This window comes from Chitinilyticum litopenaei DSM 21440 (assembly GCF_000428145.1).
In the GTDB taxonomy this organism is placed as follows: Bacteria; Pseudomonadota; Gammaproteobacteria; order Burkholderiales; family Chitinibacteraceae; genus Chitinilyticum; species Chitinilyticum litopenaei.
In genome coordinates, this window is record NZ_ATZJ01000005.1 from 57,672 (window position 1) to 165,811 (window position 108,140).

General features: G+C 62.9%; 95 protein-coding genes, 1 rRNA gene and 1 pseudogene (1 of these 97 only partly in view). 37 read left to right on the forward strand and 60 right to left on the reverse strand.

Annotation, left to right across the window (positions count from 1 at the left end):
* The 3 genes from nusA to C515_RS23430 all read right to left on the reverse strand — a co-directional run.
* Positions 1-616: the beginning of a transcription termination factor NusA gene (gene nusA, locus C515_RS0103305; protein ID WP_028454367.1), read on the reverse strand. The gene continues 881 nt to the left of window position 1, outside the view; 616 of the gene's 1,497 nt are visible here — the first part of the coding sequence; its start codon is at positions 614-616; its stop codon lies beyond the left edge, outside the window.
* A 44-nt stretch (positions 617-660) separates the two neighbouring features.
* Positions 661-1,098, reverse strand: coding sequence for a ribosome maturation factor RimP (gene rimP / locus C515_RS0103310; protein WP_043647923.1), 438 nt, complete (start codon positions 1,096-1,098; stop codon positions 661-663).
* Positions 1,099-1,291: 193 nt separating this feature from the next.
* On the reverse strand, positions 1,292-1,747 hold the full coding sequence (locus C515_RS23430) for a hypothetical protein (RefSeq protein WP_144290321.1): 456 nt from the start codon (positions 1,745-1,747) through the stop codon (positions 1,292-1,294).
* Here C515_RS23430 and C515_RS0103315 point away from each other — a divergent pair.
* From C515_RS0103315 to C515_RS19345, 4 genes are all read left to right on the forward strand, one after another.
* The gene (locus C515_RS0103315; RefSeq protein ID WP_028454369.1) at positions 1,746-2,906 is read left to right on the forward strand and encodes a PilT/PilU family type 4a pilus ATPase; all 1,161 of its coding nucleotides are present in this window, start codon (positions 1,746-1,748) and stop codon (positions 2,904-2,906) included. The genes C515_RS23430 and C515_RS0103315 overlap by 2 nt on opposite strands.
* A gap of 7 nt (positions 2,907-2,913) precedes the next feature.
* The gene (locus tag C515_RS19340) at positions 2,914-3,309 is read left to right on the forward strand and encodes an ArsC family reductase (protein ID WP_051304583.1); all 396 of its coding nucleotides are present in this window, start codon (positions 2,914-2,916) and stop codon (positions 3,307-3,309) included.
* 404 nt (positions 3,310-3,713) lie between these two features.
* Positions 3,714-3,992: a flagellar biosynthesis anti-sigma factor FlgM gene (gene flgM / locus C515_RS0103325; RefSeq protein ID WP_028454370.1), complete on the forward strand. Its 279-nt coding sequence runs from the start codon at positions 3,714-3,716 to the stop codon at positions 3,990-3,992.
* Positions 3,993-4,014: 22 nt separating this feature from the next.
* Positions 4,015-4,479, forward strand: a complete 465-nt coding sequence (locus tag C515_RS19345) for a flagella synthesis protein FlgN (protein ID WP_051304584.1) — start codon at positions 4,015-4,017, stop codon at positions 4,477-4,479.
* Positions 4,480-4,567: 88 nt separating this feature from the next.
* Here C515_RS19345 and C515_RS0103335 read toward each other — a convergent pair whose 3' ends face one another.
* Positions 4,568-5,164, reverse strand: a complete 597-nt coding sequence (locus tag C515_RS0103335) for a C40 family peptidase (RefSeq protein ID WP_245574978.1) — start codon at positions 5,162-5,164, stop codon at positions 4,568-4,570.
* Positions 5,165-5,439: 275 nt separating this feature from the next.
* Between C515_RS0103335 and pflB the strand changes: the two genes are divergently transcribed.
* Both pflB and pflA read left to right on the forward strand, forming a co-directional pair.
* Positions 5,440-7,692, forward strand: coding sequence for a formate C-acetyltransferase (gene pflB, locus C515_RS0103340; RefSeq protein ID WP_028454372.1), 2,253 nt, complete (start codon positions 5,440-5,442; stop codon positions 7,690-7,692).
* Positions 7,693-7,792: 100 nt separating this feature from the next.
* Positions 7,793-8,608, forward strand: a complete 816-nt coding sequence (gene pflA, locus C515_RS0103345; RefSeq protein WP_028454373.1) for a pyruvate formate-lyase-activating protein — start codon at positions 7,793-7,795, stop codon at positions 8,606-8,608.
* A 105-nt stretch (positions 8,609-8,713) separates the two neighbouring features.
* Here pflA and C515_RS0103350 read toward each other — a convergent pair whose 3' ends face one another.
* From C515_RS0103350 to C515_RS0103415, 15 genes and pseudogenes are all read right to left on the reverse strand, one after another.
* Complete coding sequence (locus tag C515_RS0103350) at positions 8,714-9,850, reverse strand: MFS transporter (RefSeq protein ID WP_043647927.1); 1,137 nt, start codon at positions 9,848-9,850, stop codon at positions 8,714-8,716.
* Between the two features lie 8 nt (positions 9,851-9,858).
* Complete coding sequence (locus C515_RS0103355) at positions 9,859-10,218, reverse strand: EscU/YscU/HrcU family type III secretion system export apparatus switch protein (protein WP_028454375.1); 360 nt, start codon at positions 10,216-10,218, stop codon at positions 9,859-9,861.
* A 5-nt stretch (positions 10,219-10,223) separates the two neighbouring features.
* On the reverse strand, positions 10,224-11,489 hold the full coding sequence (gene fliK, locus C515_RS0103360; RefSeq protein ID WP_028454376.1) for a flagellar hook-length control protein FliK: 1,266 nt from the start codon (positions 11,487-11,489) through the stop codon (positions 10,224-10,226).
* A gap of 18 nt (positions 11,490-11,507) precedes the next feature.
* Positions 11,508-11,882: a DUF2802 domain-containing protein gene (locus C515_RS0103365; protein WP_028454377.1), complete on the reverse strand. Its 375-nt coding sequence runs from the start codon at positions 11,880-11,882 to the stop codon at positions 11,508-11,510.
* 152 nt (positions 11,883-12,034) lie between these two features.
* On the reverse strand, positions 12,035-12,355 hold the full coding sequence (locus tag C515_RS0103370; protein ID WP_028454378.1) for a flagellar protein FliT: 321 nt from the start codon (positions 12,353-12,355) through the stop codon (positions 12,035-12,037).
* Positions 12,342-12,815 carry a flagellar export chaperone FliS gene (fliS, locus tag C515_RS0103375; protein WP_028454379.1) on the reverse strand — a complete coding sequence of 158 codons (474 nt, stop codon included), beginning with the start codon at positions 12,813-12,815 and terminating at the stop codon, positions 12,342-12,344. Before fliS ends, C515_RS0103370 begins: the two co-directional genes overlap by 14 nt.
* Before the next feature lie 11 nt (positions 12,816-12,826).
* Positions 12,827-14,905, reverse strand: a complete 2,079-nt coding sequence (fliD, locus tag C515_RS0103380) for a flagellar filament capping protein FliD (protein WP_028454380.1) — start codon at positions 14,903-14,905, stop codon at positions 12,827-12,829.
* 48 nt (positions 14,906-14,953) lie between these two features.
* Positions 14,954-15,364 (reverse strand): flagellar protein FlaG, encoded by a 411-nt coding sequence (locus C515_RS0103385; RefSeq protein ID WP_028454381.1) that lies wholly within the window; start codon positions 15,362-15,364, stop codon positions 14,954-14,956.
* Positions 15,365-15,444: 80 nt separating this feature from the next.
* On the reverse strand, positions 15,445-17,055 hold the full coding sequence (locus C515_RS24740) for a flagellin N-terminal helical domain-containing protein (protein WP_028454382.1): 1,611 nt from the start codon (positions 17,053-17,055) through the stop codon (positions 15,445-15,447).
* 275 nt (positions 17,056-17,330) lie between these two features.
* The gene (locus C515_RS0103395; protein ID WP_144290322.1) at positions 17,331-22,943 is read right to left on the reverse strand and encodes a glycosyltransferase; all 5,613 of its coding nucleotides are present in this window, start codon (positions 22,941-22,943) and stop codon (positions 17,331-17,333) included.
* Between the two features lie 66 nt (positions 22,944-23,009).
* Complete coding sequence (locus C515_RS0103400) at positions 23,010-23,420, reverse strand: sugar 3,4-ketoisomerase (RefSeq protein ID WP_028454384.1); 411 nt, start codon at positions 23,418-23,420, stop codon at positions 23,010-23,012.
* Positions 23,421-24,545, reverse strand: coding sequence for a DegT/DnrJ/EryC1/StrS family aminotransferase (locus tag C515_RS0103405; RefSeq protein WP_028454385.1), 1,125 nt, complete (start codon positions 24,543-24,545; stop codon positions 23,421-23,423).
* A gap of 240 nt (positions 24,546-24,785) precedes the next feature.
* A complete protein-coding gene (locus C515_RS22940) occupies positions 24,786-25,511 on the reverse strand; it encodes an N-acetyltransferase (protein WP_081686724.1) in 726 nt (241 codons plus the stop codon).
* 366 nt (positions 25,512-25,877) lie between these two features.
* Entirely contained in the window at positions 25,878-26,771 is an 894-nt protein-coding gene (locus tag C515_RS19350; RefSeq protein WP_051304588.1) for an IS1595 family transposase, read from the reverse strand.
* Positions 26,772-27,083: 312 nt separating this feature from the next.
* Positions 27,084-27,296, reverse strand: a pseudogene (locus C515_RS0103415) (transposase); the annotation flags it as partial.
* A gap of 256 nt (positions 27,297-27,552) precedes the next feature.
* Here C515_RS0103415 and C515_RS0103420 point away from each other — a divergent pair.
* Genes C515_RS0103420 through C515_RS0103435 form a run of 4 tightly spaced genes read left to right on the forward strand, consistent with a single transcriptional unit; the run spans position 27,553 to position 30,471 of the window.
* Entirely contained in the window at positions 27,553-28,623 is a 1,071-nt protein-coding gene (locus tag C515_RS0103420) for a CDP-glycerol glycerophosphotransferase family protein (RefSeq protein WP_028454387.1), read from the forward strand.
* Positions 28,617-29,135: an adenylyl-sulfate kinase gene (locus tag C515_RS0103425; RefSeq protein WP_028454388.1), complete on the forward strand. Its 519-nt coding sequence runs from the start codon at positions 28,617-28,619 to the stop codon at positions 29,133-29,135. The genes C515_RS0103420 and C515_RS0103425 overlap by 7 nt, the downstream gene beginning before the upstream one ends.
* Positions 29,132-29,725, forward strand: a complete 594-nt coding sequence (locus C515_RS0103430; protein ID WP_028454389.1) for a hypothetical protein — start codon at positions 29,132-29,134, stop codon at positions 29,723-29,725. Before C515_RS0103425 ends, C515_RS0103430 begins: the two co-directional genes overlap by 4 nt.
* Positions 29,722-30,471, forward strand: a complete 750-nt coding sequence (locus C515_RS0103435; protein ID WP_028454390.1) for a formyltransferase family protein — start codon at positions 29,722-29,724, stop codon at positions 30,469-30,471. Before C515_RS0103430 ends, C515_RS0103435 begins: the two co-directional genes overlap by 4 nt.
* Here C515_RS0103435 and C515_RS22255 read toward each other — a convergent pair.
* From C515_RS22255 to C515_RS0103490, 11 genes are all read right to left on the reverse strand, one after another.
* Positions 30,438-31,643, reverse strand: a complete 1,206-nt coding sequence (locus C515_RS22255) for a class I SAM-dependent methyltransferase (RefSeq protein ID WP_051304589.1) — start codon at positions 31,641-31,643, stop codon at positions 30,438-30,440. The two genes, C515_RS0103435 and C515_RS22255, sit on opposite strands and share 34 nt — an antisense overlap.
* 18 nt (positions 31,644-31,661) lie before the next feature.
* The gene (locus tag C515_RS0103445; RefSeq protein ID WP_028454391.1) at positions 31,662-32,396 is read right to left on the reverse strand and encodes a phosphocholine cytidylyltransferase family protein; all 735 of its coding nucleotides are present in this window, start codon (positions 32,394-32,396) and stop codon (positions 31,662-31,664) included.
* Positions 32,393-33,172, reverse strand: a complete 780-nt coding sequence (cysQ, locus tag C515_RS0103450) for a 3'(2'),5'-bisphosphate nucleotidase CysQ (RefSeq protein ID WP_051304590.1) — start codon at positions 33,170-33,172, stop codon at positions 32,393-32,395. Before cysQ ends, C515_RS0103445 begins: the two co-directional genes overlap by 4 nt.
* Positions 33,165-33,761 carry a gamma-glutamyl-gamma-aminobutyrate hydrolase family protein gene (locus C515_RS0103455; protein ID WP_043647929.1) on the reverse strand — a complete coding sequence of 199 codons (597 nt, stop codon included), beginning with the start codon at positions 33,759-33,761 and terminating at the stop codon, positions 33,165-33,167. Before C515_RS0103455 ends, cysQ begins: the two co-directional genes overlap by 8 nt.
* The gene (locus tag C515_RS0103460; RefSeq protein ID WP_028454394.1) at positions 33,758-36,079 is read right to left on the reverse strand and encodes a PEP-utilizing enzyme; all 2,322 of its coding nucleotides are present in this window, start codon (positions 36,077-36,079) and stop codon (positions 33,758-33,760) included. Before C515_RS0103460 ends, C515_RS0103455 begins: the two co-directional genes overlap by 4 nt.
* A 244-nt stretch (positions 36,080-36,323) precedes the next feature.
* A complete protein-coding gene (gene galU, locus C515_RS0103465; protein WP_081686725.1) occupies positions 36,324-37,391 on the reverse strand; it encodes a UTP--glucose-1-phosphate uridylyltransferase GalU in 1,068 nt (355 codons plus the stop codon).
* Positions 37,392-37,536: 145 nt separating this feature from the next.
* A complete protein-coding gene (gene ligA, locus C515_RS0103470) occupies positions 37,537-39,966 on the reverse strand; it encodes an NAD-dependent DNA ligase LigA (RefSeq protein WP_028454396.1) in 2,430 nt (809 codons plus the stop codon).
* Positions 39,967-40,325: 359 nt separating this feature from the next.
* Positions 40,326-41,525, reverse strand: a complete 1,200-nt coding sequence (locus tag C515_RS0103475) for a cell division protein ZipA C-terminal FtsZ-binding domain-containing protein (RefSeq protein ID WP_028454397.1) — start codon at positions 41,523-41,525, stop codon at positions 40,326-40,328.
* 99 nt (positions 41,526-41,624) lie between these two features.
* Positions 41,625-45,116 carry a chromosome segregation protein SMC gene (gene smc / locus C515_RS0103480; protein WP_028454398.1) on the reverse strand — a complete coding sequence of 1,164 codons (3,492 nt, stop codon included), beginning with the start codon at positions 45,114-45,116 and terminating at the stop codon, positions 41,625-41,627.
* 226 nt (positions 45,117-45,342) lie between these two features.
* Positions 45,343-45,903, reverse strand: coding sequence for a lipid-binding SYLF domain-containing protein (locus tag C515_RS0103485; RefSeq protein WP_028454399.1), 561 nt, complete (start codon positions 45,901-45,903; stop codon positions 45,343-45,345).
* A 120-nt stretch (positions 45,904-46,023) separates the two neighbouring features.
* Positions 46,024-46,512, reverse strand: a complete 489-nt coding sequence (locus C515_RS0103490) for a Dps family protein (protein ID WP_028454400.1) — start codon at positions 46,510-46,512, stop codon at positions 46,024-46,026.
* 517 nt (positions 46,513-47,029) lie between these two features.
* Here C515_RS0103490 and C515_RS0103495 point away from each other — a divergent pair.
* From C515_RS0103495 to C515_RS0103505, 3 genes are all read left to right on the forward strand, one after another.
* Positions 47,030-48,373 carry a glycosyltransferase family 4 protein gene (locus tag C515_RS0103495; RefSeq protein ID WP_028454401.1) on the forward strand — a complete coding sequence of 448 codons (1,344 nt, stop codon included), beginning with the start codon at positions 47,030-47,032 and terminating at the stop codon, positions 48,371-48,373.
* Positions 48,374-48,533: 160 nt separating this feature from the next.
* The gene (locus C515_RS0103500) at positions 48,534-49,088 is read left to right on the forward strand and encodes a DJ-1 family glyoxalase III (RefSeq protein ID WP_028454402.1); all 555 of its coding nucleotides are present in this window, start codon (positions 48,534-48,536) and stop codon (positions 49,086-49,088) included.
* Between the two features lie 154 nt (positions 49,089-49,242).
* Positions 49,243-49,653, forward strand: coding sequence for a hypothetical protein (locus tag C515_RS0103505; protein ID WP_028454403.1), 411 nt, complete (start codon positions 49,243-49,245; stop codon positions 49,651-49,653).
* A 128-nt stretch (positions 49,654-49,781) separates the two neighbouring features.
* Here the strand turns inward: C515_RS0103505 and C515_RS0103510 are convergent, their stop codons facing one another.
* Positions 49,782-50,120, reverse strand: a complete 339-nt coding sequence (locus tag C515_RS0103510; protein WP_051304592.1) for a YkgJ family cysteine cluster protein — start codon at positions 50,118-50,120, stop codon at positions 49,782-49,784.
* 303 nt (positions 50,121-50,423) lie between these two features.
* On the opposite strand from C515_RS0103510, the gene C515_RS0103515 reads away from it, so the two are divergent.
* Positions 50,424-51,602 (forward strand): DUF2863 family protein, encoded by a 1,179-nt coding sequence (locus C515_RS0103515; protein ID WP_051304593.1) that lies wholly within the window; start codon positions 50,424-50,426, stop codon positions 51,600-51,602.
* 287 nt (positions 51,603-51,889) lie between these two features.
* On the opposite strand, the gene C515_RS24885 is transcribed toward C515_RS0103515, so the two are convergent.
* Positions 51,890-54,475: a methyl-accepting chemotaxis protein gene (locus tag C515_RS24885; protein ID WP_051304594.1), complete on the reverse strand. Its 2,586-nt coding sequence runs from the start codon at positions 54,473-54,475 to the stop codon at positions 51,890-51,892.
* A gap of 332 nt (positions 54,476-54,807) precedes the next feature.
* Positions 54,808-55,140, reverse strand: coding sequence for a hypothetical protein (locus tag C515_RS0103525; protein WP_028454406.1), 333 nt, complete (start codon positions 55,138-55,140; stop codon positions 54,808-54,810).
* Here C515_RS0103525 and C515_RS0103530 point away from each other — a divergent pair.
* Positions 55,123-55,449, forward strand: a complete 327-nt coding sequence (locus tag C515_RS0103530) for a hypothetical protein (protein ID WP_158380768.1) — start codon at positions 55,123-55,125, stop codon at positions 55,447-55,449. The two genes, C515_RS0103525 and C515_RS0103530, sit on opposite strands and share 18 nt — an antisense overlap.
* Here C515_RS0103530 and C515_RS0103535 read toward each other — a convergent pair.
* The 4 genes from C515_RS0103535 to C515_RS0103550 all read right to left on the reverse strand — a co-directional run bounded on the left by C515_RS0103535 (position 55,424) and on the right by C515_RS0103550 (position 59,853).
* Positions 55,424-56,281, reverse strand: a complete 858-nt coding sequence (locus C515_RS0103535; protein ID WP_028454408.1) for a CPBP family intramembrane glutamic endopeptidase — start codon at positions 56,279-56,281, stop codon at positions 55,424-55,426. The genes C515_RS0103530 and C515_RS0103535 overlap by 26 nt on opposite strands.
* A 91-nt stretch (positions 56,282-56,372) precedes the next feature.
* The gene (locus tag C515_RS0103540) at positions 56,373-56,822 is read right to left on the reverse strand and encodes a hypothetical protein (protein ID WP_028454409.1); all 450 of its coding nucleotides are present in this window, start codon (positions 56,820-56,822) and stop codon (positions 56,373-56,375) included.
* A 283-nt stretch (positions 56,823-57,105) separates the two neighbouring features.
* Complete coding sequence (locus C515_RS0103545) at positions 57,106-58,536, reverse strand: homospermidine synthase (RefSeq protein WP_043647932.1); 1,431 nt, start codon at positions 58,534-58,536, stop codon at positions 57,106-57,108.
* Positions 58,537-58,866: 330 nt separating this feature from the next.
* Entirely contained in the window at positions 58,867-59,853 is a 987-nt protein-coding gene (locus C515_RS0103550) for a YcjF family protein (protein WP_028454411.1), read from the reverse strand.
* A gap of 285 nt (positions 59,854-60,138) precedes the next feature.
* Between C515_RS0103550 and C515_RS0103555 the strand changes: the two genes are divergently transcribed.
* Both C515_RS0103555 and C515_RS0103560 read left to right on the forward strand, forming a co-directional pair.
* The gene (locus C515_RS0103555) at positions 60,139-60,729 is read left to right on the forward strand and encodes a hypothetical protein (protein ID WP_028454412.1); all 591 of its coding nucleotides are present in this window, start codon (positions 60,139-60,141) and stop codon (positions 60,727-60,729) included.
* A 52-nt stretch (positions 60,730-60,781) separates the two neighbouring features.
* Positions 60,782-61,294, forward strand: a complete 513-nt coding sequence (locus tag C515_RS0103560; protein ID WP_028454413.1) for a hypothetical protein — start codon at positions 60,782-60,784, stop codon at positions 61,292-61,294.
* A gap of 263 nt (positions 61,295-61,557) precedes the next feature.
* Here C515_RS0103560 and C515_RS0103565 read toward each other — a convergent pair whose 3' ends face one another.
* From C515_RS0103565 to C515_RS0103580, 4 genes are read right to left on the reverse strand one after another with little or no spacing between them, the layout of a single operon-like run.
* On the reverse strand, positions 61,558-63,087 hold the full coding sequence (locus C515_RS0103565; protein WP_028454414.1) for a cryptochrome/photolyase family protein: 1,530 nt from the start codon (positions 63,085-63,087) through the stop codon (positions 61,558-61,560).
* Positions 63,084-64,433 (reverse strand): DASH family cryptochrome, encoded by a 1,350-nt coding sequence (locus tag C515_RS0103570; protein ID WP_245574979.1) that lies wholly within the window; start codon positions 64,431-64,433, stop codon positions 63,084-63,086. Before C515_RS0103570 ends, C515_RS0103565 begins: the two co-directional genes overlap by 4 nt.
* The gene (locus tag C515_RS24850) at positions 64,364-64,603 is read right to left on the reverse strand and encodes a DUF2256 domain-containing protein (protein WP_308417117.1); all 240 of its coding nucleotides are present in this window, start codon (positions 64,601-64,603) and stop codon (positions 64,364-64,366) included. Before C515_RS24850 ends, C515_RS0103570 begins: the two co-directional genes overlap by 70 nt.
* Positions 64,503-66,035, reverse strand: coding sequence for a cryptochrome/deoxyribodipyrimidine photo-lyase family protein (locus C515_RS0103580; RefSeq protein ID WP_028454416.1), 1,533 nt, complete (start codon positions 66,033-66,035; stop codon positions 64,503-64,505). The genes C515_RS24850 and C515_RS0103580 overlap by 101 nt, the downstream gene beginning before the upstream one ends.
* 235 nt (positions 66,036-66,270) lie before the next feature.
* On the opposite strand from C515_RS0103580, the gene C515_RS0103585 reads away from it, so the two are divergent.
* Entirely contained in the window at positions 66,271-66,714 is a 444-nt protein-coding gene (locus C515_RS0103585; RefSeq protein ID WP_028454417.1) for a hypothetical protein, read from the forward strand.
* Positions 66,715-66,861: 147 nt separating this feature from the next.
* Here C515_RS0103585 and hslO read toward each other — a convergent pair whose 3' ends face one another.
* The gene (hslO, locus tag C515_RS0103590; RefSeq protein ID WP_028454418.1) at positions 66,862-67,743 is read right to left on the reverse strand and encodes an Hsp33 family molecular chaperone HslO; all 882 of its coding nucleotides are present in this window, start codon (positions 67,741-67,743) and stop codon (positions 66,862-66,864) included.
* A 206-nt stretch (positions 67,744-67,949) separates the two neighbouring features.
* Positions 67,950-68,525 carry an MFS transporter gene (locus C515_RS0103595; RefSeq protein ID WP_028454419.1) on the reverse strand — a complete coding sequence of 192 codons (576 nt, stop codon included), beginning with the start codon at positions 68,523-68,525 and terminating at the stop codon, positions 67,950-67,952.
* A 287-nt stretch (positions 68,526-68,812) separates the two neighbouring features.
* Between C515_RS0103595 and C515_RS0103600 the strand changes: the two genes are divergently transcribed.
* From C515_RS0103600 to C515_RS0103635, 8 genes are all read left to right on the forward strand, one after another.
* Entirely contained in the window at positions 68,813-69,514 is a 702-nt protein-coding gene (locus tag C515_RS0103600; protein ID WP_028454420.1) for an ABC transporter ATP-binding protein, read from the forward strand.
* A complete protein-coding gene (locus C515_RS0103605; RefSeq protein WP_028454421.1) occupies positions 69,511-70,929 on the forward strand; it encodes an ABC transporter permease in 1,419 nt (472 codons plus the stop codon). Before C515_RS0103600 ends, C515_RS0103605 begins: the two co-directional genes overlap by 4 nt.
* 326 nt (positions 70,930-71,255) lie before the next feature.
* Positions 71,256-71,438, forward strand: coding sequence for a LiaI-LiaF-like domain-containing protein (locus C515_RS19365; protein WP_043647935.1), 183 nt, complete (start codon positions 71,256-71,258; stop codon positions 71,436-71,438).
* A gap of 3 nt (positions 71,439-71,441) precedes the next feature.
* On the forward strand, positions 71,442-72,233 hold the full coding sequence (locus C515_RS0103615) for an outer membrane lipoprotein-sorting protein (RefSeq protein WP_028454422.1): 792 nt from the start codon (positions 71,442-71,444) through the stop codon (positions 72,231-72,233).
* A gap of 226 nt (positions 72,234-72,459) precedes the next feature.
* A complete protein-coding gene (locus tag C515_RS0103620) occupies positions 72,460-73,656 on the forward strand; it encodes an MFS transporter (protein WP_028454423.1) in 1,197 nt (398 codons plus the stop codon).
* Positions 73,657-73,694: 38 nt separating this feature from the next.
* Complete coding sequence (locus tag C515_RS0103625; RefSeq protein ID WP_144290324.1) at positions 73,695-74,990, forward strand: hypothetical protein; 1,296 nt, start codon at positions 73,695-73,697, stop codon at positions 74,988-74,990.
* A gap of 17 nt (positions 74,991-75,007) precedes the next feature.
* Positions 75,008-76,060 (forward strand): sensor histidine kinase, encoded by a 1,053-nt coding sequence (locus tag C515_RS24320; protein ID WP_051304596.1) that lies wholly within the window; start codon positions 75,008-75,010, stop codon positions 76,058-76,060.
* Between the two features lies 1 nt (position 76,061).
* A complete protein-coding gene (locus tag C515_RS0103635) occupies positions 76,062-76,817 on the forward strand; it encodes a LytR/AlgR family response regulator transcription factor (RefSeq protein WP_028454426.1) in 756 nt (251 codons plus the stop codon).
* 259 nt (positions 76,818-77,076) lie between these two features.
* Here the strand turns inward: C515_RS0103635 and C515_RS0103640 are convergent, their stop codons facing one another.
* The 5 genes from C515_RS0103640 to orn form a co-directional block, all read right to left on the reverse strand.
* Entirely contained in the window at positions 77,077-77,430 is a 354-nt protein-coding gene (locus C515_RS0103640) for a YkgJ family cysteine cluster protein (RefSeq protein WP_028454427.1), read from the reverse strand.
* 379 nt (positions 77,431-77,809) lie between these two features.
* Positions 77,810-78,298, reverse strand: coding sequence for a CinA family protein (locus tag C515_RS0103645; protein WP_028454428.1), 489 nt, complete (start codon positions 78,296-78,298; stop codon positions 77,810-77,812).
* Positions 78,299-78,608: 310 nt separating this feature from the next.
* On the reverse strand, positions 78,609-81,812 hold the full coding sequence (locus C515_RS19370) for a sensor domain-containing protein (RefSeq protein WP_051304597.1): 3,204 nt from the start codon (positions 81,810-81,812) through the stop codon (positions 78,609-78,611).
* Positions 81,809-82,741, reverse strand: coding sequence for an ABC transporter substrate-binding protein (locus tag C515_RS0103655; protein ID WP_028454429.1), 933 nt, complete (start codon positions 82,739-82,741; stop codon positions 81,809-81,811). The genes C515_RS19370 and C515_RS0103655 overlap by 4 nt, the downstream gene beginning before the upstream one ends.
* 237 nt (positions 82,742-82,978) lie before the next feature.
* Positions 82,979-83,548, reverse strand: a complete 570-nt coding sequence (gene orn, locus C515_RS0103660; protein ID WP_028454430.1) for an oligoribonuclease — start codon at positions 83,546-83,548, stop codon at positions 82,979-82,981.
* A 150-nt stretch (positions 83,549-83,698) separates the two neighbouring features.
* Between orn and C515_RS0103665 the strand changes: the two genes are divergently transcribed.
* From C515_RS0103665 to rsgA, 4 genes are all read left to right on the forward strand, one after another.
* Positions 83,699-84,271 (forward strand): hypothetical protein, encoded by a 573-nt coding sequence (locus tag C515_RS0103665; RefSeq protein WP_028454431.1) that lies wholly within the window; start codon positions 83,699-83,701, stop codon positions 84,269-84,271.
* Positions 84,272-84,480: 209 nt separating this feature from the next.
* Entirely contained in the window at positions 84,481-85,728 is a 1,248-nt protein-coding gene (locus C515_RS0103675) for a M48 family metallopeptidase (RefSeq protein WP_028454432.1), read from the forward strand.
* A 34-nt stretch (positions 85,729-85,762) separates the two neighbouring features.
* The gene (locus C515_RS0103680; RefSeq protein WP_043647944.1) at positions 85,763-86,080 is read left to right on the forward strand and encodes a 4a-hydroxytetrahydrobiopterin dehydratase; all 318 of its coding nucleotides are present in this window, start codon (positions 85,763-85,765) and stop codon (positions 86,078-86,080) included.
* Positions 86,077-86,955 (forward strand): ribosome small subunit-dependent GTPase A, encoded by an 879-nt coding sequence (gene rsgA / locus C515_RS0103685; protein WP_043647947.1) that lies wholly within the window; start codon positions 86,077-86,079, stop codon positions 86,953-86,955. Before C515_RS0103680 ends, rsgA begins: the two co-directional genes overlap by 4 nt.
* A 102-nt stretch (positions 86,956-87,057) precedes the next feature.
* On the opposite strand, the gene C515_RS0103690 is transcribed toward rsgA, so the two are convergent.
* On the reverse strand, positions 87,058-87,609 hold the full coding sequence (locus C515_RS0103690; protein ID WP_028454435.1) for a DUF2062 domain-containing protein: 552 nt from the start codon (positions 87,607-87,609) through the stop codon (positions 87,058-87,060).
* Positions 87,610-87,881: 272 nt separating this feature from the next.
* Between C515_RS0103690 and C515_RS0103695 the strand changes: the two genes are divergently transcribed.
* From C515_RS0103695 to C515_RS23970, 4 genes are all read left to right on the forward strand, one after another.
* Complete coding sequence (locus C515_RS0103695) at positions 87,882-90,080, forward strand: RelA/SpoT family protein (RefSeq protein WP_028454436.1); 2,199 nt, start codon at positions 87,882-87,884, stop codon at positions 90,078-90,080.
* 153 nt (positions 90,081-90,233) lie between these two features.
* The gene (locus tag C515_RS0103700; RefSeq protein WP_051304598.1) at positions 90,234-92,120 is read left to right on the forward strand and encodes a methyl-accepting chemotaxis protein; all 1,887 of its coding nucleotides are present in this window, start codon (positions 90,234-90,236) and stop codon (positions 92,118-92,120) included.
* A gap of 101 nt (positions 92,121-92,221) precedes the next feature.
* Complete coding sequence (gene uvrB, locus C515_RS0103705; RefSeq protein ID WP_028454438.1) at positions 92,222-94,240, forward strand: excinuclease ABC subunit UvrB; 2,019 nt, start codon at positions 92,222-92,224, stop codon at positions 94,238-94,240.
* Between the two features lie 276 nt (positions 94,241-94,516).
* Complete coding sequence (locus C515_RS23970) at positions 94,517-94,675, forward strand: hypothetical protein (RefSeq protein ID WP_158380769.1); 159 nt, start codon at positions 94,517-94,519, stop codon at positions 94,673-94,675.
* Between the two features lie 54 nt (positions 94,676-94,729).
* Here the strand turns inward: C515_RS23970 and C515_RS0103715 are convergent, their stop codons facing one another.
* From C515_RS0103715 to fur, 3 genes are read right to left on the reverse strand one after another with little or no spacing between them, the layout of a single operon-like run.
* On the reverse strand, positions 94,730-95,449 hold the full coding sequence (locus C515_RS0103715; protein ID WP_028454439.1) for an arginyltransferase: 720 nt from the start codon (positions 95,447-95,449) through the stop codon (positions 94,730-94,732).
* Complete coding sequence (gene aat / locus C515_RS0103720; protein ID WP_028454440.1) at positions 95,442-96,146, reverse strand: leucyl/phenylalanyl-tRNA--protein transferase; 705 nt, start codon at positions 96,144-96,146, stop codon at positions 95,442-95,444. The genes C515_RS0103715 and aat overlap by 8 nt, the downstream gene beginning before the upstream one ends.
* 18 nt (positions 96,147-96,164) lie before the next feature.
* Positions 96,165-96,587: a ferric iron uptake transcriptional regulator gene (fur, locus tag C515_RS0103725; RefSeq protein ID WP_028454441.1), complete on the reverse strand. Its 423-nt coding sequence runs from the start codon at positions 96,585-96,587 to the stop codon at positions 96,165-96,167.
* Positions 96,588-96,930: 343 nt separating this feature from the next.
* Here fur and C515_RS19375 point away from each other — a divergent pair, with 343 nt between their 5' ends.
* On the forward strand, positions 96,931-97,374 hold the full coding sequence (locus C515_RS19375; RefSeq protein WP_081686729.1) for an outer membrane protein assembly factor BamE: 444 nt from the start codon (positions 96,931-96,933) through the stop codon (positions 97,372-97,374).
* Positions 97,371-98,168 carry a 4-hydroxy-tetrahydrodipicolinate reductase gene (gene dapB, locus C515_RS0103740; RefSeq protein ID WP_028454442.1) on the forward strand — a complete coding sequence of 266 codons (798 nt, stop codon included), beginning with the start codon at positions 97,371-97,373 and terminating at the stop codon, positions 98,166-98,168. The genes C515_RS19375 and dapB overlap by 4 nt, the downstream gene beginning before the upstream one ends.
* 105 nt (positions 98,169-98,273) lie before the next feature.
* Here the strand turns inward: dapB and pyk are convergent, their stop codons facing one another.
* From pyk to pyrG, 7 genes are all read right to left on the reverse strand, one after another.
* Entirely contained in the window at positions 98,274-99,710 is a 1,437-nt protein-coding gene (gene pyk / locus C515_RS0103745) for a pyruvate kinase (protein WP_028454443.1), read from the reverse strand.
* 366 nt (positions 99,711-100,076) lie between these two features.
* Positions 100,077-100,502, reverse strand: coding sequence for a MaoC family dehydratase (locus tag C515_RS0103750; RefSeq protein WP_081686730.1), 426 nt, complete (start codon positions 100,500-100,502; stop codon positions 100,077-100,079).
* Between the two features lie 142 nt (positions 100,503-100,644).
* Positions 100,645-102,087 (reverse strand): aminotransferase-like domain-containing protein, encoded by a 1,443-nt coding sequence (locus tag C515_RS0103755; protein ID WP_051304599.1) that lies wholly within the window; start codon positions 102,085-102,087, stop codon positions 100,645-100,647.
* A gap of 121 nt (positions 102,088-102,208) precedes the next feature.
* Complete coding sequence (ftsB, locus tag C515_RS0103760; RefSeq protein ID WP_028454446.1) at positions 102,209-102,526, reverse strand: cell division protein FtsB; 318 nt, start codon at positions 102,524-102,526, stop codon at positions 102,209-102,211.
* A 100-nt stretch (positions 102,527-102,626) separates the two neighbouring features.
* Positions 102,627-103,922: a phosphopyruvate hydratase gene (gene eno, locus C515_RS0103765; RefSeq protein ID WP_028454447.1), complete on the reverse strand. Its 1,296-nt coding sequence runs from the start codon at positions 103,920-103,922 to the stop codon at positions 102,627-102,629.
* Between the two features lie 93 nt (positions 103,923-104,015).
* A complete protein-coding gene (kdsA, locus tag C515_RS0103770) occupies positions 104,016-104,867 on the reverse strand; it encodes a 3-deoxy-8-phosphooctulonate synthase (protein WP_028454448.1) in 852 nt (283 codons plus the stop codon).
* Positions 104,868-104,936: 69 nt separating this feature from the next.
* Complete coding sequence (pyrG, locus tag C515_RS0103775; protein ID WP_028454449.1) at positions 104,937-106,589, reverse strand: CTP synthase; 1,653 nt, start codon at positions 106,587-106,589, stop codon at positions 104,937-104,939.
* 263 nt (positions 106,590-106,852) lie between these two features.
* On the opposite strand from pyrG, the gene C515_RS0103780 reads away from it, so the two are divergent.
* A complete protein-coding gene (locus C515_RS0103780; RefSeq protein ID WP_043647949.1) occupies positions 106,853-107,587 on the forward strand; it encodes a beta-ketoacyl-ACP reductase in 735 nt (244 codons plus the stop codon).
* 420 nt (positions 107,588-108,007) lie between these two features.
* On the opposite strand, the gene rrf is transcribed toward C515_RS0103780, so the two are convergent.
* Positions 108,008-108,121: ribosomal RNA gene (gene rrf, locus C515_RS0103785) — 5S ribosomal RNA — on the reverse strand.
* Positions 108,122-108,140 lie beyond the last annotated feature (19 nt).

Sequence of the window (108,140 nt, forward strand, 5' to 3'; positions counted from 1 at the left end):
ATTCGCCAGCGGTGCGCGACAGCACCAGCATCGGGCCACGACCAAGACGGTCGATGCGCAGCAGGAAGGCTCTGACGCGATCACCCACGCGCAGATTTTCCTTGGGGATCATCTGGTCGCGCGGCAGGACGGCTTCCAGCTTGCCGATTTCGATGATGGCGTTGCCACGCTCGATGCGCTTGATGACGCCGGACACGATGTGCTCGCGACGCTGCAGGAAGTCATTCAGGTTTTGCTCGCGTTCGGCATCGCGGATTTTCTGCAGGATGACCTGCTTGGCGGTTTGCGCGCCAATGCGGCCGAAATCGATGGGCTCCAGCGGCACTTCCCAGACGTCGCCGACCTTGAGGCTGGCGTCGTAATCCGGTACATCGGTAATGGCGATCTGGCGCGAGGGTTCCTCGTGATCGTTGTCTTCCACCACGTGCCAGACACGGAACGAGCTGTACTCGCCACTGTGACGGTCAATTGCCACGCGCACTTCGGCCTCGTCGTCGCCAATCCGCTTCTTGGTAGCGGAAGCCAGTGCCAGCTCCAGCGCGCCGAACACCACATCGCGGTCTACATTTTTTTCATGCGCCAGCGCATCAACCAGCACGAGAATTTCACGATTCATTTGCAACATTCCTTCCGGTACGGCGCTTGCGTGCCGGGCCACTGTCAGAATTGCGGCTCAAGCCGCACACGATCAATCTGGGACTGCGCCAGGCGCAATTCCTCGTCATTCACCTGCACAACGACATGGTCGTCCTGCAGCCCCACCAGTCGTCCCACCAGGGTGCGACGGCGATCAGCCAGCGGCACACGCAGCTTGACCTTGACCATCTCACCGGCAAAACGCTCGAAATCCGCCGGCTTTTTCAGGGGGCGATCCAGCCCCGGCGACGACACCTCAAGGCGCTCGTAAGCCACTTCCTCGACCATGAACAAGCGCGTCAGGTGATTGCTGACCTTGACGCAGTCATCAATCGTCACCCCGTCGGGCTGCTTGTCGATAAAGAGCCGTACCATGCCGCCCGCGCCGATTTCCAGATCAACCAGTTCGTACCCCAGGCCGGGCAAGGTGGCATCGACCAAACTTTGCAGACTGACTGCCATATTCCGTTTCCAGCACCACAAACAAAAAATGGGCTGCAAACACTGCGCCCATTCATTCAAAGGACAGCCGGGCGAACATGACAGCCGCCACAGCTTTTCCACAATGCTAACAGATTAGCCCGGGCATGGGAACAGCCCCTGCCGCCCAGCAGCCACCCGGCAAGTCCGGCCCGACGCCAGCCTGGCACAGCGCCTAGGCTCCAGTCAGGCCAACGGCGCGACACACAGCCAATGACGCAACAATGCCGCGCCGCGAACCGGCAACCCCGAGGCAATCTAGGTAGAATCCCTTAGCTGATGATTGATGTTTTGTTTGCACTGCCCGTTTGTGCTGTTTTTGGCCTGCAACAAGGTGCGAAGCCCGGCGCATGGAATCAATGCCGTGCAAGGACCTTGCCATACCGCCATCAGGCTGAATCAAAGAGCCAAGACGGCTTTTCGACAGGCAGATCCGGCTGGGCGCTGCTTGCAGCGAGTCTGCGTCGTGGCTGCGCCGGGATTCGGCCTCATGCGCCGCACGCAACACCATGGATTCGGTGAAAAATCGCACCAGCGGGCACGCGAACAAACCATCAACCAAACCCAATCGTCGCTGTTTGCCAGCAAAGCCTCCACCGTCACATCTTGCAGCCAAGGCTGGATCAACCATGAATCTCTTGCCCTTTTTCAAACTGATGGCCGAACGCAGCGCGTCCGACCTCTTCCTGTCGGCCCACTCCCCCATCGTGATCAAGATCCAGGGGGTATGCCACCCGGTCAACAACCAGATCCTGGCGCCGGAGCACGTCAAGCAGCTGGCCTATCAATTGATGAACGAAGAGCAGATTGCCCGCTTCGAACGCGAACTGGAGATGAACTTTGCCCTGCCGATTTCCGGCGTGGGCAGCTTCCGCGTCAACATCTTCAAGGCGCGCGGCAATGTCGCCATGGTCGTGCGCTATATCAGGATCAATGCGCCATCGATCGAGGAGCTGCGCATGCCACCGGTGCTGAAAGAGCTGGTCATGGAAAAGCGCGGCATCATCCTGCTGGTTGGCGCCACGGGTTCGGGCAAATCTTCAACCGTGGCGGCCATGCTCAATTACCGCAATGAAAACCACGCCGGCCACATCCTGACGATCGAAGATCCGGTGGAATTCCTGCATCCGCACAAGAAATCGATCTTCAACCAGCGCGAGGTCGGCATCGATACGCTGAGCTATTCGGAAGCGCTGAAAAACGCCATGCGGGAAGCGCCGAATGTGCTGATGATGGGTGAAGTGCGCGACCGCGAAACCATGCTGTACGCCATGCAGTATGCCCAGGCCGGCCACCTGTGCATTTCCACGCTGCACGCCAACAACAGCTACCACTCGCTCTCCCGCATCGTTAACTTCTTCCCGCAGGAAGCACGCGAGGCACTGCTGTACGACTTGTCCACCTCGCTGAAAGCCATCATTTCGCAGCGGCTGGTACGCAACAAGCAGGGCATGCTGGTGCCGGCCGTCGAAGTCATGCTCAACACCAACCGCATCGCCGAACTCATCCGCAATGGCGACCTGGCGGACATCAAGGATGCCATGGAGCAATCGCTGTCCGAGGGCGCGCAAACCTTCGAACAGGCACTCTACCGGCTCTATCGTTCGGGCGAAGTCGATCTGGACGAAGCCCTGCGCAATGCCGACTCGGCCACCAATCTGTCCTGGATGGTCAACAACTCCCAAACGGTGGAAGAACAGGAACGGGTGGCCAGTAACGGCAAGCCCGGCGCCGAAGCCAGCAAGACCGAGGCCGAGCCGGAAATCAGCTTCAATATGGAACTGCACTGATCACATCATGACGACCACGCTCTACGGCATTGCCAATTGTGACACCATCAAGAAAGCCAGACGCTGGCTGGATGCCGCCGGCATTCCCCATGCCTGGCATGACTACAAGAAACAGGGCATCAGCGCACCCCTGCTTGCCGACTGGATCCATCGCGGCGGCTGGGAGCAGCTGGTCAACCGGCAGGGTACGACCTGGCGCAAGCTCGACGAAGCCACACGCGGGGCGGTGAACGATGCCGACTCCGCACTTGCCGTGCTGCTGGCCAATCCCTCACTGATCAAACGTCCGGTCCTGGAGCATGACGGAACCCTGACCGTCGGCTTCAGCGAAACCGAATACGCCGCCCTGTTCAAACAGGCAACCCAGCAGACCAAGCAGCTGCAACCAGCCTCCGACGCCTGATTTCAGGGGTATATGCAGCCAACCCATTCAAGACATTGGTCTTATCGATATAGGGATTAATGTATATGGAAAACAAATACACGGTTGCCACCGCCCATGCCCTGCAACAGCGCCCGCAATCCAGCCAGCACAGCAGTCCGCCGCCCTGCCCGGATTGCGGGGCCACCGGACAAGCCATCCGCGACAATCAGCTACCCGATCACCATATCGACTACAGCTGCGAATGCGCGACATGCGGATGCAAATGGTCGCCCAACAGGGAAGACTAATACTGCAGGCGGTACTGGAGGCAATGCGCACTTGCCGCTAAACTAATGGGAAATTGTGCCGATATAACAAGCAGTAAACGAATGCATTGATGCGCTGCCAGCCTTATGCCCGCAGCGCCCATACCGGAGCAGGCCATGAAAATCGACAACCAGGGCAAGCCTATCAGCGGGCCGCAGCTGCGCAGCGCGGAGCCCAAGCCCGCCAATGCCGGCAAGGCGGACAAGGCAGCGGCGCCACAGGACAATGTCAGCCTGTCGACCAGCGCCACGGCCACTGCCAGTACCGAAGCAGCCTTTGATGCCGACAAGGTAGCTGCCATTCGTCAGGCTATCAGTGAAGGGCGCTTCCAGGTACGCCCCGAAGCAATTGCCAATGGCCTGCTGTCCAGCGTGCGCGAATTGCTCGGCCGCTGATCGCCTTCCCGAAGAGAAAGCCTTGTCCGACATTGCCGCAGCCATCCGCGCCGAACAGCAACAGCTTGCTGCGCTATACCAAACCCTGCAGGAAGAGCAGCAACTGCTGGCCGAGCGCCAGCTGGACAAGCTCAGTGTTCTGCTGGAAGAAAAAACCCGGCAAATCCGCACCCTTGAGCAGCTCAGCCAGCAGCGTCGGCAGGCACTGAGCGCCGCCGGCGTCACCGATCAGGCCGAGCCGATCCGCAGCTGGCTGGACACTTATCAACCCGATCTGCTTCCCGCCTGGGACGAACTGCTTGAACTCGCGCGCAAGGCCGAATTGCTGAATCGCAGCAATGGGCAACTGATCAATACACGCATGGATATCGAGCAGAGCTTTCTGCGCCAGTTCGTCCAGCAACATGAGCTCGACGCCGGTGGCTACTCTGCCGATGGCCGGCTCAGCACCGGCGGTGGGGCCAGCCGCAAACGCGACCTCGCCTGACCCCCATTCTCCGTCGCCACAGACCGGCAGGTATTCTCACCGGTCTTCCCCGGAATGCCGCCTCTGTCGCAAACTCAGCCGCTCGACCTCAGTTGAGAAAACTGCCCCCGCCTTCAAATCGGCTCAGGTAATACGGGTGCGAGAGCGACTCGATCCTGACTTTGCCACGGGAATTGGGCGCATGAATGAACTGGTCGTTGCCGATATAGATGCCGACATGTGAACGCGGACGGCCAAGCGTATTGAAAAAAACCAGATCGCCGGGCTGCAATTCTCCCTTGTTTACAAACCGCGCCAGCGTTGCCATCTGGGCGGCATTGTGCGGCAGGGCCAGCCCCAGCGCCTGCTGATAGACAAAACGCACCAGACCACTGCAATCCAGCCCGGCCTCGGGATTACTGCCGCCAAAGGTATACCCCACATCGATCAGACCCAGCGCATGCATGACCACTTCCTGGCCACCGCCAGCCGGTACTCGTACGGTGGCAGCAGGTACTTTCTTCTTTGGTGCGCCAACCTGTTTCGAGCCTGCGCACGCCGCCAGGCCAGCCGCGATGACCATGAGCAGCCCCCACCTGGCCAGCGCCTTAAGTGCCTTTATGCATTCAAGAACCTGCATCCACCCTCCACCACTTGCCAGCCAATTCGCCGATTTGAACCCGCATTCCCGATACGACTTTGCCATTCTTAAAAGATTAGCATCACAATTCACGAGCACATATTGCAATGCAGCATAATTTGTAGTCCCTGCCTAGCAGACAACAGCCGAAAAACCCTGATCTGGATCAACTCCAGCTTATTCAGTCTTGTTAGGATGCATTTGAAATATTTACAGGATTTTCAGAATTGCGAAGTGCTAATCTACACTCCGTAGATCAGGGATAACCCCAACCAGGGCCCACCCGGCCCCAGGCAATCTCACAGATCGTCCAACAGACAATCGCCATCAGGAGCATCATCATGAACGCACCGGAATCCACCATCCAACTCGACGCCTGGCGCGGCTTTACCGCGGGGGACTGGCAAAAGCAGGTTGCAGTACGTGACTTCATCCAGCTCAACTATACCCCGTATGAAGGCGATGACAGCTTCCTGGCCGGCCCGACCGAGCGTACCAGGCAGCAATGGGCGGTACTTTCCGAGCTTCTGAAGCAAGAACGCGAAAAAGGCGTCCTGGCAGTCTCCGCGGATCGCGGCACCAGCATCACCGCACACGACGCAGGCTATATCGCCCGCGACCTAGAAGTGATTGTCGGCCTGCAAACCGATGCGCCGCTCAAGCGCGCGATTGTACCGAACGGCGGCCTGCGCATGGTGCAAACCGGCCTGGAAGCCTATGGTTTCCAGCTTGATCCAAAAGTAGAAGAAGCCTACCGCTTCTACCGCAAGGATCACAATATGGGCGTGTTTGACGCCTACAACCCGGACATTCTCGCCTGCCGCAAATCGGGCGTGATTACCGGCCTGCCGGATGCCTATGGCCGTGGCCGCATCATTGGCGACTACCGTCGCGTGGCGCTGTATGGTGTGGACTTCCTGATCAAGGATAAAAAACGCGAGAAGGCCGAACTGGACGACGTTGATTTCACTGAAGACGTGCTGCGCACCCGTGAAGAATTGTCCGAACAGATCAAGGCCCTGGGCGAGCTGAAGGAAATGGCCGCCAAATACGGCTTTGACATCGGCCGCCCGGCTGCCACCGCGCAGGAAGCCGTGCAGTGGACCTACTTCGGCTACCTGGCTGCCGTGAAAGAACAAAATGGCGCAGCCATGTCGATCGGCCGCATCTCGACCTTCCTCGACGTGTATTTCGAACGCGACCTGAAGGAAGGCCGCATCACCGAATCCGACGCCCAGGAAATGATCGACCATCTGGTGATCAAGCTGCGCATCGTGCGCTTTTTGCGCACGCCGGAATACGACCAGCTGTTCTCGGGCGACCCGACCTGGGTGACCGAATCGATTGGCGGCATGGGTGAAGACGGCCGCACGCTGGTATCGAAAACCAGCTTCCGCACCCTCTGGACGCTGTCCAACCTCGGCCCGGCGCCAGAGCCGAACCTGACCGTGCTGTGGTCGACCCGCCTGCCCAAGGGCTTCAAGGATTTCTGCTCGAAGATGTCGATCGAAACCTCGGCCATCCAGTACGAATCCGACGACCTGATGCTGCCGCAATGGGGTGACGATTACGCCATCGCCTGCTGCGTTTCGGCCATGCGCGTCGGCAAGCAGATGCAGTTCTTCGGCGCCCGCTGCAATCTGGCCAAGGCCATGCTGTACGCCATCAACGGCGGGGTCGATGAAAAAACCGGCGCGGTGGTCGCGAAGGGCTTCGAGCCCATCACCAGTGAATACCTCGATTACGACGAAGTGGTGGCCAAGTTCGACAAAATGATGGACTGGCTGGCGCGCACCTATGTGAAGGCGCTGAACGCCATCCATTACATGCACGACAAATACCATTACGAGCGCATCGAAATGGCGCTGCATGATCGCGACATCCTGCGCACCATGGCTTGCGGCATTGCCGGCCTGTCGGTCGCCGCCGATTCGCTGTCCGCCATCAAGTTCGCCAAGGTCAAGGTCATCCGCAATGAAGCCGGTGTGGCCACCGATTTCGTGATCGAAGGCGACTACCCGGCCTTTGGCAACAACGACGACCGCGTCGACAGCATTGCCGTGTGGCTGACCGAAACCTTCATGGACAAGATCAAGCAGCACAAGACCTACCGCAATTCGATGCCGACCCAGTCGGTGCTGACCATCACGTCCAACGTCGTTTACGGCAAGAAGACCGGCAACACGCCGGATGGCCGCCGCTCCGGCGAGCCCTTCGCACCGGGCGCCAACCCGATGAATGGCCGCGACAAGTCCGGCTTTGTGGCCGCCGGCGCCTCGGTAGCCAAGCTGCCCTATGAAGCCGCGCTGGACGGCATCAGCTGGACCGCTTCGGCCACACCGGATGCGCTGGGCCACACGCTGGCAGATCGGGTGAACAATCTGAGCAATTGCCTGGACGGCTTCTGCGGCGCGTCGGGCTTCCACATCAACGTGAACGTGCTCAACCGCGAAATGCTGCTGGATGCGATGGAACATCCGGAAAACTACCCGCAGCTGACCATTCGCGTGTCGGGCTATGCGGTGAACTTCATCAAGCTGACGCGCGAGCAGCAGCTGGATGTGATCAACCGCACCTTCCACATGCACGCCTGATCAAGCTTGCAGTCACCGAACGGGTCAGCCGGCAGGCTGGCCCATTTTTTTGCCTCGCGCGAGCTACAATCCAGCCTGCTCACTTTGCAACGGCCGTTCCATGACAAAGACCATCCCCATCAAGCCAGCCGGTGAAATTTTTCCGCCCACCGTCGATGACCACGGCCATCTGGTCGGCTACATCCATTCCTTCGAAACCGGCGCCGCCGTCGATGGCCCGGGCATGCGCTTTGCGCTGTTCATGTCCGGCTGCCAGTTTCGCTGCCTGTATTGCCACAACCCCGACACCTGGAAGATTTACAGTGGCAGGCAGATGAGCATTGACGAGGTGGTCGCCGAAATCGGCAAATACGCCACCTTCCTCAAATTCGCCGGCGGGCTGACCATCACCGGCGGCGAGCCGCTGATGCAGGCGCACTTTGTTGGCGAGGTATTCTATCGGGTCAAGAAACAGTGGGGCCTGCACACCGCACTCGACACTCAGGGCTTTCTCGCCGGACATCTGGACGACGCCTGGTTCGAACAGGTCGATCTCGTGCTGCTCGACATCAAGCAGATGAATCCGCAGAAATACGAACAGCTGACCGGCAAGCCACTGCAGCCGACGCTGGACTTTGCCGAGCGCCTGCTGCGCCTGAAGAAGAAATTCTGGATACGCTATGTGCTGGTGCCGGGCTGGTCGGATGACGAACAGGATGTCGAAGCACTGGCCGCCTATCTGGCCGGGCTGAATCAGCGTGGGCCGGGCTTGCTGGGGCGGGTGGAAGTGCTGCCCTTCCACAAAATGGGCGAGCACAAATGGGAGGAGCTGGGCATGAAATACGAACTGGCCGACACCCAGCCGCCCAGCCAGGACGTGGTCGACCGGGTACGCAGCCAGTTCAGCCGCCACCTGCCCTACATTCTGGTCTGCTAAGCCAGCTGCAAGATACCCAAATACCCATCGAACCAGGGCCCTTCAAAAGAAAAGGCCCTGGGCAGATACCTCACCGCACAGGCCTCTACCGCAATACAATCACGTTTACCAATCAACCAGGCGCGCAAGGACTGTGATCAGCAAGGCCATCAGCGCGACCAGCGCCATGCCCCAGGCCAGCGAACTGGCGTGCGCGACAAAACCGATCAGCGGCGGCCCCAGCAAGGCGCCAATCGAGCCCATGGTTGTCACCGCCGCCAGCGTGATCGGGCCATGTTTGGCAGCTCCCTGATAGACGCAGGGCGAGACGGCCGCCATGCCGATGCCCATCAGCGTAAATGCCAGCAAACCGGCAACAAAACCACCCTGCAAAACACCCAGCAAGAGGCCGCAACCTGCCAGCAGACCGCCACCGATCAAGAGCTGCCGCGCACCAAAGCGCTGCCGCCAGCCGTCGCCAAACCAGCGCGAAACCAGCATGGTCGCGGCGAAAAGTGCAAGGCCGAGGGTGGCCAGCTGCTCCGTGGCACCAGTGATGTCTTTGAGATAGAGCGCACTCCAGTCATTCATCGAGCCCTCGACGATGGTGCCGCAAAACGCCAGCAAACCAAACAGCAAGGCCACACCGGCCGGCAGCACAAAACGCTTGCCGCCCGAGGTGCCGGTGCTGGCGGGCATGGGCAACAAGCGGGGCGCCGCGTAAGCAGCTCCGAGCACGATCAACAGCGCTGCTGTTGCAAAATGCCATAACAGCACGGGCGTCAGGTATTGCACCAACCCGTAGGCCAGCAGCGCACCACTGAACAAACCCAGACTGAAGATGGCATGCAGGCGCGACATGATCATCTTGCCTGAAGCCTGCTCGACTTCGACGCCTTGCGTATTCATTGCCACATTCAGGCAACTGGCCAGTACCCCTTCCAGCAGCATGATGGCCATCGCCAGCGGGTAACTTTCGACCACCGCCAGTCCCAGCAAGATCACCGGCAGCAAAAAAGCGGCCAGCAAACACGCCACCCGGGTACCAAAGCGCTGCAGGAGCCAGGCAACAAAGGGGAAGGAGAAAACAGCGCCCAGACCAGATGCGAGCAGGAAAAACCCCACCTCGGCATCATTGATGGCCAGCTGGGTTTTCAGGGCCGGAATGCGCGCGGCCCAGGTACCGTAATTGAGGCCAAGACAAAAGAACAGCAGGGCCACGGCGCGATGGGCGCTGCGCAAGCGGGAAGCGGGAAAGGTCATTGGCAAGATCAGGAAGATACGGGGTCGTCGGGCTGCGGGCTGGCCACAGAAGCAGCATCCTCTTCCTTGGGCAGCAGTGCTGTCAATTCCGGAACGGGAGGTGTTGCACCGTGCTCAAGCAGATAGACAAAGGCCAGCAACTCGGCAACAGCCCGATACAACTGCGGCGGGATGTGCTGATCGAGATCGACCTGCAGCAGCAGCGACACCAGTTCCGGCGACTCATGCACGAAGACCCCGGCCTCCCGGGCTTTCTTGATGATCTGATCGGCCAGCAAGCCCCGCCCTTTCGCAGCAACTCGCGGCGACCCGCTGCCTTCGCTGTAGGCCAGCGCCACGGCCTGCTGGCGCTCGTCCTTGCGGTGCATTTTTTTCACCCGGCAGACTCCTGGCGCTCCACCAGCGCCTGCGCCAACTCAAGACCCGCGGCGGAAAAACGCGCAGTCAATACATCCAGATGACTGGCCAGGGTGGCGCTCGTGGCGGAGACTTCCGGAGCGAAGCGCACGGCAAATTGCTGGCCCTGCAGGGTGAGCAGGATGCTCACCTTGCCGAGTTGCGGCATGTCCAGCTCCATGCGGCTGGTCCAGCGCCGTTCGGAAGCGTCAGGATTGTCAGCCTCCTGGGCGTCCCGCTCCCAGGAAAGACTCCAGTCCAACTTTTGTTCCGGCCAGGCCTGTCCCTGCCAGTGCAAGGGGCGCTGATCGGCAAGATCCAGCTGCTGCTGGACAAGCTGGCGCAACTGCTGCATCGCCAGCTCGCCATCCTTGCCTTCGGCCTTTCCTCCGAGCGCATCCAGCAGCTGGCGGCCGGCCAGTTCATTGCTGACCCTGTTCATATCCAGCTCGCGCTCCGCTTGCGTCTGCGGCGCTGCAGCAGCCGGTCTCTCCGCAGTACCAGCTCCGGGCGGGGCTTTGCTTTCCGGTGTTTGCTGTACATCCGGACCGGCATCCGCTTCCTGCGGATTGCGCACGACCTCGGCAATCTGGTTCAGCAAAGCCGTCAAGCCCATGCCGGCTGCCGGCTTGCCAGCCGAAGCCGCAGCGTCCTGCGCTGTAGCCGCTTGCGCCAACGACAGCAGAGCCTGTGGCTCGCGCAGGATTTGTGGCAGGCTGCGCTCGCCCTTGACCCATTGTGCCTGATGCGATTCGTAGAACAGGCCACTTTCACCAAGACTGGCAGCAAGCTGGCCGGCAAGCTTCGCCGTATCGGGTGGTCCACTGAACAGGGGCTCGGCCCGGCTGAGCACCACCTTGCTTTCGCCTCCCGGCAGGCGCGCCAACAAGTCCTGCAAACGCTGTGCGGCGCCACTGAGCGACACCGGCGTTCCCGCACTCTGGGGCTGGGCAGCAGGCTTTTGCTCGAGCGCGAAGCGTATCTGCTCGTCCGCCTCGAGTACCGTGAGATCCAGCTGTGTACCTGGCTGGGTATTGCGGGGAAGATTCATGTCCAGCAACTGGTCTTTGACCAGCACGGCAAAGCGGCCATTGGGCAACAGGCCCTGTACGGTCGCGCTCACCCGCTCACCCACGGTCAGCAGCAAGGCCGTGGTCTCGGGCTGACGCACCGTCTCGATCACCCCCTGCTGCACGCGCAGGTAGTTCTGAACGAGGCTGACCGGGGTATTGCCTGGCAACATGAACGGCTTCCCGTTGGCTCAGTACTTGCCGGCGCGATACAGCGCCATGATGAGATCGGCTTCGCCGCGACTCAGACCGCACTCCCGGATCAGCACGTCAACCTCCGTCCCGGCCTTTGCCAGCTTGATTGCCCTGGCATACGGCGTATCACTGATCTCCTCTTCCCGAATCTGGACTTCGGCCGACGCCATCAAACCCAGCTGCAAGCCCTGCAGCCGCTGCTCAAGCGCGTGGACCTCGTCCTCAAGCTGCACGACCCGCTTGTTGAGCTCGAGACAGTACTGCCGCAGCTGCAGCTTTCGGTAAAAAAACAGCAGCTGGCCGACATAGAGCACAAGAATAAACAGCAAGACGTAGAGCAGATGAACCCAGGAAATCACGAGTGGCTGCATTTTCAAATCCCCGGAACAAGGGCAGAGTCAAAGGCACCGGCCAGCAAGACGGCCGCAGGTTCACCGCAACCGGTACTGTCACCAACGGCCCAAGCGCCCTTTGCCACCAGCAGCAAAGGCCGGCATCCAGGACGTGCCCGGGCGTGCACCATTCAGGGCCGGTACGTGCGATCGAGCCGCGATGAATTCTGCAAGGATTGGATCATTTGCAGCAGCTCGGGACGCCAGGCTTGCGCATGGGCAGTCAGCTCGGCAATGCTGGCCTGCAGCTGGGTAATCAGCTGCACCAGCTGCTGCCGACCTGCTTCATCGTACTCATGCCAGGGGATGTCATGCAAGGCATCCTGGAGAGTAAGCCAGATCGGCTGGCGCTCAAGCAATGCTTCCCAGTTCTGCTGCTCGGCATCCGCGAGCATCTGGCGGGCAAGGACATTGAAGGCCCGCAGGGTATGGACAATATCAGGCTTTGCCATAACTCAGCGTACCCCGATCCTGATTGGCCTCGGCTGCTGGTTCACTGAGCAGTGGCGGCTGGGCTGCAGCCGGTTGACTGATGCTCTCCCAGGCTTCCTTGAGATCGTTGAGCAACACCAGCACCTGGTCGAGCGGCTCGGTGGTATTGCGCAGATTTGCCTCGAGCAACTGCTGCATCATGTAGAAATACAGCGCATCCAGATTGGCCGCCAGCTCGCCACCTTGCTCATGATCCAGCGCGAGGCGCAAACCTTCGTCAATGATGGAAATGGCCTTGCTGATAGCCTGGCCCTTTTCGGCGATCTCGCCATTTTGCATGTGCATGCGGCCCAGCTGAATCGATTTGATGGCCCCTTCATAGAGCATCACAATCAGGCGTCCCGGCGAAGCGGATTCCACCTGGCTCTGCAAATTCTGCTTGCCATAGGCAGCCAGTGCCTTTTTTGCTCCGAGTGACATGATCTGTACCCTTACTTCCTGTTATTGCTGGCAAGGTTGTTGAGCATCGACAGCTGCTGCCCCAGATAGGAGCTGGTTGAATTCATCGTGGCAATCTGCACATCCAGAGCGGTGAACTGGGCACGATACAGTTTTTCCAGCCCTTCCAGCCTGCGCGTCATGGTCTTGCCCTGGGTTTCGATATTGGTGATATCGCGCTTCAGGCCATCAACCCGACTGCGCAGCAAGCCGTTGCCCCCCAGCAAACCGGTCACCGTCTGGTCCAGCTTGCTGGCAAAACCACGACTGAAACCGATCGTGCCATATTCCCCGGGCGTGTCGCCCGTGACTGTCAGCTTGAGACCTTCAGTCCTGCCCGTCCCGGTCAGGATTTGCCCGTCACCCTTGGCGTTTTCACCATTGATCGTACCGGCGACATTGGTGCCGGTGCCGGATTGGGCAACCTTGAGCCCCAAAGAGGTTTCCGTCGTTGAACCCACTGCCGTTATCTGCACATTCGACTTGCTGCCGTATTTGTTGGAGCTGAATTCGAATTTGTTGGTGCTGGCGTTGAAAGCCACCGTAACAGCCGCTCCCGCCTCCTTCAGCCGACTGTCGCCATTGATTTTCGACTGGATTTCCGCTGCCAGCGCGGCAGGCGTGGCATACGATCCTGCCGCCAGCTTGATCTGGCCGGATGAAGTGCCATCCACCGCGACCATCAGCAAATCATTGTCGTTCTCGGTGATGGTGATCGGACCATTGGTAATGGCGAGTCCGCTGAAAGAGCCACGGGTTGCCGCTGCGGTAATGTTGATTGCGTAATTGCCGGTTTGCGTGGCGGCAGTTGAAGAGACATAGCTGACCCGCGAATCACTGGCTACGCCATTGACGGCAAACAGGCTGGCTACATCGTCGGGGCGCTCATTCAATGCCTTCTGCAGCTTGCTGGCGTCCAGCGTCATCTGGCCCTTGTCATTGTACGTGACCCCCACCGCGCCCAGACTCTGGTAATAGCTGCCTGCTCCCAGGCCCTGATTGAGCGTGGACCTGATCGTGCTCTGCATCGAACGGATCACATAGTCGCCATTGAGCAGACCGCTGGTTTTTGTTTCCTTGTCGAAGTAACTCAGACCATCCACCACCTTGGCGAACTCGTTGTAGGACTTTACGAATTCTTCGACGGCAGTCTTGACGCCGCTGGTATCGCGGGCAACGGACAAGGTGGTGGTGATGGGGGCGCTGTTGCTGTCCAGCGCGCTGATCTTCTGCAGGTTCAGCGTCACCCCCTGCAGGACATCGGTAACGGTATTGCTGGCCTTGCTGATCGCGATGCCGTCCAGCTGGAATTCGGCATTCTGCGCAGCTTGCGTTTGCGCCATATTCCTCGCGCCTGCCGGGTCATAGACAAAGCGGGAAAGGCCGCTGGTATCGGTATTGCCGCCCGGATTGGTGCCAGCATTGTAATCATCATCTTCGACAGTAATGCGCAGGCTGTTTGCCTTGCCGCTATCCGTCGAGGAAAGCAGCAGGCGGTAACCGCTGCCATCGTTCACGATGGTTGCCGAAACACCGGCCTTTTTGGCATTGATGGCATCGCGCAAGCCAACGAGGGTGTTGTTGCTGCTGTCGATGTCGAGAGTCAGGGCTCCCTTGTCGCCATTGACCTCAAAGGTGTCATCGGCAGTGTTCGCCGTTGTGCCATTGTCATTATGCGTGCCGAACTGGATGGTCAGCTTGCCGGTGCCGACCGGTTCGTTCACACCGGTAAAAACCTGGGATTTGAGTTTGTGCGATTGCGCCAGCTGCGTCACGGCCAGGCTGTAACTGCCTGCCTGTGCATTGGATGCGGTGCTTACAGTGCCAATCGCCGAATCGCCAAGACTGCCCTTCAGCGTCTTGTATGCGCTGACACTGGACAAACCGAGCACCCGGGCCTGAAAGGTCGAGAGCGCGCTTTGCAAGCTGCCTACCGCCGAGATCTTGGTTTCGGCTTCCTTGGCCCGTGCCTGCAGCTTGGTCAGTGGCTGGCTTTCCAACTCCATAAGCTGCTTGATGATGCCGTTGACATCCAGCCCGGATCCCAAACCCGAAGAAGTAATCGAAGCCATGATAGAAACCCCAGAATTTAAACCACTCAATTACAGAAGATCGGCCCGTCAGGCCCGATCTTTAATCAGCATTCCCTGAAACTGGTCGATGGCCTTGGCAATGGCAATCGCTTCTTCACTGGGAATCTGACGCACGACTTCGTCAGTCTGCTGGTCAACCACCTTCACGACGACCGCATCGGCTTCGTTGTCGATGGAAAAATTCAGTGCCTTGCCATTGGAAAACATCTGCACCATTTCATTGAGCTTTTTCACCGCTTCCTGCAACTGCTGGGTGGAATCAGCCTTCTGGGCGCCTTGCACCGCTTGCGCCGTCAAAACCGCTTGTGCGGGCGGCTCCGCTGCAGCCGGCGAACCGGCTGCTCCGGCAGCCTGCTCTGGACGACGATTCGCAGCATCGTTATTCGTGCTCGCGACAGGCAAAGCGGGGGCTTGCCCGGATAATGAAGAGATCTGCATGATGATTCTCCTAAGTGCAATACCCCGGCACGGTTGCAACCGGCCGGGGTACGTCTGACACCTTACTGCCTAACCCGGACTTAGCCCAGGAGACTCAGTACCTGCTGCGGCAACTGATTGGCCTGAGACAGCATCGCGGTACCGGCCTGCTGCAGAATCTGCGCACGGGTGAGGTTTGCAGTTTCTTTGGCGAAATCCGCGTCCTGAATCCGGCTGCGTGCTGCGGACAGATTTTCGGAAGTGGTAGCCAGGTTGGCAATTGTCGCAGAGAAGCGGCTTTGCAGGGCACCGAACTTGGCACGCTGATCGTTGATGGTGGTCAGGGCATCATCCACAACACGCAGAGCCTGGGTGGCACCTTCAACACTCGACACATCCAGCTTCTCAACGGTCTTCAGATCAGCCTGGTACGAAGCACCCGAGGTGAAGACACTGGTGTTGTCCACACCGGTAAACAGCACGCCGGAGGCGAAGGATGCGGTATCAGTGGTCACCGAGAACGATTTGGCCGAATTCAGCACCACCTGACCACCGAAGTATACCGAGCCGGTCGAGCCCGCGGCGAATACCGAGGCGCTGGCAAGGTACTGGGTCGAACCGGTGGAATTGGCGGTATCAAAGTTCCAGACATTCACTTCACCACCGATACCGCTGGCCACGCCGGTTTGCGATGTCAGGGCAATGTTGGAGCCATCATCGGAGACCAGTTTCATGCCGTACTGGGTCGTACCGTTACTGTCCTGGAAGGTTTCCAGCTGTGCGGTCACGCCGGTTTGCGAGGATTTGGCATTGAATGCCGAAATCGCTTGCGAATATTCATCGCCGTCGATGGAGCCATTATTGTTGGCATCGCTCACGTTGAACGACACGGACTGGAAGGTATCGCTCTTGGAGGCCAGGGCCAGGGTGAAGGTACCGCTGCCAAGCGAGAGCGTGGTCTCGGTACGAGCCGAAGCGCGCACACCGGTATTGGCCTGATTGATCTTGGTGGCGATATCGCGCGCCATGTCGGTTCCCGATACGGAGATCGAGATACCGTTGATGCTGAAGGTGCCGCTCGAGGTAACGGCAACGCCGGCCGCATTCACCGTGCCGGTCGCACCGGCAGCAACAGAAGTACCGGAAGTCACAAAATTGCTGATCGACTTGGCGCCGGTGCCGTTGCCCGCACCGATCTGGTAGGAGCCGTACTGGCTGGTGCGCAGATTGGCGGTGGTGGCTGTGATGCTCTCATTGACGTTGGCGCCGACCTGGTAGGTCGCTGCGGTAAAGGAACCGTCAAAGAGGCGCTGGCCGTTGAACTGGGTGGTATTGGCGGTACGTTCCAGCTCGGACACCAGTTGCGACACTTCGGCATTGATTGCCTCACGGTCACCGGCGGAGTTGGTGGCATTGCCAGACTGCACGGACAGCTCGCGGATGCGTTGCAGCATGTCGCCCATCTGCGAGAGCGCGCCTTCTGCAGTTTGCGACAGCGAAACGCCATCGTTGGCATTGCGCGACGCCTGATCCATACCGCGGATCTGCGAGGTGAAACGCTGGGAGATGGCCAGACCTGCGGCATCATCCTTGGCACTGTTGATGCGCAAACCTGAGGACAGCCGCTGCAGCGAGGTATTCAGACTGGTCTGAGAGTTGTTCAAATTGCGCTGGGAGTTCAGCGACGGGACGTTTGTGTTAATGACTTGCATGACTGTTTCTCCTCAAGAGAACACGATGTTCGGAGACTGCATCGGACATCAAGCTTGTTTGTGCCCTTGTGGCAACTATCGGCAATCGCTTCTGGAACTTTAGGGCTGACTGGCAACAAATCACCTTGTCGGGCCCCTGACGCTGCCCACTCCGTTCCGGATACAGAAACAGCAATGGGTATAAGCCGGCAACCAACACCAAATAAAGGCTGCCGGCTTATACCCAACACAAACATCAAGGAAACCTGCTAAAAAGCGGCAATCCGCCCGCCCTGTCAATCGGGCAGCCAGGCCTGCCGCCAGGCATCCAGGTTTTGCCCTTCCAGCATCCAGTCGCGCAGAACGGCCTCCCGCAATGCATCGCCCTGTGCCGCTGCGGCATCCAGGTCGGCAAGCTGGACGCGGATGGCCTCCACCCAGTCGCGGAAGCGGTTTTTCACTAGCGTGACCGGCAAATCGCCACGGTAGCAGACGATATCGGTGGCGATCACCGGGTAGCCGCATGCCCCGTATTCCAGCAGGCGCAAATTGCTCTTGCATTCGTTGAACAGGTTATGCTCGAGCGGCGCCAGCGCCAGATCCAGATTGAGGCTGGCAAGCTTGGCCGGATACTGCTCGATCGGTACGCCGGAATGGAACTCCCGCACATAGGGGCGCAGGACGTCCGGGCACATGCCGAAGAACACCCAGTCGACCTCGTTCGCCAATTCCTTGACCACATCGACGATCAGCTCGAGGTCGCCCGTATGGCTCATGCCTCCACCCCAACCCACGCGCGGCCTGGGACCAACGCACCGAATGCTGGACAGGTCGCGCCACCACTTGGGCGGCAGGCGGTTCTCGACCACCCGGATGTCGCGATGCAAACCAAGCTCGCTGTAGGCATTGGCAAGCTCCGCAGTCGATACGACGAAGCGATCGACCAGTGACAGCGCCTTGCGCATCTGCTTGAGCACATCCTTGGGCATCTGGGCGCGATGGGCACTCTTCATCGGCAACTTGGGCAGATAGTCGTCCAGCTCATAGACCTTGAAGGCACGGGCATAACGCTGGTACTGCCTGATGAAAGCGATCTGCTCTTCGTTGATCTGGCGCTGAAGCACGAGGACATCCGGGTCAAGCCTGGCCACATCCACCGGATGCAACAATTCCCAACTGATATGACCATCAATCTGCAAGGCCTGCTGCTGGGCAAGAAATGGCTGAATCACCCGATACTGGCCGCAACCCATCGCATCGCCGGGGTGGGCCAGCACAAGCGGCAACGGTCGCCAGCTCAGCGGACGCCAGCACAACTGGGCACGTGGCTCCAGTTCGAAACCATTGCCGTGCAGGAAGAGATTGCGGTTATAGGCCGGATCCGCGGCCAGCTTAGGCAGCCAGCGCTGCAGCAGCGCCGAACACGCAGCCTCGGTCAGCGGCGCCGGCGCCGCGCGCTGGACGGTGACCACACGCGGCGTCCAGACGGCAAGGAAGCCGGCAGCATGCACGCGCAGGCAGAAATCCGCATCGGCAAGCCCCTGGGCAAAGGCGGCAGCATCAAGACCGCCGACCTCCGCGAACACCGATTTGCGTACCATCATGCATGCCCGGCTGACGGCGGAGCAGTCCTGATCGAGCAGGAGGCGATTCATATAGCCTTGGGCATCATGCGGCAGCCCCAGGAAAGGGCTGCCCACAGCGCCTCGCAAACCGAGGACTTGCGGTGCCTGCAGGATATGGCCGTCGGCCGACAGCACCTTGCCGCCCACCACGCCGACCTCGGGTCGCTGCGCGTGATTGAGCAACTGCTCGATCCAGTCAGTGCCGACCACCTCCGCTGCGGCATCAAGCAGCACCAGATACTCGCCCTGCGCCTGCTGAGCCAGCACATTGACAATCGCCGCATCATTGAACGGATCGTCGCAGGCAAAGGTGCGCAGGCGCGGATTGCCGAGCGCATCAAGCGCGGCCAGATAATCACGCAACGCGGGCTGGTCGCCATGGCCGTCGATTACCAGCAGCTCATAGTTCGGGTAAGCCGTCACCTCGATCAAGCGCTCAACGCAACGCTGCAAGGCGGCCAGCTCACGTGGTGCCACCAGCAAGACCGACACCACGGGCTGAGCAGCATGCTGGTAGCGCACGCTGCGTATCGACGGCAAGGCCCCCTGTTCAAGCTCTGCGGCAAGCCCCAGGCGCGACAGGTGGGCGGCGACCACCGGCGACAGCTGTGTCTGGACCGGCTCCAGGTTTATCCAGTCGCCATATGCGAGGGCACTGTGATAGAGCATGTCGTCGAAATGGGCAATGGCCGGCCAGCCATCCCGCTCGAGCACACGGAAGAGGAAATCAATATGCGCTAGTGCGCCGTACTGCGCATCGAAGCCGCCAAGGTCGGCCAGCGCCGCGACCGACACCGCGAGCGAGCGCCCGACATAGGGTGTATTGCGCAGCAGCTCAAGATTGAAGTCGGGCCGGAAGATGGGCAGATCGTACTGGCCGTCGGCCTTGAGCCAATCTTCGTCGGTGTAGGCACAACGCGCCTCTTGCCTGCTGATCACCAGTTCGGCCAGCAAGAGTGTCGCGGTCTTCTCCAGCTCGTCGCCAGCGTGCAGCAACCAGAGCCAGTCACTTTCCTCGGGCAGCGCCCGGGTCAGCGTCTGCGGCCAGGCGGCATCCAGCGGCATCCAGCTCACATTGTCACCTGCACCACCGGCTGGTGCCGGCTTTACCGAAAGAATGACAATGTGCGCCGGATGGTAATACTGGGCCGTCATGCTGCGTATGGTGCGCACCAGCGCAGCAATGTTGCCGGCTTCGTCGAAGATCACTGGCACAATGCGGGGCTGGCACGGCCAGGCTGCCATCCGGGCGTCGAACAGCTGGCCGTGGCTGGGCAGCAGCCGGCGTTCGGCGCGCCAGGCCGCATAGACGTCAAGGAAGGACAGCACCCGCGCCGGTGCCTGCCCCGGCACCTCGCTGGCATCCATCTGCTGCAGCATGGTATCGCGCGCCTGCGCCAGCGCCGCATTGCCCAGATCGCCGTGACGCTGGTAGAGCTTGCGATAGAGCGCGGGGAAATTCTTGCGCTCACGCCCCAGCATGTGGTCGCTGCCGCTGCTGGGCCTGACATGCACCTCCGAGGTGACACGCGGCTCATGAATGAAGTCGTAGCGCTGGGCCAGCTTGAGCAGCATGTCCCAGTCTTCGAGCGCAGTCAGTGACTCATCGAAGCCGCCAACCACATCAATCGCGCTGCGCGGATGACTCCAGGTGTTGACCGGAATGTAGTTCTGCAGAAACAGCTGCTCGCGCGAGAACTGCTGATGCCGGAAGGGCTCCTCCCGCCCCAGCTCAATGCGCCGGCCGTCTTCCAGTTTTTCCTGCACGTACACCACACCGGTATACGCCACCTTGTCCGGATGCTGCGCATGGGTCGCCGCCAGCACCGCCAGGTGATCGGGCAGGTAGATGTCATCATCGTCGAGGTAGACGATGTAGCGACCGCGCGCCTGGCGCAGGCCGGCATTGCGCGCCGCCGATAGACCGCTGTTGCGACCCAGGTACAGATAGGTAAGCGGGAACTCGCAGTCGGCGATCAAGGCCTCGACTGGGCTGCCATGGTCATTGACCAGAATGACCTCGAAATCACGCCAGGTCTGCGCCGCCAGGCTGGCCAGCGCATCGACCAACAACTCCGGTCGGTTGAAGGTAGTGAGGATGACGGTAAACCAGTAGCGATCCTCACTGCTGCTGTAATGCCCCGCATACAGCTGCGCCCTGATCGCTTCAAGCTCGGCGCGATAGTTTTCCCGCGCGGACTCGGGCATCTGCAAGGCCCGGCTTTGCAGCAGCCCCCACACCCGCTCGGCGGCTGCGCGCAAACGCGGCAACACCGCCGGCTCCGCAAGATTGAGCTTGAGGATTTCGATATGCTCGGCCAGTGGCTGCGCGGACGCATAGAAATCCCTGGAGATCTGCTTGTCGTGGACGCGATAGCCAACACTGGGCTGGCGGACAAAAACAAAATCGGGGGCTACCCGCGCGATGCGGATTGCCAGCTCCCAGTCACCGGCCAGCATGCCGGCCCGGTGGATGCCACCATCGGGCAGGCGGATCGCATCGAGCGCGCTACGGCGAAACATCGTCGCCGATGGTGTCACATAGTTGTCGAAACTGAGCAGATCGACCACTTCATCACGACCACCGCAATAGGACTGCTGACGATGGCCCGGATGGTCGGCATACCGGAGCACGTCACCAGCGGCGTTGATCCAGTTGCACTGACTGTAACCGAGCGCAGCCTGCGGGTGAGCATCGAGCTCCCTGACCAGTGCAGCCAGATGTCCCGGATAGAGAATGTCATCCGAACCCAGAACAACCACGTATCGTCCGGACCCCGAATCGATGCAGCGATTGTAATTGCCAATCGCACCAAGGTTCTCGGTATTGCGCTCCAGCCGGAAAAGCGGATCGGCCACGAAGGACTGCAGCACGGCAAGGCTGTCATCGCTGGAGCAATCGTCACGCACAATCAGCTCGAAACTCACACCCTGCTGCCCCAGCACCGAGCGCACCGTATCCGCGACATACGCAGCGTTGTTGTATGACATTACCGCGACGGTCACATCGATGCTTGCCGACTCCGCCACCTGCTTGAAGCGCTCGCCACGCTGGCGAACCCTGAAGTCCCGCAGGGTCGCGCGCGGGTCTGCCGCCAGGCCGGACACGGGAAAAGTGTGCCCCAGCCAGTCAGCCAGCGCCTGCACGGGAACCTCGGTATCCCAGTGAAAATTGACCAGGCCAGGCTTCGGCACCCCCCGAATGGGGAAAAACACCAGCCGCATCCCCAGGGCTGCGGCAAGCGCGTGGTAGAACCAATAGCTCATCTGTGGAATGTCCTGGATCAGCACCACTGCCGCGCTGCCCGCCGGCATCCACAACAGGTTGGCGAGCGCTGCGCCGGACGGCGATACCGCAAGCTCCAGGCCGGAGAAATAGTTTACCTGCTCAGCAAAACTCAGCTTGGCCGGCTGAATGCAGTCGTACCCCTGACTGCCAAGCAGGGCGATCAGTTCATCCTGATTGACCACGGCGCGGCCGTTGCCGCCAGAAGGGCGCACCAGATAAGCGCGCCTCGCAGCTGGCGGCGCCACCGGAACCCGCTTGCGCACTGCGCCGGCCAACCAGCGCAGGGCCTGGGGATTAAGCCTGTAATCATTGCCGGTGAAGATGTAGCCTTTGCGGGGCTCCCATATCTCGGCCGCATCGGAAAAATAATACAGCTGAGCCACATCGACTGCCTGACCATGCTCGACAAAAAGAATGTGCTCGGCAGGCCACAGCAGCAGCAGTGATTCAATGATGGATTCCGGCAATCCTGCCTCAACCAGCAGCTTGGTATCCGGTGGCAGATTGCTGGCAGTAATCCAGCTCAGGCTGGCAAGCTTCTCGATCAGCCAGTGCGCATAGTTGCGGTTTTCCCAGGAAAACAGCGAAACCGCTCGCGCCACCTTGAGCGCCTGGCCACGCCCCGTGAAACACTGGGCAGATGCTTGCTCATCGATCACCAGTCCGTACTTGCGATACCACTCCACATTCAAATCAGCACGACGCCTGCTCACGGCATCGCTGACGATCTCGCCAGTTTTAGCGATGAGGATGGCGGCAATACCGGCAACGACACGCACATCGGTCAGCTCGGCATAATACTGGGGGCAGGACAAGGGTCTTGCTTCACGCACAAACCGGGGAATGGAAAAATCAACCATTTCCAGTGGGGCCGGTTGCCAGTCCGCTTCCGGCGCAAGCACGCGCAGATTCTCTACACAACTGGCATTCTCAATTGCCACAAGCTTGCCGGCGAACATGCCGCCATCAAGCACAACCGATTGTTGTTCTTTCACCCTGCCCCCGACTCAATGCATCTGCACGACTTGTTTTTGGATGGATTTACCCGGCCCTGGCGCTACTCAAGGAGCGGTCACGGCGCTGCGAAATTCCTGGTAATCACGGTAATAGTCATCTTCCGAATAATGTTCCGAAGCCAGCACCATGCAGACGGAGCCACTCGAGAAATTATCGATTTCCCGCCAGATCATTGGAGGAATATAAAGTCCGTAATACGAACGGTTCATGTGATACTTGAATCTGGTGCGACCATCATCCAGCGTAATGTCAAAACTTCCCGACATGGCAATCAGCAACTGGTGCAACCCCTTGTGGGCATGACCGCCTCGATGCGAGCCGCCCGGTACATCATAAAGGTAATAGACACGCTGAATATCAAAGGGAATATGATTGCCGGCTTCGATGAAGGTCAGATTGCCGCGCGGGTCTTCGACCTTGGGCAGATCAATAATTTTGCAGTGTTGGAGGGACATTCAGGCACCCATGCATGAATCAGAATCTGGATTAAAGGAATTGCAAGCCTCTATCACACGGTCGACACGCTTCATGCCGGGGTAAATGGGCAGGCTAAGCACCGTTTCCGCCAAGCGCTCGGCAACCGGCAACGAGGGCCAGGCGAGACAGGAATAAGCCTGCTGGCGGTGAATCGGTATCGGGTAATGCACCAAGGTAGCCACGCCCTGCTCATGCAGATGAGCCTGCAGGGCATTACGGTATGCCGACCTGACAACGAACAGGTGCCATGAATGCCGTTCGCCAGCCACTGGCACTTCGGGAAGGACAATGTGCTTGTTGCGTATGCCAGACAAGTAGCGGGCAGCCAGAATGTTGCGCTCATCCTGATCGGCGTCCAGCACGCGCAGCTTGATCCGCAAAAAGGCAGCCTGCAACTCATCCAGTCTGGAGTTTACCCCTCGTTGCTCGTGATGGTATTTGCGTTGCGAACCATAGTTGCGCAACGAGGCCACGCAAGCTGCCAGCTGCTCATCGCCAGTCAGCACAGCGCCACCGTCCCCCAGCGCCCCCAGATTTTTACCCGGGAAAAAGCTGAATGCCGCGGCATCGCCCCATGTCCCTGCACGCTGCCCGCCGAGGCTTGCGCCATGAGCCTGTGCGGCATCCTCGATCAGCAGCAGCCCATGCTGCCGGGCAAGCTCCCGCAATGCGACCATGTCCGCCAGCCGTCCGTAAAGATGCACCGGCAACAAGGCGCGCGTACGTGATGACATGGCGGCTGCAGCCGCGACCGGATCGAGATTCGCACTGGATTCCAGAGGATCTGCCAGAACAGGCACCAGGCCAGCCTCACTCACGGCCAGGGCAGTCGCTATGAAGGTATTGGCTGGCAGAATAACTTCGTCGCCCGGGACCAGCCTGCCCAGATGCATGTATGCCTTGAGAATCAGGCTTAAAGCATCAAGTCCATTGCCCACACCGATGCAGTGCGCCACACCGCACCACAGGGCAAACTCAGCCTCAAACGCACGCAACTCTTCGCCGCAGACAAACCAGCCACTATCAAGCACACGCTGCAGGGCAGAGGCAAATTCGCCCTCAAAACGCTTGTTCAGGGCTTTGAGGTCTAGAAACGGGATCATGGCTACTCAACCTTGCATTCCAGTCAGCGCAATAAATCGCGCAGGATATCCAACAACCCAGGGGCTTGGCGGGCCAAGCCTTAGCGATGGCAGGCTGGGCCACAACATACGTGCACATCGAAACCTCATTTTTCAAAACGACCCAATTGCAAACCAATGAACTACAGAGTTGCTTTCGTAAAGGCAAGGGCTTTCGACGTACAGCAAGAGTACAAGAGCCAATTTACACGAGCAGGGCACCTATTCAACCTTCCTTATCACCCGTGCCGGGGACCCAATTACAACACAATGCGGAGGAACATCCTTTGTAACCACAGAGCCGGCCCCCACAGTAGCTCCAGCCCCGATTCTTACAGCCGGCAATAGCGAGGCACCAACCCCGACAACCGCCCCTTTCTCAATAATTGGCCCAACGATTCTATCGTCAGAATACCCACCCCGGACAACGTTATCATTAGTCGTACCGACCATTAGGCTAATAAAAACATCATCACCAATAATTGCATTTCCAGTAATGTGAGTACTATCCATTATTTTTGTTCTATCACCAATAACAGTATTGTAATTTACTGTAACATAGCGACTTATTATACAGCCATCACCGACAACGCACTTTTCACGTATAGACGCGCCGTCACCAAGCAAAGTATTACGCCCAATCTTAACATCATAAAAAATAACTGCATTAGGCCCAATCGAACACCCATCACCTATTTCTATAACCCTCTCAAAAACCGGCACCCTAGCGACCGCCCCCGCACCCTTAGGCTCCTTCCCAATAAAAGCACCAGGAAACACCTCACACCCACTACCTATCCGAACACCAGTATATATAACCACGTTGGGATGGATAACTGTATTTGAGCCAATCTCCACCCCTGATTCAATAACAGCATTTGCACCAATACAAACCCCATCTCCCATGACAACATCATCAGCCACCATAGCTCTCGAGTGTATACCCATACCGCTCTCCATTTTCAAATCATAAAAAAGGCTTCACCCTGAAGCTTTTGCTTTTTGCAGCCACACAAACTGAAGCCACTCTTCCAAACCAAGGCTCAAAATTAGCCAATTTCAGAGTCGTTTTACTACATTTTATTACAAACAAAACGGAAGTGTTAATCCGCAACCCTCAAGCCCATTGGCATGTAAAGACTTTCCTGATTAGGTGGCCAGCTGCGCTATCATGGATAGTTTGTTTACCAGCCATTCTTGGAATGCAAGTTACAGCAGCAGTTAGTAAGTGCAGCAGCAGCGTATCAAGTCGGCACCGACGATTGGGCACCTCGCCCCCCTGTTTTTACGAAGAGATACCTTGTAACCCATTGACTAATAAAAGATAATTTTTGGAAACGGGATTTTTCGAAGCACCCGGTTAAACCGATAGGCAATCGCCGCCAGATAGTGACCCGCATACTTGCCAAACGCAAAGGCGTGATAGATCCAAGACAGGCTGGCTTTCACATTGCCCAGCAACGTACTGATCCAGCGGAACAGCGGCAGGTCTTTCGGGTTCTTCCCGCCAGCGACATGCGCTTCATGGGTAGCGACCGCCCGGATGACCACGCCAAAGCAAGACAACCCATCCGAAATAACATACGCTCCCGGCTGCAGGCAGCATTCTGCCCACACCCGAATGGCCTGTTGCGTAAATCCCACCACCGGACTGAGCTTCAGATACCAAGGGTGCCGCCACACATGCAGCGCCATGGCGGCCATACAGGGAATCTTGTTCTCGGGGCCCCGTCCCGCCTTGCCGCCACTGCGTTCGCCGCCGAGGTAGGCGTCATCCACCTGTACTACACCGTCGAGCTGGTAGCGCGCATCGCGTTCCAACATGGCCTGCATGATCTTGTGCTGAACCAGCCAGGCCGTGCGGTAATTCACGCCCAGCTGGCACTTGAGCGCCAGTGCGGACAGGCCGGTCTTGGCCTCGCCAATCAGATAGAGCGCCAGAAACCAGAGTCGCAAGGGTAATGACGACTTTTCGAACAGCGTCCCCGCCGTCAGCGAGGTTTGTTTGCGGCAGGCGCGACATTCAAACAAGGCATTAGTCCGGCCTTGGATGCGATAGCAGGCCGGGTACTGACAATGCAGGCAGCGCAAGCCCTGCTGCCAGCGCGTCTGTTCCAGTGCGGTTTGGCACTGGTCCTCCGAGCCAAATTGCTGCTGGAAGGCGGGGATTGACAGGCCCGGCTGAAACTGAATACGGTTCATTGCCATGATGTGCACCTCCAGTTTAATCCGGTGGATGCTTTCAGCATAGATCGGTAAGCTTTACCAAGCTGAGCTGGCTACCTAATCAGGAAAATTTTTGTCTCTAAACTAGCTAAAACTTCGCCATAATACCACCTGATTAGGTAGCAACCGTAGCTTGCGTAGTTTGTTTTCCGTTTTTGACATGCAGCCACAGCACCGCAGTGCCAACTTGATTTTACTTTCCACAGCCGGCCACTCTTTCGCACCGGAATAATCGCTTTGGCCTTGTGCTATGTAATGGCACGATGACAGCCCTTCGACCATGCCGATGACCTACCGCAGCGCTACGCCGAACAGCACTTTGATCGACAGGCAGAACTGGAACACGGCGTCGGAAAAAGTGGGCTGACGCCCAGCCTTGCTGGTAGTGGACGCGCACCATTGCATGATTGGTTCAAGCCAGATCAGCAATGAGCTGCGCGCCTTGAGGGCGGCGTTGTAGTCACGCCAGTTGGTGGCCTTATACTGAGCTGGGGCGGAATTGGTCATGGCAAGAGTTCACCGGTGCCACTGGGACATGAGGGGAGTTGTGCAACAAAGCCGTAGAAAGGCATTACTTCGAAGAGATGGATTTTTCAACAGCCTGTTAGGGAAAGTTATGCAATAAAACTCCTCGCAAAAAAGCCAATTCAAATCACGCACCAATCACCTGAAAAAACTGCAGCACACTCGAAAATCTTGCGTTACTCTAATGATGCGTGCATGACAGCATTACTCCACTTCAACCATCGCCTCACAAAGCAAAATGCCCAAGACAATTGACCGCATCGGTTTTCTACTGCATTTGCCAGAAATCTTCAACCATTACAGCAGCGTCTGGACACATATGCCAGCTGGCAGCGTGGAAGCAGTGATTTCAGCCAGCACACGGCCTGATGTCGAGGAAATTGTCAGCGCTTGCGAGCGGCTGAAGGTACCATGGCAATTCGCACACGAAAAATTGCAGCAGCAACAGCGCTACGACATTCTGGTCAGCACTCTACCCCATCAGCTTGGCATCGCCAATTCCAAATTTCCGCCAGGCATGCTGGGCACGATCAATTTGCGCTTCATGTACGCAAATGGCAAGGCAGGATGGAATTTCCAGGACTGGAATCGCCATTACGACGCAATTCTCTGCTTTGGGCCCTATCAGGCGGAAAAACTCGAATTCTGCGAGCAGACCCACAAGGTACAAATGGGGTATCCGCGGTTTGACCGCTACTTCAATGAAAAGGTCGACAAGGCTGAGCGGCTGCGCGCGCTGGGCTGCGACCCCGCCAAACCCACGGTCGTTTGGCTGCCCACCTGGAAAGAACTGTGCTCGATTGATCATTTCGCCGATGAAATTGCCAAACTGCAAGGCAATTACAACGTCATCGTAAAACCACACCCGATCACGGTATCCAGCGAGCCGCTGCGAATGGCAAAACTGGCCAGCATTAAGCACTGCCTTACCCATACCTTCAATAACGTTGAACTTTTTCAGCTTGCCGACTTTATTCTGGCCGATTATGGCGGCTCGTCATTTGGGGCCATTTACACTGACCGCAATCTGCTGCTGCTGGATCTGCCCAACGGACAATCGGATTCACTGACCGGCAGCGATTCGCCGGAACAACTGCTGCGCCAGCTGATGCCGACCGTATCGCACCACAGACCGCAGGCAATCGCCGAACTACTGGGCAATGCCGCGTTGTGGCATTCACAGGCCGAGGTTCGCGCCGGGCTGCGCCAGTATTTTTTCGCTCCGCACTTCGGCTACGCCTCGCAGGTCGCGGCTCTGGCCATCAGTAATGCCGGCCATCTGGCGCGGCGGGGGGCGCCCTCATGGTAATCTGGCTGATCGGGCTTTCCGGCTCTGGCAAAACCACACTGGGTCGCGCAGTACTGCAGCAGTGGCAGGTACGGGCACCCAATACCGTTCTGGTCGACGGAGACGAAGTCAGGCGCATTTTTCGCCAGGACAATTCACCAGCCGATTACACACTCGCCGGACGTCGCCAGAATGCCGAGCGGATTCTCGAGTTGTGCCGCTGGCTCGACCAACAGGGCATCAATGTGGTTTGCAGCATCCTGTCCATCTTTCCGGATCTGCGCGAACAGAATCGCCAGACATTCAGCGACTATTACGAGGTTTATCTCAATCCGGGCATGGACGTGCTGATCGCACGCGACACCAAGGGCTTGTACGCCAAAGCGCTGGCGGGTGAAATGAAGGACATGGTGGGAGTCGACCTGCCTTTTCCCGAGCCGGAACATCCCGACATGACCATTGATACCGGCAAACCAGCCGACATCGCCGGACTCGCTCGCGACATTCTGAGCAATGCGGGGGTCCTGCGGTGAACATCCCCTACCCCTATGCCGAGCAAGACCGGCTGGAAGAGCGCAACACCTATTTCTACAGCAGCTACCACGGCGCCGCTTTCTTTGCCGCCTGGCGCAGCAGCCGCACCCTGGCGCTGGCAGGTGTGGCAGGCCGGCAGGCGCCGCACCCGCAAAACGGCAGCACGACCCTGCCGGACACCAGCGACGGCTATGCCTGCGCGGAGCTGCTGGCGGCCCTGCTCAATCAGGCCACAGCAGCCCCCCTGCAGGGCTCCGCCAGAATCCTGGCGGAGCGACTGCTCCAGCGTTTTGAAGTCAGCAAGCGCCTCTATGCACGCTACAACGCACAGGGACGCGCCATCATCGACAGCGGCTACCACAATATCGACAATTACCTCTGCTTCGCCGCGCTATGTGCCGCGATGCGGTGCGCAGACGGTGCACTGCCATTTCTCAACGCCCTGCTCAAGTGCGTTGACACCCTCATTTCCATCCGCGACCGGTTAAACCCAGCGCAACGCGAGCAGCTCGCCTGGCTTGTTGATGCCGAAGCGCACTGGCTGGCACTGCTTGCAGCACGGCTTGGCATCGAAGAGGCACAGGCATGAAAACACTGTCGGACGTGCTCATGATCGCCGCATACTCGGCCCGTTCGCAGGCTTACCTGCAAACCCTGCTGTCCCGTGGCCTGGCTCCGGGACACGTACTGCTGCTGGGAGAAGCTCCGGCGCCAGCAGCCCTTGCGCCAGCGGCAGCCTGGCTGAACGGCATACGGCTTCCCGACCTGGGCGAACCGCTCGCGGCCACACTGGCCGCCGCCGGCATTGCCAGCAGCCACATTGCCGATCGCGACATCAACGCACCGGCCGTACTGGCGGCCATTCGCCAGCAACAGCCCGGACTGATCATTTTTTCCGGTTATGGCGGCCAGATCGTCGGACGGGAACTGATAGGTGCCGGCATTCCCATCCTGCACGTGCACAGCGGCTGGCTGCCCGATTTTCGCGGCAGCACGACCGTTTACTACAGCCTGCTCGAAGAAGGCCGCTGTGCGGCCTCGGCGCTGCTGCTCGATACCGACATCGATACCGGGCCGGTACTGCTGCGCAAGCACTTTCCCGCGCCCCCCCTTGGCACCGATGTCGACCTGCAGTACGACACGGCAATCCGCGCCGAGGTGCTTGCCGACGTCATCGAACACCATGCCTCGACGGGCAGGCTCCCCGACCCGCAGGCACAGCTGGCCGGCGAGGGGAACAGCTACTATGTGATTCACCCGGTGCTCAAGCACCTCGCGCTGCTGAGCCTGCCCGCAGCGGATCAGGCCGAAAACGGCGAGCCGGCAAACTCGTAGCGCTGGCGAGCCTCACCCAGCTGCATGCGCCGCTGCGTCTGCGCCAGGATCTGCGGGCGGCGGCGCAATACCACAAACAGCTTGTCGACATCATGGACAGGCACGAAACAGCGGGTCATCTTGCTGTCCAGCAGCTCAAAGTAGCGCTCGACCACATCGAACTTGCGATCCAGATCGCCATCATCACCGGCGGTACCGGCGCCGGGACCGAACACATTATGGCTCTCGAAGAGCACATGGCCCCCCTCCAGCGTCAGCTGCCACAGCTTGGCGACGAAATCCTCGAAATCCATGGCCAGATTGCCATCAATCGTGCAGTGATTGGCAAAGGACAGAACGACATGGTAGCGCTGACGCGGGCGCCACAGGGCAAAGTCGGCCACCTCGAAGTGAACATTGCGCTGACCCAGCGCCTCACCAGCGACACGACCGATCTCCACCAGATAGGGGTTGTACTCGATCGCATCGACCTGCTGTACGTAGCGCGCCATTTCCAGCGCCATGAAGCCATTGTTGCAGCCGATCTCCAGCACGCTCATGTCCGGCCTGAGCCAGGGCAGGAAGCCATAGGCCTCCAGTCTTTCCTGGGTCGGCTTCGCACCAGCGATGCCCAGCCGTTCATAGCCCTGGTAGGCATAACCGGCCACATAAGGACGCCCCCACTGCTGCGCCTGCATGTCGAGCAGGCCAAAGAGGCGCAGCTGCAGGGGCACCAGCTCCGGTGCAACCAGATGCGTCACCACCAGATCGCGCCAAACATAATAACGGGCTAGGTTCTGGCAATGTTCGCCGGCCGCCAGATCCATCCCCCCCAACTCATCCAGCAGAACGTTAAGCAGGCTGCCGGCTCTGGCACTATCCCCCTGGTCGATCACCCATTTCATGCCTGCGGCTTCGGTATCCGCATGACGGGCGGGACTCCAGGCCCGCTCGGCAAAATGCCGCACCATCGGCACCAGCTCCGGATACTGCCTGCAAGGCAGCGGCCACAGCAGCGGCAACAGGGCCGGCTCCAGCACCGCATGCGCAACAAGCTCGGGCCATATCCGGTCAGCCTCTTCCTGACTGATGGTCGCCAGACGCTGCACGGCAGCACATTCCAGTGCGTCGTTGGAGCGCGGGTAGCGGGCCATGATTGCCCGTACGCGGGCAATGGGAAAATGCAGGGCCATGACAACTCCTTCGGGGATTCAGAGTGCTGAAGCGGGAATCAGCGTGTGGTAGAGCGCCAGATCACCCGGCTCGTCGACTTCGCCCCAGGGGCCGATGACGGCCACGGTGCCGATGCGGATGCCGGCTGCCAGCAGCCGGCGCAGGAGGCTGGTCATGTCCAGCCTGTCGACGTCCGCGTCGCTCAAGCCGGCCAGCAGCGCCTTCACCGCGGCCCAGCCCTGCGGGGTGAACTTGAGCAGGCCCATGTACTGGCCTTCGATCTCATCGACACTTGCGCAACGCTCGCCAATGGTCAGCAGCGCGCCATCCGCAGTGCGGCGGAAGCTCTCGGCATCGGCAAGCGGGTCGGCAAAGCGGCGTGACCACAATTGCAGCCAGGCCGGGTCGTAGCTGATCGCCAGCGGCGAGGCATCACCCGCCAGCGCGCGCACCGTGGTGGCTGTGTAAACGATGTCGCTGTAGCTGACGATGCAGTCGTCCGAGGACAGCCATGCATCCGCCGCCAGCAGCGTGCGCACCATATTGCTTTCGCTCCAGCGCGGGTTTTCAAAATAATGCACCGGCTCGGCAAAGGATTCGGCCAAGTAGCCGCGCACGATCGCGACGTCCTGCACGCCAGCGCCGCGCAGCGCGGCCAGTTGCCAGTCGAGCAGGCGGCGGCCATGCAGGATGTTGAAGCATTTCGGCTGCGCCTCGGTCAGCTCGCGCATGCGGCTGCCGCGGCCGGCGGCCAGAATGATGGCTCGGGTCATGGGTACTCCAGGGAAAACGGATCAATATGGGGCGCGGTCGCGATGAAGTGCGGATTGCGCAACGATGGGGTGTTGTAGCGCAGCGGAACCAGTCCGGGCAGGGCCAGCATCGCACAGCCGCTGGCCAGCAGCAGCGCTTCGCCGGCCGCGGTATCCCACTCGCTGGTCAGGCCAAAGCGCGGGTAGACGTCGAGATCACCTGCGGCGAGCCGGCCGAATTTCAGCGCGGAGCCGACGCTGCGCCGCTCCCGCCAGCCATTCATTTCGACAAAACGGGCGCTCAGTTCGCTGTCGTGATGGCGGCTGGCCGCGCAGACATGGCCGGTGCGCACGCGCGGCAGGGCAAGATCGCGGCGCCCACTCCCCACCTCAAGCCAGGCCTCGCCACCGACCCGGCCCGCATACAATTCGTCGAGCGCCGGCGCGTACAGCACGCCGGCGACGGGCCGGCCGTCCTCGACCAGCGCGATATTGATCGTGAACTCGTCGTTGCGATCAAGGAAGTCACGCGTGCCGTCGAGCGGGTCAACCAGCCAGAAGCGGCGCCAGTCGCGCCGCTCTTCGTAGGGAACGACGGCCTCTTCGGAGAGCAGCGGCCAGTCCGACTGCGCCAGCGCGGCGGCGATGACGGCATGCGCGGCCAGATCGGCAGCGGTCAGCGGCGTGTCATCCGTCTTGTGCTGCACGCGCCAGCACTGCGGATCGCCGTAGATCTCCAGGATGGCGCGGCCCGCCTCGCGCGCCAGCCCGCTCATTTCCTGCAGCAGCTCAGCCAAGCGCGCGCTCCAGCACGACACGATCCAGCGCCGCGAATGGCAACTCACGCTCGGGATGCCACATGATGCCGGTCAGCGGCAGACTGCGGTGACGCACCATTTCGATCACGCCGTCGTCGGCGCGGGCGAGCACGTCAAAGCCCTCCGGAGCAGCAAGCAAACCCCACTCGTGGTAGCTGTTGACCTCATGCCGGCAGCCATCAATCTGCAGCACATGCCGCGTGGCGACATGGCCGGCCACGCGCTGCAATTGCCCGCCCAGCTCGGCCACCATGAACTGCATGCCCCGGCAGATGGCGAACACCGGAATGCCTGTGGACATGGCCCGGGCCAGCAGGCGTCGCTCGGCGGCGTCGCGCTCCGGCGCATCACCGCCCAGCACGGCCAGATCATTGCCACCACTGAGCACGACTGCATGCGGCACACAGAAACCCCATAGCGTATCGATCAGCAACTCATTATTAGGAACGGGTACAGCCAGATACCCTGCCTCAGCAAGCCAGGCAACCAGACGCTGGTCGAGTGCATCACGCCGCTCGCCCAGTTCGGAATGGCAATCGACCCGCTGGCTGAGCAGAACAATCTTCATCGCAGCATCTCGACGCGGCGGTTCGCGCAATCCAGGCGCAGCAGCTCGGCCGCCGCCCATTTGCGATACAGCACCTCGCCCGCGCCAATCACCGCAGGCAGACCGAGCTCGTTGGCGCGAATCGCCATATGCGAGTTGGTGCCGCCATAGGCCGTAATGAAGCCGGCAATCTCGTGCGAAAAGATCCAGTCAAAACCGGGATCGGCGCTCGGTATGGCGACAATGGCGCCGCGCAGCCGCTCGCGATCCTGATAGGACACCACCAGCCCGGTCACCTGGCGGTGCGTGATGAAATTGGGCTCGGTCTGCGGCATGTGAAAGGCCAGCGCGTCATCGGCGCGGGTGATCAGTGGTGGCAGCACGATTTCGCAGCACTCGGCATAGCGGCGCTTGCCCTCGGCAATGCTGGCGGCGATCAGTTCGGCGGGGTCGGCACTCGCCGCATGCAGCTCCTTGATCACCTGGATGTTCGCATAGGCCATGTCGTCGGCCGAAAAACCGAGGCTGTGGCCGTATTCGCGGAACAGCGACAGCGCGTCGGACAGATTGCGCGTGAAAACAAACTTGGCGTACTCGCGCAGCTCGATCCCCGCCTGCAGGAAATCGAAGAGCCCGACCACGTCGTGCGCCAGCCCGTGCTCGGCGAGCAGCTGGCTGATCGCGCGCATCTGCGCCAGCGACAGCGCAAAGCGGCCGTGCTCCTGCCTGGGAGCGGCGGCCGGCTTGCTCCAGTCGAAGTACAGATCCGGCGCCTCGTCGTAGCGCGGCGACAGGATGTCGTAGGTACCCGGACGCAGGTGGCCGTAGCGCGCCAGGAAGGTCGTGCGATCGAGCTGGGCCAGATCGCGTGTCATCTGCCCGCTGACGGTATTGAGGCCATTGAGGAAGGCGTCGTAATCGGCGTGGTCGAGCACGCCGACGCCAACCAGCGAGCGCAGCAACTGCACGGCAATGAAGCCGGCGCGCGCCAGCCCGGCAAAGGGCAGCGTGCCGTAGCGGCGGCAGTCTTCCAGCAGCCAGTAGATGCGCGTCACCGGGTCGGTGTCGGCGCTCAGTATCGTTTCGCGGCGCTTCACCAGCACGTCGAGCTTGTCGCGGTCGGTGCGCCACAGGCCCGTTTCGTTGTCGACGATGCGGTTGGTCAGCGCGCGCAGGCTGTCGGCCAGCCGCTCGCACTCGGCCGCGGTGAAACCGGCTTCTTCGAGTTTTTTCAGCCTTTGCGGCAAATCGAGCGTGTAGCAGGAAAAAACAATCTCGAACTCGACCTTGTCGTGCAGGTTCGGCGCGGCCAGCAGGCGGTCGATGTAGTAATTGACCAGCTTGTCGGCCAGCGCCCCTTCGATGTCGCGCGGAATGAAGGAATTGAAGCTCACGCGCACGTCGATGTAGGGCAGGCCATGGAAATGCAGCATCAGCGGAAAGCTGCGCAGATTGCGGTAGCCGTAGTTGTTGCGCTGGTAGGCCCAGATCATGTCGGTGACCAGCTCGCGGTACAGCGACAGCGCCAGGGGCTTCGGGCGTATGCCGATGATTTCGGCGGGGTTCCAGTCCGGCATCACGCCGAACACCGTGCGCTCGCCGCACAGGAAGGGTTGCGGCCGCAGTCCCTGCGCGATGCGCTCGCGGATCAGGCCGACACGCCGCCAGTGCGCATCGGCGTCGACGGCAGCGGCCGTCACGATCAGCGGGCGCACCTGCAGCAGATAGAGCACATCATCGGCGCCCAGCGCGAATTCGATATCGATGGCCGCCCGGCCAAACAGGGCCTGCAGCTCACCCAGCAGCGCAGCGACACGATCAAGCGGCGCCGGCAGCGTCATGGCCTGGTGGTGCGCGTAGAAGGTGCGCAGCTCGTTCGAGCGTCCGGACGTGACACTGTCGGTCGCGCCCGAGCTGTCGTCGTAATTGATCACGAAGTACGGCGCGTTCGACGTCGGATCGACGCCGAAGCCGACGCCAGCGCAGCGCACGCCTTCCAGCATGGGCTGGACAAAGACTTCGTCGGCATCCGCCGCGGCGGCTCCGCCCATCGACGCAATCACCGCCTCGATGGCGTCGGCCAAGGCCGCAGGCGCAACATGCAGACGGGAATCAAAGAGGCCGGCGGCCGAGGCATGCTCGGCATCCTCGCGGCGGCTGCTGCTGCGTACGGCCATCAGCGGCCAGGCGCGCGCCAGCAGCGTCGTCAGCAGTGCGGCCGGACGGCTGCGCCAGTCGGCGACCGTGAAGGATTCCTGCGGCAAGACACTTGCCGATTGCAGGCGGCCTTGCAGCAAGGCCAGCGTGCCCGCCTTGCTGCCAAATTCGAGAACTCTCACCGTGCGGGCCTCTCCGTGCAGGCATGTGTGGATCACAGGCCGCCGCCGGCGCCAGGACGCAAGCAGGGCCGAAAGCCAGCAGCGGCGCGGCTTTCATCGTCAAAAAGGGTATTGCAAAAGCAGGACAGGAGCAAGGCTGGCGCCGCTTCGGCGCTGCCGTCGCCACACCCGCCAAAAAACCGAGGGCGACCCGATGGCCGCCCCCCCTGTCCTGCACCATCGACCGCGGCTGGCCGCAGCCCGCTCAGCGCGGGCAGGTGGCCTTCAGGTATGCGGCAAACTCCTCGCCGACTTCCGGATGCTTGCAGCCCAGCTCGACGGTTGCCTTCAGGTAGCCGAGCTTGGAGCCGCAGTCATAGCGCACGCCCTGCAGCTGGTGCGCGAGGATGTGCTGTTCCTGCATCAGCGCGAAAATGCCGTCGGTGAGCTGGATCTCGCCGCCCTTGCCCGGCTGCACGTGCTGCAGATGGTGGAAGATGCGCGGCGTGAGGATGTAGCGGCCGACCACGGCCAGATTGGACGGCGCCTCCTCGGGCTTGGGCTTTTCGACGATGTTGTTGATGCGCAGCCGCCCGGCCGGCGCGTCCTGCACCTCGACGATGCCGTAGGAGCCGGTTTCTTCCTTCGCCACCTGCTCGACGCCGAGCACCGAGCAATGCGTGTCGTTGAAGACATCGACCATGTATTTCATTTCCGGGCCGTCGATCAGGTCGTCGGCCAGGATCACCGCGAAGGGCTCGTCGCCGACCACGGGCTTGGCGCACAGCACGGCGTGGCCCAGGCCCAGCGCTTCGGGCTGACGGATGTAGATGCAGGTCACCGATTTCGGGATGATGCCGCGCAGAATCTCCAGCAGCTTGTCCTTGCCCTTGGCTTCCAGCTCGTTTTCCAGCTCGTAGGCCTTGTCGAAGTGGTCCTCGATGCTGCGCTTGTTGCGCCCGGTGATGAAGACCATCTCGGTGATGCCGGCCGCCAGCGCTTCCTCGACGGCGTACTGGATCAGCGGCTTGTCGACCACCGGCATCATTTCCTTGGGGCTGGCCTTGGTGGCGGGCAGGAAACGCGTGCCCATGCCGGCAACGGGGAATACGGCCTTGCGAACCTTTTGCATGCTGCTGTCCTCAACATTCGAGCGGGGGAGATGGGAAGAATTGCTAAGCAAACCCAGCCTGAGCGCCGCACCCAGCACCTGGTCGGCCTGGCGCTGCGGCAGCTCGTCGGGCCACTGCGACACGGCGGAACGCCCCAGACCCAGCGCCTCGGCGAGGCGGGTCTGGTTGCCGAACAGTTGCAGGGCTTCGGATTTGCGCATGCGCGGATGTTCAACCCGTTAAACAGCAAAGTCAACAGGGTGAACCGGGTTTTTGATGTTCAATTAAATGAACAAACCCCGGAAAAAAATCCGACACGCCATATACCATTACACCCATCGAGCCACAACCATTCATGGAAGAGGATCAAGAAGACATACCCAGCAAGTCACGCAAACCCGCCTCGTCGAGCACCGTCACGCCAAGCTGCTCGGCCTTGGCCAGCTTGCTGCCGGCGGCCTCGCCGGCGACCACATAGTCGGTCTTTTTCGAGACACTGCCGCTGACCTTGCCGCCGGCCGCCTCGATCAGCGCCTGCGCTTCGTCGCGGCTCAGCCCCGGCAGCGTGCCGGTCAGCACCAGCGTCTTGCCGCTGAGCACGCCCTCGGGCAGGACAGCCGCTTCGGGCAGTTGCGCCAGCAGCTCCGCGCACAGGGCATCGAGCAGCTCAAGCGCGCCGCCATGCTCGTCCAGCCAGCCGCGCAAGGCCTGCGCGCCATCGGCTGTCAGGCCGGCATCCTGCAGGCGCCCGGCACTGAAGTCGCGCAAAGCGGCAAGACGACCGTCCGGCAGCGCCTGCGCCAGCGCGGCGGCGCGCGCGGCGGTGAGCTTGGGCACATCGAGCGCGGCCAGCAGCTTTTCCGGGGTCAGCTCGGCGCGCAGCGCCGGATTGGGCGCCTTCTCGCCCTGCGGCGCCACGCCGAGCGCCAGCAAGTCGTCGATCACCTGCTGGTTGTGCGATTCGCTGAAAAAATCGGCGATGGCCACCGCCACCGTCGCGCCGACATCGGGCAAGAGGCGCAAGAGCGGCGCCGGCGCGCGGCGGATCAGCGCCAGATTGCCCAGCCAGTCGGCCAGCGTCTTGGCCGTTGATTCGCCGACATGGCGGATGCCCAGCGCAAAAAGGAAGCGGTTCAGCGGCGGCGTCTTGCTGGCGGCGATGCCGGCGAGCAGGTTTTCCGCCCACTTCGTCGTCACCTGCCCGGCCTTCACCGTTTCCGGCACCGTGCCGTCGCGCTCGTCGGCCTGCCGCTTCATTTCCAGAAAATCGTCGAGGCTCAGCCGGTAGAGATCGGCCAGCGTCTTCACGTAATCGAGCTCGACCAGATTGTCGATGTAGCGCTCGCCCAGGCCTTCAATGTCCATCATGCGGCGGCCGGCGAAGTGGCGCACGGCCTCCTTGCGCTGCGCCGAGCAGAACAGCCCGCCCGAGCAGCGCGTCACCGCCTCGCCCTCTTCGCGGATCACGTGCGAGCCGCACACCGGGCAGGCATCGGGCAGGCGATAACGCGGGTATTGCTCTACAGCCCTTGTATCAAATAGGTCAGCACCGGATACCTCAAGCATCGGCCGGCGCTCCAGCACCACGCCCACCACCTCGGGAATCACATCGCCGGCGCGGCGCACGATCACCGTGTCGCCGACGCGCACATCCTTGCGGTCGACCTCGTCCTGGTTGTGCAGCGTGGCGTTGGTGACCGTCACACCGCCGACGAAGACCGGCGCAAGCCGCGCGACCGGCGTCAGCGCGCCGGTGCGGCCGACCTGCACGTCGATCGCCTCGACCGTGGTCAGCGCCTCCTGCGCCGGGTATTTGTGCGCGACGGCCCAGCGCGGCTCGCGCGTGCGAAAGCCCAGTTGCGCCTGCAGCGCCAGCGCATTGACCTTGTAGACGACACCATCGATGTCGAAGGGCAGCGTCTCGCGCAGCGCAGCCACCTTGTCGTGAAACGCGGCAAGGCCCGCGCGCCCCTGCACCACTGCGCGCACGTCGCAGACCGGAAAGCCGAAATCCGCGAGCGCATCGAGAATACCGGCATGTGTATCGGGCTGATTGCTCCAGCTCTCAATGGCTCCAAGTCCATACCCGAAGAAAGACAGCGGCCGCTGCGCGGTCATCGCGGGATCAAGCTGGCGCACAGCGCCAGCGGCGGTATTGCGCGGGTTGACGTAGGTTTTCTCGCCCTTTGCCAGCTGGCGCGCGTTCAGCGCCGCGAAATCGTCGCGGCGCATGTACACCTCGCCGCGCACCTCCAGCACCGCGGGCGCGACGCCATTGAGGCGCAGCGGAATCTGGCCGATGGTGCGGATGTTCTGCGTCACATCCTCACCCGTCGCGCCGTCGCCGCGCGTTGCGGCCTGCACCAGCACGCCGTTTTCATAGCGCAGCGAGATCGCCAGGCCGTCGAACTTCAGCTCGCAGGCGTACTCGACTGGCGGATCCAGCGGCAAGAGATCCAGCTCGCGGCGCACGCTGGCGTCAAACGCCTCGGCGCCGGCGGCGGTGACGTCGGTTTCGGTGCGGATCGACAGCATGGGCACGACATGCGTCACCGGCTCGAAGTGCGGCAAGGGCTTGCCACCGACGCGCAGGGTGGGCGAATCGGTGGTTTTCAGCTGCGGATATGCGCTTTCCAGCGCCTCCAGCTCCTGAAACAGCCGGTCGTACTCGGCATCGGGAACGCTGGGGGCATCCAGCACGTAATACTCGTGCGCATAGCGGTTCAGCAACTCTCGCAACTGGGGGGCGCGCAGCTCGGCTGCACGGGCAAGTTCGGCGGAGGTCGGTTCAGACACGGCAGGCTCCAAAGCAAACGCCGCTGATCACAGCGGCGTCCGGCATTTCAATTCTTGCAAAGAACATTCTCGGCAAAAAAACCTATTGAACCACAGAGACACAGAGGGCACAGAGAAGGCAAAACCCTGAGAAAGACAGAAGAGTTGTTCCTGCTTTTCTCTGTGATCTCTGTGACTCTGTGGCGAAACCCCTCTTGAACCACAGAGACACAGAGGACACAGAGAAGGCAAACCCTGAGAAAGACTAGAGAGTTGTTCCTGTTTTTCTCTGTGATCTCTGTGCCTCTGTGGTGGATTCGGGTTTTGCTGAAGCGTTTTGCCAATCGGCTTGCAATTTGCGATCAGATTCAGAAAAACGTTCAGGCAAACAGGCGCAGCGCCGCCATCGACCCCGGCGCGATGCCGCGATCATCCATGCGGGCGTAAATGCCGGCCAGCTGCTTGCTGATGCTGGCAATGCTGGACTGCGTCAGCGGCTTGCCGTTGTCATCGACCAGATTGCCGCCGACCGACGCCGACAGGTTCAGCGCGAATTCGCTGAGGTGGTCGAACACGGCCAGGCCGCCCGCCACACGCGGCACATCGAACAGCAGCGTCAGCGCCGTCGAGGTCATGCCCAGCGGGGTCTGGTCCTGATTGGCCAGCGTGAACAGCGTCTTGCCCGAATCGCTGCGGTAATGGAAAGCGCCATCGCCGCCACGCACCATGCCGGCCTGCTCGGCCAGCAGGCGCACCTTTTCCAGCGGGAAGGGGCGATCGACGGCAAGGATGTTCAGGCCGATCAGCACGTCGACGCTGGCGCAGAATTCGTCGAGATCCTGTGCGGCAGCCAGCTTGGCGCTGCGCTGCGGGTAGGAGACGCTGGCCTCGATGCTGTCGGCAAACTGCTGCACACCCATGGTGAAGGCATTGAGCTGCTCGGGGGTCACCGGCCCCTGACGGTCGGCCAGCTGCAGGCCCACGCGCAGCTCGGTGTAGCGGCTGCGGCTGGTGGACTGCACAAGCTCCCAGTGATCCTGCAGCGTGCGGCCGATCACCTGCACGCGCTTGGCGGCGGGGAACGGCGGCACTTCACCGGCGACAACCGGCTCGCCGGCATGGATTTCGGCCACGAAGTCCAGCGCCGGGTCAAGCAGGCTGCTGGCCAGCTCTTCGCGGTCGCCGTCGACCTCGGACTGGGCGGTCGTGGTAGTCGGCGTGCGTGGCGCAGCGGGCGCACGCGGCGGCTCGACTGCCACGCGCGCCGCCATGGCTGGCGGCAGCGGCGGGATGTCGTCATCGTCCGGCAGTGCTGCATCATCATTGAATGCGGCAGGCTGCAGGCGCGGCTCCTTGCGCGGCGCCGCTTCGTGCGCGGCATCCATCTGCGGCTCGACGCGCAGGCTCTCGCCCTGGCGCACGACGTTTTTCGGCGCATCCATCAGCACATCGGGCTGATTGCGGGCAAAGGCCTTGCCGGCTTCGCGGCGGTAGCGGTATTCCTGCCACCAGTTGAAGGCATAAACGGCTGCGACAATCGCGCCGCCAACAATCAGCGATCCCAGTTGCAAATCGGTCATATCAGATAGGGCGTTTCGGTCTTGTCATCAATTCGCTGCCGGCGGGGTTGCCGGCAACGCGTTCCATCCGTGGGGCATGCTGCCCTCTCATCATCCGGCTCAGGCGGGCGCGGCATCGCGCATCGACAGCGCGGCGGCAATATCCACCGCCACCACCCGCGAGACGCCCTGCTCCTGCATCGTCACGCCAACCAGCTGCTCGGCCATTTCCATGGCCAGCCGGTTATGGCTGATGAAGAGGAACTGCGTGCGTTCGGCCATCTTTTTGACCAGATCGCAAAAACGCAGTGTATTCGCGTCGTCCAGCGGGGCGTCCACCTCGTCCAGCAGGCAGAACGGCGCCGGATTGAGCCGGAACAGCGAGAATACCAGACTTAGCGCCGTAAGTGCTTTCTCGCCGCCGGACAAGAGGTGGATCGTGGCGTTCTTTTTTCCCGGCGGCTGCGCCATGATCTGCAGGCCGGCGTCGAGGATTTCCTCGCCGGTCAGCGCCAGCTCGGCATGCCCGCCGCCGAACAGCATGGGAAACAGCTCGCCCAGATTGGCGTTCACCGTGTCATAGGTCGACTGCAGCAAGGCGCGCGTTTCGCGGTCGATGCGCCGGATGGCATTTTCCAGCGTTTCCATCGCGGCATAGAGGTCTGCGCTTTGCGCCTGCAGATAGCCCTCACGCTCGCGCGCGGCCTCCAGTTCGGCCAGCGCGGCCAGATTCACCGCACCCAGCGCGGTGACCGCCTGCGTGAGCTTGCCGATTTCGCTGACCAGCCCGCCGACCTTCATGCCCGGTTCCAGTTTCTGCTGCAGGGCGGCCTCGTCGGCCTCGGCTTCAGCCAACTCCTGGGCAAAACGCTCAAGTGCCAGCCGCGCCTCCTGCTCGGCCAGCCGTGCCGTACTGACCTGCTCGCGCGCCGGCTCCAGCGTGGCGTCGAGCAGCTGCTTGGCGGCTTCTTCCTCGCGCAGCTTTTGCGCGATGCCGTTCAGCGCATCGCGGGCGTCAGCGAGCAGACGCTCCTTCTCGGCGCGCACATTCACCGCTTCCTGAAAGCCGACATCAAACTCACCCTCGTCGATGCCGGACAACTCCTCCAGCAGCAGCGCCAGCCGCTCCGCCAGCTCGTCCTGCTGCTGCTGCAGATCGTCGCGGCGGCGCGACTGCTCGGCCAGGCGCTGCGCAGCGGCCTGCACGGCAAAGCGCGCCTCCTGCGCGCGGCGGTCGGCGTCGCGCAGCTGGCTGCGCAGCAGCGTCAGCGCGGTTTCGCTCTCCACCCGATCCAGCTTGAGCGTTTCCAGCTCTTCGTCCAGCGGCGCCAGCGCGGCTTCGTGCAGCACCACTTCGTCCTCGCAAGCGCGCAGGGCAGCCTCTTCCTCGTCCAGCTGGGCGCGCAGCTGGCGCAATTCCTGCTGCAGGGCCTGCTGGCGGCTGGCCAGCTGGCGACGGGCCTCATCGCGGCGGGCGGCCTCGCGTTCAGCGTCGGCCAGCTCGCGGCGCGTCTGCTGTTCGCGACTGCGCCACGCGGCGAGCGCCTGCTCGCCGGCATCGAGCGCCACAATCGTGGCATTCAGGCGCACGGCAGCTTCGGCCTGCGTGTCCGCAGCCTGCGCCAGCGCCGCATCCAGCTGCGCCAGCTCCTGCTGGCGCGCGACCAGCCCGCCCGCCTCGCCGCTGGCGGCATGGGCGGCCAGGGCATGGCGGCTCAGCAGGTGGCCTTCCGGCGTCACCAGCAGGTGCCCGGCGGCCAGGCCCTCCTGCCGCGCCAGCGCCGCGTCCAGCGAATCCGCCAGATACACGCCGGCCAGCCAGTCATCCAGCACGGCGGACAAGGCGGCATCGGCGTGAATCTGCGTGCGCAGGGGACGCAAGCCCGCCAGCGCCGGCAGCACGTCACCGGCAGCACTGCGTGCCTGCCAGAGGCAGGCTGAAACGGGGGGTATATGGCCGTAACCATTTACCTCAATTGCCTGCAGGCGCATACCCAGCACCGCTTCCACGGCTTTTTCAGAACCGGCGGCCACCTGCAGGCGGGTAAAGAGCGCGGGGGCATCGGCAAGGCCTTGCGCGGCCAGCCAGTCCTGGAGCGCTTGTGCACCGCCCACCTGTTGCAGGCTGGCCAGCGCCTCGTGCCGGGCGCGCAATTGCGCCTCGGCCAGGGTGGCCTCGTCATGCCGGGCGCGGGCCGCCTGCCACTCGGCCTTGACGGCCTGCAGGGCAGCTTCGGCATCCTGTAGCGCCAGCACGGTCTCTTCCTGCGCCATGCGGCGCGCGGCCAGCTCGATCTCGTCGTCGCCGTCGTCTGCCGGGACGGCAAAGCGCGCCTGCTCGGCCGTCAGCCGGGTCAGGCGTTCGCGCAACTGTTCGCGCTGGCGGGCATGATTCTGCGCCTGCTGGCGAGCCAGCTGCGCGGCGGCGCGCGCCTGGGCATGCCGGTCGCGCACGGCCTGAAAGCGGCCGTCCATCTCCTGCTGCGCGCTTTCCAGCTCGGGCAGGCGCAGCTGCAGCTCTTCGGCGGCCATGGCGGTTTCTTCGGCCTGCAGGGCGGCCTCTTCACTGCGCTGCTGCCAGTCTTCGCCTTCCTGCTCAAGCTGGCGCAGGCTGTCGCTCAGCCGCGCCAGGCCATCGCGCGCGGATTGCGCGTCCTGCGTGAGCCGCTGGCGATTCTGCCGCAAGTGCTGCAACTGGGCTTCCAGGCGCGCGACGACGGCATTGGCGTCATAGAGATGGCCCTGGGCGTGATGCACGGCGTCGCTGGCGTGAAAATGCGCCTCGCGCAGCGTTTCCAGCGCCGCCTCGTGGCCGCGCAAGTCCGCCAGCCGCGCGTCCAGCGCCGTCTGCGCGGCATCGATGGCCAGCCTGGCGGCCTCGGCCTCGCGCGCGGCGTCGAGCTTTCTGAGCAGCGCCAGCAGGTTCTGCTTTTCGGTAATGGCCTCGCGCAGGCTCTGGTAGCGCCCGGCGACCTCGGCCTGGGCGGCAAGCTTGTCGAGCTGGCGCTCCAGCTCTTGGCGGATGTCCTCGACGCGCGCCAGATTGTCACGCGTGTCAGCCAGCCGCGATTCGGTTTCGCGGCGGCGTTCCTTGTACTTCGATACGCCGGCGGCCTCTTCGAGGAAGTGGCGCAGCTCTTCGGGGCTGGATTCGATGATGCGGTTGATCATCCCCTGCCCGATGATCGCGTAGCCGCCCTTGCCCACGCCGGTGCCGAGAAAGAGATCGGTGATGTCGCGGCGACGCACCGCCTGGTTGTTGATGTAGTAGCTGGATTCGCCCTGGCGCGTCAGCACGCGCTTGATGCTGATTTCCGCAAACTGGCCCCACTGGCTTTGCAGTGCGCCGGCCGAATTGTCGAACACCAGCTCGACCGAGGCGCGGCTCACCGGTTTTCTGCTGGTCGAGCCGTTGAAGATCACGTCCTGCATCGATTCGCCGCGCAACTGCTTGGCGCTCGACTCGCCCAGTACCCAGCGCACGGCATCGATCACATTGGACTTGCCGCAGCCGTTCGGCCCGCACACGGCCACCAGCTGCCCCGGCACGGCAATGCTCGTGGGGTCGACGAAGGACTTGAAACCGGCCAGCTTGATGTGGGAAAGGCGCACGGCGACTCGGGGAAAATGCGGTGCGCCGATTGTACCGGAGGCCCGGCCCGCCATGCACGAAAGCGGGCGGCCCGGGGTAGTGGCGTGCGGTGCGCCAGGGAAAAATCAAAATTCAACGCAGTGATGCAAAGACGCGGAGAAAAACCAGCGCCTGTTTACTTTCCGCTGCGTCGCTGCATTGATTGTTTTTCGGTATTTGCTGTTGAAGTGAACAGCAGTAAGGCGCTTACTTCTCGATGCGCGTGAGCTTGTTGCCCTGCAGGCCCAGCCCCGCCATCAGGCCCTTCTGGCTGAAAATGAAGGCATAGATGTCGTCCTTCATCGTCGTCGTGGTTTTCTGCTTGGCCATCCCTTCGTCGACCAGCACCACGCTGGGGCCCACGCCGATCTCGAAGCCTTCCGCCGTGTCCAGCGCCGCCAGCGCGGCTTCGCTCATGAAATACATCGCATAGCCGTATTTCTGCACGCCAATCTGCAGGCCATAGGATGCGCCGGCATTGCTGTAATAACCGGCCACCTTGCCATTGCGCCACAGCACACCCTCGCCATATTGCCCGCCAACACCGACACCGGCCTTCTTGATCGACGGGAATACCAGCACCGCCACGGCGTTTGCTTTCAGCGCCCTGGCGGCTGGCGCGGTGGCCTCCAGTTGCTGCAGGGCGGCTTTCGACGTGCGCTCCAGCTCGGCCTTGCTCGGGCCAAGCTCGCGGGCCTGGGCGCTGGCCAGCAGAACGGCCGGCATGAGCGCGGCCAGCAACAGGGTTTTCAGGGACAGGACGGACATGGCGACTCCTCGGGAGGCAATAATTGAAAGACAAGCGCCTGAGTTATAGCCTGCGCGCGGCATTCCGTATCCGTCAAGCGGGCAGTAGCCAGCCGAAACGCGCGGCATCCCTGCCCCTGCCTACTCCTCAAGCAGGCTGCGCAGCATCCAGGCGGTCTTTTCGTGGACTTCCAGCCTTTGCGTGACGATGTCGGCCGTGGGCTGGTCGTTGGCCGCCTCGACCAGCGGATACAGGCTGCGAGCGGTGCGGGCCGTGGCTTCCTGCGCGGCGACCAGATGGCGCACCATGTCGGTGGCGCGCGGCACCCCCTCCACTTCCTTGATCGAGGCCAGCTTGACGAACTCCTTGTACGTTCCGGGGGCCGGCTCGCCCAGCGCGCGGATGCGCTCGGCGATCACATCGAGCGCAGTCCACTGCTCGGTGTACTGCGCCATGAACATGGTGTGCAGACTGTTGAACTGCGGGCCGGTGACGTTCCAGTGGAAGTTGTGCGTCATCAGGTAGAGGGTGTAGCTGTCGGCGAGCAGCCGGGACAGGCCGGCGGCAATCGCCTTGCGGTCCTGCTCGGTAATGCCGATGTCGATTTGCGGTGCCTTGCTTTTAGCCATGGTGCGATCTCCTGTGTGGGTCAAGCTAGGTTCTGTTGACGTTTTGTTTGCGCTGCCCGTTTTAGTCATTCTATGCGAGGGCTTTGCAACGCAGGGTCAGGCCAAAAACAGCCAAACCGGCTTTTTGATAACACATCCGGCTGGGCGCTTTTTGCGCCGACTCTGCGTTGTTGCTTCGCTGACATAAGCCGTTATGCGGCGCTCACAACGCCTTGATTCGGCGCAAAAATCGCTCCAGCGGGAACGCAAACAAAACGTCAACAGAACCTAGGACGCTCACTGCCAGCCCAGCAGGCAGTCGAGCAATTCGTTGAGCATGGGTAGCATGGTTTTCTCCGGTCATGGGCTGATGGGCTGCACACTTGGCGCATGACCAAAGTTAAATCCAATGATAAATTGATTTCAAATAGTTATTATTGATGATCATCAAGCAGACGGGCTATGACCATTCGCCTGCCCTGCAACAACCGGGCAGGACAGGCTTTCTCGGGCGCGCCGGCAAGTGCATGATGCCGCGATGACCCGCCAGCCCGCCCGCCGCATTGCGCTGATCCTTACCGAATTTCCGCCCGCCTTTGGCGGCATGCAGACCCACGCCGTCGCGCTGGCGCAAAGCCTCCTGCACGAAGGCTGCACGCTGGCCGTCTACACCTACCGGCAGGACCAGCCCGGGCTGGCCGCCGCTGCCGCCGCCTTCGATGCGCAGTGCGGCTATCCGGTGCACCGCGTGCTCAGCCGCATCGGGCACTGGCACAACCACCGGCTGCTGTGCCGCCTGCTGCGCGATTTCAGCCCGGAGCTGATCTATGCCTCGAATGTGTATTACGGCCAGCTTGCCGATGCGCTGGGCCTGCCGGTTGTCTGCCGCTCGGTCGGCAACGACGTGCAACGTCCCTGGATCAGCTACCCGTGGCGGGCGGGCAGCACCCTGCTCAGTCACCCGCTGCTGGAGGGGCCGCTGCACCGGCTCTACCGCCGTTGTCAGGCGCCGGAATGGCTGGAGGCGCTGCTGCGGCACAGCCGCCAGCGCCTGATGCAGACCTGCGCCCGCGCCAACCGGCTGATCCTGGCCAATAGCGACTACACGCGCGGCCTGCTGCAGGCGCAGGGGGTGGCCGAACACGCCATCCGCACGCTGCCCGGCGGCGTTGATCACGCACGTTTTGCCCGGGCCGAAGCCACAGCGGCAGCCCTGCGCGCGCGACTGGGCCTGCCGGCCGACGCCTACCTGCTGCTGACCGCCTGCCGGCTGGTGGCCAAGAAGGGCATCGATTTCCTGCTGCAGGCGCTGCCGGCCCTGCGCCGCATCGAGCCGCGCCTGCACCTGCTGGTGGTCGGCGACGGGCGCGAGCGGCGGCGCTGCGAGGCACTGGTGGCCACGCTGGATCTGCAGGCGGCCGTGCGTTTTGCCGGGCGCGTGCCCCAGGAGGAAATCCAGCACTATTTCGCCGCCAGCGACTGCTTCATTCTGGCCAGCCGCATCAGCATCAACCGCATCAGCGGCCTGGCCGACGCCGAAACCATGGGCCGCGTGCTGTGCGAAGCCAATGCCGCCGGCCTGCCCGTGCTCGCCAGCCGCAGCGGCGGCATCCCGAGCGTGATCCGCCACGATGACAATGGCCTGCTCTTTGCCAGCGACGATGCCGCCGACCTGCTCGCCCAGTTCAGCCGCCTGCATGGCGATGCGGACTTGCGCGCGCGCCTGGTCGCCCGCGGCCGGCAACGCTCGCGCGAGGAATTCGACTGGCCGGTCATCCTGGCCGCGCATCATCGCGCCTTCGCCGAAGTGCTGGCTTCCCGCGCCACTGCTGCCAAGCCGGAACTCACCCTGAATGCCACACCCCAGGGTATACAGCCATAGCCATTTCCTGAAAAAGGCCACACGCCAATACACACCAGCGTATCAGGAATGAATGGCGAAATTGGCAACACCCCGTCAGCCCAAAGACAGCCCAGCCCTTCCGGCCCGGCCTGCGACTGGCTATGCTGCGACCACCCTGCCCCGACAACGGAGACCCCCCATGGCCCTGGCCCACGTTTACCTTGCCCCCGGTTTTGAAGAAGTCGAACTGATCACGATTGTCGACGTGCTGCGCCGCGGCGGTGTCGATACCCGTCTCGTTGCGCTCGACGAAGCCGAGGCGCACACCGGCGCGCACGGCATCACCGTGGCCGCCGACCTGCCCTTCAGCACGGCCGCGAACGCCGCACCGGACCTGATCGTGCTGCCCGGCGGCGGCCCCGGCACGCAGGCGCTGCTGGTCAGCGTGGCGCTGCACGAACGCCTGCGCGCCCAGCACGCGGCCGGCCGCCGCGTCGCCGCCATCTGCGCCGCCCCGATGGTGCTCGCGCAAGCCGGCCTGCTGAACGGGATCGACGCCTGCTGCTATCCCGGCTGCGAAGGCGCTCTCGTTGACGGCGGCGCCACCGTCAGCGCCTACAACGTCGTCGAAGCCGGCGCCATCACCACCTCGCGCGGCCCGGCCACGGCGGCGAGCTTTGCGCTGACGCTCTTGCAGCAGCTCACCGACGCCGCCACCGCGCAGCAGGTCGGCCGGGCGATGCTCTATCTGTGAGGCAAACCATAATAGGAAGATACTCCCCTCAATACTCAGCACCGCTTCGTCAACAACAACAGCGAGGCAGTGCATTTTCTGTGATCTCTGCATTAGGCAATTAAGGCACCCAGGTTAGGCGAACAGTATCTCCACCCAGTTCCGGCGAGAGGCGATGACATCTTCAGAAAACACTTTATTCACACTGGCGGAGTTGTTCCACCGCTTGCAAGGCATAGTCATTCTGCAACAGGAGACTGTGTCAGATGCGCATGCGTGGCTGATCTTCCGCGTTGAACAATTCGAATCCCTGGCCGCGATCACCTACTGCGCAGACGGGGCTAATCTGCCGTTGGATATGTGGTCGGCAGCACCACCAAGGCCCTTTGTTGAACAGGGCAACCCTGCTCACCTATTGTTTCGACTCAACGCCGTAGCTACAGATGATGAGGGCGCCAGCTGCCTACCAAAGTTGCAGTTGTTTGGCTGCTTCATGGTCTGGTATCTGCACGGGATGAAACGGATGACAGCCGTGGAGGCAAATACCCTGCTCGCAGAATGGAATGGGAGGCTAGTTGCTGACTGATTCGCTGAAATTCACAGGAAAGAGGCAAAGCATCTTTGCGCTTTCCGCCACGTAAAGGTGCTGCGCGGCACCGCAAGACTGAGCCACAAAGCGCCATAACACAGGCACGTCAGATACATTCGCACAAATCACCCATCCACCACCGGCAGCGGCGGCAGGCCGTGGCGGGCGCGGGCGCGGTTGCAGGCGCTGGCGAAATTGCCGATTTCGGCCAGCGGCGCGAATTCGCGGCACGGCGAGGGGCGCTCGCTGTAGATGCCGCACCAGACCTTCTCGCCGATGGTGCCGCACAGTGCCAGGCAGCGCGGGCTGGCGTAGTCAGTGCCTTTCAGCCGCGCGTGGTCATGGCCCTCGCGGTCGGCCAGGCCGTCGGGCACGCGCCCGCCCTCGCTGTCCAGCTCGGAGGCGTGAAAGGTGACGCGAAACGCGGCGCAACAGGCGCCGCAGCTCAGGCAGGGATTGTCCATGCGGTTCTCGAAGTGGGATGGCAGTTCCTGATTAGCAAGACTTCTCAGCAAAACCCAAATCAACCACAGAGACACAGAGTACACAGAGAAAAACCGGAGCACGTCCAGGCAATTCTCAGGGTTTTGCTTCCTCTGTGCCCTCTGTGTCTCTGTGGTTCAATAGGTTTTGTGGTTTGCTGAGAAGGGTTTCTAATCAGGTGGCGGTTTGCGCGTGGCTTTTACCGCTTTCCTTGCGTCTTGCCAAGCCAGCGCGATAAGCGGGTGCTAAAATCGGAACCCGGATCATCTCTGACGCTCACTGCCATGCTGAAACGCCCCCGCACACCCCGCCGCTCCCGCCGCACCGCCGATGTGGACGAACTGCTGCGCCTTGCCGCCGGACTGGCTGCGTCCTGCACGCGCGCCGAGGACGAATTCTGGCAGGAAGCACTGGCCGAGGTGGTGGGCAATCTGCTGGCCGACGGCGAGGAAGACACCCTCAATGCCGCGCTCGACGGTCTGGCGCAAGCCGACGGCGAGGCCTGGAACGAGCTGGCCAACGAGATCGAAACGGCCTGCGAATCAACCCAGCTCAGCGTCGACGGTCAGCCCTGGCAGGTGGTGCTGGTGGCCGCGCCCTTGCTGAGCTGGTCGCGCTATGCGATTCCCAGCGGCGCGCTGGGCGCCTCGCTGCTGCAAACACTGCGCGTACAGCTGGGCGCGCATGTGCTGGCGCACAACGTGAAGTTCGCGATGATCGATTACCTGTTCAGCCCGGATCAGCTCCCGCAGGGCTTTTCACCCACTTACCAGCTGCTGCAGGAGCTGGCGCCGCTGGCGCCGCAGAACGGCACGCTGTCGCTGGCCGGGCTGGCGCTGCCGGAAACCACGCCCTTTCTGTCGGACGTGCGCTATGTGCTGCTGGCCGTGGCCGCGCCGCTGGGGAGCCCGCTGTTCCGCTGGCAGGAAGAAGACGGCGAGCGCCGCGAGGCCGAGCAGCAATGGCAGAAACAGGGCGCCAGCGCGCTGACGCCGGTGTTTGCCGGCTGCGCGATGGAGGCCCTGCTGCCGCAGGCGTATTTCGCCGCCTGGCGTTCGGCCGACCGCGCTGCGCGCGCCTATTCGGTGCGCGCCACCGTGGCCTTCCTGCAGCTGACGCTGAACCTGGAAGCCCGGCAGATCAGCGCGGCCATCGCCGCCTGCCACAAGCACAAGCTGGAGGAATACCGCATCGGCTTCATGCTGGATCGCGGCAATGAAGTCGTGCATGGCGTGGTCTGGCCGCTGCTGGACGGCGAGGACGAGCATACCGACTGTCTGGCCGATATCGAGACGGTGCTGCGCGAATGCGGCGTCAGTGACATCACCGTGCACGACCACACCTTCCCCACCGATTATTGCGACGACTGCGGCAGCCCCTTTTTCCCGAATGCCGATGGCGAATTGCTGCACACCGAGCCACCGCCGGAAGCGCAGGAGCAGCCGCAGCAGCACCTGCACTGAGCAGCACAGACCTGCCATCGAAATTTCACCAAGGGTATTGCCCTGCAGCCCAATTGATAAAAGGGCTGCAGGCATATACCTCTTTCACTCTGGTAAAGCAGCGCTTACCTGCCTCTTTCGCTGGCAAGGTCATGGCTGGAATACCTGCCTGCAGATGCAGTCTTGCCAGGCTTTCAGCCCCCGGCTTGGAAAAGCGCAGCGCCTTCCGGAGCTTGCGCTGCCTCGGATACCGCTGGCGCTTATCCGGCCGGTGATGGATGCGGCGCCTGGGTTCTGCAGCCAGCGACTCAGAACTCCTCCCATTCTTCTTCCGCGCCAGCTGTCGTTCTTGCTGCGGCCTTGCCGGCGGGCTTGCCCGCACCAGGCGCTCTGGCCTGCGGCTTGGCAGCCGTTTTGTTCACGGCCTTGCGGGGCGCCGGCGCTCCCGCCGCAGCGCGGGTCGGGTTTGCGCCGGAGCTGACGCGCGGCGCGGCAAGGCTTACCGCCGGCTGCTTGGCCAGGCGGAACACGCTGACCGCCTGGCTGAGCATCTGCGCCTGCTCCTTCAGCGCGGCAGCCGCAGCGGCGGCTTCCTCGACCAGCGCGGCGTTCTGCTGCGTGGCTTCGTCCATCTGCGTGACGGCCTGATTGATCTGCGCAATCCCGGCGCTTTGCTCCTGCGACGCCGCCGAGATTTCGCTCATGATGTCGGTAACACGGCGCACGCTGCTTTCGATGTCCTGCATGGTTTCGCCGGCCTCGTTCACCAGCAGCGAGCCCGCCGCCACCTGCTCGACCGAGTCGTTGATCAGCGTCTTGATTTCCTTGGCTGCCGCCGCCGAGCGCTGCGCCAGCGTGCGCACCTCGCCTGCCACCACGGCAAAGCCACGACCCTGCTCGCCGGCGCGCGCGGCTTCCACCGCCGCATTGAGCGCCAGGATGTTGGTCTGGAAGGCAATGCCGTCAATCACGCTGATGATGTCGGCGATCTTCTTCGAGGCGGCGCTGATGTCGCTCATGGTGCCGACGACCTGGCCGACCACCGTGCCGCCCTTGCCGGCCACCTCGCGCGCGCCGATGGCGAACTGGTTGGCCTGCTGGGCATTGTCGGCATTCTGCTTCACGGTGGACGTCAGCTCTTCCATGCTGGAGGCGGTTTCCTCCAGGCTAGCGGCCTGCGCTTCGGTGCGGCGCGACAGGTCCAGATTGCCCTGGGCAATCTCGCTGGCCGCGCCATTGATGGCCTCGCTCGCTGCAATGATTTCACCGACCAGCTGCTGCAGGTGCTCGACGGTGCCGTTGATGCCGCGCCGGGTTTCATCGAACAGGCCGGCGTAATCGGTGTCGATCCGCTCGGTCAGGTCGCCCGCCGCCAGCGCGGCGGCCACGCGGTTGACGTCCTTCAGCCCGGCCTCGGTGGTGTCGGAAAGCTTGTTGAGCAAGCCGGCCAGCTCCAGCATGAAGCCGGCGCGTCCGGCCACCGGCAGGCGATGGCTGAAATCGCCACGATTGGCGGCGGCATCGACCACATTCTGGATGTCGGCGATCAGCGCCTGCAGCGCGGCCACGGTGCCGTTCACCGCCTGCCCGGTGCGGCCGAAGGCGCCGGGATAGTCCTTGTCGATCTGCTGGCTGAGGTCGCCGCGCGCCAGCGCCTGCACGACACGATTGACGTCATTGAGGCCGTCTTCGCTGGTGGCGCTGAGCTGGTTGAGCAGCTGGGCCAGCGTCAGTGTATAGCCCTGCCGCCCTTCCAGGGCCATGCGCCGGCTGAAGTCGCCACGTTTTGCGGCGGCCTCGACGGTGGCTTCGATATCGCCGACGATGCTGCGCAGCGCCGCCACCGTGCCGTTCACTCCCGCCCGCGCTTCGCCAAACACGCCCGGATACGGCCGCTCGATCTGCTGACCCAGATCGCCCGCCGCCAGCGCGTTGGCCACGCGGGTGATGTCCTGCAGGCCGGCGCGCGTGGTTTCCGACAGCGCATTGAGCGATTGCCCGAGTTCGACGGCATAGCCCTTGTGCTGGCTGACATCGATGGTGCGGCTGAAGTCGCCCTGCTCGGCCGCGCCGACCAGCTGGCGGATGTCGTCAATGATGCGCCGCGTCGCCGCCTGCATGCGCTGCATCGCCGCCAGCAGCTGGCCGGTTTCATCGCGCGAATTCACGCTCACCTGATCATCAAGCCGGCCTTCGGCCAGCGCATTGGCCAGCGTCACCGCGCTGCCCAGCGGCCGGGTGATGCTGCGCGCAATCAGCAGACCCAGCGCGATGCCCAGAACAACGCCCAGCACCACGGCCGCCAGCAGCCAGTTGCGGCTGTTTGCGTACAGGGTATTGGCTTCGCCGTAGACCATGTCGGCCCAGTCGACCTTGAGCGTGACCAGCGCGTCGATCCGGTCACGCATGCCCTTGCCGTGCTCGGCAAGCTTGCCGTTCATCAATTCATGCGCCGTGCTGGATGCCTGCAGCGGCTGGCCCTGCTGCACGCGCAGAAACTCATCGAGCGCGACGTCAAACTCGCGGGCGACGGCATCGAAATCGCGCAGCATCTGCTGGCCCTTTTCGGTGGTGTACAGGCCACGCGCCACCTGCATCTTGGCCGCGAGCTCCTCGCGCGCCTGCTGCACCTCGGCCAGTGCCGCGCTGCGTTCTTCCGCGGTGACCGCCAGCGCCAGCGTGCGGTAGGCGCGCCCGACGTTGAGCTGCGCCTCCTTCGCTTCATGAATGGCATTGATGCCCAGCAGATCCTTGGTATAGATCCGCTCTGTCATCTGGTTGATCTCCGCCAGGCTGCGTATGCCCAGCGCCCCGATCAGCCCGCCCATGCCCGCCACCAGCAAAAACGCCAGCACCAGCTTGCTGCCCACCCGCAAGTTCCGAAACCAGTTCATTGTCGCTCCCTCCACCTTCTGCTGCTGTGCAGCATTCCGATTTTTCCACCCTAGCCCATGAATCGATAATTTCATGTCGGAAAGTGGTCATTTCGGAGAAAGAAGGCAGCGACATTCCCGTCAACAAGATCAGGGACAATAAACAGCCATAGGTATACGCTTACAGCCAAATTGGTTAAATGGCTACAGACGGATACCCACTGTCAGCCCCATGAACTCCGCGGCGGACGGACAAGAAAAAACCGCCGGAAAGGCGGTCATCGGCGCTCGAACGCGCGGCAGCCGGCAGCCGGCAGCGCTTGCACGCTGCGGTCCCGGCGGCGGCCGGCCGTTCAGCGCAGCGTGTATTCCACGCAGCGCACACCATTGCGCACGGCATCGGCGCGGCTGGCTTCCCCCTGGGCAACCAGCTTTTCCAGGCGGGTGCGGGCCGTCGAAGGGGTAACGCCCTGCTCTTCGGCGTATTCCTTGGCAGTCAGTACGCGACCGGCGGCAGCAGGTGCGGCGGCGGCCTGGGGAACGGCAATCGGGGTGGCAACCGGCTTGGCGGCGGCCGGGCTTGCGGCTGCCGCAATAGCCGGGGCAGCGCCGGCAGTGGCGGACGCCAGGCCGCGCAGCTGCACGGTGCGGGCCAGGGCTTTCAGTTTTTGCTGACGGTGATTCATGGCTTTGTTCCACAGCCACCGGCGGTGGCAATCTATCAAAGGCGCGGATTATACGACATGCCGGCGGTGCGCTTGTTGCGATATGTTCAGCGCCTCTTGCATGGCTTTACCAGTAGATCGGCGCTGATTGACGGCGCAACCATGACCGGCCGGCAAAATGGGAAGACCGAAATTGTCCGCCACGTCCGGCAGCGCACGGGCCTGGCAACCGGCCTGCCGCTGTGCTGCGGCGACATCCCCAGCCAGAAAACCACTGCACGCCAGGCCGGGTTGACGGCATCGCTCACCCCGCCAGCTGCGGGTAGCTGAAGGCCAGCAGGTGCACCGCATTCACGCCGAAATGCACGCCCACCGCAGCGCGCAGTCCACCCGCGCGCCAGGCCACGCCATAGCCCAGCCCCGCCAGCGTGGCCACCAGTACCCACACCGGACCACCGGCCGCGTGTGCCAGCCCGAACAGCAGCGCTGATAGGATCAACGCCAGCGCGGCACCATGTCGCCAGCCCGCCCAGTAACGCGCCAGCCCCTGCATCAGCCAGCCGCGAAACAGCAGCTCCTCGACCAGGCAGACCAGCAGCAGGTTGTTGAGCAGCCACCAGCCTCCCGGCAGCGGCCACAGTGGCCAGCGCCCAGCCTGCCAGGGCGGCGCCCAGGCGATCAGCCCGAGCGCAAACGCTGGCGGCATGACCAGCAGCAGCGTCAGCGGCAGGCAGCGCAACACCGCCAGTCCGCAGCTGCGCCAGCTCTGCGCCGGCAAGGGGCAGACCAGCAAAAGTGCAAAGGCCAGCAAGGGCTTGTCGAGATTGAGGAAAAACGTGGCCGGCTGCGCACCGGGGCTGAGCACCAGCTGCTGCCACAACGGCAGGTTGGCAAAACCGGGAAAGGCATGCAGGGCCAGCCCCAGGCCGGTACACAGCAGCAGGGCATGGCCTGCCGCGCGCCATGGATGCTGCGGCTGGCGTGCGAGCCAGACCGCCACAGCCAGCAGCAGCATGGGCAACAGCGTCGGCCAGCCCAGCCGGCCCTGCGCGGCGGCAATCAGCAATGCGGCCAGCAAGGGCCAGCACCAGTGCCGAGGCCCTGCGCCGGCCAGGGCCAGGAGGGCCGCGCCAAACAGCGCCAGCCAGGGCAAAAGAAGCATGCGCCCTCCCGGGCCGGATCAGACAGCCGCGATTGTGCGCAGCCGCACGCGCCGAAGCAAGGCAGAAGCAGTCCGCCCCGCGCGGTCAGGGTCAGTCGTGGTAACGATCCCTGTCCCTGCCGCCCTGACCATGACCACGCCAGCGGCCGTCGTCATGGCGCGGCTCGTCGTAACGCCGCTCATAACGTCCCCAGCCATCGCCGCGCTCGTGGCGGTGCCGGTAATACGGCACATAGACCTGCTGATACCAGTCATCGCGCACGAAATACACCGGACGACCGCAAGCGCTGTAGCGGCGGCAGTGCTTGTACCATTTCTTGGCATGGCCGGGCGGCACGCGCAGATAGATCGGCTCGTAATAATGCGGCTGGCGCACGACCACCACCGGCTCGGGATAGAGCAGTCGCGGCGCCGGGGCATTGCCCAGCGTGATCCGGCCATAGAAACGCGGGTCGCCGATCGTTACCGAAACGCCGACATCGGCCGCGGCGGCCAGTGTTGCGGCGCAGCCCAGCGCCGCGGCAAGCAACCATTTTTTCATTGCGGTACTCCTTGGCCCCTGCCGGTACCTGCCTGCGCAAGCCCCGCAGCAGCCTTCTGCCGTTGGACACCGGCAGCGGCCATCGCCGCTGCCCCGGGCCGCCAGACTGCGGCCCTGATGTTGATGAAACAATGCTACGCGGCAGAGGCTGAATCCCGCGTGAATGCGAACGGGGGCCGGAGAGCAACGGGAGCGACAGGCCGCAAACAAGCGGCGACGGGGCCAGCCGCGCCAGGCGGCATGGGCCGGCGGGGCCGGCCTATGAAATGCCCGGGAGTGGCAATCAGACCCGCACGTTCTTGAATTGCCAGGGATCTTCGCGGTCGAGGTCTTCGGGGAACAGCGCACCCCGCCCCTGCAGCGGGTTCCAGTCGGTGAACTCGCCGATCAGCTCGCCCAGATAGGGGCTGGCCACCGCCAGCACCTCGCGCCAATCCATGTCGTCCGGGTCGACGATGCCGGCCTGCGGGTGGCGCATGGCCCAGACCACGCCGCCGAGCACGCCGGCCGCCGTTTGCAGGCTGGTGGCATTGTTGCTCGGACACAGCGTTCGCGCCTCCTCGATGGTCAGGCGCGAACCGAACCAGTAGGCATTGCGCGCATGGCCGCCAAGCAGCACACCCAGCTCGTCCATGCCGCCGGCAATGTCGTTCGGGCCCAGCGCGCGGCGGCGCGCTTGCAGCTGCCAGCCCTTGCCTTCCAGCTCGTGCTGCGACAGCACCGCCGCATCACAGGGGTGATAGGCGTAATGCACGGTGGGGCGATAGACCACGTGCTCACCCTCCTTCACCGTCAGGAAATTGGTGATGGTGATGGCCTCGCCGTGGGTGACCAGAAAACCGTGGTAGGCACCCTCGCGCGGCGTCCAGCTGCGCACGCGCACCGCCATGCCGGGGCGGTCGAGGTAGATCGTCGCGTCGCAGCCATAGCCGTGCCGGTGCGCGTCCGCCGGCCAGTGGCGCTCGTGCGAGCCCCAGCCCAGTTCTGCGGGCTGGCGCCCTTCGGCCGCAAAGGCATCGACCGACCAGGTATTGACGAACTCGCCAGGCTGCTTGGGCACGACCGGCACCTGCGTGTCGCGCTCGGCGATATGGATGGTCCTGATCTTGAGCCGCTGCGCCAGCGCCGCCCAGCCCGCACGGTCATGCGGCTCCTGCCACTCGCCCTCCGGCAGCACGGCAGCGGCAATATCCAGCAGCGCACGCTTGACGAAATGCGAGACCAGACCCGGATTCACGCCATGCGTAAGCACCGCCGTCGGACGCACGCCGGGCAGGCGCAAGCCATGCGCGAGCTCGCGCAGCATGTAATTCGAGCGCTCGGACGGCGGCAGTTTGGGATCGGTATATACGCCCGCCCAGGGCTCGATGCAGGCATCCAGATACAGCACGCCGTGCTCCTGGCACCAGGCGATCAAATCCAGGCTGGAGACATTGATCGAGAGATTGAGCAGAAAATCGCCCGGCCCGAGTTCCTCGGCAAGGATGTCCTGATAATTGTCGCGGGTCAGCGTCGCCACGCGCAGTGGCACGCCCAGCGCCAGCCGGCTGTCGTCACGCACCTCGGCGGCGGCCAGAATCGTGATCTGGCCCGGCACCATGTCCACATGGCGCAGCAGCAGCGGCAACACCCCGCGGCCAATGCAGCCATACCCCAGCAGCAAGAGGCGTCCGGTGAAGCGCACCGGAGCCTGCGTGTCATATGCGTTAGCCATGCGTCGGTTCCTCCAGGGCTGAGCGAATGAAAAGGCGTCACGTTTTCATGCACTCAGTCTAGCCCGGATTATTTGCGCAGGCGCGCCAGCTGCACTTGCTGTTTTGTTGGCTGTTTTGTTGGCGCTCCCGCTGGCGCGATTCTGGCAGGCGTTCAGGCGCTGTTGATGTTTGATCAATTCCTGCGCGAAGGGCTGTTTCGCCTCAGAGCAGGGTCTTCGCCGCAATGAGGCAAAAGAACCTGATGACGGCAGATTCCCGTCACGCTGGCTGCCCGGTCAGACGCGGAACACCGCGGCCACGGCGAGGCGCACCTGCCCCGCACGACCGGCTTACACGCCGCTCTTCACCAGCTTCATCACCGTGCCGTAATCCAGCGTGCGCGCCTGCTGCTGGATTTGCGGCAGGTATTGCGTCTGCAGCTGGCGGGCCGGCGTCAGCAGTTGGCTGAAGGTGTCCTTCAGCACGGCGGTTTCCATCTTGCGTCCGCCCGCGTAATAGCGCTTGGCCAGCTGGCCCAGCGCATAGGTGGTGGCAAAGGAAAACGCGATGCCGGTCGCCGCACCGCCGACCTTGCCGGCCGTCTTGCCGGCGTATTTGCCCAAGAGGCCGCCCAGCAGCTTGCGGCCGAACTGCTCGACGTACTGCGAGGTGAGTCCGACTCCGGCGGCGGCAAGGAATTCGCGAATGTGGCCCTGATCCAGCTCGACACCATAGGCCTTGCCCACGCTGTGCACCAGTTTCAGCTGCAGCGGCACGATGGCCATCGTCGCCCAGGATTGCGGCAGCAGCTCCAGCGCGCCGCAGACAATCGCAAAGCGCAGAACCGAGCCATCGAGCGCGCGCTCGCTTTCCGGTGACAGCGCCAGCAGGGCCGTCTGCACCGGCGGCGGCGGACTGGTGACGGCGGCGGCAAGCGGAACGGCGGCAGTCGCAGCAGCCGGCGTGTCATAGCCGAACCAGGCATTCGCCTCGTCCTCGATGGTCGTCGCCTCTCCGCCCAGCTGCAGCGCCGCCTTCAGCTCGGCCAGAAAGGCCGTCTCGGCCGCGCTCTGCCGGCCGTCGGCATCGACCACGCACACCGCCATTTCGAAAGCCAGCTGGCGCGCGCCCTGCTCCTGCAGCGCCGCCATCGCATCGGCCAGCGTGTAGCGCTTGAGCAGCACGTCCTGGTAAAGCCTGGGCAGATCGACGCCGCCCCCGCCCAGCGAAGCGGCAATGCCCTTGATGGCATCGCGCTCGCGGCTGTCCTTGTCGCCGTCACAAAACGCCGCCAGCAGCGTGATGGCCAGAATGGCCTGCTGTTCGGAATGGGTCATGGGTGCATCTCCGTGCGAAGCAATCGAAAAGGAAATCGGACACGCTGGTGTGCGCGCGGTTCCATCAGTGGCGCCGCAGCGGCATACCCTGCCAGCGATAATTCTGCAGCCCTTTGAGCTCAATGGCTACAGCCATATACCCATAGAGCCAAGATGAAGCAAAGCCCTTCTCTTACGAAACGCACACGATAGCGGCTTTGTTCTTTCTGCAAAAGCAAGGAACATGCAGGCGAAACCAAGCCGCTTGCCACGTCGTGCAAGCCAACGCTCACCAAGGAGACCCCCATGGCCATCGCCTGGATCAAGGAAGTCCGCAACTACCACCCCACTGCCACCCTCTCGCTGCGCTGCGAAGACGGACGTCATCCGACTCTCGGGGAAGGCGCAGACCGCAAGGAATACGGCCGCGACGACACGATCAGCGTGCTGCCTGCCAAGAGCAGCAGCGAGCCGACCATCCTGAAGGCAGACAACTTCGCCATTCCGTGGAGCTTCAATTTCAGCAATCGCCTGCGCATGAGCACCGAGATCAATAAGCAAAAGGTCGAAGCCACGGCGGAAATCCGCGGCGAAAGCGCCTGGGATTTCATCCTGATCCGCGATCATGAAATGCGCGAAATTGAAAAAATCGACGCCGGCAGCTGCGGCGACGCGCCGGGCGTCAACCACTCGTGGTGGATTCTCAGCCTGCATTCCGATGGCGACATCGAATTCCACTGCCTGGAGCGACAGGGCCTGCTGCAGGACGAAGCCATGAACCTCGGGCGTTTCTTCCTCAGCTTCCTGCTGAATGCCACCGAGCTGGGTGTCAGTGCACTCGAAGTCTACAAGGGCCACAAGAAGGAAAAAGCCGAAAAGGAAAAGGCGAAGGCCTGATCCGCAGCGCGACCGCTCCACATCCACCCGCCCCCCCGCAAGGAGAACAGCCATGGCCATCGCCTGGATCAAGGAAATCCACAACTACCACCCCAACACCACGCTGGCGTTTCAAATCGAGGATTCACGCATCCCCAGCATCGACAACAAGGAAAGCAAAAGCTTTGAACTTCCCCAGGGCCAGCTCACCGCGGACAAGCTCAGCAATTTCGCCGTGCCCTGGAGCTTTGCCGGCAACCAGCACCTGAAGATCACCGTCAAGGGCGCGCAGACGGATACGTTCTACGTGGAAATCCGCGGGCGCAGCGGCTGGGATTACCTGGTGTTCCGCGACGCCGAATTCCGCGAATGCGGCGAGGTGGAGCTGGGCTCACAGGGCGACGCGCCCGGTGTCAATCATTCATGGTGGGCCATCTGCCTGCACAGCGATGGCAAGCTGGAATGGCACGCGCTGGAGCGCCAGGGCCTGCAGCGCGATGAAGCGCTGGCGCTGGGGCGCTTCCTGGTCGATCTGAGCGAAAAATCGGTGGGACTGATCATCAAGGCGATTGCTGCGGTAGCGTAACGCTCGCCCAATCGGCCACCCGCCGTGCCGGGTAAGCCTTGGCGCTGATTTCCGGACTGGCACACTGTGCTCCGGGGTGCTCGCGATGCCGGACCTGGCTGGCAACGGCGGGCCGCCCCCCTGCACGCGAGGAGCTAGGCGGACTCCAGTCAGGATGGGGGTTCCGGAGTAAAGGCTGCGGAGAAGCACAAGGCGGCAAGCGCTGGCCTGCCAGGCAGTACAGGTATCCGTTCGCGGCAGTGCCACGTTGACCTCCCGTGCGTTTACAACTCGTCCAGCCTTTGCAGATAGCTGGCCGCCTGCGCGCGCAGTGCGGCCAGCTCTTCGGGGGTGAAGCGGGCCAGATTGCGGTACACCGGCCCCAGGCGCGGATTGCCCTGCAGCCGCTCGGCGTGGCGGGCGAAGAAATCCCAGTACAGGCTGTTGAACGGACAGGCGCGCTCGCCGGTGCGCTGTTTGCTGCGGTAATGGCAGCCCTGGCAGTAGTCGCCCATTCGGCTGATGTAGGCCGCGCTGCCGGCGTAGGGCTTGCTGGCCAGCAGGCCGCCGTCGGCAAACTGGCTCATGCCCAGCGTGTTGGGCAGCTCCACCCATTCAAAGGCATCGCTGTAGATGCCCAGATACCATTCATGCACCTGCTGGGGGGCAATGCCGGCCAGCAGCGCGAAATTGCCGGTCAGCATCAGGCGCTGGATGTGGTGGGCATAGGCATGCGCCAGCGAGTCGCGGATGGACTGGCCCAGACAGGCCATGCGCGTCTCGCCAGTCCAGTACCAGCGCGGCAGCGCCCGTTCATGCTGCAACACATTGTGCCGCGCGTACTCCGGCATGCGCGCCCAGTACACGCCGCGCACATACTCGCGCCAGCCCAGTATCTGGCGGATGAAGCCTTCGGCGGCCGGCAGCGGCACGGCACCGTGGCGATAGGCGGCCTCGGCGGCGGCCACGACTTCCGCAGGCGAGAGCAGCTTGATGTTCAGCGCAAAGGACAGCAGCGAGTGAAACAGGCGCGGCTCGTGCCGGCTCATCGCATCCTGATAGTGGCCAAAGTGCGGCAGGATGTGCGCGATGAACTGCGCCAGCTGCGCCAGCGCTTCGCCCCGATCCAGCGGCCAGCGGCAGGCAGCGGCCTGCGGATCGCCAAAAGTCTGCACGCCGGCGGACACGATTTCCTGCCAGAGCGCGCGCAGATCCTGCTGCGGGCGCAGGTCGGCGGGCGCAGCAGGCGCGCCCTTCCAGCTGGCGCGGTTGTCATGGTCGAAATTCCACGCGCCGCCGCAGGGCTTGCCGTCGGGCGCAAGCAGGATGCCGTGGCGGCAGCGCATGTCGCGGTAGAAATATTCCATGCGCCACTGCGTGCGGCTGCTGAAAAACTGCCCGACCGCGTCGCGCGCGGCGAAGAAATGCGCACTGCTGCACATCTGCACCGCAATCGCCTGCTGCTGCGCGTAATCGGCCAGCTGGCGATCAAGTCGCCACTCATCCGGTTCCTGGTATTCGATGCGCGTCGCGCGGTAGCGGCGCTGCAGCAGGTCGAGATTGCCCGGCAGCGACTGGGTATTGGCCGGATCGCTGATCGCGAGGTAATCGACACGATGGCCGGCGTTTTCCAGATTGGCGGCAAAGCGGCGCATCGCCGCAAAGATCGCCAGCACCTTCTGCGCGTGATGCCGCACGTAATCCGTTTCCTGGCGGATTTCCATCAGCACATACACCACTTCGGGATCGTGCCTTGCCAGCCAGGGGTGGGCGGGATTGAGCTGATCGCCCAGCACCAGGCGCAGACAGGTCATGGCGTGCTCCAGAGCGCACGATACGCGCCATCCGGGTCGTATTCAGCGGCCTGCCTGGCCGGGTTGAACCGGCGCGAGCCGCGCGGATCGGTACCGCAGCCGGCGAGGTACAGCCAGTTGCCCTGATTGCTGGCGACGTCGTAATCAATCAGGCAGGACTCGAACCAGGCCGCGCCGGCACGCCAGTCGCAGCCCAGATCGTGGATCAGGTAGCTGGCGACATTCTGGCGCATGCGGTTGGAGAGGAAACCCGTGGCGGCCAATTCGCGCATGCCGGCGTCGATCCACGGCTCGCCGGTCTCGCCCCGCCGCCAGCGCGCAAAGGCCTCGGCATCGTGCCCCGGTGCTGGGCATGGCGGCTGCAGGCCGTGGCGCAGAAACAGCTGCCGGCCAAAGCGCCGCATGAGCCAGCGGAAATACTCGCGCCACAGCAGCTCGAACCACAGCCAGTCACTGCCTTCGCTGACGCCCTGCTCGCCCTCGTGCTGCGCCAGCAACCGGGCCGCGCGGCGCACCGAAAGGCTGCCCTGCGCCAGCCAGGGCGACCATTTGCTGGCGTAATCCGGGCCCATGAGCCCGTTGCGCGTGCGCTTGTAGCTGGCGCCATGCGTTGCGAGCCAGCGCTGCACGCGCGCCTGCGCGGCCTGTTCGCCGCCGCGCCAGTCGGCCCGGGCATAGGGAAAGCTGCTGCGCGCATCCGGTGGCGGCGGCATCAGCCAGTCGGCGGGCAAGGCGCGGCCAGGCGCTACGCCATCCGGCCAGGGCGGCAAGGCGGCGGGAGCCGGCAAGGGGGGCACGGGGCTCAGCGCCGCAGCCTGCAACTGCTGGCGAAAGCGCGTAAACACCAGCGGCAAGTCAGCCAGGGCAAACGGCAGCTGCGACTCGGTGTACAGCGTATCCTGCCAGCCAGCCAGCACCCGCACACCGGCGGCCTGCAGGTGCGCCAGCTGCTGCGCCTCTTCGGGCGCGGCCAGCGCTGCGCAGTACACGGTGGCCCCCAGCGCACGCGCCAGCTCCCCGAGGCAGGCCGCGGCATCACCGTCCAGCAGCAGCAGCCGGCTGCCGCGCCTGCGCAGCCCGGCATCCAGTTCCTTAAGGGTATCGGCCAGTACGTATTTGCGATGTTGACCCAGCCGTTTAACCCCCCACTGGGTATCTTCATCGGGCGGCAGCACGTACACAGGCAGCAGCGCATCGGCTGCGGCGCAGGCCGCGCACAGCGCCGGGTTGTCGTCCAGCCGCAAGTCCTGGCGGAACCAGTAAATGGCGATGCGCATCACGCCCCTGCCTTGCGCCGCCGGCAGCGCTCCGAGCAGTAACGCACGGCGTCCCAATCCTTCGCCCATTTGCGCCGCCAGCTGAAAGGCCGCTGGCACACCGGGCAGAGCTTGCTGGGCAGATCGCTTTTTTGCATGTCAGAACTCCAGTTCCAGTTGTGCGCCGCTGGCGCGGGCAGCCGCCTTGCGCCGCGCGGCCGGACGCAGGCGCGAGCCGTGGCGTTCCAGCACCGCGGCACGCGCGGCGCGCACGCCGGGATCACGGCGCAGGGCATAAAGCCGCTCCTTCGCCACACGGGTCGCCCGTTCCAGCTCGACCGGGGGTTCGGGGATGTCTTCGCCCACGCGCACGCCGCACTGCGCCTGCACGGCCGGCGGCATGCGCCAGGGCTCGAACAGCCAGCTGTCGGGCACGCGGCGCAGCGCCGGCAACCAGTGGCGCACGAACCGGCCCTGCGGATCGTGATCACGCGCCTGCTTCACCGGGTTGTAGACGCGCGCGGTATTGATGCCGGTGGTGCCGGACTGCATCTGCAGCTGGCTCCAGTGAATGCCCGGCTCGTAATCCAGAAACTGCCGCGCCAGAAACAGGCCCGGTTCGCGCCAGTGCAGCCACAAGGGATAGGCCGCGACCGACACCAGCATCGCGCGCATGCGGAAATTCAGCCAGCCCGTCGCCCGCAGCATGGCCATGCAGGCGTCAACCAGCGGCCAGCCGGTGCGCCCGGCCGACCAGGCGGCAAAGTGCGCGGCTGACCAGTCCGCTTCGCGCAGGCCGTCATAGCCGCGATGCAGATTGCGGAATTCCAGCGCAGGCTCGCTTTCCAGCTTCTGGATGAAGTGGCAATGCCAGTAGAGGCGCGACACAAAGGCGGCCAGCCCGCGCCGCTGCCGCTCGGCCTGCGGGCCGCTGGCATTCGCCATTGCCAGCCGCGCGGCGTGCACCACTTCGCGCAGGCTCAATAGGCCGTAGGCCAGATGGGCGGAAAGCCGTGAACATGCCGTCGGCGCCGACAGCGGCGAAGAAATGCCGCCGCGATAGCTCAGCACGCGCTCGTTCAGGAAATCCGTCAGCACAAGCTCGGCATTGGCGCGACCACCGCGCTGGCGCAGCGGCGGATCGGGGTCTGTCAGGCCCAGCGCGGCGGGGTCGGGCCAGCGATGACCAATGAGCGGCGGCAAGGGCGCGGCCAGCCGCGCGGGCGGCGGCAGCGGCGGTTGCGCCATCAGCGCCTCCCAGGCCGGCCGCCATTCATCACGGTCCTGCAGGCGGCGCACGACGCCGAACTGGCGGAATTCCTGCCAGTGCACGCCATGCCTGCGGCACCATGCCGCCACGGCGCGGTCGCGGGCAAAGGTCCAGTCGTTGCCGGTTTCTTCATGGCTGTAGAGCGCATCGATGCCAAGCTCGGCATGCAGGCGCTCGAGCACCGCCGTCATTTCACCACCGCGCACCAGCAGCCGCCCGCCCAGCGCGGCGAACTGCTGCGCCAGTGCACTGACGCTCTCGCGGATGAACAGATAGTGCTGGGTGGCCATGTCCGGCTGCGCCCACAGCCCGGGCTCGATCACATAAAGCCCCAGCACCGGCCCCGCCGCTGCGGCGGCCGCCAGTGGCGCATGATCGTGCACGCGCAGATCGCGTTTGAACCAGACAAGTGAACAGGCCATTTCTGTATTGTACAAAAATGGCAGCACGCTGTAGCGCTTTGCCGAGCACGCCCGATACGCGGCGCATTCGTGCCTGCTCGCCCGCCCTTCGCGGCAATTCACTCCTGTTGCACGCTTGCCGCTTTGCCGCGGCAAACCTGACTGTGAAGCACGACACAGCCCACTTGCTGCGGCCTGTCTGCCACGCAAAATCTTTGTATAATCTTGCGTTTCAATTCAGACAAACGGAGAAGTCATGAAATCAATTTTCCGCCACCTGCTTGCCCTGACGCTGGGCGCCTGGCTGCTGATGGTGCCGGCGCACGCCACCGAGCTTGGCCGTTATGTAAAGGCCTACAGCGGCGAAGAAGGCGTCAAGGTATGGCTGTTGCGCTACGGCCCGGAATCGGCCAACGAAGCACTGGTGCAAGTGGGTCGGGTTGACCATCCCTGGGATTTGCGCATCCTGAAGGCCAAGCTGGTGCAGCGCACTGCCGACGAGCAACGCTATGTGGTGCAGCACAAGGGTGCGGATTACACGATGCTGATCGTGCGCGGCAGTGCTGCCGAGCTCTGGCTGCCCAGCCAGACCGCCTTCCCGGCCAGCCCGCGCAGCCTGCGGTTCGATGAGGCACTGGCCAACCAGGGCAATCCGCAACGCTTCGCCGACGAATTCCAGCAACAGACCGCACAGAAGTAAGCTCCCAGGCCGGCAAGTCCGCAGCGGCCAGCAAGAAAAAACAAGGGTATTGCCATACAACCCATTATTTTTAATGGCTGTACGGCAATACCCTTTTGCATGCCTGGCAGGACGACAAATGCTCAGCGCAGCAGCAGCCGGCCGACCCTATTGCAGATTGCGGTTACCCTCGGCAACGCCCTGCCCGGCAAACAGCTGCGCCACGTCAACGGAATCAAAGTGGTAATGCTTGCCGCAGAAATCACAAACGATTTCCACCTGCCCGCGCTCGGCCAGCACGCTGTCCACTTCTTCGCGACCGACCATTTCCAGCATGCTGCCCACGCGCTCGCGCGAACAGGTGCAGGCAAACTTCGGCGTCGCCGGGTCGAACATGCGCACGGTTTCCTCGTGGAACAAGCGATGCAGCATCTCGCGCGGCGCCAGCGTCAGCAGCTCCTCGGCGGTGATGGTTTCGGCCAGGCGCTGCACGCGCGGCCAGGCATCCTCGTCTTCCGCACCGCTGCCGCCTTCCAGCGGCATTTTCTGCAGCATCAGCCCGCTGGCGATCTGGCCGTCGCAGGCCAGCCATACGCGTGTATCGATCTGCGCGGAACGCTGCATGTAATGCTCGATGATGGTGGCGACCGACTCGCCCTTCTCGAAGCCGACGATGCCCTGATACGGCTCGCCGTCGTCGGGGTCGATGGTGATCACAAAGCGCCCGCCCTGCCCCAGCAGCTCGGCCAGCGACACATCGGGAATCTCGCCATCCCAGCGCGCGGTGGCGCGCAGCGTCTTCTTGCTGGTGATTTCGACCACCGCCATCTTCAGCTGCCCCTTGCCGTGCAGCTGCAGGATCAGCGTGCCGTCGAACTTCAGCGTGGCCTCCAGCAACTGGCCGGCAGCCAGCAATTCGCCGAGCAGCCGCGCCAGCACCGGCGGGTAAGGATGACGCGCAAGCACTTCGGCAAAGCTGTCGCGCAGCACCACGGTTTCACCGCGCACGGCGGCATGGTCAAACAGGAAACGCTCCAGAATATCGTGCATTACTACTCCATACTGCATGACCCATTGCCATGCAGCCAATGATTTCAAAAGGCCACAGCCGCATACCCATCAGGCAACTGCGAACCGCAAAAATAAAACCCAACGCAGAGACGCAAAGGCGCAGAGTAAAAACACGGCAAGGTTTTGCCCATCCGCTGCGTCTTTGCGTCGCTGTGCTGGCAGGTTTTCAGCCTTGCCCTGCCCGCTTATTCGGGCCGCGCCGCAATGACGTGGCAGCTCATCGGCAGGCTGGAATTGATGTCGAATTCGCAGCCGGCGCTCACGCCAATCCGGGCAATCGCCTCGGCATCCAGCTCGGCATTGCCGTACACCGCGCTCATCGCGCCGATGGCAAAATCGGCGCCGGAACCGATGGCCCAGAAACGCTGGTATTCATACACCTCGCGCATGCTGAATACGGCAAAGATGCCGTGCGGGTTGGCCACCAGCACCGTCATCTGGCTGGATTCATACGGATCATCCTCGTCCTCGTCGGGCTTGAGGAAGAACTGGTCCTTCAGCTTCGGGTGCAGCTTGCGGAATGCTTCGAAGATGGCGGGCCGGCTGGAAAAATCAAGCTTCCTGGCCTTGCCCAGCAGCGATTTCAGCACCAGATCGTGCGCGGCGCTGCCGGAAATCGCGAAGAAACCGCCCTGCGCGGCAAAGATCTTGTCCCAGTGCCGGTCATCCCCGGCCGACAGGCGCGTGTCGCCAAAGGTGGACTGGCTGTCGCCGGCAATCGCAATCTGCCCGGCTTTTCTGACGATGACGATGGTGGTCACGGCACTCCCCGCAAAACCGCCGGGCGGCATGCACCGGCATGCTGCATTTTATCCGCTTCTGCCAATGCCGGTGCCACAAAGACCGCGCGGCAGTGCCCGGGACGCTTGCGCTGCAGAACCCCGATTCCCTCTGCTTCTCTGCGTTGACAGGTTTTCAGCAGCATTGAGCGCTGCAGCTCATCCCTCCCCGGCGCAGTTCATCCTCCCCTGCTGCGTCTTGTCGCAGACGCACCCGGGCTTTACCTGGCTGGCATACAGTGGCCGCATTCCCTGCACGCGAGGCCAGCATGTCTTCCGTTTCCCTCCAACAGCTCAGCAAGCATTACCGGCTGGGCAGCGTCGATGTGCCGGCCCTGTCCGGCATTGATCTCGACATTCGTCCCGAGCGTTTTACCGTGCTCTCCGGCCCGTCCGGCAGCGGCAAGACGACGCTTTTGAACCTGATCGGCTGCATCGACCGGCCCGATTCCGGCACGCTGACGGTAGCCGGCGTCAATGTGCTGGCGCTGAAAGACGACGCGCTGGCCGATTTCCGCGCGCGCCACATCGGCTTCATCTTCCAGAATTTCAACCTGATTCCGGTGCTCACCGCCTTTGAAAACATCGAGTACCCGCTGCAGCTCACCGGCGTGGCGGCTGCCGAGCGCAAGCGCCGCGTGAACGAGTTGCTCGCCGCCGTGGGGCTGGCCGATCGCGCGAAGAATCTGCCCGGCCAACTCTCCGGCGGGCAGCGCCAGCGCGTGGCCATTGCACGGGCGCTGGCGACCAATCCGGCGCTGGTGATGGCCGACGAGCCCACCGCAAATCTCGATAGCCATACCGGCGCGGCGATTCTGGAGCTGATGCGCAATCTGCAGCGCGAGCGGCGGATGAGCTTCGTGTTTTCCTCGCACGACCCGAATGTGCTGGCGATGGCCGATGACGCGGTGTTCATCCGCGACGGGCGCATCACCGCCACCGAACAACGCACGCCGGAGCCTGCCGCATGAATGCCTTTTCCCTCGCGCTGCGCAATCTGCTGCGCAACCGCCGCCGCTCGCTGACCACGCTGCTGGCGATGCTCATCGGTGTGTCGGCCATCCTGCTGTTTGGCGGCTACAGCCGCAATATCGATCTGGGGCTGGAAACCGGCTTTGTGCGCGGCAGCGGCCATCTGCAGCTGCAGCACCGCGATTATTTCCTCTACGGCACCGGCAATCCGGCGGCGTATGGCATCGCCGATTACGCGCGCATCATTGACGTGCTGGAGCGCGACCCGGTGCTCGCACCCATGCTCACCGTGGTGACGCCGCGCCTGAGTCTGGGCGGCATTGCCGGCAACTTCACGGCCGGCGTGTCGCGCACCGTGTTTGGCGAAGGCGTGGACGTGGCCGGGCAGAATGCGCTGCAGCAATGGAACGATTACGGCTTTCCGGTAGCAGCCCAGACTTCACCGCTGACGGGCAGCGCGCCCGATGCTGCGGTGATCGGCACCGGCGTCGCCCGGGTGCTGCAGCTGTGCGAGGCGCTGCAGGTGAAGAACTGCCCGGCCGCGCAAGCCACGGCGCACGACGCCGCCCTGGGCGCGGCCGCGCCGGATGACATCGCGGCGCTCTCGGCGCAGGAAGCCGGCCAGGCCGGCACGCAGTCGCCCACCCGCATCGAGCTGCTGGCGGCCAATGCCCACGGCGCGCCGAATGTGGCCGGTCTGACGGTGATCAAGGCCGAGGCCATGGGCGTGAAAGAGCTGGACGACATGGCGGTAACGCTGCACCTGCGCCAGGCGCAACAGCTGGTATATGGCCAGGATGCGCCCAAGGTCACCGCCATCGTGCTGCAGTTGCGGCACAGCAGCCAGATGCCGGCCGCCAAGGCGCGACTGGCCGAGCTGCTCGCCGGGCCGCAGGCCGGCGCCAAAACCCCGGCGCTGGGCGGCACGCCGCTGGAAGTGCACGATTTCGCCACGCTCAACCCGCAATACGGGCAGATCACCGGCATGTTCGCGGCGATTCTGGGCTTCATCGCCATCCTGATCGGCGGCATCGTGCTCTTCACCGTCAGCAATACCATGAGCATGGCGGTGGTCGAGCGCACCGTGGAAATCGGCACGCTGCGCGCGCTGGGCCTGCGTCGTGGCGGCATCCGCCGGCTGTTTGTCTGCGAGGGCCTGCTGCTGGGCGCGCTGGGCGCGGCGCTGGGCGTGCTGGTGGCGCTGGGGCTGGCCTGGGTCATCAATCACAGCGGGCTGACCTGGCTGCCACCGGGCAATGTGGACCCGGTGCCGCTGACGGTGCGCGTGTGGGGCGAGCCCGCCATGATTCTCAAGACCGCCATCGGCCTGATGCTGGTGGCCGCGCTCTCGGCCTGGTGGCCGGCGCGCCGCGCGGCCCGGCTGGCCATCGTCGATGCCTTGCGGCATGTGTGAGGGATTTGCCATGCCGGACACGGCAGCCAGATGCCCCACTCCCTCCCCCTTCCAGGGGGAGGGCCGGGGTGGGGGTAACAAAAAAATGCCTGATTATGTCTCTCTTTCAGAAACCCTTTTTTCGTCATGCCCGCGAAGGCGGGCATCCAGAGCAAAGCTTGATTTCACGCCCTCATCTGGATTCCCGCGTACGCGGGAATGACGATTCTGAAGCAGAGACATAATCAGGAAAAAATGACAGGTATATGCCTACAACCCAATGAATTGATAGGCCATACATGAATACCCATAAAGCCATACCAGCAATCCATTTCGGAGCAAAGACCATGCAACACCTGCCGCTACCCAGCCTGATCCTGATCGCCATCGGCGTGTTTTTTCTCGGCCACAATTTCGGCCTGTGGAGTACCGAGCTGCTGGCGCGTGGCTGGCCGCTGATCCTGATTGGCCTGGGCATCGCCGGGCTGCTGCGCCCGCAGCGCCGCTGCAAGCCGCATTCGGAGGACTGAACCATGCGCCGCATCAGCACCACCCTGCTCTCCCCGCTGCTGGCCACGCTGGCGCTGCTGGCCGGCCCGCTGCAGGCCGCCCCCGACGCGCAGCAGCTGCTCGCCGCCAGCGACAGCATCCGCAACCCGGACAAGCCTTTTGCGCTGACCACCACGCTGACCGAATACCGCAAGGGCAAGCAGGTGGACAGCAGCGCGCTGGCGATCTATTCGCGCGCCGACGCGAAAAGCGGCCAGTTCCGCAGCCTCTTGCGCTTTGTCGCACCGGTGCGCGACACCGGCAAGCTGATGCTGAAAAACGGCAACGAGCTGTGGTTTCACGACCCGGCCAGCAAGGGCACCATCCGCATCTCGCCGCAGCAGCGGCTCCTGGGCCAGGCGGCCAATGGCGATGTGGTGACGGTGAATCTGTCGCTGGATTACCGCGCCGAATATAGCGGCGAGGAAAGCATTCAGGATGGCGAGAAACAGACGCGCGCCAGCCAGAAGCTGAACCTGACGGCGAACAATCCGGAAGTCACCTACCACCGCATCGAGCTGTGGCTGGACGCCGGCAACCAGCGCCCGCTCAAGGCGAAGTTCTACTCGGAAAGCAATCGCCTGCTGAAAACCGCCTATTACCGCAAATACCAGAACGAGCTGGGCCGCGAACGCCCGACCGAGACGGTGATCATCGACGGGCTGGACCCGAACTGGGTGACGGTGATGCGCTTCTCGGACTACGCCTGGAAGGACGTGCCGGAAAGCTGGCTGCAGCGCGACTACCTGCCGCGCTTCAAGCCGGAGCTTGATTAACAAAGCCTCCTCGGCAGGAATAAAACCCTATTGAACCACAGAGACACAGAGGTCACAGAGGAAGCAAAACCTTGAGAAATGCAGAGGTTTTCTCCTGCTTTTCTCTGTGATCTCTGTGCCTCTGTGGTTGATTCGGTTTTGCTGAAGAATCCTGCCAATCCGGAAGTGATTTGTACTGCCACCCGCCAAAGATGCATTGACCGTAACACACAGGAAACAAGCCGCCATGCGCGCACTGCTTCTCCCTGCCCTGCTGCTGTCGCTGCCCGCCGGCGTGATGAGCTTTGCGCTGCCGCTGTACGCGCACGGCCTCGGTGCAAGTCCGGTGCAGATCGGCCTGTATTTCACGCTGCTCGGCGGTGTGATGCTGCTGTGCCGGCCGCTGTTTGGCCTCTGGATGGATCGCGGTCACAAGCTGGCGTTTTTTCTGGCGGGCGCGGCCTGCCAGACGCTGGCGCTGCTGATGTTTGCCGGGGCCAGGCAGATGGGCCTGCTGTATCTGGCGGCGCTGCTGGCCGGCGTCGCTGCCTCGCTGTGCTGGACGGCGGCCTACGCGCTGGCGGCCGAAGGCGACGCGGGCAGCGGCGAGGCGATGGGGCGGATCGACAGCGCCATCGCGCGCGGCGCGCTGATCGGTGCGATTCCGGCCTTCAACGCCGTCGGCTTTTTCACGCTGGAACGCAGCTGGCAGCCGCTGATGCTGGTGTTTGCCGCGGCGGCTCTGCTGGCCGTGCTGCTTGTCTGCCGCGAAGGTTTGACTCTGGCTGGGCAGACCCAGGCAGGCGCGGACCGCTGCGCCACGGCGGTAGCGGCCAGAGCCGTGCACAGCAGCGGCCTGTGGCCGCTCTTGCTGCTGGTCTTGCTGACCAGCGCCTCGACGGCGATGCTGCTGCCGGTGCTGACGATCTATCTGGCTGAAAAATTCGCCGCCAGCTCGTCGACCATCGCGGCGGCGTACATCCCGGCGGCGCTGGTCTTCAGCCTGCTGCCGGCGTATACCGGCAGGCTGGCCGACCGCGTGGGCAGCCGCTGGCCGATGATCGCCGGCCTGCTGCTGATGGCGCTGTGCGCGCTGTTCATTCCGCTGGCGGGCAGCCTGTGGCTGCTGATCGGGTTGTGGGTGCTGGAGGCCGCAGGTTCGGCGCTGGCCGGCCCGGCCGAGCGCAAGCTCGTCGGCATCGCCGGTGGCCACGCCAAGGGGCGCGTGTTTGGCCTCTACACCATGCTGACCGGGCTGGCGGCGGCAGTCGGCCCGCTGCTGGGTGGCCTGGCCTACCAGCAATTCGGCCCGGCCATGCCCTTTGTCATCAATGGCCTTGTGCTGCTGGCGGCCAGCATGCTGCTGTGGCGGCTGCGGCTGCCGGATGAAGCGAGTGCTGCGGTCCCGCTGAATGCGACAGCCGCCGAAATTTCGGCAAAATAAGGGGTATATACATGAAGCCCATTGTGAAAAAGACCAGCATGACAATACATCACAAGGTAATCACTGCCGCCCTGCCCACCGGCCTGCTGCTGCCCCTGCTGACCAGCATGGCGGTCGCCAGCGCGGCAGCGCCCGACGGCCTGGATGCCCCGGACCTGGATGCCCTGAATCTGGCCGACAGCGCGCCGCAGCAAGCGAGCGAGCGGCGCGACTGGCAACTCTTCGCCGAACTGGCCGCCGGCAGCCGTGACGAGCGCGGCGCCGGCTGGCAGGACGAGCAGCGCCTGTCGCTCGACCTCACTGCCGATGTCCGCCTGCACGAAGACTGGCGCGCGCAGCTGTCGAACCGGCTCGATCTGGGCTGGACGGGAACGCCGGGGGGCGACCATCAGGTCAACACGCTGCGCGAGGCCTATCTGAGCTGGCAGCCTGCGGCGACGCAGATTTATGACCTGGGCCGCGTGAACCTGCGCCATGGCGTGGCGCTGGGTTTCAATCCCAGCGATTTTTTCAAGGCCGGCGCGCTGCGCTCGGTAACCTCGCTGGCGCCGGCCAGCCTGCGGGAAAACCGGCTGGGCACGGGCCTGGCACGCGGGCAATGGCTGTGGGATGGCGGCAGCGTGAGCGCCGTGTATGCGCCCAAGCTCGGCGATACGCGCAGCAGCGCGCCGCTCGATGCGGATTTCGGCGCCAGCAACCCGCGCGAGCGTGGCCTGCTGGTGCTCAGCCAGACCTTCACCGACTGGCTGAACCCGCAGTGGCTGCTGTTCACCGAAGCCGGCCAGCGCCCGCAATTCGGCCTGAACCTGAGCCTGCTGGCGACGGACGCCTCGGTGCTGTACGTCGAATACGCCGGCGGCCAGACCGCCAGCCAGATCGACCGGGCGCTGGGGCGGCCGGCCGCCGAGTCCTTCCAGTCGCAGCTCGCTGCCGGCTTCACGCAGACCTTCGCCAGCAAGCTGAGCCTGACGCTGGAATACCAGTACAGCAGCGCCGCGCCCGACGCCGGCGAGTGGCGCGCGCTGCAGCACGCGGGGCAGGATTACGGCCGCTATCGCGGCTGGGTGGGCACGATGCAGGCACTGACCACGCGCGAGGCGCTGTTCGCCTACGCCAGCTGGCCGGATTTCCCGCTGGCCAAGGCCGAGCTGACGGCGATGCTGCGCCACGACCTCGTCGACCAGAGCAGCCTTGCCTGGCTGCAGGCGCAATACCATTTCGAGCGCGCCGACCTCGTCGTGCAATGGCAGTACAATCACGGCGACGCGCTCAGCGTGTACGGCGCGCTGCCGGCCCGGCAGTCGCTGCACGCCTTTCTGCGCTTTCATTTCTAGCCCCCGCCAGGACTACCATGTTCGCCAACCGTTGCAAGGACCTCGACTGGTCTTATGGCCTGCGCAATTTCGGCATCCTGCTGCTGATCAATACGCTGATCGGTCTGCTGGAAGCGCTGGTCGCCCCCGACATCAGCCTGGGCGACGCCATGCTGCTGGCGCACAGCATCGGCCTCATGCTGTGGTCGCTGAATCTGGGCTTCAGCCTGCTCGTCGGCGACCGGCCACTGATCCTCTGGCGCCTGCTGCTGATCCTGCCGCTGGGCGTGGCCGGCGGCTTTGTGCTGGCGCGCTGGCTGGGCGCGCCCGATGTGCTGGCGGCGCTGCAGGCCGATCCCCAGCGGGTGTGGCGCGCGCTGGCCTCGGCCATCCTGATCGGTCTGGCCGCCACCACCTTTTTCGTGCTGCTCTACCGCCTGCACGCCTCGACGCTGGCGCTGGCGACCGAACAGAAAAAAGCCGCCGAACTGCAGCAGGCCGAAACCGCCGCCCAGCTCGCCATGCTGCAGGCGCAGATCGAGCCGCATTTCCTCTTCAATACGCTCGCCAATGTGCAAAGCCTGATCGAGCGCGATCCGCCACTGGCGCGCACGATGCTCGAACACCTGAACGACTACCTGCGCGCCACGCTGGGCCGCACGCGCAGCAAGCGCACCACGCTGGGCGACGAGCTGGCCTTGCTGGAAGCCCTGCTCGCCATCATCCGCATTCGTCTTGGCGAACGCCTGAACTACCGCATCGACGTGCCCGACGAACTGCGCGAAGCCAGCCTGCCGCCGCTGTTGCTGCAGCCACTGGTGGAAAACGCCATCGAACACGGCATCGAGCCTTCGCTGGCTGGCGGCACCATCACCATTGCCGCGCGCAGTGACAATGGCCGGCTGCAGCTGAGCGTGTCCGACACCGGCATCGGTTTGACTGCTGCGCCGGGCAACGGCGTCGGGCTCGCCAATGTGCGCCAGCGCCTCGCCAGCCTCTACGGCGACGCGGGCCAGCTGCAGCTGCACGCCAACAGCCCCAGCGGCGTGCGCGCCGAACTGCATCTGCCACTCATTCTGGAAGCCCGCTGACATGCCGACCGCACTACTTGCCGACGACGAAGAACACCTGAGCGCCCACCTGCAGGCGCGGCTGAACCAGCTCTGGCCGGATTTGCAGATCGTCGCGCTGGCGCGCAACGGCGTCGAGGCGCTGGCCGAACTGAACCGCCACCAGCCGGACTACGCCTTTCTCGACATCCGCATGCCGGGGCTAACCGGCCTGCAGGTCGCGCAGGCGGCCAAGCTCACCCGCGTGATTTTCGTCACCGCCTTTGACGAATACGCACTGGCCGCGTTTGACGCCTCGGCCGTCGATTACCTGCTCAAGCCGGTCAGTGACGCGCGGCTTTTGCAGTGTATCAATCGTTTGCAATGCATCAGCCGCCTGCAGGCCAGCAATCAGCCACAACAGTCCGCCCCCGACCTGGGCACGGTGTTCGAGCAGCTCGCGCAGCCCAGTGCCACCCTCACCTGGCTCACCGTGGGGCTGGCCGACACCACGCGGCTGGTGCACATCGACGAAGTGCTCTACTTCCAGGCCACCGACAAGTACACCGAAGTGGTCACCGCGCACGAGCGCCACCTGATCCGCACGCCGCTGAAGCAACTGCTGCCGCAACTCGACGCCAGCCGCTTTGCGCAAATCCATCGCAGCACGCTGGTCTGCCTCGCTGCGATCAGCCGCATCGAACGCGACCTGCTCGGCCGCCACCTCGTCCACCTGAAAGACCGCCCGGAAACGCTGAGCCTGAGCCGCAGCTACGCGGGGCAGTTCAGGCAGATGTGAGCAGGCTGAACGGCTCGGCAAACGGTAATAATCGTCGTTCCCGCGCAAGCGGAAACCCAGCAAAACCGCGTGGGTACTGGATGCCCGCCTTGACCGAAGGGAATCCCCGTGGGACGCGGGCATGACGTGCGGAGAAGTCTTGCTAATCAGAAAACCGCAAACCCAAGGCAGAGACGCAGAGCAGCAGCGTTGTGCCTTTTCTCTGCGTTGAAGGCTTTTGACTGCATGCCCTGTGTGCGGGCCGGCTGCTCACACCAGATCACACCAGCACCTGCCGGTTTTCATGGAAGAAGCGGTAAATCCCCGCTTCAATCTCCGGATCGACCATGGTTTCCGGGCGGCAGCCGTTCGGGCAGGCGAGCCGCGGCGTGGTGCCGAAGAGGCGGCAGATCAGCGGGCGCTCGGCGTAGACCTCGCAGCCGTGCTCGCCCAGGTGCGGGCAGCTGAGTGCTTCCAGCGCCGCCGCATGCTCGGCCGCGCTTTTGACCGGCAGGCGCGACATTTCCTCGCTGCTGGTCGTCACCGGCCCGCAGCAGTCGTGGCAGCCGGGCTGGCAGGCAAACGCGGGAATGCGCGAGCGGAAAAAGCGGATCTGCTGGCTGGTGCTCGTCATGGCGGAATCCTTTAGCCGGGGTCTTGCAGAAACTCGTCTGGCGCTGCCGGTTGTGCGGCACATTCTGCAACACCCGGAAGCATTCATACATCACACCGTATTGCCATACAGCCAATTACAGATAAAGGCTATACACGCATACCCATAATATTTACCTGATTAGGTAGCTACCTCAGCAAAGAACAATTCGTCATTCCCGCGAAAGCGGGAATCTAGCTGCAATGCCTGTTCGAGCAGCGCTCTGGATACCGGCTTTGACCTTAGGGAATCCCCGTGGGACGCCGGTATGACGGAGTGCTGAGCTGGCTACATAATCAGGAATTTTATTAACTTGCACAAAAGCGGCGGCCGACCTGCCCGGGCCACCTGCACATGGGTGTCAGCGTGCGGCGCCAAGCAGCTCGTCGAGTTTCGCCAGGGCGTGCGCGACGGTCTGCGCGCGGATCGCGCCGCGCTCGCCGGCAAAATGCCGGCATTCGGTAACGATGCCGCCGGGCGTCGCCCAAGCCAGCCAGACGGTGCCGACCGGTTTGTCCGGCGTGCCGCCGCTGGGGCCGGCGATGCCGGACACGGCGATGCCCCATTGCGCGCCGGCACGCTCGCAGGCGCCCTGCGCCATGGCGGCTACCACCGGCTCGCTGACCGCGCCCAGGCCTTCGATAAAGGCCGGCGGGACGTCGAGCATGTCACTTTTGGCCTGATTGGAATAGGTGACAAAACCGCGTTCGAACCACGCGGACGAACCGCCCACCTCGGTCAGCGCAGCGGCGATCAGCCCGCCCGTGCAGGATTCGGCCGTGGTCACGGTGTGCGAGCGCGCCATCAGCCGGGCACCAATACGGCCAACCAGTTCGCAGATTTCTTCCATCGGCTCCGCTCCGGATAAAGGGGGCGATTTTAGCCTGCCCAGGCGCTGTTGATGCATCAATCAAACATCCACAGAGCCTGACCGCGCCACGGCGGAAAAACCAACCTGATTAGCAAGACTTCTCAGCAAAACCCAAAGCAACCACAGAGACACAGAGAACACAGAGAAAAACGGGAGCACGTCATCGGCATTTCTCAGGGTTTTGCTTCCTCTGTGCCCTCTGTGTCTCTGTGGTTCAATAGGTTTTTATGGTTTGCTGAGAAGAGTTTCTAATCATGAAAACCAAAACCATGCCCGCCGGCAATGCCCCTCAGGGCGCGGAATGCAGCAGCACGCTGCCGCCACGCTGCTCCAGCCAGGCGCCGAGCTCGGCGGCGGGCAGCGGCGGGCAAAGCTGATTGCCCTGGGCTGCGTCGCAATCCTGCGCCCGCAAGAGCTGCAACTGGGCGGGCGTCTCCACACCTTCGGCCACTGCGGCAAAGCCCAGTGCGTGCCCGAGGCCGATGATGGCACTGACGATGGCAGCGTCTTCGCGACCCGCCTGCAGTTCGTGCACAAAGCGCGAATCGATTTTCAGCCGGTCGAGCGGGAAACGGCGCAGACGCTCGAGCGAGGAATAGCCGGTGCCGAAATCATCGATCGCCAGCCGCACCCCCAGCGCCTTGAGCTCGTGCATGATGGCGGCGGCCTGTTCGGGCTCTTCGACGATCAGCGCCTCGGTCAGCTCCAGCTCCAGGCAATGGCCGGGCAGACCGGTTTCACCGAGCACGCGTGCCAGGCGCTGGGCCAGGTCACGCTGACGGAACTGCACGGCCGAGAGATTCACGCACAGCACCATGGGCGGCATGCCGGCCTGCAGCCAGCGCACCATCTGGCTGGCAGCGGTATGCAACACCCAGTCACCCAGTTGCATGATCAGGCCGTTTTCCTCGGCCAGCGGGATGAATTCCTCGGGCTCGATCTCGCCAAGCTCGGGATGCAGCCAGCGCAGCAGCGCTTCGACTGCGCCGACCTGGCCACTGTCGAGCTGAACCTGCGGCTGGTAAACGAGACGGAAATCGGCCGCGGCAACCGCCTCGCGCAGGCCCTGCTCCAGCGCCATGCGTCGCAGAGCCTTGTGTTGCATTTCGGGGGTATAGAAGCAGAAGCCTTGCCGGCCACCGGCTTTGGCCCGATACATGGCCATATCGGCACATTTGCTCAGGCTATCGAAATCGCTGCCATCGTCGGGAAAGATGGCCACACCAATGGAGGGTGTGCTCTGCAGTGCGTGGCCTTCCAGGTGATAGGGGTCGCTGAGGCGTTTGACCAGCTTGTCGGCCAGCACGCCGGCGCCTTCGGCGTCGGTATCGGGCAGCAGCAGGATGAACTCGTCCCCGCCCAGCCGCGAGGTCAGATCGACATCGCGCGTGCTGGCCTTGAGCCGCAGGGCGACGGCCACCAGCAATTCGTCGCCGACGCGATGGCCCAGCGTGTCATTGATGTGCTTGAAATGATCGAGATCGAGAAACAGCAGCGCCAGATGCTGGCCGCTGCGCTCGGCCTGATAGAGCAGGTGCTTGGCCTGCTCGAACAGCAGGCTGCGATTGGGCAGGCCGGTCAGCTCATCGTAATGCGCCAGCAGGCGGATGCGTTCCTGGTCGGCCTTTTCGCGGCTGATGTCGTTGAAGATGCCGATGTAATGCGTGATGTCGCCCCCATCATTGCGTACCACGCTGATGGACAGCCATTCCGGATACACATGCCCGTCGCGGTGGCGGTTCCAGATTTCGCCCTGCCAGTTGCCCGACTCCTGGATGCTCTGCCACATCTTGCGGTAGAAATGCGGGTCGTGCTGGTGCGAGGCCAGCACGCTGGGGCGCTGGCCCAGCACCTCGTCGGAGGCAAACCCGGTAATGCGCGTAAAGGCCGGGTTGACCAGCACGATGCTCAGCGCCGAATCGGTCACCATCACGCCATCATTGCACTGCGCCAGCACCTTGATCCACAGGCGGTTGGCCAGTTCCTGCTGCTGGCGATCGGTGACGTCGCGCAGGAAAGCGCAGAAGCAACCACCCTGTTGCGGCAGATAGGCGATGCTGACTTCGATGTCGCGCACTTGGCCGTGGCGCGTGCGGTGCTTGGTCAGATAGCGGTCGCGCCCCAGTTCGGCAATCACCCCGATATGGGCGCCGACGGCCAGCACGTTTTCATTCAGGTCGAATTCGCTGATGTGCCGGCCCAGCAATTCTTCGCGCTCATAGCCGGACAGCCGGCAGTAGCTGTCGTTGACTTCCAGCAGCTTGCCCTGCATGTCAAAGAGCCAGAAGCCATCCAGACTGGTGGCGACCACGGCCAGATGCAGCTCGGACTGCTCGCGCAGCAGCAATTCGTTGCGCTTGCGCCGCGTGACGTCGCGCGAGAGCACCACGCAGCGCTGCGGCTGGCCATCGCCGGCGGCAATGCGTGCGGCGCTGAGCTCGAACCAGCACTCCTGTCCCTGCAGCACGAGCATGATCTGCCGGCCGCCGGCATAGCCGTTGCGCAGCGCGTCATCAATCACCTGCAGCGCCGAGGTCGCCGCCTCGGTCGGCAGGATTTCCGCCACGTGCCGGCCAAGCACTTCCTGTTCCGGGCGATAGAGCAGTTCGGGGCGCAGCGCATGCAGCGACTGGTAAATGCCCTTGTCATCGATCACGAACAGCAGATCGGGTATCGCCTGCAAAATGGCATTCTGATCGGCAGCGGCCGCCTGCAATTCCCGGTCGCGCAGCTGCCGCAAGCGGTTTTCTTCGGCCAGATGCTCGGAAAGGCGCGCGATGCCGGCCATGACCGCCTGCAGCTCGGCCAGGTGAGCACCTTCCGGCAAACTGACGGGTTGGCCGGCGCGCAACGATTCGGCGACACGCGCCAGGGCTTGCAGCGGCGCAATCAGCAGGCGCTGCAAGAGCAGCAGCAGCAAGAGCAGCACAGCGGCCAGCAAGCCGGCTTCGGGCAAGCGTTCATCCAGCGTGTTTTCCCAGAGCTGGTTCCGGGCGGGAGCAAGGTCGTACCACAGCACGATCCAGCCGCGCTCGGCGCTGCGCAGTTCGCTGCCGCCCGCCTCGACCCGGTAGGGCATCAACAGCAGAAATTGCTCGCCGCCAGCCAGGCTGATCTGGCGCGAACGCATGTCGGTTTCGTTCTCGCGCGGCCAGTGTGCGGCCAGCTCGGGCAGATCCTTGAAGGGTTTACCCAGCAGGATCGGGTCGGATGACTGCACGATCTGCCCGTCCGGATGCACCTGCAGGGCCAGCAGCAGCCAGGCATCGAGCGACTGCAGGGCGAAACGGGTTTTCAGCAACTCGGGATAACGTGCCCCTTCCTGCTCGGCCAGCAGGGCCAGATGCAGGGCGGTCTGTTGCGCGCGCGCCGCCACTTCGGCCTGCAGCGCCTTGCGCTGGCTACGCAGCTCGTTGAGCGCGCCGGCGAAAACGATCAGCAGCGCGAGCAGCAGCACCAGCGGAAACAGCACCCGCAGCGACAGGACCTTCATGGCGCGGGCTCCGGCAGATAGGCGGCGCTGAAGGCCGGATAGGCCACATAACCACCGGGCAGCAGCCCAGCCTGCTGCATCAGGGCGGCCAGACGCTGGCACAGATCGATCATGCCCTGGGCAGGTGCAGCCAGCCGGCGCTGGTTTTCCGGCAGATCCAGCATGCGGATGCCGCGAAACAGCGCCGGGGCCTCGGCCGGCGTCACTCCCATCTGCCTGGCGATGTCGGCCATGACTTCGCCGGTAGGCTGGCCCAATTGCGGCAAATGGCGGAAATGCGCAGCCAGCACCGCAGCGAGGGCACGCGGAAACAGGGCGATGCGGTCGCTGCGCAGCGCCAGCACATCGACAATCAGGCCAGGCATCTGCGTGCTGGAAAACAGCGTGCGCGCACCTGCCGCCAGCAATTCGGACACCACCGGCTCGAATGACACCACGGCATCGATGCTGCCCGCGCGAAAGGCGGCCAGCTGCTGATCAAGCGGCAGATTGACCTTGCGGATGTCCGCCGCCTGCATGCCGGCGGCCTGCAGCGCGGCAGCCAGCACCACGGCACCCAGCGCCCCCTCTTCCACGCCGATGCGCCGCCCCTTCAGATCCTGCAGGCTGGCGAACTGCGGCTGACCAAGCACCTGATCGGCGCCATCGGAGGCATCAAAGAGGCCAACAATGGTCAGCGGCACGCCGGAATCCACCACGGTCAGCGCATCGTCGAGCGTCATGCACGCGCCATCGAGCGCCCCGGTCTGCAAGGCGCGGATGATGGAGGACGGTGCGTTGAGGATGGCCAGTTTGCAGTGCTGGCGCGACAGCTCGCCATGCCGGTAGGCGTACTGCAGGAAGGCATAGCCGGGCCACACGCTGGTGCCAATGCGCAGCAGCGGCTCGCGCCCGCTGCAGCCCGGCAAGGCCAGCACCGCCATACCCATGACAGTAGCCAGCAGAAGCTCACGCCTGGAAATGTCCACGCCGCCATACCCCGTCGAATGATGCACATCAGGATTGCGCCACGGCTAGCTCCGGCCATGGCGGGCAATCTGACACCAGCATTGCAAAGCATAGACAATCGCCCCGCGCCTTGCCCTGCCTTCCATGCACGGCTAGCCCGGATGCAGCAAAGCCCGGCATGCCGGGCTTTGCAAACGGGTGGGTGCGGCGTGTGCCGATCAGGCCGGCGTATCGGTCGCGGCCGGCAGCTTGAGGAAAAACTCGCGGTAGAATTTCAGCTCGTCGATGGATTCGTAAATGTCGGCCAGCGCGGTGTGCTTGCCCTGCTTCTTGAACTGGCGGTAGACCTCCGGCGCCCAGCGCTTGCACAGTTCCTTGAGCGTGGAAACATCCAGGTTGCGGTAGTGGAACCAGTCTTCCAGCTGCGGCATCCAGCGCGCCATGAAGCGGCGATCCTGGCAGATCGAGTTGCCGCACATGGGGCTCACCAGACGCGGCACATGATCGCCGATAAAGGCCAGAGCCTCGGCCGCCACCTGCTCGACCGAGTGTGTCGACGCCTTCACGCGCTCGATCAGGCCCGAGCGGCCATGCGTGCCCTTGTTCCACTCATCCATGGCATCGAGCACGCTGTCGGGCTGGTGCACGACCCAGACCGGGCTTTCGGCCACCATGTTCAGATTGCCATCGGTCACCACGATGGCCAGTTCGAGGATGCGGTCGTTCAGCGGGTCAAGGCCGGTCATTTCCATGTCCAGCCAGATGAGGTTGTTTTGGTCTTGTGCCATGCGTGGGCCTCGCTATGCAATGCAGTTCGTCTTGGCCGGCATGATACCGGAAGCCGCCTGCGCAACTGCAGCGAATTCCCGCCGCCGCAGGTTGCGCGGTCATTCTTGGACTATACCGGACTCATTATCCTGCCAAGCCGAGCCGCCACCATGTCCATTCCAGCCTTCGATCTTCCCGCCGGCGGCTCGGCCGCCCACAATCCGGACCTGAGCTGGAGCCAGGTGCGCGAAACCATCCTGATGCTGGGGCTGACAGTGGCACAGATACGCCAGGCCATGCAGGAAAGCGCGGTGTCGCTCGACAGCCTCACCCACGCCTTTGCCGGCATGCACAGCACCATCGGCGAGGTGCGCGCGACCATCGAGGCCGAGCTGGCCGGCCAGCCCGCGGGCACGACGCTGCTGGCACGCATCGGCGAGGTGGACGGCCACAGCATGCAGGCGCTGATTGCGCTGCAATTCTACGACCGCCTGACCCAGCGGCTTGATCACGCCTGCGGCAGCATCGCCGCACTGGCCGATCTGGTGGCGGACCCGCAGCGCCTGTTTGCGCCGGCGGAGTGGCTGGTCCTGCAGCAGCGCATCCGCTCGCAATACACGATGGAGCAGGAACGCGAGCTCTTCGACAACATCCTGCAGGGGATGAAGCTCTCCGAAGCCTTGCAGCACGTGACCGCGCCGAGCGACACGCCGCTCAATGCCGGCGACATCGAGATGTTCTGAGGAACGTGGGAGCGACAAACATACCCACAACCCCATAACTCCCGATCCATCACGGTAAATAGCCTGCAAACCAATACCCCAAAAAAAGCAGCAAAGCAGCGGCGGCTTTCCTTTCGGGGTCGGCAAGGCGGAAGCCTTCCACCGCCCAGCTTCCCCTGCCGCCCGCCCCTTCTGGCATACTGCCGCTTTTGCCGCATTTCCCCTGCACCATGACTGCCCACCAGTTTACCGGCCTCTTCCTGTTTGCCCTTGTCGCCAGCGTACTGGTCCAGCTCTGGCTGGCGCTGCGGCATGCCAACCATGTGCGGCGCCATCGCGCAGCCGTGCCCGCCGAATTTGCCGAAGCAATCAGCCTGGAATCGCACCAGCGCGCGGCGGATTACACGGTGGCGAAAACACGCTTTGGCATGCTGGTCAGCATTTATGACGCCATGCTGCTGCTGGCCTTTACGCTCGGCGGCGGCATCGAAGCCTTGCAGGCGCTCAGCCGCGAATGGTTTGCCAGCGAGATCGCCAGCGGCGTCTGCCTGATCGCGCTGCTGGGCATCATCCACGGCCTGCTCACACTGCCCTTTGCACTGGTGTCGACCTTCGGCATCGAGGCGCGATTCGGCTTCAACACCATGACCTGGCGGCTGTTTCTCGCCGACCTGCTGAAAACCGCCCTGCTGGCGGCCGGGCTGGGCCTGCCGCTGCTGGCGCTGGTGCTGTGGCTGATGCAGCAGATGGGCGCGCACTGGTGGCTGTGGGTCTGGGCCGTCTGGGTCGGCTTTTCGCTGCTGCTGATGTGGATATTCCCCACCTTCATCGCCCCGCTGTTCAACAAGTTCGAGCCGCTGGCCGATGCCGGACTGCAGGCGCGCATCGAAGCACTGCTGAGCCGCTGCGGCTTTCGCAGCAGCGGCATCTTCGTGATGGACGGCTCGAAGCGCTCCAGCCATGGCAATGCCTATTTCACCGGCTTTGGCTCCAGCAAGCGCATCGTGTTTTTCGACACCCTGCTCAAGCATCTGGACGGCGAGGAAATGGAGGCCGTGCTGGCGCACGAGCTGGGCCACTTCCGGCATCGCCACATCCTGCAGCGCATCGTCTGGACCTTCGCGCTGATGCTGGGTCTGCTCTGGCTGCTGGGCCAGCTCAAGGAACAGGCGTGGTTCTATGCCGGCCTCGGCGTCACCACGCCCAGCACCGCCAGCACGCTGCTGCTGTTTTTCCTGGTGCTGCCGGTGTTCACCTTCCTGACCGGCCCGCTGGGCTCCTGGCTGTCGCGCAAGCATGAGTACCAGGCCGACGCCTACGCAGCCCGGCAGGCTTCCGCCAGCGCGCTCATCGCGGCGCTGGTCAAGCTGTACCGCGACAATGCCGCCACGCTGACGCCGGATCGCTGGCACAGCATGTTTTACGACAGCCACCCGCCCGCCGCGCTGCGCATCGCCGCGCTCCGGCGGCTGGCCTGACACGCACCACCGCCCTGAACGGAGCCCCAAAGCAATGCTGTTACTGCTGGAACACTGCAGCCCCAATCCCGAGCGCCTGACCTCACCGGCAGCCGAAGCGCTGTCCGAGCAGGTCGCCGACTGGCAGCTGGGTGGCGACTGCCTCGAACGCCGGTTTGAATTCGCCGACTTCCATGACACGATGGCCTTCGTGAACGCGGTCGCCTGGATCGCCCATTCCGAAGCACATCACCCCGAGCTGGCGGTGAGCTTCGGCGAATGCCGGGTACGCTGGAGCACCTTCAGCGCGGGTGGGCTGACGCGCAACGACTTCATCTGCGCGGCCAAGATCAACGCGCTGTTTCTCGCATGACCGAGATCGCCCGCATCGTTACCAGCCACGGCAAGGCCTATATCGTCGAGCTTGCCGATGGCAGCCGCCGCCAGGCCAGCACGCGCGGCAAGAAAACCGATTACGCCTGCGGCGATCGCGTGCGCATCCAGCTGCTCAATGCCGAACAGGCGGTGATCGAGGGTTTCGAGCCGCGCCGCAGCCTGCTCTATCGCTCGGATGCCTGGCGCAGCAAGCTGATTGCCGCCAATGTCAGCCAGATCGTACTGGTCGTCGCCCCCGTGCCGAGCTTTTCCGACGAACTGATCGGGCGCTGCCTGATCGCCGCCGAGGCAGCCGACATCACGCCGCTGATTTGCCTGAACAAGGCCGATCTGCCGCAAGCGGCGGCGGCGGCCGAGCGTCTGCACTACTACACCGGGCTCGGCTATCCCATGCTGATGCTGTCGGCGCTCGACGATGTCAGCCCCTTGCGTGCGCGCCTGCAGGGGCAGGTATCGGTGCTGGTCGGCCAGTCCGGCATGGGCAAATCCACGCTGACCAATGCCCTGATTCCCGAAGCCCGGGCGCGCATCAACGACATTTCGCTGGCGCTGGATTCGGGCAAGCACACCACGACCAATGCCACGCTCTATCACCTGGACGCCGATTCGGACCTGATCGACTCGCCCGGCCTGCAATCCTTCGGCCTGGCCCACGTGACGGCGGAAACACTGCCGCGCCTGATGCCGGATTTTTCGCCGCTGATCGGACAATGCCGCTTTCACAATTGCCGCCATCGCCAGGAACCCGGCTGCGCCATGCAGGCCGCCGTGGCCAGCGGGCAGCTGCCGGCCGAGCGCCTGCAGCTGTTGCACCGCCTGCAGGACGAGCTGAGCGCCGGGCAATCCTACTGAAGCGCTGAGTGTCAGGCCGGCACGCCGGCCAGCCTCAAGCAAATACATTTTCACCCATGCCGCTGCAAGCAAATGATTGCAAAGGCTGCAGGGATATACCCATCAAGCCCGCGTGCGCCGCTGGCGCTTGCGCAAGCCCCAGATGATCCAGGCGCGCCAGAAAAGGTGTACGGCCAGGTAACCGGCCAGCGCCAGCAAACCCGCCAGCAAGGGCAAACCCAGCAACAGCGCCGGGCCCAGGCCCAGCGCCCAATGCCCCATCGCGGCCAGCCAGGCCAGCGGCTCGGCCAGCGAAAAGGCCGGCAGCGTGGCATACGCCCCTTCCCCGCCATTGCCGCCGATCAGCAGCGCGCCCAGCTGATAGGCCAGCCAGTACAGCGGGCCAATGGTGAGCGGGTTGGTATAAAAGGTGACCAGCAGCGCCACGGGCAGATTGGTGCGAAACCCGGCCGACAGCAGGGCCGCGGTGATCATTTGCAGCGGCCCCGGAATCAGCCCGGAAATGAAGCCGACGGCAACGCCGCCGGCCACGCAGCGGCGGTGCAGGTGCCAGAGATCGGGATGACCGAGGTGCCGCCCGAAATAGCGCAGGAAGCGGTGCTCGCGCACGGTTTGCAGGTCGGGCAGGTAGCGGCGGAGGAGTTTTCGCGGCATTGGGGAACCAGAAAGGGGTAAAATGAATCTGCTCTCGGGCAATGTTCAGAGCCCAGCAGCAGGCTGCTTGCACAAGCCGGATTGTCCGCCCAACGCAAGCACCGGGCCAGGCCCGGCGCAAACCATATTCTTCACAATCAGTAACTTGCTCTTTCTTGTCACTCATTCCCGCCCGGCCTTGCCGGAAAGAATGAATCGCTGGCTGTTTTTTCAGCAGCCTGCCTAGACCCGGGCCGTCAGGCAAAATTCCCCTTAGCGCAGAATTGTTTCCCATGGTAGCCGTCAACCGTACCCTCGCCCAATCCATCGCCGAAGCCGCCAACCCCGAACAATGGCTGCACGCCCTGGCCGACCGCTTCAACCCGGACGAGCTTGCGCTGCTGGGCCGGGCACTGCACTGGACTGCGCAGCGCTGCACCAATGCCGCACACGCGCAAACCGGCACGCCACTGTTTCAGCACGCCGTGGCCAGCGCGTCGATCGTCGCCGACCTGCGCCTGGGCGCCGATGCTGTCGCGGCAGCCCTGCTGTTTGCCGTGACCGACGTCGAGGCCGACCCCGGTGCCGCCATCGCCGAACTGTGCAACCCGGAAATCGCCCGACTGGTTGACGGCATCGCCCGGCTGCGCAAGCTGAAATGGCTGAACGACCTGGCGCTGCGCCCCGAAGAGCGCAGCCAGCAGATCGAGGGCCTGCGCAAGATGCTGCTGGCGATGGTCGAGGACATCCGTGCGGTGCTGATCCTGCTGGCCTGGCGCACGCAAACCATGCACGTGCTCAGCCATGCCCCGGAGGCCGTGCGCCGCGAGGTAGCGCAGGAAACGCTGGAAATCTATGCGCCGCTGGCCAACCGCCTGGGCGTCTGGCAGATCAAGTGGGAGCTCGAAGACCTCGGCTTTCGCTACCTGCACCCGGACACCTACAAGAAAATCGCCAAACTGCTCGACGAGCGCCGCGTTGATCGCGAGCAGTTCATCACCAATGTGCTCGATACCCTGCGCGCCGAGCTGAAAACGGTGGGCATCAAGGCCGACCTGATGGGCCGGCCCAAGCACATCTACAGCATCTGGAAAAAGATGCAGAAGAAGAAGCTCGATTTTTCCGAGCTGTATGACATCCGTGCGGTGCGCGTGCTGGTCAGCGACCTGAAGGACTGCTACACGGTGCTGGGCATCGTGCACAACCTCTGGCAGCCGATTCCCGGCGAATTCGACGACTACATCGCCCAGCCCAAGGGCAACAACTACCGCTCGCTGCACACGGCCGTCATCGGCCCGGAAGAAAAGGCCGTCGAAATCCAGATCCGCACCTTCGACATGCACGAGCACGCCGAATACGGCGTCGCCGCGCACTGGCGCTACAAAGAAGGCGGCCGCGGCGACTCCGGTTACGAGGAAAAGATTGCCTGGCTGCGCCAGCTGCTCGACTGGCGCGAGGACACCAGCAGCGACCAGGGCTTCGCCGAGGCCTTCAAGGCCGAACTGTTCGACGACACGATCTATGTGATGACACCGGCCGGCAAGGTCATCGGCCTGCCGCGCGGCAGCACGCCAGTCGATTTCGCCTACCACGTCCACACCGACCTGGGCCACCGCTGCCGCGGCGCCAAGGTCGACGGCGCCATCGTGCCGCTGAACAGCCCGCTGGAAAACGGCCAGCGCGTCGAGATCATCTCCTGCAAGGAAGGCGGGCCCAGCCTCGACTGGCTGCACCAGGGCTATGTGAAGAGCCACCGCGCCGCCAGCAAGATCCGCCACTGGATACGCCAGCAAAATCTGGATGTCGCCCGCGAAGCCGGCCGCGCCATCTACGACAAGGAAGCCGCGCGCGCCGCCGCCACCAATGTCAACCAGGAAGCGCTGGCGCACCGGCTCGACTGCAAGCACATCGACGAGGTGTACATCGCACTGGGCCAGGGCGAGATGACGCTGCGCGAACTGGCCGACGCCTTCAGCGATACGCTCTCCCCGCCAGCACCGACGGAAGACAGCCCCGAGCACTTCATCAAGCGCGCGCGCGCCGACCAGCATGGCGAAGGCATCCTGATCGAGGGCGTCGACAAGCTGATGACGCTGCTGGCGAAATGCTGCAAGCCGGTGCCGCCGGACCCGGTCATGGGCTTTGTCACCAAGGGCCGCGGCATCTCCATTCACCGCAGCGACTGCCAGACCCTGAAGCGCCTCGCTGCCGAAGCCCCCGAGCGCCTGATCAAGGCCGACTGGGGCAAGTCGCTGGGCCAGGCCTTCGCTACCGATATCGTCGTGGAAGCGCATGACCGCAACAGCCTGCTGCGCGACCTGACCGACGTGATGGCACGCGACAAGATCAACGTCACCGCGGTCAACACGCTCTCGCGCGATGCGCGCGCCAGCATGCGCTTCACCGTGGAAATCCGCGATGCCGAACAGCTGCAGCGTCTCTTTGCCAAGCTGCGCGAAGTGGCCGGGGTGATCCGCGTCGAGCGCAGCTGAAGCGGCAAGCGGACGCGGCGTCAGCTGCGCTGCAATGCAGCAAATGCGCGGCCTGCAGCCATTGCGCGACATTGTCAGGCAAAGCTGACAACGCCGCTTGCACTCTGCAGCCAGTCGCATAGACTGAAGCCAGCCTGATCCGGGAGTTCGACCATGCTGAACACCTTACGCGGCAAGCTGATTGCCTTCATTGCCCTGCTGACGCTGATTCTGGCGGCAACCCTGACCATCGGCGCCTACCTGAAAATGCGCCACCAGATGATCCAGACTGGCCTCACGCACGAGATTGCCGGCACGGCGGCGGGCTATAACGTCGTCATCCGCAACTGGGTGGATGCCAAGCAGCAGATCGTCACCGCGCTGGCAGCGGCAATCGGCAAAGCGGAAGACCCGATGCCGCCGCTGCAGCAGGCCGCCGGCAGCGCCCCCTTCGATTCGGCCTATCTGGGCAAGCCCGACAAGCAGATGATCACCTCGCGCGACCTGAAGCTGCCACCCGACTACGACCCCACCGTGCGCCCCTGGTACAAGCAGGCGTCCAGCGAAGGCAAGACCGTGCTGACGCCTCCCTATGTCGACACGGGTACCAAGCGCCTGATCATGTCCTTTGCGGCCCCCGTGCAAAAGGATGGCGCGCTGTACGGCGTGGTGGCCACCGACATTTTTCTCGACGACATCATCAAGGACGTGCTGAACATCCGCCTGACCGGCGACGGCTACGCCATCCTGATCGGCAAGGACGGCAAGATTCTCGTCCACAGCGACAAGGAGCAGATCCTCAAGGAAAGTGCCTCGCTGAGCCCCGATCTGGCGGCCGACAGGCTGGCCGCCCAGGCGGGCCAGAAAGCGCTGATGGAACTCGAAATCGCCGGTCAGAAGAAATTCGGCTATGTGCAGGAAATCGAAAACTCCAACATCTACCTGGTCCTGATCATTGACCAGGGCGTGGCGCTCAAGCCGCTGAACCAGCTGCTGCTGATCGCGCTGATCACGCTGGGCGTCGTCCTGGTGGTGATCGTTCCGCTCTCCAGCATGCAGATCAGCAGCATGCTCAAGGGGCTGGTGAAAGTGCGCGACGGCATGCGGGAAATCTCGCAAGGCGAAGGCGACCTCACCCGCAAGATCGACATTGTCGGCGATGATGAAATCGCGCAAACCGCGCAAGCCTTCAATGCCTTCACCGACCGGCTGCGCACCATGTTCCTCGACATCCGTCGCGAATCGGAAAAACTGACGCGTGGCGTGAACGACATCAACCAGGTACTGCACACCCTGTCGAACGACTCGCAGGTGCTGGCCGATCTGGCCTCGAGCAATGCCGCCACCATCGAGGAAATCACCGTCAGCATCAGCCACATTGCCGACAACTCCCGCGAGGCCGATACCCTGGTCAACAACACCGGCTCGCTGTCGCGCGAATCCACGCAAACCGTGCGCGAAGTAGCCACCGAAGTCAGCAAGTCCGCCTCCGAGGTCGAAGCGCTCTCGGCCCTGCTCGACCGCCTGAGCCAGCGCAGCCAGGAAATCAGCGGCATCATCCGTGTGATCAAGGAAATCGCCGACCAGACCAATCTGCTGGCGCTCAATGCGGCGATCGAAGCGGCGCGCGCCGGCGAGCAGGGTCGCGGCTTTGCCGTCGTGGCCGACGAGGTGCGCAAGCTGGCCGAGCGCACCAGCCAGGCCACGCTGGAGATCACCGGCATGATCGAGGGCATCCGCGGCGAAACCAGCGAAGCCGTCAACAATATGCAATCGACCGTGAATGCCGTACAGAATGGCGTGACGCTCAGCAACAACGCCGCCGAGAAAATCAGCCACATCCGTGAAAACATGGATCTGGTGATGCAGAAGATCGGCGAAATCGCCCACTCCACCGGTGAGCAGCAGGATGCCACGACACTGATGGCGCAAAGCGCGGAAAACATCACCAACCAGATGCAGCAAACCGATGCGGCACTGCAGCGCGCCACCAACTCGGTGCATCAGCTCAATGACATGGCCAACTTCCTCTTGCAGCTCTTCAGCAAGTTCAGGCTCTAAGCCGGCCACCGGCAGGCAGCGTTTGCGCGCGCCCAGCCCGGCCAAGCATAATGCCCCGTGCCCAGGCTCGGGGCTTTTTCATTTCAGGATGCAGAACGCCGATGTTTGTCGAATTCCCCGGTTCCCCCTACAAGCTCTTCCAGCCCTTCCCGCCGGCCGGCGACCAGCCTGCCGCGATTGCCAAACTGATCGAGGGGCTGGAAGACGGGCTGAAATACCAGACACTCCTGGGGGTAACCGGCTCGGGCAAGACCTTCACCATGGCCAATGTGATCGCGCGCACCGGCCGGCCGGCCATCGTGATGGCGCCCAACAAGACGCTGGCCGCGCAGCTGTACGCCGAATTCCGCGAATTCTTCCCCGAAAACGCCGTCGAGTATTTCGTTTCCTATTACGACTACTACCAGCCGGAAGCCTACGTTCCCAGCCGTGACCTGTTCATCGAGAAGGATTCCAGCATCAACGAGCACATCGAACAGATGCGGCTCTCGGCGACCAAGGCCATGCTCGAGCGGCGCGACTGCATCATCGTGGCCACCGTGTCGGCGATTTACGGTATTGGCGACCCGTCGGACTACCACCAGATGATCCTGCACCTGAAGGAAGGCGAACAGCACGCGCAACGCGACATCATCAAGCGCCTGATCGCCATGCAGTATGAACGCAGCGAACTCGACTTCGCCCGCGGAACGTTTCGCGTGCGCGGCGATGTGATCGACGTGTTTCCGGCAGAAAATGCCGAGCTGGCGCTGCGCATCGACCTCTTCGACGACGAGCTGGAAAAACTGAGCCTGTTTGACCCGCTCACCGGCCACATCCAGCAGCGGGTCGGCAGATATACGGTGTTTCCCAGCAGCCACTATGTCACGCCGCGCGATACGGTGCTGCGTGCCATCGAAACCATCAAGGATGAATTGCGCAGCCGCCTGGAATTCTTCTACCGCGAGCAAAAGCTGGTGGAGGCGCAGCGCCTGGAGCAGCGCACGCGCTTCGACCTGGAAATGCTCAACGAAATGGGCTTTTGCAAGGGCATCGAGAATTACTCGCGGCACTTCTCCGGCAAACAGGCCGGCGAGGCGCCACCGACACTGATCGACTATCTGCCCCGCGACAGCCTGATGCTGCTGGACGAATCGCATGTGCTGATCGGCCAGATCGGCGGCATGTATCGCGGTGATCGGGCGCGCAAGGAAAACCTCGTCGACTATGGTTTCCGTCTGCCCTCCGCGCTCGACAACCGCCCGCTGAAGTTTGAAGAATTCGAAGTCATGATGCCGCAGACGATTTTCGTCTCCGCCACGCCGGCCGACTATGAAAAGGAGCACCAGGGGCAGGTGGTCGAGCAGGTGGTGCGCCCCACCGGCCTGATCGACCCGGAAGTGATCGTGCGCCCGGTCGGCACGCAGGTCGACGATCTGCTCTCGGAAGCCCGCAAACGCATCGAGGCCGGCGAGCGCGTGCTGGTCACCACGCTGACCAAGCGCATGGCCGAGCAGCTGACGGAATACCTGTCCGAGCACGGCATCAAGGTGCGCTACCTGCACTCGGACATCGACACCGTCGAGCGCGTGGAGATCATCCGCGACCTGCGCCTGGGTCTGTTCGATGTGCTGGTCGGCATCAACCTCTTGCGCGAGGGCCTGGATATTCCGGAAGTGTCGCTGGTGGCCATCCTGGATGCCGACAAGGAAGGCTTCCTGCGCAGCGAGCGCAGCCTGATCCAGACCATCGGGCGTGCCGCCCGGCACCTGCACGGCACGGCCATCCTCTATGCCGACCGCATCACCGATTCGATGAAGAAGGCCATCGACGAGACGGCGCGCCGCCGGCAGAAGCAGCTCGACTTCAACGCAGCCAACGGCATCACGCCAAAGTCGGTGGTCAAGCGCATCAAGGACATCATCGACGGCGTCTACAACGCCGAAGACGCCGCAGCAGCGCGGATCGAGCAAAAACGCCACAAGGAGCTGGCCGAGCTGGATGAAAAACAGCTGGCGAAGGAGCTCAAGCGGCTGGAGAAGGAGATGCTGGAGGCGGCCCGCAATCTGGAGTTCGAAAAGGCGGCGGGCTTGCGCGACCAACTCAGGCAGCTGCGCGAGCGGGCCTTCGGCCACGATTAGCCAGGAAGGCCCCCGAACAATCCCTTGGGCGGCTCTTCGAGCCTACGCGGGTGCTGGCGGCCGTTTCGCGGCGCCGTCAGCCCTGGCTGCACGCCCGTAGCCCGCCATGGGCTTGGCGCCAGCGCAAGAATTCACTCGCGAAGCGCCTCGCCATCATCCCGCGCCCCAATGGATCATCCGGGTTGAACAGCTTGCGGCCAGGCCGGCACCACGCGTTGGGCCAAGCCCGGCACGACTCACTGCTTGCCAAAGCATCAACAGACACAATAAGGGTATATGGCCGCAACCATTTACGAAAAATGGCTGCAGCCATATACCCTAAAGAAGAACCTGATCAGGCAGCCAACTCAGCAACTCGTCATGCCGGCGAAAGCCGGCATCCAGAGCGACGCTAGAAAAGGCATTGCCGCTGGATTCCCGCTTTCGCGGGAATGACGAATTGTACTTTGCTGAGGTAGCTACCTAATCAGGAAGAAGCAACAGCAAGACTCAGTCAGGCAGCCGCTGCCAGCGACCATGCAGCAGCCCCTCGATGGGGCGATAGTCGGTCTTGTAGGCCATCTTGCGACACTGGGCGATCCAGTAACCAAGGTAGACATAGGGCAGACCCAGCTGGCGCGCCAGCCCCAGCTGCCAGAGCACGTTGTAAACGCCCAGGCTGTGCTTGTGCAGATCGGGGTCGAAAAAGGTGTAGACAGCCGACAGGCCATCGTCGAGCTGATCAATCAGACTGACCATCACCAGCCTGTCGTCCAGCATGAATTCGGCCAGCATGCTGTTGACGCCACTCTGCAGAATGAAATTTTCATACTGCTCAGAGGTATCCTCATCCATCCCGCCACCACTATGGCGCGCCTGCTGATACCTGCGATAGAGCTGAAAATGCGCATCCTGGTAATCCAGCCCGAGCAGGCGGCTGCGCATACCGGACAGACGCGACAGGATCTTGCGCTGAGTGCGATTGGGTGCAAAGCCGTTCACCGGCACGCGCACCGGCACACAGGCCTTGCACTGGTCGCACCAGGGGCGGTAGACAAACTGCCCGCTGCGCCGAAAGCCCTGCCGCACCAGCTCGCTGTACACCCGCTGCTCCATCCGCCCGGACGGCACGACGACCTGCGAGCGCGCCATCAGCTCGGGCAGATAGCTGCATTCATAGGCGGCCGTCGCATAGAACTGCAGCGGCATGACATGGGCGGCTTCACGCATCGGGCTCACTCCGGTAATGGTACTGCCAGCGCTCAGGCAGCGGCCCGGTCGCACAGGCCTGCTGCAGGTGCTCGACAAAGCGCTGCCGCGGGATGGGCCGGGCGCCAAAGCGCGCCAGGTGCGCGGTATGCATCTGGCAATCGATCAGCGTCACGCCCTGTTGCGCCAACCAGCGCACCAAGTGGACAAAGGCGATTTTCGAGGCATCGGCCTGCCGGGCAAACATGGATTCACCATAGAACATCCGGCCAATGGCAACACCATAGAGCCCCCCCGCCAGCTGGCCATCAATCCAGCATTCGGCGCTGTGCGCATGACCACCGTGATGCAGCGCCAGATAGGCTGCGCGCATCTCGTCGGTAATCCAGGTTGCGCCATGCGCATCGCGCGGCGCGGCACAGCCGGCCAGCACCTCGGCAAAAGCGCTGTCAAAACGCACTTCGTAGGCGTGGTTGCGCAGCACCTTGGCCAGCGAGCGCGGCACATGCAGTTCCGCGGTGTGCAAGACCATGCGCGGGTCGGGTGACCACCACAGAATGGGTTCGCCGGGCATGAACCAGGGAAAGATGCCGAGCCGATAGGCCGCCAGAATGCGTTGCGGGTGCAGATCACCGCCGGCGGCCAGCAACCCTTCCGGGTCGCGCAGGGCCGTGTCGACCGGCGGAAAACGCAGCGTGTGGTCCAGCCAGGCAATCATCAGGCGGGAAACACCCGGTCAGGCGGCCTTGGGCTGGCAGTCGGCGCACACACCGTACAGGTACATTTCGTGTTCCTGCATCTGGAAGTTGTGCTGCTTGGCGATGGCTTCCTGGCGCTGCTCGATTTCGGCGTCGAAGAATTCCTCGACCTTGCCGCACTTCACGCACACCAGGTGATCATGGTGGCCATTGTCGGCCAGCTCGAACACGGCCTTGCCGGTTTCGAAATGATGACGGACCAGAATGCCGGCCTGCTCGAACTGGGTCAGCACGCGATACACAGTGGCCAGACCGATGTCGATCTGCTCGGAAAGCAGCAGGCGGTAAACGTCTTCAGCGGCCAGATGGCGTTGCTGGCTGGTTTCAAAGAGGTTGAGGATTTTCAGGCGGGGGCCGGTGGCCTTGAGGCCCATGCCCTTGAGTTCGGCGGCTTTGCTCATGCTTTATTTTTCCTGCAGGCTGGCGGTGTCATGCGGCGTGGCGCTGTTGATGCCGTTTCCGGGCCGCAAAACTGGCGTCAACAGCGCCTAATCCGGTTATGATATAGCGTTTCCCGGTGCTTCGCACCGCTCGCCTTGCTGGCTGTTGAAAACGGCCCGCAGCGCATTTTCTCCGCCGCGACGGAGAATGCGCGAGAGGCAAATCGCGATACCCGTGATCAGCAAACCCGGATGAGCATCCGGGTTCGGATGGACGGTCTGCGGCGGGCCCCGCCCGGTGCATGATGCCCAATGGGCAAACCGTCTTTTCAACACCCTGCCAGCCAGAGAAAGAACCGACACCATGAAGGTCAGCCCGATTCCCGTGCTTCTTGCCGCCAGCCTGTTGCTCGGCGGCTGTGGCGCAGTCAATGTTCTCAGCCCCTACAAGATCGATGTCCCCCAGGGCAATGAAGTCACCGCCGACCAGGTCGCGCAGCTGAAAGCCGGCATGAGCCGTGGCCAGGTCCGTTTTCTGCTTGGCACGCCACTGCTGACCGATCCTTTCCATGCCGACCGCTGGGATTATGTGCAGAGCAATGCCAAGGGCGGACGCCTGCTTGAGCAGCATGCCTTCACCGTCTTCTTCGAAGGCGACACGCTGGTACGCTGGCAGGGCTCCACCCTGCCGGCCGACCCGAACAGCCGCTTCAGCAAGGCCGCTACGCAGGCCAGCGCCGTTGCCGCCGACAGCCCGGCCGCCGAAGAGCCGACCGTACAACCGCTCGTTGACGAGGCCAAGCAATGACCCGCATCGCCATTGCCGGAGCCAGCGGCCGCATGGGCCGCATGCTGATCGAAGCCGTTCTGGCCGCCGATGACTGCCAGCTGCATGCCGCGCTGGACCATGCCGGCAACCCGGCCATCGGCCAGGATGCCGCCGCCTTTCTGGGCCGCGCATGCGGCGTCGCCATCACGGCTGAGCTGGCTGCGCTGGCCGGTGCCGATGTGCTGATCGACTTCACCCGCCCGGAAGGCACGCTGGCGCATCTGGCCGCCTGCCGCGCACACCGCGTCAACATGATCATCGGCACCACCGGCTTTGACGAAGCCGGCAGCGCGGCCATTGAGGCCGCCAGCGCCGACATCGCCATCGTGCATGCCTACAACATGAGCGTGGGCGTGAACCTGCTGGTGAAGCTGCTGGAAGTCGCCGGTCGTGCGCTCGCCACCGGCTACGATGTCGAGGTGCTGGAAATGCATCACCGCATGAAGGTCGATGCGCCGTCGGGCACCGCGCTGATGCTGGGCCGCGCCGTCGCCGAAGCGCAGGGCCGTGATCTGAAGGATTGCGCGGTGTATGCGCGCGAAGGCATTACCGGCGAACGCGAGCCCGGCACCATCGGCTTCGCCACGCTGCGTGGCGGCGACGTGATCGGCGACCATACGGTGATCTTTGCCGGCCTGGGCGAGCGCATCGAAATCAGCCACAAGGCCAGCAACCGCACGATCTATGCCTCGGGCAGCCTGCGCGCCGCGCGCTTTCTACAGGGCCGCAGCAGCGGCTTCTTCGACATGCGCGACGTGCTGGACATCAATTAGAAATAATCAGGGTATTTCTCCACAGCCCAATGCAGTATTGGCCTGCAGGGCAATACCCAGCAAAAAACCCGCCTAGGCGGGTTTTTTGCTGTCTGGGCCACGCGCTCAGCGCGACTTGCGCTCGCCGATCTTGATGATCTTCAGGCAGTTGGTACCGCCCCCCAGACCCACCACATCACCAAAGGTGAAGGCCACCAGATCGCCCTGCTGCACGATGCCGCGCCGCAGCATCTCGACCTCGGCGCGCACCAGCAGCGACTCGCGATCGGTGTTCTCGTGCGAGATCATCACCGGATACACGTCGCGGAACAGCGACAGGCGATTGTAGGTTTCCGCCTCCGGGGTCAGGGCATAAATGGGCACGCCACGGATGAAGCGGCTCATCCACAGCGCCGAGGAGCCGCTTTGCGTCAGCGCCGCAATGGCCTTGACGTTCAGGTGGCTGGACGCAAACAGCGCGGACATGGCAATGGTCTGGTCAATGCGCGCGATATCGCCCTGCAGCAGCATCTCGCCATCGATCTTGCTCTCGAACGTCTTCTCGGCCTCGACACAGACGCGCGCCATCGCCTCGACGGTTTCAACCGGATACTTGCCCGAAGCCGTTTCCGCCGACAGCATCACTGCATCGGTGCCATCCAGCACGGCATTGGCAACGTCGGAGACTTCCGCCCGCGTCGGCACCGGGCTGGAAATCATCGACTCCATCATCTGCGTGGCGGTGATCGACAGCTTGTGCTTCTTGCGCGCGAGCTTGATCATTTTCTTCTGCAGCGCCGGCACGGCGGCGTCGCCGACTTCCACCGCCAGGTCGCCACGCGCAACCATGATGCCATCGGAGGCATCAAGGATTTCTTCCAGGCTGGCGACCGCCTCGGTGCGCTCGATCTTGGCGATCAGCAAGGCCTTGCTGCCCGCCGCGCGCAGCAGCGTGCGCGCCATGTACATGTCGGCGCCACTCTTGGGAAAGGACACCGCCACGTAATCGGCATGCAGCTTGGCTGCCGTCTTGATGTCTTCCATGTCCTTGGAGGTCAGCGCCGGCGCGGTCAAGCCGCCGCCCTGGCGGTTGATGCCCTTGTTGTTTGACAGCGTGCCACCAATCTTCACCAGCACATGGATCTCGCTGCCGATCACCTCGGTCACCTCGAACACCAGCCGGCCATCGTCAAGCAGCAGCACGGCGCCCGGCGCCACATCGTTGGGCAGTTCCTTGTAATCCAGGCCGACGCGCTCCTGATTGCCCAGCTGGCAATTGGCGTCGAGGATGAACTTGTCGCCGTTTTTCAGTTCGATCTTGTTCTTTTCGAACTTGCCGACGCGGATTTTCGGGCCTTGCAAGTCGACCATGATCGCGACCGCCCTGCCCGCCTTTTTCGCACACTCGCGCACGATGGCGGCGCGGTCGAGGTGATCCTGTGCCGTGCCATGCGAAAAATTCAGGCGGAACATGTTGACGCCAGCGGCGATCAGTTTTTCCAGCGTGGCAACGTCGCCGGAAGACGGACCGAGCGTAGCGACAATCTTGGTGCTGCGTAGCATGGACAAACTCCTTGTGTAGATTTTCAGTTGTTATCGTCACCGGCAAAGCGGTGCTGCCCGGACGCCAGCGCGGAACCGGGGCGTAGCCTGCAAGCCGGTGCGCACCGCCCGGCGCTTGCGCAGCAAAACTTAACAATATTACTTACACCCGGCAAGCGGACTCGTCCGGCCCGGCAAGGCCTGTGGTTTTATGGTTTGCGCGACTGCTGCAAAATGTAACAGCCACGGTAAAAACGGGGATTGTGCTACATCAAGCGCGGTGGCAATCCGGCCTGGCGAATGCAGCACAGCGCAGCGGCACGCCAAAGCGGCACCGCCCGGAGCAGGCCCGGGCGGCGGATTGGTTGGCTGCGCGGCCCTGCCAACTCAGGCCTGGACCTTTCTGGCCGGCACCCAGACCAGTGCATCGCCTTCGAGCACCTTCACGCCACGCACATAACATTCGGTCAGCAATTTGACGCGCTGTTTTTCCGGATAGAGTTCCAGCACGGTGGCCTGGGCGCTGACCGTGTCGCCGATCTTTACCGGCTTGATGAAGCGCAGGTTTTGCGACATGTAGATGCAGCCTGGGCCGGGCAGCTTCATGCCGATGACCGAGGACAGCATGCTGGCAGTCAGCATGCCGTGGATGATGCGCCCGCCAAAGCGCGTTTCGGCGGCAAATTCCTCGTCAATGTGCATCGGATTGTTGTCGCCGGTCAGACCGGCAAACAACACCACATCGGTCTCGGTAATGGTCTTGCGGTATTCCGCCATCAGGCCCACCGACAGGTCTTCGTAGTAAATGCCCATGCCACACTCCTTCATCCGGAAAGCGAAAAATGATGCTGCGATGCAGCATACTCTTCTGTGCAGATGTCAGGGCGATGACAAGACCGGCAAGCCCTCAGGCGGGCAGAAATGCGACAACACCGTCACGCCGCGGGCGCGCGCTTCAGCCGCGCACGGCAGCCAGCTCGCCCAGACGCTGGATGGCCTTTTCGTGGCGCACTGTCCACGGCTCCACGCAGCAGATGCGCAGGCAGTTGCGATAGCTGCGGCTGGGCGAGAACAGCGGCCCCGGCGTAAAGGCGATGCCTTCGGCCAGCGCGCGCTGCAGCAGCTCCAGGGTGTCGACATTGCCCCCCAGCTCCACCCACAGCACATACCCCCCCTGCGGCACATGCAGACGCGTATCGGCCGGGAAATAGCGCTGAATGGCGCTGACCGCGGCATTGACCTGATCGGCGCAGGCCCGGCGCAGGCGGCGCAGATGGTGATCGTAACCCCCGTTCTCCAGAAAGCGTGCAATGGCACGCTGCAGCGGCAAGGGTGTCGAGTAGGTATTGATGAACTTGAGCTGTTCCAGCTCGCGGTGCCAGCGCCCCGCCACCACCCAGCCCACGCGAAAGGCCGGTGCAACCATCTTGGTAAACGATGCGATCAGCATCACGTTGCCGGTCCGGTCAAAGGCCTTGGCCGGGCGCGGACGCTCGCCATGGTAGAAAAATTCGCCGTAGATATCGTCCTCGATCAGCGGGACATTGCGGCTTTCCAGCAGCTCGACCAGGCGGCGCTTGTTGTCATCCGGCATCAGACTGCCCAGCGGATTGGAGAAATTGGGCAGCAACACACAGGCCTTGACCTGGCCATTGCGCGTCGCCAGCTCCAGCGCTTCGATGGAAATGCCGGTCTGCGGATGGGTAGGGATTTCCAGCGCCTTGAGCTGGAAGCTCTCCAGGATCTGCAGCAGGCCAAAATAGGCTGGCGACTCGATGGCCACGACGTCGCCCGGCTGGGTCACAGCACGCAGGCAGAGGTTCAGCGCCTCCAGTGCGCCATGGGTGATCAGGATCTCGTCTGCATCGATCTGCCCCCCCCAGGTCAGCGCCCGCCGGGCGATCTGGCGCCGCAATTCGACATCGCCAATCGGCTTGCCATAATCGGCCAGAATGTCCGGATCGTGCCGGGTCACCTGGGCGAGAATGCGCTGGATGGCCTGATTGGGAAACAGCTTGGGTGAGAGGATGGCCAGCCCGAAATCGACCTTGAGATCATGCAGGCGTGCCAGCTCGGCGGGAGCCAGCAAAGGGTCGACCACCACATCGGACGGTTTTTGCGGCGGCTGCGTCAGCTCTGGCGCCACGAAGGCGCGCGTGATGCGCACATAGAAGCCCGACTGAGGACGCGCCTCGATGAGACCGCGGTCTTCCAGTTCACGGTAGGCTTCCATGACGGTGGACAGCGAGACCTGCCGTTGAGCAGACAACTTGCGGATCGATGGCAGTTTTTCGCCGGGCTGCAGCGTGCCATTGGCAATCGCCTGGGCCAGGTCTTCGGCCAACTGGAAATAAAGGGTCTCGGCCTTGCGGCTGCTAGCGGTCAGTACGGTATCCATGGCCTTCGGTGCACAATCGGCGGTGGCACTACTATACGCCGGCCCATGCGGGGATAACAGCCGTAAAAACTTGCCAAAGCGCAATAAACTGTTAGGCAACAGTTACAAAGGACGGCAAGGCTTATCGGGCTGTATTGGCCGTGGCCGGCACACTGCCGGCGCCCACCGGATGATCGAGTACCTGCATGAACACCTCGTCCTGGCGGATCATGCCCAACTCGTTTCGGGCCCGCTCCTCGATCGCATCGGTACCGGCCTTCAGATCGCGCACCTCGGCAGCCAGCGCGGCATTGCGCTCTTTCAGCTTCTCATTGCGGGCTCGCTGCTCGCTCAGCTGATGATCCAGCTGCCAGGCGCGCAGCCAGCTGCCTTTGCCCACCCACAGCGGCCACTGCAGGGCAATGATGAGTACGGCAAACACTAGGGCAAGCAATCGCATAAGCATCCTGCAATGAAAAACCGGAGCCTGGCGGCTCCGGTCAAGAATGTTACTACAGCCGACAGGGCTTTGCCTGCCCGCTGCAGCAGCAGATCAGCAATTAGCGCTTGATCTGGTAAAAGGCTTCGGCGCCCGGATAGTAGGCCGCATCGCCCAGTTCCTCTTCGATACGCAGGATCTGGTTGTACTTGGCGATACGATCGGAACGGCTCAGCGAACCGGTCTTGATCTGCATGCAGTTGGTGGCCACGGCCAAGTCGGCAATGGTGCTGTCTTCGGTTTCACCGGAACGATGGCTCATGACCGAGGTGTAACCGTGACGCTTGGCCAGATCAACGGCAGCCAGCGTTTCGGTCAGCGAACCGATCTGGTTGACCTTGATCAGGATGGAATTGCAGATGCCCTGCTTGATGCCTTCGGCCAGAATCTTGGCATTGGTCACGAAGAGGTCATCACCGACCAGCTGTACGCGGCCGCCCAGACGATCAGTCAGCACCTTCCAGCCCGCCCAGTCACGCTCGCCCATGCCATCTTCAATGGAGATGATCGGGTACTTGTTCACCAGACTTTCGAGGTAATCAACCATCTCATTGGACGAGAAGGTGCGGCCGCCACCCTTCTTGAAGGTGTAGGTACCGTTGTCCTTGTTGAAGTACTCGGAAGCTGCACAATCCAGAGCAATGAAGAAATCGGAACCGGCCTTGTAGCCAGCCTTTTCAATGGCGGCCAGGATCAGTTCGATGGCTTCTTCGGGGCCGGCCACGTCCGGCGCAAAACCGCCTTCATCACCCACCTGAGTCGGCAGATGCTTGTCGTGCAGGATCTTCTTCAGGTTATGGAAGACTTCAGCGCCATAACGCAGTGCTTCACGGAAGGTGGGCGCACCCGCCGGAACGATCATGATTTCCTGGAAGTCCAGGCTGTTGGAAGCGTGCTCGCCACCGTTGATGACGTTCATCATCGGTACCGGCAGGGCCATCGGGCCGGAACCACCAACGTAGCGGTACAGCGGCAGGCCAGCTTCTTCAGCTGCAGCCTTGGCCACGGCCATGGATACGGCCAGGATGGCGTTGGCACCCAGCTTGCTCTTGTCTTCGGTGCCGTCCAGCGCAATCATGGTCTTGTCGATGAAGGCCTGATCGGCTGCATCCAGACCGATGATGGCTTCACAGATTTCGGTGTTGATATTGTCAACAGCCTTCAGGACACCCTTGCCCAGATAGCGCGACTTGTCGCCATCGCGCAGTTCCAGCGCTTCGCGTTCACCGGTGGAAGCACCGCTCGGTACAGCTGCGCGGCCCAGTACGCCAGACTCCAGCAGTACATCGGCTTCAACGGTCGGATTACCACGGGAATCCAGAATCTCGCGGGCAATAACATCAACAATAGCGCTCATCAGTGCGTTTCCTTTGTTTGAGGTTGGTTCTGTGAATTCAGGTCCGATTTCGCACACCGGCCGTGATTGCGGGCCAAGCGTAGCACAATCGGGTTACAGCGTTTCTTCAATCAGCGAGTGTGCCTTGACCACGGCATCCAGTTCCTTGAGAACGGTCAGCAATTCCTTCATTCGCGGCAATGGCCAGGCATTCGGTCCGTCCGACAGGGCTTCGCACGGGTTGGGATGGGTTTCCATGAACAGGCCGGCGATACCGGATGCCACGGCAGCACGCGCCAGCACCGGCACGAATTCGCGCTGGCCGCCGGAGCGGTCGCCCTGGCCTCCGGGCTGCTGTACCGAGTGCGTGGCGTCGAAAACGACCGGGCAGCCGGTATTGCGCATGATGGCCAGTCCGCGCATGTCGCTGACCAGCGTGTTGTAACCAAAGGAGACACCACGCTCGCACATCATGAACAGCTCTTCGGGCAGGCCAGCCTCGCGCGCCGCATCGCGGGCCTTGTCGGCGACGTTTTTCATGTCGCCCGGCGCCATGAACTGGCCTTTCTTGATGTTCACCGGCTTGCCGCTTTGCGCGCAAGCACGGATGAAGTCGGTCTGGCGGCACAGGAAGGCCGGCGTCTGCAGCACATCGACGACACTGGCGACTTGCTCGATTTGCCCGGTTTCGTGCACATCGGTGAGCACCGGCACACCGATCTGCTGCTTCACTTCGGCCAGAATGCGCAGGCCTTCGTCGATGCCAAAACCGCGGAAGGACTTGCCCGACGAGCGATTGGCCTTGTCGAAGCTCGACTTGTAGATGAAGGGAATGCCCAGTTCGGTCGTGATTTCCTTGAGCTGACCGGCGGTATCCAGCGCCATTTGCTGGCTCTCGATCACGCAGGGGCCGGCGATCAGGAACAGGGGATGCTCGATACCAACGTCAAAACCGCAGAGCTTCATAGCCACCTCATGGGTATATTCATACAGGCAAACGGGTATCTGGGCTATAGCCAGATACCCGTCAGGATATTAGCAGCTCAATCCTTCACGGCCCTGCTCGCGCGCAAAGGCGATGGCGGCTTCGATATAGGACTTGAACAGCGGATGGCCGTCGCGCGGCGTGGAGGTGAACTCCGGGTGGAACTGGCAGGCGAAGAACCAGCGATGCTCCGGCAGTTCGATGGTTTCCACCAGCTGCTCGGCACCGGCGGACTTGCCGCTGATCCTGAGCCCTGCCGCTTCCAGGCGCGGCAGATAGTGGTTGTTCACCTCATAGCGATGACGATGACGCTCGGTGATTTCCGCGGCGCCATAAATCCGCGCGGCCAGCGAGCCGGGCTGCAGATTGCACTGCTGCGAACCCAGACGCATGGTGCCGCCCATGTTCGAATTCTCGTCACGCTTCTCGATCTTGCCGTCGTGATTGACCCATTCGTCGATCAGTGCCACCACCGGATAGTCGGTTTCCAGATCGAATTCGGTGGAGTTGGCACCAGCCAGACCCGCCACATCGCGTGCAAACTCGATCAGCGCAATCTGCATGCCCAGGCAGATACCCAGGTAGGGGATATTGTGCTCGCGGGCGTACTTCACGGCGACGATTTTGCCTTCCACGCCACGCTTGCCAAAACCGCCCGGCACCAGAATGGCATCCATGCTGGCCAGCTGTGCCGGACCTTCGGTTTCCAGCGACTCGGAATCAACGAAATGGATTTTCACCTCGCTGCCCGTGTGGATGCCGGCATGCTTGAGCGCCTCGATCAGCGACTTGTAGGATTCGGTGAGGTCGACGTACTTGCCAACCATGGCAATATTCACGGTCTGGCTCGGGTTTTCGATCGCGTTGACGATACGGTCCCACAGACCCAGATCGGCCTTGGGCAGGTCGAGCTGCAGCTGGCGCACGATGATGTCGTCGATGCCCTGCTCGGAAAGCACGCGCGGAATCATGTAGATCGAATCCATGTCCGGGCAGGATACAACCGCCTTCTCGCTCACGTTGGTAAACAGTGCAATCTTGCGGCGTTCATCGTCCGGCACCATGCGGTCGGCGCGGCAGATCAGCACATCGGGCTGAATGCCGATTTCACGCAGTTCCTTGACGCTGTGCTGGGTCGGCTTGGTCTTGATTTCACCGGCAGCCGCGATATACGGCACATAGGACAGGTGCACGAAACAGGTGTTCTCGCGGCCGAGCGTTACACCCATCTGGCGAATGGCCTCAAGGAAAGGCAAGGATTCGATATCACCAACGGTGCCGCCCACCTCGATCACCGCCAGCTCGGCGCCGTTGGCGCCCAGATCGATGAAATGCTTGATTTCATCGGTGATGTGCGGAATGACCTGCACGGTCTTGCCGAGATAGTCGCCGCGACGTTCCTTCTTGATCACCGACTCGTAAATCTGGCCGGTGGTGAAGTTATTGCTCTTCTTCATCTTGGCGTGGATGAAGCGCTCATAGTGGCCGAGATCCAGATCGGTTTCGGCGCCGTCTTCGGTCACAAATACTTCACCGTGCTGCATCGGGCTCATGGTGCCCGGGTCGACGTTGATGTAGGGATCCAGCTTCATCATGGTGACCTTGAGGCCACGCGATTCGAGGATGGCCGCAAGTGACGCGGCGGCGATGCCTTTACCCAGAGAGGAGACAACGCCGCCGGTAACGAAGATGTACTTGGTCATGGCAGGATACGCAAATTGGAATCCCGTATTCTATCCGAAGCACGCCCCCCCCTCAATTCTGGACAAGTCCGCGCGCTTGTGATTCATCAAGCCAAGCGATGGCCGGCACTCCGCCATAACTGTTGCAGCCACCCCCCAACTGGCTGTTCATCCTTTCGGGAAAGTGGACATCCCGTCACGGCCCCGCAATAATTACCCACCTACGCATATAGGCGTAAGGAAAACATTTAGCAAGCGCAAATCACTGGAAGGGTAATAGATCAATGAAAAAAGTTGCACTGGTTACTGGTGGCATGGGTGGCATTGGCACGGCGATCTGCCGCCAGCTGGCCCAGCAGGGTTTTACCGTAGCTACCACTTATTCGCGCCCGGGCAAGGAAGCTGCCTGGCTGAGCGAGCAGGCTGCAGCAGGATTCCAGTTCCACGCCTATGAATGCGATGTCACCGATTTTGACGCCTGCACCCGTCTGGCCGAGAAAATCCGCGCCGAACTCGGCGAAGTCGACGTGCTGGTCAACAATGCCGGCATCACCAAGGACGGCACCTTCAAGCGCATGGACAAGGTGAACTGGGATGCGGTAATCCGTACCAACCTGGATTCGATCTTCAATGTCACTAAGCAGTTTGTCGACAGCATGGCCGAACGCGGCTGGGGACGGGTCATCAATATCTCGTCGATCAACGGCCAGAAAGGCCAGTTCGGCCAGACCAACTACTCCGCCGCCAAGGCTGGCATGCATGGCTTCACCATGGCGCTGGCCCAGGAAGTGGCAAAGAAAGGCGTGACGGTGAATACCATCAGCCCGGGCTATATCGCCACCGACATGGTCATGGCCGTACCGGAAGATGTACGCAACAAGATCATTGCCGGCATTCCGGTCAACCGCTTGGGCAAACCGGAAGAAATCGCCGGCCTGATTGGCTACCTGGCCTCCGACATCTCCGGCTTCATGACCGGCACCAACCTCGCCATCAACGGTGGTCAGCACATGTGCTGAGCCACTAAGCCGCCAGCAGTTCACCAGCAAAAACCCGGCCTAGCCGGGTTTTTGCTTGCTAACACCAGGCCTGCAGTTTCATTCCTGAAACCAGTCGCCCCCCTTCTTGCCTGTACCAGTGCCTGCCACCAGAGCGCACAGGCGCGATGTTCAGCACCATGATCTGTCGCGGCTGCAGCAGCAGCCCCGCACTCTCCTATTTACCGCCGGGAAATGAAGGCAAGCAAATACGCCCCCAGTTCAACGTATCCAGCTGGAAGCCAGTGGCTTATTGGCTCACAGGGCATTACCCCCCTCTAGCAAGAAAGGGCATTTTGCCGGCATGCGCGACCCGCGTTTATTCTGGATTTGCGCTTGTATACCCAGAGCACATAAAGCAAAAGCCCCGGTCTCTTTCGAAACCGGGGCTTTTCATGGGGAGTCTGGCGATGTCCTACTTTCACACAGGCAATCTGCACTATCATCGGCGCTGAGGCGTTTCACCGTCCTGTTCGGGATGGGAAGGGGTGGGACCACCTCGCTAAGGTCACCAGACATTAACTTGTCAGGAGTG

Bases quoted from the DNA above. Each gene is read 5' to 3' on its own strand.
- rimP (WP_043647923.1), bottom strand. From the start codon at position 1,098: ATGGCAGTCAGTCTGCAAAGTTTGGTCGATGCCACCTTGCCCGGCCTG.
- C515_RS0103315 (WP_028454369.1), top strand. From the start codon at position 1,746: ATGAATCTCTTGCCCTTTTTCAAACTGATGGCCGAACGCAGCGCGTCC.
- C515_RS23430 (WP_144290321.1), bottom strand. From the start codon at position 1,747: ATGGTTGATCCAGCCTTGGCTGCAAGATGTGACGGTGGAGGCTTTGCT.
- C515_RS19340 (WP_051304583.1), top strand. From the start codon at position 2,914: ATGACGACCACGCTCTACGGCATTGCCAATTGTGACACCATCAAGAAA.
- flgM (WP_028454370.1), top strand. From the start codon at position 3,714: ATGAAAATCGACAACCAGGGCAAGCCTATCAGCGGGCCGCAGCTGCGC.
- C515_RS0103335 (WP_245574978.1), bottom strand. From the start codon at position 5,164: ATGGCAAAGTCGTATCGGGAATGCGGGTTCAAATCGGCGAATTGGCTG.
- pflB (WP_028454372.1), top strand. From the start codon at position 5,440: ATGAACGCACCGGAATCCACCATCCAACTCGACGCCTGGCGCGGCTTT.
- pflA (WP_028454373.1), top strand. From the start codon at position 7,793: ATGACAAAGACCATCCCCATCAAGCCAGCCGGTGAAATTTTTCCGCCC.
- C515_RS0103350 (WP_043647927.1), bottom strand. From the start codon at position 9,850: ATGACCTTTCCCGCTTCCCGCTTGCGCAGCGCCCATCGCGCCGTGGCC.
- C515_RS0103355 (WP_028454375.1), bottom strand. From the start codon at position 10,218: ATGCACCGCAAGGACGAGCGCCAGCAGGCCGTGGCGCTGGCCTACAGC.
- fliK (WP_028454376.1), bottom strand. From the start codon at position 11,489: ATGTTGCCAGGCAATACCCCGGTCAGCCTCGTTCAGAACTACCTGCGC.
- C515_RS0103365 (WP_028454377.1), bottom strand. From the start codon at position 11,882: ATGCAGCCACTCGTGATTTCCTGGGTTCATCTGCTCTACGTCTTGCTG.
- C515_RS0103370 (WP_028454378.1), bottom strand. From the start codon at position 12,355: ATGGCAAAGCCTGATATTGTCCATACCCTGCGGGCCTTCAATGTCCTT.
- fliS (WP_028454379.1), bottom strand. From the start codon at position 12,815: ATGTCACTCGGAGCAAAAAAGGCACTGGCTGCCTATGGCAAGCAGAAT.
- fliD (WP_028454380.1), bottom strand. From the start codon at position 14,905: ATGGCTTCGATTACTTCTTCGGGTTTGGGATCCGGGCTGGATGTCAAC.
- C515_RS0103385 (WP_028454381.1), bottom strand. From the start codon at position 15,364: ATGCAGATCTCTTCATTATCCGGGCAAGCCCCCGCTTTGCCTGTCGCG.
- C515_RS24740 (WP_028454382.1), bottom strand. From the start codon at position 17,055: ATGCAAGTCATTAACACAAACGTCCCGTCGCTGAACTCCCAGCGCAAT.
- C515_RS0103400 (WP_028454384.1), bottom strand. From the start codon at position 23,420: ATGTCCCTCCAACACTGCAAAATTATTGATCTGCCCAAGGTCGAAGAC.
- C515_RS0103405 (WP_028454385.1), bottom strand. From the start codon at position 24,545: ATGATCCCGTTTCTAGACCTCAAAGCCCTGAACAAGCGTTTTGAGGGC.
- C515_RS22940 (WP_081686724.1), bottom strand. From the start codon at position 25,511: ATGGGTATACACTCGAGAGCTATGGTGGCTGATGATGTTGTCATGGGA.
- C515_RS19350 (WP_051304588.1), bottom strand. From the start codon at position 26,771: ATGGCAATGAACCGTATTCAGTTTCAGCCGGGCCTGTCAATCCCCGCC.
- C515_RS0103420 (WP_028454387.1), top strand. From the start codon at position 27,553: ATGCCCAAGACAATTGACCGCATCGGTTTTCTACTGCATTTGCCAGAA.
- C515_RS0103425 (WP_028454388.1), top strand. From the start codon at position 28,617: ATGGTAATCTGGCTGATCGGGCTTTCCGGCTCTGGCAAAACCACACTG.
- C515_RS0103435 (WP_028454390.1), top strand. From the start codon at position 29,722: ATGAAAACACTGTCGGACGTGCTCATGATCGCCGCATACTCGGCCCGT.
- C515_RS22255 (WP_051304589.1), bottom strand. From the start codon at position 31,643: ATGGCCCTGCATTTTCCCATTGCCCGCGTACGGGCAATCATGGCCCGC.
- C515_RS0103445 (WP_028454391.1), bottom strand. From the start codon at position 32,396: ATGACCCGAGCCATCATTCTGGCCGCCGGCCGCGGCAGCCGCATGCGC.
- C515_RS0103455 (WP_043647929.1), bottom strand. From the start codon at position 33,761: ATGAAGATTGTTCTGCTCAGCCAGCGGGTCGATTGCCATTCCGAACTG.
- galU (WP_081686725.1), bottom strand. From the start codon at position 37,391: ATGCGCAAATCCGAAGCCCTGCAACTGTTCGGCAACCAGACCCGCCTC.
- C515_RS0103475 (WP_028454397.1), bottom strand. From the start codon at position 41,525: ATGACCGATTTGCAACTGGGATCGCTGATTGTTGGCGGCGCGATTGTC.
- C515_RS0103485 (WP_028454399.1), bottom strand. From the start codon at position 45,903: ATGTCCGTCCTGTCCCTGAAAACCCTGTTGCTGGCCGCGCTCATGCCG.
- C515_RS0103490 (WP_028454400.1), bottom strand. From the start codon at position 46,512: ATGGCTAAAAGCAAGGCACCGCAAATCGACATCGGCATTACCGAGCAG.
- C515_RS0103495 (WP_028454401.1), top strand. From the start codon at position 47,030: ATGACCCGCCAGCCCGCCCGCCGCATTGCGCTGATCCTTACCGAATTT.
- C515_RS0103500 (WP_028454402.1), top strand. From the start codon at position 48,534: ATGGCCCTGGCCCACGTTTACCTTGCCCCCGGTTTTGAAGAAGTCGAA.
- C515_RS0103505 (WP_028454403.1), top strand. From the start codon at position 49,243: ATGACATCTTCAGAAAACACTTTATTCACACTGGCGGAGTTGTTCCAC.
- C515_RS0103510 (WP_051304592.1), bottom strand. From the start codon at position 50,120: ATGGACAATCCCTGCCTGAGCTGCGGCGCCTGTTGCGCCGCGTTTCGC.
- C515_RS0103515 (WP_051304593.1), top strand. From the start codon at position 50,424: ATGCTGAAACGCCCCCGCACACCCCGCCGCTCCCGCCGCACCGCCGAT.
- C515_RS24885 (WP_051304594.1), bottom strand. From the start codon at position 54,475: ATGAACTGGTTTCGGAACTTGCGGGTGGGCAGCAAGCTGGTGCTGGCG.
- C515_RS0103525 (WP_028454406.1), bottom strand. From the start codon at position 55,140: ATGAATCACCGTCAGCAAAAACTGAAAGCCCTGGCCCGCACCGTGCAG.
- C515_RS0103535 (WP_028454408.1), bottom strand. From the start codon at position 56,281: ATGCTTCTTTTGCCCTGGCTGGCGCTGTTTGGCGCGGCCCTCCTGGCC.
- C515_RS0103540 (WP_028454409.1), bottom strand. From the start codon at position 56,822: ATGAAAAAATGGTTGCTTGCCGCGGCGCTGGGCTGCGCCGCAACACTG.
- C515_RS0103545 (WP_043647932.1), bottom strand. From the start codon at position 58,536: ATGGCTAACGCATATGACACGCAGGCTCCGGTGCGCTTCACCGGACGC.
- C515_RS0103550 (WP_028454411.1), bottom strand. From the start codon at position 59,853: ATGACCCATTCCGAACAGCAGGCCATTCTGGCCATCACGCTGCTGGCG.
- C515_RS0103555 (WP_028454412.1), top strand. From the start codon at position 60,139: ATGGCCATCGCCTGGATCAAGGAAGTCCGCAACTACCACCCCACTGCC.
- C515_RS0103560 (WP_028454413.1), top strand. From the start codon at position 60,782: ATGGCCATCGCCTGGATCAAGGAAATCCACAACTACCACCCCAACACC.
- C515_RS0103565 (WP_028454414.1), bottom strand. From the start codon at position 63,087: ATGACCTGTCTGCGCCTGGTGCTGGGCGATCAGCTCAATCCCGCCCAC.
- C515_RS0103570 (WP_245574979.1), bottom strand. From the start codon at position 64,433: ATGGGCGAAGGATTGGGACGCCGTGCGTTACTGCTCGGAGCGCTGCCG.
- C515_RS0103580 (WP_028454416.1), bottom strand. From the start codon at position 66,035: ATGGCCTGTTCACTTGTCTGGTTCAAACGCGATCTGCGCGTGCACGAT.
- C515_RS0103585 (WP_028454417.1), top strand. From the start codon at position 66,271: ATGAAATCAATTTTCCGCCACCTGCTTGCCCTGACGCTGGGCGCCTGG.
- hslO (WP_028454418.1), bottom strand. From the start codon at position 67,743: ATGCACGATATTCTGGAGCGTTTCCTGTTTGACCATGCCGCCGTGCGC.
- C515_RS0103600 (WP_028454420.1), top strand. From the start codon at position 68,813: ATGTCTTCCGTTTCCCTCCAACAGCTCAGCAAGCATTACCGGCTGGGC.
- C515_RS0103605 (WP_028454421.1), top strand. From the start codon at position 69,511: ATGAATGCCTTTTCCCTCGCGCTGCGCAATCTGCTGCGCAACCGCCGC.
- C515_RS19365 (WP_043647935.1), top strand. From the start codon at position 71,256: ATGCAACACCTGCCGCTACCCAGCCTGATCCTGATCGCCATCGGCGTG.
- C515_RS0103615 (WP_028454422.1), top strand. From the start codon at position 71,442: ATGCGCCGCATCAGCACCACCCTGCTCTCCCCGCTGCTGGCCACGCTG.
- C515_RS0103620 (WP_028454423.1), top strand. From the start codon at position 72,460: ATGCGCGCACTGCTTCTCCCTGCCCTGCTGCTGTCGCTGCCCGCCGGC.
- C515_RS0103625 (WP_144290324.1), top strand. From the start codon at position 73,695: ATGACAATACATCACAAGGTAATCACTGCCGCCCTGCCCACCGGCCTG.
- C515_RS24320 (WP_051304596.1), top strand. From the start codon at position 75,008: ATGTTCGCCAACCGTTGCAAGGACCTCGACTGGTCTTATGGCCTGCGC.
- C515_RS0103635 (WP_028454426.1), top strand. From the start codon at position 76,062: ATGCCGACCGCACTACTTGCCGACGACGAAGAACACCTGAGCGCCCAC.
- C515_RS0103640 (WP_028454427.1), bottom strand. From the start codon at position 77,430: ATGACGAGCACCAGCCAGCAGATCCGCTTTTTCCGCTCGCGCATTCCC.
- C515_RS0103645 (WP_028454428.1), bottom strand. From the start codon at position 78,298: ATGGAAGAAATCTGCGAACTGGTTGGCCGTATTGGTGCCCGGCTGATG.
- C515_RS19370 (WP_051304597.1), bottom strand. From the start codon at position 81,812: ATGAAGGTCCTGTCGCTGCGGGTGCTGTTTCCGCTGGTGCTGCTGCTC.
- C515_RS0103655 (WP_028454429.1), bottom strand. From the start codon at position 82,741: ATGGGTATGGCGGTGCTGGCCTTGCCGGGCTGCAGCGGGCGCGAGCCG.
- orn (WP_028454430.1), bottom strand. From the start codon at position 83,548: ATGGCACAAGACCAAAACAACCTCATCTGGCTGGACATGGAAATGACC.
- C515_RS0103665 (WP_028454431.1), top strand. From the start codon at position 83,699: ATGTCCATTCCAGCCTTCGATCTTCCCGCCGGCGGCTCGGCCGCCCAC.
- C515_RS0103675 (WP_028454432.1), top strand. From the start codon at position 84,481: ATGACTGCCCACCAGTTTACCGGCCTCTTCCTGTTTGCCCTTGTCGCC.
- C515_RS0103680 (WP_043647944.1), top strand. From the start codon at position 85,763: ATGCTGTTACTGCTGGAACACTGCAGCCCCAATCCCGAGCGCCTGACC.
- rsgA (WP_043647947.1), top strand. From the start codon at position 86,077: ATGACCGAGATCGCCCGCATCGTTACCAGCCACGGCAAGGCCTATATC.
- C515_RS0103690 (WP_028454435.1), bottom strand. From the start codon at position 87,609: ATGCCGCGAAAACTCCTCCGCCGCTACCTGCCCGACCTGCAAACCGTG.
- C515_RS0103695 (WP_028454436.1), top strand. From the start codon at position 87,882: ATGGTAGCCGTCAACCGTACCCTCGCCCAATCCATCGCCGAAGCCGCC.
- C515_RS0103700 (WP_051304598.1), top strand. From the start codon at position 90,234: ATGCTGAACACCTTACGCGGCAAGCTGATTGCCTTCATTGCCCTGCTG.
- uvrB (WP_028454438.1), top strand. From the start codon at position 92,222: ATGTTTGTCGAATTCCCCGGTTCCCCCTACAAGCTCTTCCAGCCCTTC.
- C515_RS23970 (WP_158380769.1), top strand. From the start codon at position 94,517: ATGGCCGCAACCATTTACGAAAAATGGCTGCAGCCATATACCCTAAAG.
- C515_RS0103715 (WP_028454439.1), bottom strand. From the start codon at position 95,449: ATGCGTGAAGCCGCCCATGTCATGCCGCTGCAGTTCTATGCGACGGCC.
- aat (WP_028454440.1), bottom strand. From the start codon at position 96,146: ATGATTGCCTGGCTGGACCACACGCTGCGTTTTCCGCCGGTCGACACG.
- fur (WP_028454441.1), bottom strand. From the start codon at position 96,587: ATGAGCAAAGCCGCCGAACTCAAGGGCATGGGCCTCAAGGCCACCGGC.
- C515_RS19375 (WP_081686729.1), top strand. From the start codon at position 96,931: ATGAAGGTCAGCCCGATTCCCGTGCTTCTTGCCGCCAGCCTGTTGCTC.
- dapB (WP_028454442.1), top strand. From the start codon at position 97,371: ATGACCCGCATCGCCATTGCCGGAGCCAGCGGCCGCATGGGCCGCATG.
- pyk (WP_028454443.1), bottom strand. From the start codon at position 99,710: ATGCTACGCAGCACCAAGATTGTCGCTACGCTCGGTCCGTCTTCCGGC.
- C515_RS0103750 (WP_081686730.1), bottom strand. From the start codon at position 100,502: ATGGGCATTTACTACGAAGACCTGTCGGTGGGCCTGATGGCGGAATAC.
- C515_RS0103755 (WP_051304599.1), bottom strand. From the start codon at position 102,087: ATGGATACCGTACTGACCGCTAGCAGCCGCAAGGCCGAGACCCTTTAT.
- ftsB (WP_028454446.1), bottom strand. From the start codon at position 102,526: ATGCGATTGCTTGCCCTAGTGTTTGCCGTACTCATCATTGCCCTGCAG.
- eno (WP_028454447.1), bottom strand. From the start codon at position 103,922: ATGAGCGCTATTGTTGATGTTATTGCCCGCGAGATTCTGGATTCCCGT.
- kdsA (WP_028454448.1), bottom strand. From the start codon at position 104,867: ATGAAGCTCTGCGGTTTTGACGTTGGTATCGAGCATCCCCTGTTCCTG.
- pyrG (WP_028454449.1), bottom strand. From the start codon at position 106,589: ATGACCAAGTACATCTTCGTTACCGGCGGCGTTGTCTCCTCTCTGGGT.
- C515_RS0103780 (WP_043647949.1), top strand. From the start codon at position 106,853: ATGAAAAAAGTTGCACTGGTTACTGGTGGCATGGGTGGCATTGGCACG.